Origin of the sequence: Rhodopseudomonas palustris, from assembly GCF_003591005.1 — a bacterium.
Taxonomy (GTDB): Bacteria; Pseudomonadota; Alphaproteobacteria; order Rhizobiales; family Xanthobacteraceae; genus Rhodopseudomonas; species Rhodopseudomonas palustris_K.
On the sequence record NZ_QYYD01000014.1, the window covers coordinates 55,354 to 154,621 of the forward strand.

At 64.2% G+C, this 99,268-nt stretch carries 108 protein-coding genes and 1 tRNA gene; 14 read left to right on the forward strand and 95 right to left on the reverse strand.

What is annotated here, in order from left to right; genetic code table 11:
- Position 1 precedes the first annotated feature (1 nt).
- The 6 genes from D4Q52_RS26260 to D4Q52_RS14700 all read right to left on the reverse strand — a co-directional run bounded on the left by D4Q52_RS26260 (position 2) and on the right by D4Q52_RS14700 (position 5,821).
- The gene (locus D4Q52_RS26260; RefSeq protein WP_147407800.1) at positions 2-514 is read right to left on the reverse strand and encodes a hypothetical protein; all 513 of its coding nucleotides are present in this window, start codon (positions 512-514) and stop codon (positions 2-4) included.
- Positions 515-522: 8 nt separating this feature from the next.
- Entirely contained in the window at positions 523-1,416 is an 894-nt protein-coding gene (locus tag D4Q52_RS14680) for a Mu-like prophage major head subunit gpT family protein (RefSeq protein ID WP_119857319.1), read from the reverse strand.
- Positions 1,417-1,454: 38 nt separating this feature from the next.
- Entirely contained in the window at positions 1,455-2,228 is a 774-nt protein-coding gene (locus tag D4Q52_RS26630) for a hypothetical protein (protein WP_210210141.1), read from the reverse strand.
- A 45-nt stretch (positions 2,229-2,273) separates the two neighbouring features.
- Positions 2,274-3,278, reverse strand: coding sequence for a phage protease (locus tag D4Q52_RS14690; protein WP_234831207.1), 1,005 nt, complete (start codon positions 3,276-3,278; stop codon positions 2,274-2,276).
- Positions 3,279-3,472: 194 nt separating this feature from the next.
- Positions 3,473-5,125 carry an ATP-dependent nuclease gene (locus D4Q52_RS14695; protein WP_119857321.1) on the reverse strand — a complete coding sequence of 551 codons (1,653 nt, stop codon included), beginning with the start codon at positions 5,123-5,125 and terminating at the stop codon, positions 3,473-3,475.
- A gap of 60 nt (positions 5,126-5,185) precedes the next feature.
- A complete protein-coding gene (locus tag D4Q52_RS14700; RefSeq protein ID WP_119857322.1) occupies positions 5,186-5,821 on the reverse strand; it encodes an SOS response-associated peptidase in 636 nt (211 codons plus the stop codon).
- Positions 5,822-5,909: 88 nt separating this feature from the next.
- Between D4Q52_RS14700 and D4Q52_RS14705 the strand changes: the two genes are divergently transcribed.
- The gene (locus D4Q52_RS14705) at positions 5,910-6,323 is read left to right on the forward strand and encodes a hypothetical protein (protein ID WP_119857323.1); all 414 of its coding nucleotides are present in this window, start codon (positions 5,910-5,912) and stop codon (positions 6,321-6,323) included.
- A 538-nt stretch (positions 6,324-6,861) separates the two neighbouring features.
- Here the strand turns inward: D4Q52_RS14705 and D4Q52_RS14710 are convergent.
- Positions 6,862-9,165 (reverse strand): AAA family ATPase, encoded by a 2,304-nt coding sequence (locus D4Q52_RS14710; RefSeq protein ID WP_119857324.1) that lies wholly within the window; start codon positions 9,163-9,165, stop codon positions 6,862-6,864.
- Positions 9,166-9,425: 260 nt separating this feature from the next.
- Between D4Q52_RS14710 and D4Q52_RS14715 the strand changes: the two genes are divergently transcribed.
- Positions 9,426-9,659, forward strand: a complete 234-nt coding sequence (locus tag D4Q52_RS14715; RefSeq protein WP_147407801.1) for a hypothetical protein — start codon at positions 9,426-9,428, stop codon at positions 9,657-9,659.
- A 5-nt stretch (positions 9,660-9,664) separates the two neighbouring features.
- Here the strand turns inward: D4Q52_RS14715 and D4Q52_RS14720 are convergent, their stop codons facing one another.
- From D4Q52_RS14720 to D4Q52_RS14730, 3 genes are read right to left on the reverse strand one after another with little or no spacing between them, the layout of a single operon-like run.
- A complete protein-coding gene (locus tag D4Q52_RS14720) occupies positions 9,665-10,429 on the reverse strand; it encodes a phage minor head protein (protein WP_147407802.1) in 765 nt (254 codons plus the stop codon).
- Positions 10,422-12,044 (reverse strand): DUF935 domain-containing protein, encoded by a 1,623-nt coding sequence (locus D4Q52_RS14725; RefSeq protein ID WP_119857327.1) that lies wholly within the window; start codon positions 12,042-12,044, stop codon positions 10,422-10,424. The genes D4Q52_RS14720 and D4Q52_RS14725 overlap by 8 nt, the downstream gene beginning before the upstream one ends.
- Positions 12,045-12,061: 17 nt before the next feature.
- Positions 12,062-13,639 (reverse strand): hypothetical protein, encoded by a 1,578-nt coding sequence (locus D4Q52_RS14730; RefSeq protein ID WP_234831208.1) that lies wholly within the window; start codon positions 13,637-13,639, stop codon positions 12,062-12,064.
- A 107-nt stretch (positions 13,640-13,746) separates the two neighbouring features.
- Between D4Q52_RS14730 and D4Q52_RS14735 the strand changes: the two genes are divergently transcribed.
- Complete coding sequence (locus tag D4Q52_RS14735) at positions 13,747-14,412, forward strand: hypothetical protein (protein ID WP_147407803.1); 666 nt, start codon at positions 13,747-13,749, stop codon at positions 14,410-14,412.
- 11 nt (positions 14,413-14,423) lie between these two features.
- On the opposite strand, the gene D4Q52_RS14740 is transcribed toward D4Q52_RS14735, so the two are convergent.
- Genes D4Q52_RS14740 through D4Q52_RS14760 form a run of 6 tightly spaced genes read right to left on the reverse strand, consistent with a single transcriptional unit; the run spans position 14,424 to position 17,348 of the window.
- The gene (locus tag D4Q52_RS14740; RefSeq protein ID WP_119857330.1) at positions 14,424-15,038 is read right to left on the reverse strand and encodes a DUF3486 family protein; all 615 of its coding nucleotides are present in this window, start codon (positions 15,036-15,038) and stop codon (positions 14,424-14,426) included.
- Positions 15,039-15,042: 4 nt separating this feature from the next.
- Positions 15,043-15,339 (reverse strand): hypothetical protein, encoded by a 297-nt coding sequence (locus tag D4Q52_RS14745; RefSeq protein ID WP_119857331.1) that lies wholly within the window; start codon positions 15,337-15,339, stop codon positions 15,043-15,045.
- Positions 15,336-15,710 carry a DUF2730 family protein gene (locus tag D4Q52_RS14750; protein ID WP_119857332.1) on the reverse strand — a complete coding sequence of 125 codons (375 nt, stop codon included), beginning with the start codon at positions 15,708-15,710 and terminating at the stop codon, positions 15,336-15,338. Before D4Q52_RS14750 ends, D4Q52_RS14745 begins: the two co-directional genes overlap by 4 nt.
- A 3-nt stretch (positions 15,711-15,713) precedes the next feature.
- Positions 15,714-15,872: a hypothetical protein gene (locus D4Q52_RS26510; protein ID WP_182915322.1), complete on the reverse strand. Its 159-nt coding sequence runs from the start codon at positions 15,870-15,872 to the stop codon at positions 15,714-15,716.
- 31 nt (positions 15,873-15,903) lie between these two features.
- Positions 15,904-16,452 carry a hypothetical protein gene (locus D4Q52_RS14755; RefSeq protein WP_119857333.1) on the reverse strand — a complete coding sequence of 183 codons (549 nt, stop codon included), beginning with the start codon at positions 16,450-16,452 and terminating at the stop codon, positions 15,904-15,906.
- Positions 16,449-17,348 (reverse strand): glycoside hydrolase family 108 protein, encoded by a 900-nt coding sequence (locus D4Q52_RS14760; protein WP_182915323.1) that lies wholly within the window; start codon positions 17,346-17,348, stop codon positions 16,449-16,451. Before D4Q52_RS14760 ends, D4Q52_RS14755 begins: the two co-directional genes overlap by 4 nt.
- 225 nt (positions 17,349-17,573) lie before the next feature.
- Between D4Q52_RS14760 and D4Q52_RS14765 the strand changes: the two genes are divergently transcribed.
- Both D4Q52_RS14765 and D4Q52_RS14770 read left to right on the forward strand, forming a co-directional pair.
- Positions 17,574-18,467 (forward strand): SMODS domain-containing nucleotidyltransferase, encoded by an 894-nt coding sequence (locus D4Q52_RS14765; protein WP_147407804.1) that lies wholly within the window; start codon positions 17,574-17,576, stop codon positions 18,465-18,467.
- The gene (locus D4Q52_RS14770; RefSeq protein ID WP_147407805.1) at positions 18,419-19,021 is read left to right on the forward strand and encodes a hypothetical protein; all 603 of its coding nucleotides are present in this window, start codon (positions 18,419-18,421) and stop codon (positions 19,019-19,021) included. The genes D4Q52_RS14765 and D4Q52_RS14770 overlap by 49 nt, the downstream gene beginning before the upstream one ends.
- Positions 19,022-19,036: 15 nt before the next feature.
- Here D4Q52_RS14770 and D4Q52_RS14775 read toward each other — a convergent pair whose 3' ends face one another.
- The 17 genes from D4Q52_RS14775 to D4Q52_RS27010 are packed head-to-tail and all read right to left on the reverse strand — an operon-like array spanning position 19,037 to position 27,886.
- Positions 19,037-19,447 carry a helix-turn-helix domain-containing protein gene (locus D4Q52_RS14775; protein ID WP_119857337.1) on the reverse strand — a complete coding sequence of 137 codons (411 nt, stop codon included), beginning with the start codon at positions 19,445-19,447 and terminating at the stop codon, positions 19,037-19,039.
- Positions 19,444-19,680, reverse strand: coding sequence for a hypothetical protein (locus tag D4Q52_RS14780; protein ID WP_119857338.1), 237 nt, complete (start codon positions 19,678-19,680; stop codon positions 19,444-19,446). The genes D4Q52_RS14775 and D4Q52_RS14780 overlap by 4 nt, the downstream gene beginning before the upstream one ends.
- The gene (locus D4Q52_RS26515; RefSeq protein WP_182915324.1) at positions 19,677-19,847 is read right to left on the reverse strand and encodes a hypothetical protein; all 171 of its coding nucleotides are present in this window, start codon (positions 19,845-19,847) and stop codon (positions 19,677-19,679) included. The genes D4Q52_RS14780 and D4Q52_RS26515 overlap by 4 nt, the downstream gene beginning before the upstream one ends.
- Positions 19,834-20,352, reverse strand: a complete 519-nt coding sequence (locus D4Q52_RS14785) for a GcrA family cell cycle regulator (protein WP_119857339.1) — start codon at positions 20,350-20,352, stop codon at positions 19,834-19,836. The genes D4Q52_RS26515 and D4Q52_RS14785 overlap by 14 nt, the downstream gene beginning before the upstream one ends.
- On the reverse strand, positions 20,349-21,038 hold the full coding sequence (locus D4Q52_RS14790) for a regulatory protein GemA (protein ID WP_119857340.1): 690 nt from the start codon (positions 21,036-21,038) through the stop codon (positions 20,349-20,351). Before D4Q52_RS14790 ends, D4Q52_RS14785 begins: the two co-directional genes overlap by 4 nt.
- The gene (locus tag D4Q52_RS14795; protein ID WP_147407806.1) at positions 21,035-21,523 is read right to left on the reverse strand and encodes a helix-turn-helix domain-containing protein; all 489 of its coding nucleotides are present in this window, start codon (positions 21,521-21,523) and stop codon (positions 21,035-21,037) included. The genes D4Q52_RS14790 and D4Q52_RS14795 overlap by 4 nt, the downstream gene beginning before the upstream one ends.
- A 7-nt stretch (positions 21,524-21,530) precedes the next feature.
- A complete protein-coding gene (locus tag D4Q52_RS14800; RefSeq protein WP_119857342.1) occupies positions 21,531-22,067 on the reverse strand; it encodes a host-nuclease inhibitor Gam family protein in 537 nt (178 codons plus the stop codon).
- The gene (locus D4Q52_RS14805; RefSeq protein WP_119857343.1) at positions 22,054-22,419 is read right to left on the reverse strand and encodes a hypothetical protein; all 366 of its coding nucleotides are present in this window, start codon (positions 22,417-22,419) and stop codon (positions 22,054-22,056) included. Before D4Q52_RS14805 ends, D4Q52_RS14800 begins: the two co-directional genes overlap by 14 nt.
- Positions 22,416-22,685: a hypothetical protein gene (locus D4Q52_RS14810; RefSeq protein WP_147407807.1), complete on the reverse strand. Its 270-nt coding sequence runs from the start codon at positions 22,683-22,685 to the stop codon at positions 22,416-22,418. Before D4Q52_RS14810 ends, D4Q52_RS14805 begins: the two co-directional genes overlap by 4 nt.
- On the reverse strand, positions 22,672-23,070 hold the full coding sequence (locus tag D4Q52_RS14815; RefSeq protein ID WP_119857345.1) for a transcriptional regulator: 399 nt from the start codon (positions 23,068-23,070) through the stop codon (positions 22,672-22,674). Before D4Q52_RS14815 ends, D4Q52_RS14810 begins: the two co-directional genes overlap by 14 nt.
- Positions 23,067-23,666 (reverse strand): hypothetical protein, encoded by a 600-nt coding sequence (locus tag D4Q52_RS14820; protein WP_119857346.1) that lies wholly within the window; start codon positions 23,664-23,666, stop codon positions 23,067-23,069. Before D4Q52_RS14820 ends, D4Q52_RS14815 begins: the two co-directional genes overlap by 4 nt.
- Complete coding sequence (locus tag D4Q52_RS14825) at positions 23,663-24,448, reverse strand: AAA family ATPase (protein ID WP_119857347.1); 786 nt, start codon at positions 24,446-24,448, stop codon at positions 23,663-23,665. The genes D4Q52_RS14820 and D4Q52_RS14825 overlap by 4 nt, the downstream gene beginning before the upstream one ends.
- 27 nt (positions 24,449-24,475) lie before the next feature.
- Positions 24,476-26,623, reverse strand: coding sequence for a DDE-type integrase/transposase/recombinase (locus D4Q52_RS14830; RefSeq protein ID WP_147407808.1), 2,148 nt, complete (start codon positions 26,621-26,623; stop codon positions 24,476-24,478).
- Between the two features lie 24 nt (positions 26,624-26,647).
- Positions 26,648-26,851: a hypothetical protein gene (locus tag D4Q52_RS14835; protein WP_147407809.1), complete on the reverse strand. Its 204-nt coding sequence runs from the start codon at positions 26,849-26,851 to the stop codon at positions 26,648-26,650.
- A complete protein-coding gene (locus D4Q52_RS14840) occupies positions 26,848-27,312 on the reverse strand; it encodes a hypothetical protein (protein ID WP_119857350.1) in 465 nt (154 codons plus the stop codon). The genes D4Q52_RS14835 and D4Q52_RS14840 overlap by 4 nt, the downstream gene beginning before the upstream one ends.
- Complete coding sequence (locus D4Q52_RS14845) at positions 27,309-27,581, reverse strand: hypothetical protein (protein WP_119857351.1); 273 nt, start codon at positions 27,579-27,581, stop codon at positions 27,309-27,311. Before D4Q52_RS14845 ends, D4Q52_RS14840 begins: the two co-directional genes overlap by 4 nt.
- Entirely contained in the window at positions 27,578-27,886 is a 309-nt protein-coding gene (locus D4Q52_RS27010; RefSeq protein ID WP_119857352.1) for a helix-turn-helix domain-containing protein, read from the reverse strand. Before D4Q52_RS27010 ends, D4Q52_RS14845 begins: the two co-directional genes overlap by 4 nt.
- Positions 27,887-27,994: 108 nt before the next feature.
- Between D4Q52_RS27010 and D4Q52_RS14855 the strand changes: the two genes are divergently transcribed.
- The 3 genes from D4Q52_RS14855 to D4Q52_RS14865 all read left to right on the forward strand — a co-directional run bounded on the left by D4Q52_RS14855 (position 27,995) and on the right by D4Q52_RS14865 (position 30,024).
- Entirely contained in the window at positions 27,995-28,762 is a 768-nt protein-coding gene (locus D4Q52_RS14855; protein WP_182915325.1) for a S24 family peptidase, read from the forward strand.
- A complete protein-coding gene (locus D4Q52_RS14860; RefSeq protein WP_119857354.1) occupies positions 28,741-28,998 on the forward strand; it encodes a hypothetical protein in 258 nt (85 codons plus the stop codon). The genes D4Q52_RS14855 and D4Q52_RS14860 overlap by 22 nt, the downstream gene beginning before the upstream one ends.
- A gap of 198 nt (positions 28,999-29,196) precedes the next feature.
- Entirely contained in the window at positions 29,197-30,024 is an 828-nt protein-coding gene (locus D4Q52_RS14865; RefSeq protein ID WP_119857355.1) for a DNA adenine methylase, read from the forward strand.
- Positions 30,025-31,255: 1,231 nt separating this feature from the next.
- Here the strand turns inward: D4Q52_RS14865 and D4Q52_RS14870 are convergent.
- Positions 31,256-31,795, reverse strand: coding sequence for an REP-associated tyrosine transposase (locus tag D4Q52_RS14870; protein WP_119857356.1), 540 nt, complete (start codon positions 31,793-31,795; stop codon positions 31,256-31,258).
- A gap of 239 nt (positions 31,796-32,034) precedes the next feature.
- Between D4Q52_RS14870 and D4Q52_RS14875 the strand changes: the two genes are divergently transcribed.
- Together D4Q52_RS14875 and D4Q52_RS14880 are read left to right on the forward strand one after the other, a co-directional pair.
- Entirely contained in the window at positions 32,035-32,307 is a 273-nt protein-coding gene (locus D4Q52_RS14875; protein WP_119857357.1) for a hypothetical protein, read from the forward strand.
- A 195-nt stretch (positions 32,308-32,502) separates the two neighbouring features.
- Complete coding sequence (locus tag D4Q52_RS14880) at positions 32,503-33,210, forward strand: nitroreductase (RefSeq protein WP_119857358.1); 708 nt, start codon at positions 32,503-32,505, stop codon at positions 33,208-33,210.
- A 125-nt stretch (positions 33,211-33,335) separates the two neighbouring features.
- Here the strand turns inward: D4Q52_RS14880 and D4Q52_RS14885 are convergent, their stop codons facing one another.
- From D4Q52_RS14885 to D4Q52_RS14900, 4 genes are all read right to left on the reverse strand, one after another.
- A complete protein-coding gene (locus D4Q52_RS14885; RefSeq protein ID WP_119857359.1) occupies positions 33,336-34,076 on the reverse strand; it encodes a tetratricopeptide repeat protein in 741 nt (246 codons plus the stop codon).
- 53 nt (positions 34,077-34,129) lie between these two features.
- Entirely contained in the window at positions 34,130-35,335 is a 1,206-nt protein-coding gene (locus tag D4Q52_RS14890; RefSeq protein WP_119857360.1) for an ABC transporter substrate-binding protein, read from the reverse strand.
- A 239-nt stretch (positions 35,336-35,574) separates the two neighbouring features.
- Complete coding sequence (locus D4Q52_RS14895) at positions 35,575-36,906, reverse strand: replication-associated recombination protein A (protein WP_119857361.1); 1,332 nt, start codon at positions 36,904-36,906, stop codon at positions 35,575-35,577.
- 185 nt (positions 36,907-37,091) lie between these two features.
- Entirely contained in the window at positions 37,092-38,483 is a 1,392-nt protein-coding gene (locus D4Q52_RS14900) for a DegQ family serine endoprotease (RefSeq protein ID WP_119857362.1), read from the reverse strand.
- A 210-nt stretch (positions 38,484-38,693) separates the two neighbouring features.
- Between D4Q52_RS14900 and D4Q52_RS14905 the strand changes: the two genes are divergently transcribed.
- The gene (locus D4Q52_RS14905; protein WP_119857363.1) at positions 38,694-39,713 is read left to right on the forward strand and encodes a zinc-binding alcohol dehydrogenase family protein; all 1,020 of its coding nucleotides are present in this window, start codon (positions 38,694-38,696) and stop codon (positions 39,711-39,713) included.
- A gap of 324 nt (positions 39,714-40,037) precedes the next feature.
- Here the strand turns inward: D4Q52_RS14905 and D4Q52_RS14910 are convergent, their stop codons facing one another.
- The 32 genes from D4Q52_RS14910 to rpsL all read right to left on the reverse strand — a co-directional run bounded on the left by D4Q52_RS14910 (position 40,038) and on the right by rpsL (position 60,415).
- Entirely contained in the window at positions 40,038-40,832 is a 795-nt protein-coding gene (locus D4Q52_RS14910) for an SDR family NAD(P)-dependent oxidoreductase (RefSeq protein WP_119857364.1), read from the reverse strand.
- Positions 40,833-41,096: 264 nt separating this feature from the next.
- Entirely contained in the window at positions 41,097-41,510 is a 414-nt protein-coding gene (gene rplQ / locus D4Q52_RS14915) for a 50S ribosomal protein L17 (RefSeq protein WP_119857365.1), read from the reverse strand.
- A 123-nt stretch (positions 41,511-41,633) separates the two neighbouring features.
- A complete protein-coding gene (locus D4Q52_RS14920; protein WP_119857366.1) occupies positions 41,634-42,653 on the reverse strand; it encodes a DNA-directed RNA polymerase subunit alpha in 1,020 nt (339 codons plus the stop codon).
- 134 nt (positions 42,654-42,787) lie between these two features.
- Positions 42,788-43,177: a 30S ribosomal protein S11 gene (gene rpsK / locus D4Q52_RS14925; RefSeq protein ID WP_054162699.1), complete on the reverse strand. Its 390-nt coding sequence runs from the start codon at positions 43,175-43,177 to the stop codon at positions 42,788-42,790.
- 130 nt (positions 43,178-43,307) lie between these two features.
- Positions 43,308-43,676: a 30S ribosomal protein S13 gene (gene rpsM, locus D4Q52_RS14930; protein ID WP_119857367.1), complete on the reverse strand. Its 369-nt coding sequence runs from the start codon at positions 43,674-43,676 to the stop codon at positions 43,308-43,310.
- 185 nt (positions 43,677-43,861) lie between these two features.
- A complete protein-coding gene (locus D4Q52_RS14935) occupies positions 43,862-44,956 on the reverse strand; it encodes an adenylate kinase (protein ID WP_119857368.1) in 1,095 nt (364 codons plus the stop codon).
- Positions 44,953-46,284, reverse strand: a complete 1,332-nt coding sequence (gene secY / locus D4Q52_RS14940) for a preprotein translocase subunit SecY (protein WP_119857369.1) — start codon at positions 46,282-46,284, stop codon at positions 44,953-44,955. The genes D4Q52_RS14935 and secY overlap by 4 nt, the downstream gene beginning before the upstream one ends.
- Before the next feature lie 149 nt (positions 46,285-46,433).
- On the reverse strand, positions 46,434-46,919 hold the full coding sequence (gene rplO, locus D4Q52_RS14945; RefSeq protein ID WP_119857370.1) for a 50S ribosomal protein L15: 486 nt from the start codon (positions 46,917-46,919) through the stop codon (positions 46,434-46,436).
- A 73-nt stretch (positions 46,920-46,992) separates the two neighbouring features.
- The gene (gene rpmD, locus D4Q52_RS14950; protein WP_119857371.1) at positions 46,993-47,187 is read right to left on the reverse strand and encodes a 50S ribosomal protein L30; all 195 of its coding nucleotides are present in this window, start codon (positions 47,185-47,187) and stop codon (positions 46,993-46,995) included.
- A gap of 50 nt (positions 47,188-47,237) precedes the next feature.
- The gene (gene rpsE / locus D4Q52_RS14955; protein WP_119857372.1) at positions 47,238-47,810 is read right to left on the reverse strand and encodes a 30S ribosomal protein S5; all 573 of its coding nucleotides are present in this window, start codon (positions 47,808-47,810) and stop codon (positions 47,238-47,240) included.
- 60 nt (positions 47,811-47,870) lie between these two features.
- Positions 47,871-48,233: a 50S ribosomal protein L18 gene (rplR, locus tag D4Q52_RS14960; protein ID WP_119857373.1), complete on the reverse strand. Its 363-nt coding sequence runs from the start codon at positions 48,231-48,233 to the stop codon at positions 47,871-47,873.
- Between the two features lie 12 nt (positions 48,234-48,245).
- Positions 48,246-48,779 (reverse strand): 50S ribosomal protein L6, encoded by a 534-nt coding sequence (gene rplF / locus D4Q52_RS14965; protein WP_119857374.1) that lies wholly within the window; start codon positions 48,777-48,779, stop codon positions 48,246-48,248.
- 111 nt (positions 48,780-48,890) lie between these two features.
- Positions 48,891-49,289 carry a 30S ribosomal protein S8 gene (rpsH, locus tag D4Q52_RS14970; RefSeq protein WP_054162708.1) on the reverse strand — a complete coding sequence of 133 codons (399 nt, stop codon included), beginning with the start codon at positions 49,287-49,289 and terminating at the stop codon, positions 48,891-48,893.
- A gap of 15 nt (positions 49,290-49,304) precedes the next feature.
- On the reverse strand, positions 49,305-49,610 hold the full coding sequence (gene rpsN / locus D4Q52_RS14975) for a 30S ribosomal protein S14 (RefSeq protein ID WP_119857375.1): 306 nt from the start codon (positions 49,608-49,610) through the stop codon (positions 49,305-49,307).
- 57 nt (positions 49,611-49,667) lie between these two features.
- Positions 49,668-50,225 (reverse strand): 50S ribosomal protein L5, encoded by a 558-nt coding sequence (gene rplE / locus D4Q52_RS14980; protein ID WP_054162710.1) that lies wholly within the window; start codon positions 50,223-50,225, stop codon positions 49,668-49,670.
- Positions 50,218-50,532, reverse strand: coding sequence for a 50S ribosomal protein L24 (gene rplX, locus D4Q52_RS14985; protein ID WP_011503572.1), 315 nt, complete (start codon positions 50,530-50,532; stop codon positions 50,218-50,220). Before rplX ends, rplE begins: the two co-directional genes overlap by 8 nt.
- Positions 50,532-50,900 (reverse strand): 50S ribosomal protein L14, encoded by a 369-nt coding sequence (rplN, locus tag D4Q52_RS14990; protein ID WP_011441195.1) that lies wholly within the window; start codon positions 50,898-50,900, stop codon positions 50,532-50,534. Before rplN ends, rplX begins: the two co-directional genes overlap by 1 nt.
- 60 nt (positions 50,901-50,960) lie before the next feature.
- Positions 50,961-51,209: a 30S ribosomal protein S17 gene (gene rpsQ, locus D4Q52_RS14995; protein WP_119857376.1), complete on the reverse strand. Its 249-nt coding sequence runs from the start codon at positions 51,207-51,209 to the stop codon at positions 50,961-50,963.
- A 10-nt stretch (positions 51,210-51,219) separates the two neighbouring features.
- Positions 51,220-51,429 carry a 50S ribosomal protein L29 gene (gene rpmC / locus D4Q52_RS15000; RefSeq protein ID WP_114356383.1) on the reverse strand — a complete coding sequence of 70 codons (210 nt, stop codon included), beginning with the start codon at positions 51,427-51,429 and terminating at the stop codon, positions 51,220-51,222.
- 5 nt (positions 51,430-51,434) lie between these two features.
- On the reverse strand, positions 51,435-51,848 hold the full coding sequence (gene rplP / locus D4Q52_RS15005) for a 50S ribosomal protein L16 (protein ID WP_119857377.1): 414 nt from the start codon (positions 51,846-51,848) through the stop codon (positions 51,435-51,437).
- 32 nt (positions 51,849-51,880) lie between these two features.
- Positions 51,881-52,579 (reverse strand): 30S ribosomal protein S3, encoded by a 699-nt coding sequence (rpsC, locus tag D4Q52_RS15010; RefSeq protein WP_119857378.1) that lies wholly within the window; start codon positions 52,577-52,579, stop codon positions 51,881-51,883.
- A 22-nt stretch (positions 52,580-52,601) separates the two neighbouring features.
- Positions 52,602-52,988 carry a 50S ribosomal protein L22 gene (rplV, locus tag D4Q52_RS15015; RefSeq protein WP_054162716.1) on the reverse strand — a complete coding sequence of 129 codons (387 nt, stop codon included), beginning with the start codon at positions 52,986-52,988 and terminating at the stop codon, positions 52,602-52,604.
- 10 nt (positions 52,989-52,998) lie between these two features.
- The gene (gene rpsS / locus D4Q52_RS15020; RefSeq protein WP_119857379.1) at positions 52,999-53,277 is read right to left on the reverse strand and encodes a 30S ribosomal protein S19; all 279 of its coding nucleotides are present in this window, start codon (positions 53,275-53,277) and stop codon (positions 52,999-53,001) included.
- A gap of 11 nt (positions 53,278-53,288) precedes the next feature.
- A complete protein-coding gene (gene rplB / locus D4Q52_RS15025; protein ID WP_119857380.1) occupies positions 53,289-54,125 on the reverse strand; it encodes a 50S ribosomal protein L2 in 837 nt (278 codons plus the stop codon).
- 13 nt (positions 54,126-54,138) lie between these two features.
- A complete protein-coding gene (locus D4Q52_RS15030) occupies positions 54,139-54,438 on the reverse strand; it encodes a 50S ribosomal protein L23 (protein ID WP_119857381.1) in 300 nt (99 codons plus the stop codon).
- Positions 54,435-55,055, reverse strand: a complete 621-nt coding sequence (rplD, locus tag D4Q52_RS15035) for a 50S ribosomal protein L4 (protein WP_119857382.1) — start codon at positions 55,053-55,055, stop codon at positions 54,435-54,437. Before rplD ends, D4Q52_RS15030 begins: the two co-directional genes overlap by 4 nt.
- Position 55,056: 1 nt before the next feature.
- On the reverse strand, positions 55,057-55,782 hold the full coding sequence (rplC, locus tag D4Q52_RS15040) for a 50S ribosomal protein L3 (RefSeq protein WP_119857383.1): 726 nt from the start codon (positions 55,780-55,782) through the stop codon (positions 55,057-55,059).
- 49 nt (positions 55,783-55,831) lie between these two features.
- Positions 55,832-56,140: a 30S ribosomal protein S10 gene (gene rpsJ / locus D4Q52_RS15045; protein ID WP_002712302.1), complete on the reverse strand. Its 309-nt coding sequence runs from the start codon at positions 56,138-56,140 to the stop codon at positions 55,832-55,834.
- An 84-nt stretch (positions 56,141-56,224) separates the two neighbouring features.
- Positions 56,225-57,415, reverse strand: coding sequence for an elongation factor Tu (gene tuf, locus D4Q52_RS15050; RefSeq protein WP_119857384.1), 1,191 nt, complete (start codon positions 57,413-57,415; stop codon positions 56,225-56,227).
- 39 nt (positions 57,416-57,454) lie between these two features.
- Positions 57,455-59,527, reverse strand: a complete 2,073-nt coding sequence (gene fusA, locus D4Q52_RS15055) for an elongation factor G (protein ID WP_119857385.1) — start codon at positions 59,525-59,527, stop codon at positions 57,455-57,457.
- 30 nt (positions 59,528-59,557) lie between these two features.
- A complete protein-coding gene (rpsG, locus tag D4Q52_RS15060; protein WP_119857386.1) occupies positions 59,558-60,028 on the reverse strand; it encodes a 30S ribosomal protein S7 in 471 nt (156 codons plus the stop codon).
- A gap of 15 nt (positions 60,029-60,043) precedes the next feature.
- Positions 60,044-60,415 (reverse strand): 30S ribosomal protein S12, encoded by a 372-nt coding sequence (gene rpsL, locus D4Q52_RS15065; protein ID WP_025588683.1) that lies wholly within the window; start codon positions 60,413-60,415, stop codon positions 60,044-60,046.
- Between the two features lie 918 nt (positions 60,416-61,333).
- Between rpsL and D4Q52_RS15070 the strand changes: the two genes are divergently transcribed.
- The gene (locus tag D4Q52_RS15070; protein WP_119857387.1) at positions 61,334-62,167 is read left to right on the forward strand and encodes a hypothetical protein; all 834 of its coding nucleotides are present in this window, start codon (positions 61,334-61,336) and stop codon (positions 62,165-62,167) included.
- A 194-nt stretch (positions 62,168-62,361) separates the two neighbouring features.
- Here the strand turns inward: D4Q52_RS15070 and D4Q52_RS15075 are convergent, their stop codons facing one another.
- From D4Q52_RS15075 to D4Q52_RS15195, 23 genes are all read right to left on the reverse strand, one after another.
- Positions 62,362-64,461 carry an ABC transporter ATP-binding protein gene (locus D4Q52_RS15075; RefSeq protein WP_119857388.1) on the reverse strand — a complete coding sequence of 700 codons (2,100 nt, stop codon included), beginning with the start codon at positions 64,459-64,461 and terminating at the stop codon, positions 62,362-62,364.
- Positions 64,462-64,592: 131 nt separating this feature from the next.
- Positions 64,593-66,647 carry an FAD-dependent oxidoreductase gene (locus D4Q52_RS15080; protein WP_119857389.1) on the reverse strand — a complete coding sequence of 685 codons (2,055 nt, stop codon included), beginning with the start codon at positions 66,645-66,647 and terminating at the stop codon, positions 64,593-64,595.
- Positions 66,648-66,964: 317 nt separating this feature from the next.
- Positions 66,965-67,615, reverse strand: a complete 651-nt coding sequence (locus tag D4Q52_RS15085) for a hypothetical protein (RefSeq protein ID WP_147407810.1) — start codon at positions 67,613-67,615, stop codon at positions 66,965-66,967.
- A 213-nt stretch (positions 67,616-67,828) separates the two neighbouring features.
- Positions 67,829-68,911, reverse strand: coding sequence for a helix-turn-helix transcriptional regulator (locus D4Q52_RS15090; RefSeq protein ID WP_119857391.1), 1,083 nt, complete (start codon positions 68,909-68,911; stop codon positions 67,829-67,831).
- A 284-nt stretch (positions 68,912-69,195) separates the two neighbouring features.
- Complete coding sequence (rpoC, locus tag D4Q52_RS15095; RefSeq protein ID WP_119857392.1) at positions 69,196-73,398, reverse strand: DNA-directed RNA polymerase subunit beta'; 4,203 nt, start codon at positions 73,396-73,398, stop codon at positions 69,196-69,198.
- 152 nt (positions 73,399-73,550) lie between these two features.
- Positions 73,551-77,675, reverse strand: coding sequence for a DNA-directed RNA polymerase subunit beta (gene rpoB / locus D4Q52_RS15100; protein ID WP_119857393.1), 4,125 nt, complete (start codon positions 77,673-77,675; stop codon positions 73,551-73,553).
- 542 nt (positions 77,676-78,217) lie between these two features.
- Positions 78,218-78,598 (reverse strand): 50S ribosomal protein L7/L12, encoded by a 381-nt coding sequence (gene rplL, locus D4Q52_RS15105; RefSeq protein WP_119857394.1) that lies wholly within the window; start codon positions 78,596-78,598, stop codon positions 78,218-78,220.
- A 55-nt stretch (positions 78,599-78,653) separates the two neighbouring features.
- The gene (gene rplJ, locus D4Q52_RS15110; RefSeq protein ID WP_119857416.1) at positions 78,654-79,172 is read right to left on the reverse strand and encodes a 50S ribosomal protein L10; all 519 of its coding nucleotides are present in this window, start codon (positions 79,170-79,172) and stop codon (positions 78,654-78,656) included.
- Positions 79,173-79,825: 653 nt separating this feature from the next.
- Positions 79,826-80,479 carry an Isoquinoline 1-oxidoreductase subunit gene (locus D4Q52_RS15115; protein WP_119857395.1) on the reverse strand — a complete coding sequence of 218 codons (654 nt, stop codon included), beginning with the start codon at positions 80,477-80,479 and terminating at the stop codon, positions 79,826-79,828.
- On the reverse strand, positions 80,476-82,644 hold the full coding sequence (locus D4Q52_RS15120; protein ID WP_119857396.1) for a xanthine dehydrogenase family protein molybdopterin-binding subunit: 2,169 nt from the start codon (positions 82,642-82,644) through the stop codon (positions 80,476-80,478). The genes D4Q52_RS15115 and D4Q52_RS15120 overlap by 4 nt, the downstream gene beginning before the upstream one ends.
- Positions 82,645-82,648: 4 nt before the next feature.
- Positions 82,649-83,113 (reverse strand): (2Fe-2S)-binding protein, encoded by a 465-nt coding sequence (locus tag D4Q52_RS15125; protein WP_119857397.1) that lies wholly within the window; start codon positions 83,111-83,113, stop codon positions 82,649-82,651.
- Positions 83,114-83,526: 413 nt separating this feature from the next.
- On the reverse strand, positions 83,527-84,474 hold the full coding sequence (locus tag D4Q52_RS15135; protein WP_119857417.1) for a 2-hydroxyacid dehydrogenase: 948 nt from the start codon (positions 84,472-84,474) through the stop codon (positions 83,527-83,529).
- Between the two features lie 98 nt (positions 84,475-84,572).
- The gene (gene rplA, locus D4Q52_RS15140) at positions 84,573-85,262 is read right to left on the reverse strand and encodes a 50S ribosomal protein L1 (protein ID WP_119857399.1); all 690 of its coding nucleotides are present in this window, start codon (positions 85,260-85,262) and stop codon (positions 84,573-84,575) included.
- Between the two features lie 6 nt (positions 85,263-85,268).
- Positions 85,269-85,697: a 50S ribosomal protein L11 gene (rplK, locus tag D4Q52_RS15145; protein WP_119857400.1), complete on the reverse strand. Its 429-nt coding sequence runs from the start codon at positions 85,695-85,697 to the stop codon at positions 85,269-85,271.
- Positions 85,698-85,906: 209 nt separating this feature from the next.
- Positions 85,907-86,437 carry a transcription termination/antitermination protein NusG gene (nusG, locus tag D4Q52_RS15150; RefSeq protein ID WP_119857401.1) on the reverse strand — a complete coding sequence of 177 codons (531 nt, stop codon included), beginning with the start codon at positions 86,435-86,437 and terminating at the stop codon, positions 85,907-85,909.
- Positions 86,438-86,453: 16 nt separating this feature from the next.
- Positions 86,454-86,642 carry a preprotein translocase subunit SecE gene (gene secE, locus D4Q52_RS15155; RefSeq protein ID WP_119857402.1) on the reverse strand — a complete coding sequence of 63 codons (189 nt, stop codon included), beginning with the start codon at positions 86,640-86,642 and terminating at the stop codon, positions 86,454-86,456.
- 473 nt (positions 86,643-87,115) lie between these two features.
- On the reverse strand, positions 87,116-87,829 hold the full coding sequence (locus D4Q52_RS15165) for an ABC transporter ATP-binding protein (RefSeq protein ID WP_119857418.1): 714 nt from the start codon (positions 87,827-87,829) through the stop codon (positions 87,116-87,118).
- Positions 87,810-88,574, reverse strand: coding sequence for an ABC transporter ATP-binding protein (locus D4Q52_RS15170; protein ID WP_119857404.1), 765 nt, complete (start codon positions 88,572-88,574; stop codon positions 87,810-87,812). Before D4Q52_RS15170 ends, D4Q52_RS15165 begins: the two co-directional genes overlap by 20 nt.
- Positions 88,571-89,569, reverse strand: a complete 999-nt coding sequence (locus D4Q52_RS15175; RefSeq protein ID WP_119857405.1) for a branched-chain amino acid ABC transporter permease — start codon at positions 89,567-89,569, stop codon at positions 88,571-88,573. The genes D4Q52_RS15170 and D4Q52_RS15175 overlap by 4 nt, the downstream gene beginning before the upstream one ends.
- A gap of 1 nt (position 89,570) precedes the next feature.
- Positions 89,571-90,437 (reverse strand): branched-chain amino acid ABC transporter permease, encoded by an 867-nt coding sequence (locus tag D4Q52_RS15180; protein WP_119857406.1) that lies wholly within the window; start codon positions 90,435-90,437, stop codon positions 89,571-89,573.
- A gap of 338 nt (positions 90,438-90,775) precedes the next feature.
- Positions 90,776-91,951 (reverse strand): ABC transporter substrate-binding protein, encoded by a 1,176-nt coding sequence (locus tag D4Q52_RS15185; protein WP_119857407.1) that lies wholly within the window; start codon positions 91,949-91,951, stop codon positions 90,776-90,778.
- A 47-nt stretch (positions 91,952-91,998) separates the two neighbouring features.
- Complete coding sequence (locus tag D4Q52_RS15190; RefSeq protein ID WP_119857408.1) at positions 91,999-93,459, reverse strand: glutamine synthetase family protein; 1,461 nt, start codon at positions 93,457-93,459, stop codon at positions 91,999-92,001.
- Complete coding sequence (locus D4Q52_RS15195; RefSeq protein WP_119857409.1) at positions 93,456-94,814, reverse strand: aromatic ring-hydroxylating dioxygenase subunit alpha; 1,359 nt, start codon at positions 94,812-94,814, stop codon at positions 93,456-93,458. Before D4Q52_RS15195 ends, D4Q52_RS15190 begins: the two co-directional genes overlap by 4 nt.
- A gap of 334 nt (positions 94,815-95,148) precedes the next feature.
- On the opposite strand from D4Q52_RS15195, the gene D4Q52_RS15200 reads away from it, so the two are divergent.
- Positions 95,149-95,934, forward strand: a complete 786-nt coding sequence (locus D4Q52_RS15200) for an IclR family transcriptional regulator domain-containing protein (protein WP_119857410.1) — start codon at positions 95,149-95,151, stop codon at positions 95,932-95,934.
- A gap of 42 nt (positions 95,935-95,976) precedes the next feature.
- On the opposite strand, the gene D4Q52_RS15205 is transcribed toward D4Q52_RS15200, so the two are convergent.
- Together D4Q52_RS15205 and tuf (D4Q52_RS15215) are read right to left on the reverse strand one after the other, a co-directional pair.
- Positions 95,977-96,052, reverse strand: a tRNA-Trp gene (locus D4Q52_RS15205).
- A 414-nt stretch (positions 96,053-96,466) separates the two neighbouring features.
- Positions 96,467-97,657: an elongation factor Tu gene (gene tuf / locus D4Q52_RS15215; protein ID WP_119857384.1), complete on the reverse strand. Its 1,191-nt coding sequence runs from the start codon at positions 97,655-97,657 to the stop codon at positions 96,467-96,469.
- Between the two features lie 188 nt (positions 97,658-97,845).
- On the opposite strand from tuf (D4Q52_RS15215), the gene D4Q52_RS15220 reads away from it, so the two are divergent.
- Entirely contained in the window at positions 97,846-99,069 is a 1,224-nt protein-coding gene (locus D4Q52_RS15220; RefSeq protein ID WP_119857411.1) for a serine hydrolase domain-containing protein, read from the forward strand.
- Positions 99,070-99,268: the final 199 nt, after the last annotated feature.

A 99,268-nucleotide genomic window follows, 5' to 3' on the forward strand; every position in this document is an offset into this window, starting at 1 on the left:
CTCAGGAATTAGTGGCGAGCGGATTGACCTCGTGACTCTCCGCCGCCAACGCCGCGGGCACATAGAGCTGCACGATCAGTTCGGTGTCGGCGACGAGCGCGTCGAAGTTCTCCGACGACAAAGCCGCGAGTGGAATGACGCTACGTTCGCGCGTGAACACGCGCCTGATGCGGCGCCGGCCGCGGTCTGATTTGCTCCGGATCTGCAACTCGCCAGCAGCAAGGATTGCTGGGCTCAGCGCTGCTGGGGATGCCGGCAGCGGAACGGCCACCATTTGGACGATCGACGTTGCGGCGGATTGTGGGGCGAGAACGCTCCCCGACGCGGCTGCGACCGCATTGGCGACGAGATCCGGCGCGGGCATCGGGTCCGCCAAAACTGCTGGCGTACCCGCAGCTGACAGATCCACGGCTGGCGGCTCCGCGGATTGCACGGCCGCGCCGACTGCGGCCTGCGCGGGCGCGTCGGGTGCCGACGCGGCGCCCTTCGGTTTGTCGAGTTTGGTGCGGGCCATTGCGGACCTCACGCCAGCCAGGGCACGACCAGCAACTCGGCGGTGCCCTTCCATTCGTTGGTGACGCCGCCGCTGCCATATTCAGAGTTGAGCAGTTTGCGGCCGGCGCTCTCGTTCGCCGGGCCGACCACCAGGAGATTTGGCATCAGCCCGAGCGGCTGGCCGTGGTCGCCTTTCATGCCGCTAATCGCTGCGCGCGCGGTGGCGTAGTGCGCGGCGTCGAGCGCCTGCTTGGAGCCCCAGCAGAATTGCCAGAATCCGAAGCCGACATTGCCGCGGGCGTCCGCACCGTGCACGAATGTCTTGTTGAAAAATACGTTGTCGTCGTCGGGCTTGTCCTTCGACACGAACTCGAACGCCTTGCGCTTCTGAAAGATGATCGGCTTCAGTGCGCGCGACGCATCCATCAGAAACCACGGTGCACCGGAGCCGCCGTCGGTGTTGGCGACCGATTGCGGCCGGCCCTGGTCGTCAAGCACCGGATGGTCGGTGTCGAAATAATTCTGGCCATCGTAGCAGATCGTCGAGAAGCCGGCCTTCAGCAGCGAAAAGCACAGCGTGTCGGGATGCGCCGCGGTGGACCGGCCCAATTCCTCGAACAGCGGCGTGTAGATGCCGAGATTGTCGTCCTCGATGTCGTCGCGGTCGACTTCGACGGTGATCTCGAACGCCTTGTTCCTGATGGCGTAGTCGTGCTGCTCAAGGTTGTGCAGCATGCGCGGGCCGATCCATTCCCGGACCTGCGGGATCTTGCCCAGCCAACCGTATTTCTCCTCCTTGGCGGTCGACGGAACCTCGGTGGCGATGCGCGCATAGGACGAGCTCGCCATACCAAGGCCGCGCTGAAACGAGGTCTTGAAGCCGACGCGCAGCGCGTCGAGATTGGCACGATTGATCAGCATCGGCGGATTTCCTCAGGAGCTGGATTCGGGAGACGCGGTCAGTCGAGCTCGATTTCGAACAGTGCGTTGGCGGCAGTGGCGGTGGCGTTGCTGCCGCCGACGGTCAGCGACAGCTCGTCGCCCACGGCGACGATGTTGGCTGCACTCGGCTCGGCGCTGTCCTTGTCGCCGGCCGCGGAGCCGGCTTGCGTGATGGTGACAACGCCGCCGGTGATCGGCACGCCGTTGATCTTGGCGGTGAGCGTGGCGTCGCCGGTGCTCAGCGCGCCCTCGATCACCGACCAGATCCGGACGACCCGTCCGGTCTGGATCGACAGCTGGCGATAGACATTGGCGCCGACCAGCGTCGCGACGCGCAGCGGCACCGCGACGCGGCGGCCCGCCAGATGCGCGGCAAGATCAGCGTCGTCGAGACTGACCCAGACGCCGAGCGCGTCGACGCCGGCGATAACGCCGGCCGGCGAGCGGGTGCTGCCACCATGGGTTCTGGCGACGGTCTGATCGTCGACCGCGTAGCAGATCCGACCGATGTCCACAGCGGTGATCTCGTCGGCCGCTGCCGAATTGGCAAAGCGGAACACCCCGGTGGAGAATTGGATCGACTGATCGCCGGCGCTTCCTGCGGCGTTGTCGACCTGCTGCTCGGCGCGGCCGCAGCCGCGTAGTCCGAGCGCCGTCTGACCCTTGGTGACAAAGCCGGCGGCGTCGCGCATCACAAGGGCGCCGGCGTAAATCTTCACCGCGGCGGCAAGCCCGGATCGGGTGCGCCCTTCGATCCGGGGCGTGTTTCGGTCGGCGGTCAAGGCCGTCATCGTGGTCTCCTGTTCGCGGCGTGGCCGCGCGGTTGATGGGCGCGCTCAGTCCGCGCGTTCGGCGGCCAGCGTCTTGGCGTAATCTTCGGCGGCGATACCAAGCAGCCGGGCGGCGGTGATGTGTTCGGCGTTGAGTTGCAGCTTGCCGTCGCCGGCGTCGGGCGGGACCTGCAGCGCGCCGGAGGCGCCGAGCGTCGGCAGCGCGCCGATCTCCTTCTCGACCCGTGCCGGATCGGCCTGGTGCATCTCGATGTAATGCTCGCGCAGCGCCTTGACGCCGACTCGCCCTCTGGCGATCTCGCCGTCGACGTAAGCGACCGCCTTATCCTTGGCGGTGGCACTCATCACCGTGTTGAGCCGGGTGGTGACATCCTTGAGCTCGGCCTGCAGACCGGCGATCACCGTGGATGATTCGGTCTGGCGCGCTGCGGCAAGTCCGGTCACGGCGGCGAGCACGGTCTGCGCGGTGGTCTCGGCGCCGTCCGGCATGCCGACGGCTCTGGCGATGGGAGCGAGGATCTGCGATGCCATCGCGACCTGATCGGGCGGCGTGGCGAGCGTCTTGATCTTGGCCAGCACCTCACTTTCACTCGCCGCTTCCGGCAGGCCGAGCAGTTGCCGCAGTTGCGCCAGCAGATCCATCGGAGTCGGCTCCTGTCGAGAGTTGAGCGCGGCCATGCCACGCAGATTGGGGGTGTTGGTGAGCGCGGCGCGCAGCAGACGCTGGACGTTGCCGGCGGCGTCGGTGGTGAACACCGGCGAGATGAAGCGATAGGCGTGGTCCGCCATCAGCGCGGCGCCCGGGGCGCTCCATTCGACCTTCGCCCAGATCCCGTCATCGCGAGCCTGCAGCTCCGTCATCCAGCCCCGCGCTGGCGAAGGGCCGCCGTTCGGCGCGGACAGATCGGTGGCGTGGTTCTCGTCAATCGGCAATCGCCCGCCGCTGTCGGCCAGGCTGTCAGCGGCGAGCGTGGCAAAGTCGGCGACGCGGAACGGCCCGCGCGCATCGACGGTCGAAATCACCCCGCTTTGCCCACGCGGCAGCAGCATTACCCAGTCGGGGGCGGCGTTCGCACGATCGAACCCGATCGGGACGCCGGCGCCGCAGGCGATGAGGTGATGGATTGCGATTTGCCCTGACATGCGGGCAGTTTGGCGGGAGCGCGCGGGATGCGTAAGACTGACAGGTGTCAGTACGAAAGCACTTGCCCCGCGCGAGCGCGATTGAAAAGACTTCTATTTGCTTAACGTGTCCCGAGCCGTGCGGGATCTTCGATCCAGGCGAGGATTTTTCGGATGAACTCCCAAACGTCGCCTGCGGCGGGCGTGACATAAGAAGCCGAACTGGGATCGCCACCTAACCGTTCCAGCATGGCGACAGTCCAATCGGTTTTCTTTCCAGCGACACCGAGTTGTGGCAGCCAATTCTCCAGCTCGCCCCCTCTCACCGGAAATACGCCAAAGCGTTCGAGATTATCGAATAACTGACAGGCTGCGATTTGCTCATCTGCACCGAGAAGGTTGATGCCCCCATCGGTTTTCATGTTTTTTCCAGTGGCCTTGAACGCCTCATTAATTGCAGCTCGTTGTTGGCCATATCCGACGTGAAGAGCACTTGGTATCTGCGAGCTCTTGAGCCAGTCGCCCCAAGTACTCCCGCCGTCTTTCACAAAATCAAGATCAACTATCGCTGCAGCAGGAACGCCGAACTGACGAAGCGGCCCAACAATATCCCTGATCGTCTGCTTATTCTGCGCGTTGATGAATAATACGGAAGGGCAGCGCGGGTTTGCCTCCGAGATGCGGTGATAGATCTCCGCATAGAATGCGCGATCGTTGTCAGACTCGGTAACAACCACACCGTCGTGGAAGAGGCCGGAGACAACGTTAGCGCTCCGCATCAACGGCCGCTTGAAGAGCAACGATAGCGCTTGTGAGTCAATGATCCGCCCCCGCGATTTTCCTTGACTATATTCGAGGCGAACCACGCGCACCGATGCTGATGCTTGTATGCACCCCATCAAAAAGTCTGCGCTATGTGTCGAAGCCATCAACACTCCGCCTCTTTCTGCTGAAAGTGCCGCCAGATTTTTACCTAGCTTGCGTGCAAGTGGCGGGTGTAAAAACGCCTCTGGTTCGTCGATCAACACGGTGTGAAAATCACCTGCCAACACAGCGGTCACGATTCCCGTGAACGCTTGCACACCGTCACTAGCATTTTGGATGTGGATCGCCTTGGCATAAAATTGTCTCGCTTCAGCATTTAGTGACTGCTCATCCCCCGGCGGGGGCTCGCTAGCTAGGCGGATGCGCAACTGTCCTAGGCTCGTCGGATCGACTACAAAAGTTAACCCGAAAGCATCTTCAATGAGCGTCCGAACCTTGCGGCGACGAGCGTCATCTTGAAAAAGGTGAGCCAATACATTGCTGGGCGCCTGTAAGAGATCGCCACCCTCGCGATCGTTCGTTAGGTTGAACCTGGAGCGGCCATCGAGGCGGATAACGCCCCACCGCAACCATTGCGTGACCAACCAATTTTTGTCGCTTCTATTGTTTACTATCTGCAGGGTGGTGTTCTCGTCGAACATCTCCGTTTCAAGCTGGCCGCCCGAATTAATCCAGCGGATTACATACCGGCCCAGCGGGATATCTCGCGGCCCGGAAATCTTCGCTCTTTCGATTGCTTGTTTCACCGTTTCAATCGTTGGCCATTCAACCTCGTAGTCTCTCAGAATAAGCGTTCCTCTCGGAAACGGATGCTCACGAAAGGCGCGCTCTACCTCGCGCAGCACCAGGCTCTTTCCCGAATTGTTAGGCCCTACAAAGAGCGTGATGCCCTCAACGGGAAGCACGAGCTCACCGGTCTCAGTAAATTGAAGCTTTATCGATTTCAGCATTTAATTCTCTTCCTAAGCGAATTTTTGTCGTCGGCAAATCTAGCAGCTGAGTGCGGCTCGTCAGTCATTCTTTTGACCGCGAGCCACAACCATCAAAACTTCATTCGGTAACGGGCGCTGTAGCGCCGACGCCTCGGCCCACGGCGCGCGCATCCAGACATCGAACTCCTCGGCTGTGGTCAGGATCACCGGCATCGCCTTTGGATGCACGGGCGCCACGACGTCGTTCGGCTCGGTGGTAAGGAAGCCGAACAGCCGGTGCGTGCCTTCGACAGGATTGGCCTTGGTGCCGCGGGTGCCGCTCCACTCCGTCCAAACGCCCGCGAAGGCGAGCAACGGCCGGCTGTCGTCGAGCGCGAACCAGGTCGGCGTCTTCTTCGGCTTGGTGTCGGCGTATTCGCAGAACGAACTGAACGGCACTAGGCAGCGGCTTTCGGGTTTGAGCCAGCGCCGCCAGTGCGGCGACTTGGTGTTGCGGATGTTGGTGATGGGCGCGCCGCCAAATTGCGGCGGTCCGGGCATCCCCCACCGCATCATCGTCAGCTCTCGGTCGTCGTCAGGCCCGCGCACCACGGGTGCGAGGCCATCCGGAAACACCGCCGGTAGCGGCGGCAGATTGCCGGTGCTGTCCCGCATCACCCGGAACAGCTGCCGAATCGCATCCTGATTCTTGCTAATGCTGTAGAGATTGCACATTGGCGCGCGAGCTCTTGGGCGTGGAACAGGTCGAGGCATCCAATCCTAGTGGCATTGCCTAGCTTGGCAAGGCGCGCTTGATGACAGGATGGGGACCAAGTCACGCGAGGCGATCTTCGGCGGCCGCTTGCACGGTGCGCGGATCCGCGCCCGCGCCGCGCGCGAGGAAGTGGTTCTGGCGGTGCGCAAGGCCGACCGCGCCGAGGCCGAACAGTGGTCGCTTCAACTGCAAACCTACGGTGGCCCGGCTCAGCCATCTCCGACCATTGGCCAATGTCTCAACGGCGGCCTTGGTTGGCTTGAGGTCGAGTGCCTGCGCTGCCGTACCCAGGCCAGCCTGCCGCTCGACGCCATCCGCAGGACCCGCGACACGCCAATCTGGAAGCTTGAAGCCTCGCTCCGCTGCCGCAACTGCGCGACGCGGCGCTATCGGCCACCTGTAAAGTTGGTGAAGTTGACGGCAGAGCGGGAGATCGAGCGATACGCTTTGGATAGGCTGTAGCGGACGCGATGAGGCAGCTCGAGCTCTGGAACCATCGCGGCGGCCTGCGTGGACCAGATTCAATTCAGTCAGCATACAAAAGTCGAACTGCGCGACGCTGACTGGATAGTGAGAGGTTCGGTCGGAATTCTCCGAAACCAGACTCAATCAGTTCATTTTGTCCGAACATCGTCCCCTAAAAGTCCGCGATTTTTAGCTCGACAATGAGACAGAGAAGATTGTTTCTCTAAATCATGTAACAATCAACGTCGGAGATTATTCCCGTTGACGGCCGCTGATGACCCGGACACCACCGTTTGATTGAGGTTTCCGACAATAGTGCCAATCGCTGCCACCCTGGCGGCTGTTCAAGCTAAAGGGGATTTGAGCGATGCAATCTAATACACGACATTTCGACGCTTTATTTGATCATCTCGAAGCAGCCGCCGCGATTGCCACACTTCTGAATCTTAAGCATCTCCGCTATATCCTATCGATGGCAACGATCGAGTCGACTGAGCGCTTTGTCGAACTTTCAGGAGTCTCTGTGACAGACCTCTCAAGTTCGACAGAGGCCTCGCAGCGCGGCTAGATGGCTCGGATCGACCGTTTCCATAAGGCCGATGAGGGCTTTAGTTGCCGCTTTACTTTCCTCAAGTGTCATCGATGAAAAGCCAATGAGATCGTCAAGACTGTCAGAATGTGATTCGAGCTGAACGAGACGCTCCAGCGCGCTCACTCGTTCGCCATCAAGTTTATGAAAGTCTTTTCTAAGCCGTTCCATTTTAGATGAAAATCCGTCGCTGCCCGGACAGCGGAAAGCGAGGAATACGTCCAAAACCCGCCGCAGAACGTTTGGCATCATATAAGCATACTCGTAGTCCGCGTCGCTGCTCGCCTCAAACTTGAGGACGTGGTCTACAAGATAGTGGTACTCCGAGTCATACTCGCGGAGTAATCTTGACATCTCTACAATTGTGGTGGCCCGCGTTTCTGTACCAGGCGTAAGTCTAACGTCGAGAAATAGAAAGCATGCGGAAGGCAAAGTTGCTTTGTTGCGCGGCCGATGGAAACGGCTCCATGCCTTCTTGAATTCGTTCATGCAATTCTGATTGTGGGTCATAACAAAAACTTGCGCAGCTTGCCCCAGTCGACTGATAAGCAGTGCGCAGGCGTAGTTAAGGGCTTTGCTATCCAAACTTGAAATCGGATCGTCCACAACGACTATGCAATCTTGTATTGACAGTCCGTCGGATTCGAGCGTGGACAGGAAATAACATATCGCGATTGCTGTCTTCTCGCCTTCACTAGGGCTGCCTTCAATTGGACGGCCTCGTCGATGAATTTCGTATCCATTGTCTACGCTGACAATCGACAGTTCCTTGTGGCCAAGATATGCTTCGATTAGTCGATTAATCTTTTCAGCTGCTCGCCCGTGCTCTTTAACGCGGATGCTCAATTCCCGCACCTTTGACTGAATATCCTCCAACGCAATCTTTGCAGCTTTGAATTCGTTTGCTGCGCTAGTCGCTTCGCTGAGGAGTTCGTCATAGCGAGCTTTGTTCTTGAACAAGTGGTCCCTGCGCAGTGCTAGTTGCGCTTCTTCCTGTCGCTTTAAGAAGCTTTCGCATGCCTCATTGTGCTTGTCGATTTGAAGGTTCAATACGCCAAACCAGGATTCGATCAGACTGAAAGCTCTGTCAGCTCGATCTATGACGGATGCGCAATCCTCAGGGTCAGGCATCAAGGTGGGTCTGGCCAGTTTTTCTTCAATGTCAGATATTGCTGTGTCAAAAACTTCTGCAATTGCAGCCGAGAGCGCATCCTTGATCGAATTGGAAGCCTTGTCGTAAGCTTCACGTCGATCCGCTATGATGTCCTTGGGGGACGGAATTGCCAAAGCTAATTGCTGAAAGTAAATCCGTTCCTTTTCGAACGTTTGCTTTGCTGCGGTGAGCGCGTTTTGAAATTGTGCGAAACCCTCGTCTAAGGCGCTTGCCAATAGTTCTTTTCGTTTGGCCGATAGCGGACCGCCGCACAGCAGACACTCGTTAAGATCGTGGTCCCCGTGGTACTCCGCCCCTTCGTGCACCCAACGTAACATTTCCGAATGTGTCTCTAATTCGGGAATTATCGTGAGACTGGGCGTCTCCTGCATCAAGCTTCCTGTCTTCAGAAGAACGTCGCGTATTGATGCCGTGTCGAAGTCCAGTTTCAGAAGTGCCGGCATCGCCTCTTCGCGCCGGCAGACCTCCCTTACCGCCGACAGAATCGTCTCGTCGAGCAACGATTTCGCGTCAAGTTCGAGTGTCGCATAGTCCGTGGTTAGTTGTGGAGCTTCGTATTTTCGGTTCGTGAGGCGGATTTCCTGAGCAATCGTTCGAGCCAAATCGCGCTTGAATGCGGATATTTGTCTTTCGCTCGTAGCGACCAGCCGCTCGGCGCCTGCCAATCGCTCTTTGGCCGCGGGGATGGCTGCCTCAGCCGCTCTCAGCCCTTCGGCCGCTTCGGCCTGTTCTTCGCCAATATAGAAGACAGGCCGAGCTTTCCCAGCGGACCATTGGAGGTTGAGATTGACAAAATCCTCATTGAACACTGCCAAGCGAATACCCGATGCGCTCGCTGTCCCGATGCGGAGCGTCTGTCCGGTATCCGTGACGAGTTCAATCTCGCATCGATTGGGCAGCAGGTCGCGGCTTGACGTTGACTGAATCGCCGAGAGGCACCGCGAGAGCGTGCTCTTGCCTGAGCCATTGAACCCATAAATAAGATTGAACTTCTTGAAATCGATGCTCGGCGTTTTGGAGGTTCGGGCGGCTAAAATGCCCGCGTTCTGTAGCCTCGAAATATTTCTGATAAGCATGTCGAATCCATTTCTGGTGATCTAATAGCCAAACACGAAACCGGACTAGCGACAATCTAGCCAATTTTCCGCGGAGTAGTCCGGATCTGCCCTTTTGATGCGACAGCGACATCCGGATATTCTCGCAGAGAGTGTGAGGCAGTGGGATGATCAGGGATTGGCTCAGATCATGGGTCGGTGTTTGGAGGGCGCGCTGGGCTCTACGCTTTTGGGCGAGCCGGGCCATAGTCGACAGGGATACCGATGACGAAATTGTCCGGTTGTTTCAGACGGCCGACCTTCTCGATCCGGATACCCTCGACCGCCTCACGACGCTGATCAATCAACAAGAAGCCGCGCCCACCGACGAATGGGCGGGCATCCCGCAAGAGCTGCTGGACGGCCGTCAGGAGCCTCAAATTGACCTTCAAACTATCTCGGCGGCCATTGATGCCTCCGATGGCAAAATCGTCCCGTTGCGCCCCGCGGGCGGCACGGCGCCGGGGAAGGATTAGCGGTATCAGGTGGCCAGGGCTTCCGGCATTGCACCCGGCCGGTAGGCGAAGCCCGGGTCGATGCCGTCCGGCACCTCGATCGTGCGCAGGCTGCCATCGGACAGACGTATGCTGCGCTCGACCATGACGATCTCCGGCGCGTCCGATACGGTCCAGCCGTAGCGGCCGAGATCGCGCTCGGACAGGCTCATCACCGTGCAATGGCAGAACCAGCCGTTCGGCGGATAGTGCGTCTGCCACCATGGATCGTCGACCGGCAGGATCAGCCCGTGCCAGGCCTGATGCTGCGGCCGCGGGTGCTTTTGGCCTTCGAGATGGACGTAGCGAAGGTATGGCCGCATCGTCTTGACCCGCTGGATCTGCTGCCAGCGGCCGGCCGCATAGGCGGTCGACATGTTGGTGTCGAAGATCACGCGCGATCGCCAGCCACGCGAGCCGCGATAGCTCCAGCCGTGATCGGCAACGATGCGGTCGAAGTCGGCGCGAAACTGCTCGATGCTGCGCCCGTCTGCGATGGCGTCGAGAACCGCATCGTGGAAGTCCGCGAGCAGCGCCTTCGTCTGTGCGCCGGCGACGGTGAAGCCGACCGAGTGTTCGGCCTCCCACAGATCGGTCCAGGTCGCGCTCGGCATGTCGATCTTGGCGCGCAGAAAGTCGATCGCCTCGACCGGATCGACATCGAACGGCAGCACTTCGGCGGACAGCTGTAGGCTGCCACCGCAACAGGCGCAGCTGCCTACACCGATCGGGGCACCGTGACGCCTAAGCACCGCCGATCTCCGCACGGCCGGTCAGGTTGGCGATCACCCGCGCCATCCGCATCATGCCGGCGAGATTTAGTTCGGCGATGCCGGGCTGCAGCTGCTGCAGCTCATGCCGAACCTGGTCCAACGTCTCGCAGCGCTCGATCACGCCGCGGATGTCGTCGATCAACGCATCGGACGCAGCGCCGGCGAATTGCTCCGCCTGATCCGACAGCGCCTTGACGGCGTCGGGCACGCGGCGGAGCTGCGCGGCATTGAGCTGCGGCGGTGCCGGTCGCGACGGGAGGCCATACGATGGATCGAACGGCGCGCTCTGCGCCGGCGCCGTCAGCAGCTCGGTCGGCTTGTCAGGCGTGCCGGGCGCCGGCAGCGGAATGCCGAGCAAATCGTTGGCCCAGCTCTTTTCGACCTGCAGCCCCATCGGGACCAGGCGGGTGATGCCATCGAGGATCTGCGCGACGTTCTTCTCGTCGGGCCGGCCGATCCGCAGTCGCGGATAGGCACGCTGTGGCCCGAATTCGAGCTGGATCCACGGCAGCACCAGATCGCGGTTGAGGATCGCCGAAAGCGCCTTAGCGTCGGCGCGCTCGATGTCCTCCTGGACCTGGCGGTGCTCCTGGCCGACGGCGTGACCGCCCGCGATCGCGTCGGTGGTGGCGGTCTGGCCGAGCACCGCCTTGGACATCTGTTGATCGAGCCAGTCGACGCGCTTGACGTAGAGATCTCCGGTGGCGTTGAAGCCCTCGTTGCGAATGAACTCGATCGCCATCGATTCCGGAATGATTGCCGCGCAGTCGCCGGCGATGTTGGCGACGGCGCGAAACAGCGTGTCCTTGTCGGCCGCGGTGGTGCCGGCCGGATACTTGCCGACGCGAACGGGCTGGCCGAACACCTGAGTGAAGATCGCCCAGTCGCGCAGCGTGAACGCCTTGAACATCCAAGACCAGGATGCGAGACGCGCCAGGCCCGAGCGCACCGGCAATCCGCTCTTGGCGCGGATCACCGCCGCGATGAATTTGCCGGGCGGTAGCTTGGTGTAGCCGGGCAGCGGCGACGGCGGCACCGCCGACAGCCAGCCATCCTGCGCGGCGTCGACGCGCAGCAGCGGCGTGACGCCGTCTTTGGGATCGAACCTGAACCAGCGCGGATCGCGCCACTCCAGCCGCGCCGGCTGCCATTGTCCCTCGCTGGTGTCCCAGACGATCTCGGTGAAGCTAATGCCCTTGCCGATGGCGTCGAGGATGTCGAACAACTCAAACTGCAGCTCGTCGCGGCCGAGCCAGCGTTCGATCAGCGCCGCCTGCGCCTTGGCTTCCGGCGTGTCGTCGGCGGCGTCGACCTGAATGTCGAGCTGCGAGACCGAACGCTTGCGGGTGGCCAAAATGCCGGCGTAGTGCGCGTCGCGCTCCTCGATCTGTTCGGCGAGCTCGAAATACGACAACGGCTCACCTTGATCGGCCTCGCGCAGCAACGCCGCCAGCCGACGCGGGTTGAGCCCGTCACCCGGATAGGCGGCGAATGGCGAGCGGATGCCGGACACCGTCGGGCCGGCGATCTCCGAGGTGAGCACACGGCGGATCGGTTCGCCGTCGGGGCCGTACAGCACAGGAGGTGTCGACATCGGGCGGTCTCCTCAGCTCACAGCGAACCGCGCAGCCGCGCGCCGAGCGGCGCACGCCACCACGTGTGAACGCCGTCGTCGTCAGGCGGGCCATCGTCATCGCGGATGTCGGGCCGCTCGTCGGCGCCGCGATAGTCGAACTCGACGATGCCCGACCGGGTCTGCGCATAGGCGAGCACCAGCGCGATGGCAAAGTCGCCATGGCGCTTGCCGCCTTCGATGCTCTTGGTGCGCAGGTCCGGAATCAGCGGGATGCCGCGCACCGTGCGCACGAGTGACAGGTCGTCGACCAGATCGGCGTGCTGCGGGATCAGGATCATGCCGTCCTCGAACGCCGTCTTCAGCGGCGGAAAGTTCTCCAAGTACCAGGCCGCCGTCAGATTGAGCTGCTCGACGCGCAGCGCGCCGTATTTCTGCGCGGCGACTTCGGCCAAATAGGCGCCGTTGCCGGTGGCGTCCATCTTGCCGCCGATGAAGCGCGGCAGCCGGTCGAGCACATAGAACAGCACCTGCTTCTGTTGCTCGAACGGAATGCCGAGCATTTCGACGGTGAACGGCACGGTGCGTTTCAGCGTCTTGCCGATGGCGATCGGCGCGATCACGCTCAAGTCGGATTTGCGGCCGAAGTCCTGGCCGAAGGCGTGCTGGCGATTGGGATCGAGCGCCTGCAACGGCGCGTCGAGCGTCTCCGCGCACCACGCGGCGATGTCCGCCTCGCGCACATCCTTCGGCAGGAAGGTGAACTCCGGCTTGCGCTGCAGCCGCAGCACCTTGAAGTCCCCGATCATCCGCGCCTCGATCAACGGCCGCGGCAGATATACGCCGCCGCCTTTGGACGGCACGCAAAACAGCTCCTCGTCAGCGTCGTCGCCGTAGGACGCAATGATGCCGGCGCGCCAGGCGGCCTCGGCTTCCGCCGACCATGGCTTGCCCTGCACCAGACAGATCCGCCGAAATAGCCCGTCGGCCAGCGCGTCGTCGAAGGTGATGCGCTCGACGTGGTACGGGTTGCGGCCGCCGCGGGCGTCGTCGATCAGCCGGGCGAAGGCGTTGTCGGCGCCGAGGTGGGTCGAGATCACCAGCACCTTGCCGCCCCACATCAGCAGCGCGATCGCCGCCTTCATCACGCCGGGGAGATCGTCGTGGAACGCCGCTTCGTCGATGATCACATAGCCTTGCCGGCCGCGCAGGCTGCGCGGCCGCGACGCCAGCGCGACGATCTCAAAGCCCGAGGCGAAGGCGATACGAAACGCCTGTATGTGCCGATCGGGATTGCCGTCGTCGAACAGAAATTCGTCGACCGACGGCGCTGCCTCATTGAAGCTGCGCGCCCACATTGCGCAGACGTCGATGAACTCGCGCGCCATATCGAGATTGTAGCCGATGTAAAACGTGTCCATGCCGCCGGCGGCGCGGGTCGCCGCCGAGGTCAGCACGGCGTCGCCGGCCACTGCCCAGGTCACGCCTATGCGCCGGCTCTTTTCGCAGAGTGTGATCTGGTGCATCGCCGTCGCGCCAAGCAACCGCTGCTGATAGCCGAGCAACACTTCCTCGATGCAGCCGTTGCCCACGAACAGTTTTTCAGCTGACACCATGCCGCCGCGCCGGACCTCGATCCATTCGGCTCTACTGATTATAGGAGCGTCAATCATTCGACTTTCCATTTATCGACAAGGCGCTCGGTAGGCAGCATAATCCGTCTATGAAAGGCATCGACCACACTAACGGGGTTCTTGTACTTGCCGGGCTCGCATGCGTTTGCTCGGTCGGATTTTCGGCCGGTATTCCATTGGTAATGGTCGAAAAAACTCCGCAGATTTCCGATTGGCTCGGGTTCGCTGGAAACGTCCTTGGCGGAGGAATAGCTCTCGTTGGCGCTGCGATCGCATGGAAGGCTGTCCAGGCACAAATCGAAACCCAGAAAGAGCAAATTGTGCTGAGCGCAGTGATTCGCGAGGCTGACAGAATCAAACGAGAGATCTCGGTGGTATACAAGTGTCAGGAGATCCTTCAAGAAGTCGGAACGCTTCTGCCTAGACCGGATGACCGGAGAGACCAAAGTACGCTGATTACTAAAGGTCTCAATTATCCCGAAGGATTTGACAAGATCGTTGATTGGGTTGCGAATAGATCCCGAGCAGACACCTCTGACCCTCACGTAACGGAAGTCGCGCTTAGACTGAGTAGGCTGGAGACCATGCTGCGCGCAGGCTCGCTGTTTGGAAATTCGAATTATCATGGCGAAATCGTGCAGGCAATGAACGGTATCGATGAGGCCGACAGTGAGTACACAAGCAAACTCAAGAACCTTCTCGTGCGAAGCGACCAGCTTGAACAGCGGATTTGCAGAACTGTCGATAGCCTCTGAACGCGTGGACTCTAGCTAATAACGTGACGATCTATTCCGAGGATCTTCGCTTTGATGGCGTCGATGGTTTCGGTGGTGAGGCCCTTGGCCTTTGCAATCTGGTCGACGGCCTTGGATGCCTTGGCTTTAAATTCGGCCTCGATCTTTCGCCGACCGTCGGCTGAAATCCGCTTCGCTTCCTCCGCATGCTTCAACGCCCGAGACGTCAGCATCAGCATCTCGGCGGTGTCTCCGTCGGCTTTGAGTTCGCCGGCGTTGCCGAGCATTTCGCTGATCAAGGTCTTCAAAGTCTCGGCGACCAGCAATGTGAGTGAATTGTCGCCGGCCTCGTCCAACTTCGGCGCGATCACCGCGGCGATCTCGCGGGTCTCCTGCAGCCGCATCGATAGCGCCGCCACCTTGATGGCGGTGCGGTTGAAGGCCGAGCGCGAGATCTGCGGCGGGCGGATGATGCCTTCGCCGAACGCGGCGACCTTCAAACGCTCATTGAAGCCGTCGAGAATGTCGAGCTGACTGAGCTTGCGCTCCTTGAGCTGTTCGAACGCCCACAGCTTGGCTTCGTCCGCCCAGGATGGCAGCCGGTCGATCCCCGAGAGCCGGCCGCGCTTGGTCCGCGCGGGCGCCATGGCGTCACGCCTCCGGCGGCGACGGCCGCTTGACGCCCTCGATCACCAGCCGGCGTTCGACGTGCTCGACGCCCTTCGGCGTCAGCTTGGCGACCACGACGCTGCCGGCGACATTACGGGTGACGGCGCCGACCGTGTCGAGATAGCCGATCTCCTCGCGCACCCAGTCGCGCGACTTGGCGATGCCAAAGGATTCCAGCACCTGCTGCAGCAGCGCGTCGTTGAGCGCGTAATTGGTTTGCGCGTGCAGCTCGCGCAGCACGATCAGCCGCGCCTCTTCGCGAATGATGTCCCGGCTCATCCCACCACCTTCTCGACCAACGCTTCCTGAATCCGGTCGGCCATCGCGGCCACCGGCTTGATCCGCTCCGCCATGCGTCCGACTTCAATGCCGAGATCCTTCAGGGCGATTTCGAGTCGGTGCGTGGTGTCCTTGTCGGGCAGATGCTTCAGCTCGCTCTCGACGGTCGTGACCCGCTTGTCGATCAGCTCGACGCGCTTTTGCAGCACGTCGGTGTGTTCCTTGGAGGCCTTCGACTCGATCCACGGCTTGAGCTGCTCGATCTTGTCGTCGATCTTCTTCGACCGGTTGGACACAATCGTGTAGGCAAGCGACGCCACCGCCACGGCGATCGCCGCCCATGGTGCAACGGCTGATAACTCGACTTGCATCGGTCATGCCCCCTTCGCCAGACGCTCGCGCTGGCCGCGCTGGCAATCGCGTGTTGCATCGAGATTGCCATTGGCCTCGCCGAGCGCGACCGCATATTGGCCGATCACCCGCCACGGATCGGATCGGGCGCCCACCGAGGGATCGTCGACGTTGCGAGCCACGGCTTCGCAGTCGCGCGGCAGCTCGAGCGCGTTAGCCCCGGCCGGCGGCGGACCGACGCCGTTGAAGCTGGTGCAGCCAGTCGAAATAGCCGGCAGGAGGATCGCAGCGGCGAACGATGCGAACCGCTGGGCTCGCCGGCGGCTTGTGATCGTCGCCACATCCGAATTTTGCGCAATACTCATCGAGCTTCCCCTTGGCCTGGCGCGCCGTTGCCTCGGCATCGCGGCGCAGCCGCTCGGCGTCGGCCGCGGTCGCGGACGCGTTCTTCAGCTGCATCGCCTTGAAGGCCAATTCGTCGCCGAGCCGCCGCAGCTCGGCGCGCTGGTCGGCGGTGCGAAATCCGATCAGAAAAATCAGAGCAGCCACTGCGATCAGTTGCACAGCCGCGGCCAGTGCCTGAAACTCCCCAAGGGGCGGCAGCAGTCGGCCGAGCATCGGCACCCGCGCGACCGCGAATGCCGCGGCGGCCAGCACGCCGATCGCGACCAGCACCGGCGCCGAGGTGGCGACCGACCAGAATGCGTCCGCGGTGATCGCGCCGAATAGTCGCCCAACGTCGGAGGCGAAACGGGTGATCATGCGGGCTGTCCTTCGGGCACCTCGGCGACCAGGTCGCCGTCGACGGCGCGCTGCGCAATGCGGGTTTTATGCGCGGACCACAGCGCATAGAGCAGCGCGCCAATGCCGACCACGACCGACAGCAGCGTCAGGGCCGTGAAGACGTGGTCGATCAGATCGGAGGTGCCGACCAGTGGCGCGAGCTTGTCCTTGGCGCCGTCGATCAGCGCCGCGGTGGTGGCGCCGCCGAGCCCGCCCTTGACCGAATTGCCGGCGTCGACGGCGGGCTGCGCAACATCGCTCGCATAGGCCTTGGCGCCGCCGCCGTGGCGATCCACCTCGACCGGCTCGGGTCCGACCGAACCGGACGCCCACGCCTGGCCGATGCTCTTGGCGCTGGCGACGCGCTGGGCCCAGCCGCCGCCGAAACTCGTCCAGGTCGACAGCTGCTGCAGCATGCCGAGCCGGCGCGCCGCCATGTCGGCAATCAGCGCGTCGTGGTCGGGATGGGCGTGAGCCGCCGCCATGGTGCCTTCGCCGAGATGGCCGTCGATCGGCCCGTGATACACGCCGGCCGCCGCGAGGCCGCGCTGCAACCACTTGATGGCTTGATACGGACCGGAATTCACCGCGCTGTCGAACAAGAAAAGGTCGACGCCGGCGGGCAGCTCGTCACCGCGGACCGCGTTCCAGTATTGCAGGCGGTAGATCTCGTCGCGTTCGGCGATCCACTCCGGCGTGCCGCGGAGCGTAGGCGTCAAGGCACGGCGCGGCAGACGTTTGCGGGTCCGATAGCCGTCATAGACGCGCTGGATGACGCCTTCCAGCGTGACGCCGCCCGGATCGCGCGGATGGTTGGTGTAGCCGCCTTCGTAGCGGAGAATCACTGTCAGGCATTTGGAAAAGGCGGATCGCACGATGGCACCCCAGCGGCTGAGGCTTTTAGCAATCCCGCAATGTCCAGACATTCTCGACCCTGACGGTTGTCAGGCGGTTTTCGGCTCTTGCGCGGAGGTCTGCCTAACGGAATCGCGACTAGGATCCCTCTGTTGGGGATAATTGATCGAGATACTCCACAATGTTGCGAGTTTTGCGCACTCTACAACCCAAGAGCTTTGCACTCGTTTGAACGGGAGGTGGTGGTGTGGATCGGCGTTCGCCAACGATTCAATGAATTTGTGAAAGATTTGGAATTAACGGCAGATCAGTGGAACGATGGATGGACTAAACACGTCAACGTGGGGAGAACGCTGCAAAAAGCCTATTATGGCAATACCGACGGCGACTTTCATCCAGGCTTCTGCGTCGGATCTTGGGGTAAACGAACTCAAATGCGTCCGCCGACTGACCTGGATGCCTTTTTCGTCTTACCACCTGAAGTGAAGCTTCGATTCGATTTGCGATCGGGAAATATCCAATCAGCTCTATTGCAAGAAGTGAAAGAAGTACTGGGTGATAAATTTAAACAGACTCGGATCCGTGGGGATGGGCAAGTTGTTGAAGTTGCATTCAACACTCTGACGATCGAGATCGTGCCCGTTTTTAGGGCAAGCACTGGACAATTCTGGATGCCTGATACCAATGGCGGCGGTCGCTGGAAGATCACCGATCCGATTGCACAGATTAACTACATTGATGGCGCGGACACTGCTGTCAACGGCAACGTGCGGCCCTTGGCAAAGATGATGAAGCTTTGGGCGAGAGAGAGACAAGTCCCAATAAAATCGTTTGCAATCGAACTACTTGCCGCTCAATTCCTGCCTGCCAGGGGCAACGGCGGTTATGATGCGTATTGGTACGACTATTATGTTCGCGATTTCCTCTATTTCTTGTTGGGCAAAACTGGCTCTTTCATCGAAATACCTGGTACGTACGACTCGTATTTCCTCGGCAAGGAATGGGAGTCCAAAGCAAGAGCCGCACTAGATGCGGCCAATGTTGCGTGCCATTATGAACGCACTGATCAGATTGTTGCAGCAGGTCAAGAATGGCAGAAGATATTCGGCAGCCGAATTCCGGTGGACGTAGCGATCTAGAGAGTGTTCGGGCAGAGATCGCGGTTGAAGCGATGCGACAATCGGAGAGCGCTCTCTATACCTCAACCATGCTATACATTTGGCTCCGCAGGGTGCGGATACAGCAATCAGTGATCGTATTGACGCCCATAATTCTCACAGGCCTTGCAGGCCTCAGCTACGTGAAGGAGTGGCTGCCAGCTTGGGGCGTGGCGCTTATGGCTTTTTTTGCGACACTGCTTCCGTCGATAGCGGAGAAGCTCAAGATTGAAACAAAGGTCGATGAATTGCGGCGTTTGGCTGCGGATTTCAAATCGCTCCAGGACCGGTTTCGAGTTTTGGCGAATGTTACGGCGCGTGGACCTGTCGACACAGCAGTAGAAGAGCTGCGCATGCTGATGGATCGCATGGATGTTGTCCGATCGACATCGATTACCCCTCCAGAACGCTATTTCGATGCGGCCAGTCGAAAGATCAAGCGAGGTGACTATGATTTCTCAGTTGACATTTCGCTTCGCGAGAAGGCTGGCGTGCCCATCAATTCGCCTGCGCAGTCAGGAGCGCTCACCCGTTAGTTTTCCTGGTCGCAGTTAGAAGAGCGATTTCTGGTCATCACCTGTTTTGCCACGGTGGCGGCCGCGATGCCGGTGCACCGTGCGTTGCGTAAGCCCAAGCCGCGCCGCTATCTCGCGCGACGACATGCCTTCCTGGTCGAGCGCATGCAGCCGCTCGCTGATCGCGCGCAGGAATTGCCTGTAGCTGCCGCCGACATGCAGCGGGATCTCGATGCGATTGCCGCGCTTGCGGTCGACCGAGAAGTGCGCACACAATTTGGCGGCAGCGTCCGGTCCGACTGTGGCGACCAGCCAGTGGTCGGCAGCGCCGGGCCGTGCCGGAAAATACACGCGCTGACCGCCGAACCGGGCAGCAATCTTCAGCGCCGCAGCTTCGCCGGCGACCTCGGCGATTTCGGCTAGTACGCCGGGGAGCCCGCGCGTCATCGGAGGTGCGCCCCCGGCAAGAGGGTCACCAGCACGCCCCCGCGGACGACATAGGTCAGGCCGTCCGCGACGACGTGATAGTCGGACTGTCCCAGCGCGTCAGCGGCGTCCGTCGCGCGCTGCAGCGATGCGCGGATCGCCGTGCGCAAGGCCGCTACGTCGAGTCCGCCCGCGCGCTCCAGCAGGCGCAGCAGCGCGTGATCGGAGATATCGAGGCCGGCGCGCGCGGTCATGTCGGCGGCTCACTAGCGAGAGTCTTCTCAAACGTCTCGCGAACCGTGCGGGCGAAGCCTTCGCCGTAATTTTCGGCGAGGCGCTGATAGTGCAGCTCCCTCTGCTCGTCGCTGCAGCCTTTCAGCTGCTTCCACAACGCCTTCATCTTGGCGTCAGCGCCGGCCATTGGATGTTCCCGTGGTCCGGCGACAATCATCGCCAGCCCGATAGGCAAGGCGTACGTGATGCGCGCAGTACGGCAGACCGGGCAGCGCCCGGCCGCCGCAGAAGAAGAACTCATGCGTTGCCGGGTCGCCGAACGGCCAGTGGCAATTGCTGTCGTCGAGCCCGAGCAACGACAGCCGTTGCCCGGGCGGGACCCGTGCGGCGTCGATCGCCGGGTCGACCGCCGCAGCCACGGCGGCGAACGGCGGCGCGGCTGTGCGGCGTGGCGCCGTCTGCGGCGTCCACCGCACGGGCCGGGTCGTCTCGGCTCGGCGTGGCCGCGGCGCTCCGGATGCCGGCCTGATAGGTCGACCGGACAGGCCAAGCCGATGCACCTTGCCGACCACGGCGTTGCGGCTGACCTGGCCGAGCTCGGCGGCGATCTGGCTGGCGGTGAGTCCGCCCTCCCACAAGCGTGTCAGCTGCGCGACGCGTTCGTCGGTCCAGCCCAGCGCGCCGCTGCTCATGACACGGCTCCCTCGCTGTGCAGAGCGACAGCGGCGCGCAGCCGGCGGCCGAGGGCTGCCTGCACCTGATCGAAATGACAGGGCTCGAAATCGTCCCAGCCGGTCCTGCAGGCGACACGCCAAGCGTAGTGGTCGAGATCCGACAGCGGCTGATCGGCGATCGTCGGTATCACCGCGCCGAGATCGATCAGCCGCAGCCATTGCGCGTGCAGCACCGCGCGCTTGCTGGTGCGAATGTCGGCGCGATCGCCCGGCCATTCGATCTTGGAAGCGCGCGCAAGCCACGCCTTGATGCCCTCGATCGCCGCGTTTCCGGCGCCGGCGTTGGACAGGAAGCGGACATGCGACACGCCGGTCTGCCGTTCCAGATAAGACAGCATCGCGCGGTCGGTGCGATCGCGCACCACGCCGAGGTCATAAGCGGCGATCCACAAAGCGCGCAGCTTGGCGCCGACCGGACCATCGAGGCGGGCGACCGCGCCCACCGGGGTGCGATCGCCCGCGAGTTCGCGCAGCCGCTCGATCACTTGGCCAGCCTGCGTGACCGACAGCGCCTTGGCGCTGCGCTTGCCGGTCTGCCGCTCGAGCAGATCGCGATAGCTGTCGTCGTCGAGTTTCGCCTTGGTCTTGAGCGCGTGGATGGTGGCGATCATCGCGGTGGTAGAGCGTTGTGCGGACAGCTTCATGGCGTTGCCCTCCTGCGGTTGACGAAGCCGTTGGCGTCACGGCTGCCGATCGGCACGATCGCGAGTTCGAGATCGAGAGTGTTGAGAGCGGCGTCGAGCGCGTCGACGAACGGCATGGTGCGCAGCCGCCATTCGGCGACGGTGCGATCGCTGAGGCCGGCGCGTCGGCCGACTTCCCGTTGCGTGGTCATCTGCGCGTTCATCGCGGCGACCAAACCGCGGACGAGCGGATGGCAATGCACCGGGATCTGCAGCCGTCCGCGCTTGCGCATGGCGATGCCGCGGACCTTCTTGTCGTGAAAGGCCGGGTCGGCGTTGCGTTCCGTCATTTCCGCCGCTTTCGCGGCCCGCCGCTCGGCCGACCACACGGCGCCGCGGCGACGCGCCACGAAGTCGGGATCGGCATTCTGCGCAACCATCCGCTGGCGCTGGCGGTCGCGGCGGGCGCTCGGCCAAGTCGATCGGTGTTGGCTGGGGTGCGTCATGGCCGGCTCACGACGTGACGTCGGCGAGTTGCTCGGCCGCGAACGGCTCGACGATGAAGCTTTCGTTGCCGCGGCCAATCGAGACGCCGTCGACGGTCCTTGCCAAGTCCGGATTGGCCAGCATCGCGTCGCGGTTGAGTTCGAGCTTGGTGCGCAGGAACGCCGCGTAGTTCGCCCCCTTGTCCTGGATGCGCGCAACCACGACGTCGTCACCGCCGCTGATACGCACCTTGGGCGGATTCCACCGCCACGCCACTTTGCCGGTGCCGAAATCGACGGTCTTGGACTTGCCGTTCTGCGTCAGCTCGACGCGATTTGCTTCGCACCAGATCTGCAGGCCCTTCAGCAGATCGTTGGCCTGATCGGCGATCGGCGTCGCCTTGGCGAGGTGCGATTGCTTGACCGCCGCCAAGGCGTCGTTCATGTCGGCTTCGATACGCTCGACCTCGCGCAGCTTGGCGCCGTAGTCGGCGATCATCGCGCGGGCTTCATCGCGATTCTGCGGCACGCGCATCACGGCGGCGGCAGCCTTACCCTTGACCATGGTGGTTCTCCTGTTCGGTGGGTTGAGCAAGCGGGGTGACGTAGCCGAGCGCTTCCAGCGCGACGCCGAGATCGGCGATCTGCCGGGCCAGCACACGGCCAAGACCGAGCCTGCGGGCAGGCTCGCGCTCGGCGCGCATCGCGTCGGCGCTGATCATCATCGCGAAGGTCAGATCGGCGAGCTTCGCCAGATGGATGGTGGCGGACGCCAGCGCGATGATCTCGACCGTGGACGCGCCAATGGCGGCGCGGGCGCCGTGCGCGACGATCCGCGACGCGACCTCGATGGCATCGATCGCGGCGGCCTGATCGGCAATGCTCGGCCTGACGAGTTGCGATGCCGGCGTAGTCATGGCCGGTCCTGATTGTCGCAAGCCGGATCACGAACGATGCGGGCGGTTGGAAACGCCAGGATCTGCACGCCCGGCAGCTCGGCATCGACCGGCACGTCGGCGCGAGCCGCATAGGGATCGACGCCGAGTTCGAGCAGTACGGCGTTGCAGGCGCCGTGCTTCAATTTGCGGGCGAACGCATGGGCCGCCGCGTCGGTGAAGTCATCGCGGCCGCTGAGCCAGCCGGAGAACTGATCGTACAGACTTCGCAAATCATGGCTGAGCATCATCAGCCTCCTTCAGGTTGGAGTGCTGGCAGTCGCCGCGGCAGGCGCGATACAACCGAGCGCGGATCGACGACGCGCCGGTGTTTCCCATCCGCTGCTGATCGAGGCAGCGATCGCGGCCGATCTCGCCGACCACCGGGCAATCTACCGTCAGCCCCATCAGCGCGCCGCGGACGCGGGCCTCGACGGTCTTCATGTTGCCCTGGTACTTGGCGGCGAACACGGCGGACAGCACCGCCGGGGAGTAACCGATCCGCCGCGCGGTTCGGGTCGCGGTGGTCCGCGTAGCCTCGCGCGCTAGCTCCGCAACCCAATCCGGCAGCGCGTCGCCCCACGCCGCAGCGGTGTTGGCGACAAAGTCGATCCGCTTCGATGCGGAGGTCATGGCAGCACCCCCATCGCCGCGACGGGGCCGGCCTGACCGAGATTGCGATCGAACAGGATGGCCGCTGGCAATCGGATCTGCATCTCGACCGGCGCAAGCGCACCGGTGTTCTTGATCGGCAACAGCCGGTAAACGACATCGCTGTCTGGGCCAACGCGGCGGGCGTTGGCGTGCAGATATCCAGCGCCCACCAACAGATCGACGTAACGTCTTGCGACCGGCAGGCCAATCGCGAGATCGTCGGTGGTGGCGGCGAATACCAACTCGTCGAGCGTGAAGGTCTTCATGGCGCGCATTGCGTTCCAGAGCTGTTGCAGCTCCGGCCACAGCGCTTGCGGCAACTGATCGCCCGCGCTGGCGATGCGGAATTTTTGCCCGTCACGCGTGAGCCTGACGATGATGCCGCCGGCGATCAATCGGCGCAGAGTGACGTCGACGGCGTCGCGCGGCGCGCCCGTTTCGCGACAAATATCATCGGTGCTGAACGTTCGGCTCGGTCCATCGCAGACCTGAAGCATCGCGTTCCAGATTTTGAGCCACAGCAGCGGCACGGTGACGGTGATGCAGGGCTCCCCCCGCGGCGATTGCCGGATCATGCCGCCCTCGCGCCGAGCTTGCGGATATAGGCCTCGACATGCCGGGTCTGCGGCGGCTCGCCGGTGTGGAAGCGGTGAGCGCCCCAGGCCGACAAATCGATCGTCGACAGATTGGTGTTGCGGGCGATGTCCTTGGCTTCTTCGAGATTGGTCACGATGCGACGCGCCCGGCCGCCAGACTGCACCCGGATCGCATCGAGCAGATCGTCGGCGATCTTCAGCTTCGGCGCGAAAGCCTTGGCGAGTTCACGGGTGTCGTCGAGGTCGCACGGCTGCGCCGGAAACCAATCGAGCACCCGGTTGTGCACGCGTTCGACCGTCAGCAGTTTGGCCGGCAGCTTTTCTTCGCCGATCAAGATGACCGGCGCGCCGGAGGATTCCTGCAACTCGCGCAGGATTTCGATGAGCCCGCGGTCGACCAGGCGATCGGCCTCGTCGACGAGCAGCGGCCTGCGCGGATCTTCGCCGAGCGCGTTGATGGCGCGATCCGCCAGCTCGGAGACGGTTTCGCGCTTGGTGCAGGATTCGCCGAATTCGCCGAGAATTTTGGCGAGCAGCGTCCGACGTGTCCAGCTGTCACCGACCTCGACGCGGATCGCGTTGGTCTTGTTCTGCGCGAAGATCGATGCCCAGGTTTTGCCGTAGCCGGATGGTGCGTGGCAGACGCCGAAGCCGGGAAGATGCGGAGCCCGATGCACGACCTTCATGGTCATCGCCATGAAGGCGGCGACGTTCTTGATCGCCACCGGCCCGCGGTGGATGTGCTCTGCTATGTTGCTCATCGTTGCAATGACCCCATTGCTGTTGGATTACCCGGCGCCGCTTGCTCCGGTGGTGGTGAACCCGTCGTCGTAGGTCAGCTTGAAGCCGCGATACTCCGCGCCTTCGCGGTAGCCGCCGAGCCAGAGCGCGTCGCCCGGTTCGACGAATTCGCCGCGTGCCAGCCGAGCCTCGATCGCGCGCGCCCGCTGCCAGCGCTGGTGCGCGGTTTCCTCGGGGTGCAGCTTGCTGATCGTCGGCGCCCCCGCCGCATCGGCCGCGCGAAGCTGTTCGGCGAGCGCCGCGATGCCGTCACTGTGCACCGCGGTCTCAGCGACATAGGCTTCGCGAGCCGCGGCCAACGCCGCGGTGTCGTGACGTCGGCCGGTCTTCGGAAACGCGATCAGCGTGCCGGCCTCTTGCAGCGCTTGCCGATGAATCGCGTCGGCGAAGTCGCGGGCCTTGATCCGCCGCGCCACGCGCTGCGCGTCGGCCATACGCTCGGCGATCAGGCGCTTCTGTTCGGCGCGGGCGGCGGCGATCGCCGCTTTCGGATCGATGCCGCAAAGCTCCGGCGCGATCGCTTCGCCGAGATAGCGCTCGCCGTCGGCGGTGAAGACGAACGCGCGGCCCATGTCGGTCTCGTCCATCCGCACCAGCACGGTCGCGCCGACGTCGAGAAATCCGCCGATGTAGTGAGTGTCGTTGATGCGCAAACCGGTCTTGGTGACGGTGCGCAGCCCATTCTTGCCGGCGACCGGCGCGAGCAGCATGTCGAGCGCGCGGACGTCGTCGATACGCCGGATCGGCCCGGGGCTCGCCGCCGCCACTGCAAACGGGGTGAGACCCTTGAGGCCGGCATGGGGCGCGTGGCCGTAGACGTCGCGACACCACGCGTCGAGCCGCGCCTGCAAGTCGGCGGCGGTCAGCGCGACCTGGAAGACATCCTCCGGCGTTTCGCCGAGCCGCGCTGCGAAAGCCTTGCGCTGTTCGATCACTTTGCGATCGGCGACGCTGTGGCCGATGAAGCCTTCGAGCGTGCGCATCAGCCCGCGCTGCAGCGTGCCGATCGCGCGCTCGACGTGTCCCTTCTGCTCGGGCGAGAACGGCGCCGAGGTTTCGTGCGCGATGCCGAGCGCGGCGAACAGCCGCCGCGTGGTGTGGGCGACGAAGTCCGAACCGTTGTCGGTCTTGATCCGCTCCGGCACGCCCCAATCCAGGATCGCCTTGCGGATCAGCAAGCCAACGGCGCCGGCGCGCGCCGTCTTGCTGACCGTGGCGATCAGGCGCCGGGACTGCACGTCGATGCAGACATAGATGCTGTGGCGACCGTCGAGCAGCATCACGTCCGCCGGCGATGCATCGATCTGCCAGAGTTCGTTCAGCCGGGTCGCCGGCACGGCGACGCGGGCGGCGAACCGCATCGTCGATTTGAAACCGTCCGGATTGCGGATCGATTCCAGCTCGACGCGAAAGGCGGTTTTCCAGCCCTTCAAGGCGTGTTGAAAGGTGCGGACCGGCGGTGTGTTCACCACGCGGTCTGCGACCGTCATGACCGGCCAGCGATCCGCCACCAATGCGCGGATATGGTGGGCCGTGAGTTGCGGCTGTTTGGCAAGCAACGCCAGCACGAAGGTCCGGACAGCACCGCCTTCGGCGCGGTCGAGGATGCCGGTGCCGCGCCGCGCGGCGGCTCGATCAACGGCGAGCCGGGACTTGCGCCCCGCCTTGGCGTGCGCTCGCCACCGTGCCAGCGTGCGCGGCGTAAGGTGCTTGACCTCGGCGCTGATCCAACCGGCGAGGTCGAGGGCACCGGCATTGTACAGGTCGCAGAAATGCCGGTCGGCGCATTGCCGCGTCACCGCGGCGTCGGCGGCGAGGCGATCGGCCAGGGCCAGGATGGCGAGCCGCGCGTCGCGCGCCTGCGCCGCTGCGCCCCCGAGGGCGGCGGCCGCCGGTTCGCTCGCCGCGTCGCGCGCCATGGCGATCGGCACGTCGACGGCCTCGATCCGGCCGCCGACATAAGCGGCGCGCGCTGGCGCCGGTAGCGAGGTCACCGCGTATTCGACGCCGCCGCCACGCCCGCGGCGCGGCCGCGACAGCCAGCCGCCGCGCGCTGCCGCAAACGCAACGCCGCGCTTGGTCGACGGCAAGCTCGGCAATGCCAGTGCGGCGATTTCGGCAGCTGATAGAAACATCTTCACGGCAACCGTTTTCCAATGTCAGGACGCGCGTGCGGCGCGCCGCATGCCGTTGGCCTCATCGCGCAGCTGCTCGGCCACCGCGACGAGGCCGATCTGGTCGAGCGTGAGCGCGATGGCGTCGAGCGTCGCGGCGCTGAGTTGCAGGCGGGTGCGCAGGCGGACGACGCGCACGATCGGCGGGATGTTGGCAGCGCGCGGCGGCTTGCAGTCGGGAGTGATCATCGTCCGGCCCTCCATTCGGCGTCGGCGGCGTTGATTTCGCGGTCGAGGCGGTCGCGCGCTTCCTTCGCCATCTCGCGACGGATCAGCGCCTCGTACTTGCGGGCGACGGCGACCGCGTCGGTATCGACGAGCAGCGCGTTGATCAGGCGGATGTCGCCGGTGACCACGACGAGCGCGATCAGGCGATGCGCCGGGATGTTGGCGGTCTCGTTTGCGGCCGAGGTGTATTGATCGAGGATCTGCGGCGAGACGCGTTCGCCGAGATATTCGCTCATCGCCGCGGCGACGGTGTCACGCGAACGCCCGCAGTCTCGCAGAGCTTCCTTCAGCGCCTGCTTGATCCGCGCCGAGGCACGCGCGGCGCGGACCCGCTCCGGCGAGAACCGCTCGACCACCGGCGCCGGCTGATAGTCCCGGAACAGGTCCGGTGTCAGCGTGTCGGTGGGGCGGCGGCGGGTCATGGCAGCCACGCCTCCGGCAGCGGCGTCACGGTCCAGGCTTGCGCATCATCGGCCGTGACACCGTCGAGCACGTTCAACAAAGCCGCGATCAGATCCGCGACGGCGCGGTCGTCATAGGCACGCGCCCGGTCCGGTGCGGCGGTGAGTCGTGGGGCGGGCAGCCCGTCGTGGCGGCAGGACGCTTCGTCGAACCGACCGAGAAAGAAACGCGGGACACCATCCCGCAGGCAGACGACCGCGTAGGATGCCGAGGTGGGGGCCGCGGTCATGGACAGCCTCCCGCTGCTGCCCTCAGTTTTCGGCGGCGCTTCTGACTCGACGCTCGCGGTTGGCGCGGCTTACGGTCGCCACCCAGGAGCCGGCCTTTTCGATCGAACCAGTCCGGCCACAGTTCATGGAGAGGAACGCGAAGGTAATTGGCGATAATGGTGTTAGAGGGCGTCCGCGGATAGGACAGCGCTGCGCGAAGGGTCGCATCGCCCAGTCCATTCTGGCGCGCCAGCGCCGCAAGCGACGTTCCCCGCTTGTGGATCGCGGCCACGATATCGGCGCGGTGCCAGCCTGGTGAGGACATGGTGAAATTCAGATGCGCCGCGCACGCGGCTAATTTCGATCAAATATGCAACGAACGATGCAAAGATGATCAGATATGATCAAAAAATCAACCGTATTCCGTTCCGAATTGGAGATCGACGCGAGCATGTTGAAGGATTCTCGCGTTAAGAGCTTGAATATTAAGCAAATCCGATCGTTTGTAGAGCAGCTGGAAGCCTTGCCGGACGGAGCGTCGTTGCCAGACTGGAGCGAGCTGTCGGTTGGCGATCGCTTCGCAATTTGCCTGAGGCTGATTCCGCAGCGGAAACGCGAAGCCTTGCTTGGGAAGTCGGAGCCACAGATCAGACGCTACGAAGCCGGGCTCGACATTCCGCTGACGGTGGTCGCCGCGCTGGCGGTCGAGACCGAGATCCCGCTCGACTGGATCGCGTCCGGCCGGCCGATGCAGCGGCGCCTGCCAGCCTCCGTCGCGGCTGTGGGGTCCACCGATGGCGAAGATCTGCCGGTGCGCAAACTCGCGTTCAAAGTCGACGACAGCGGTGCACTGACGCTCGACGACGCCGCGGGCCAAGTGCAGTTTCCGCGTGCGATCCTGCAGCGCGTCGGCGTCGCGCCGGCGAATGCCCGGCTGCTGGAAGCGTTCGGCGAGAGCATGACGCCGACGCTCAGTGACGGAGACCTGCTGCTCATCGACGTCGGCGCGACCAAAATCGTCGAGGGCAAGATTTTCGTGTTCTCGGTCGGCGCCGACGCCTTCATCAAGCGGTTGCGGCGGATCGGCGACCGCGTCTTGATGATCTCCGACAACCGCGAGATGTTTCCGGAGCAAGAGGTGCCGAGCGGGGCACCGTTCAGCATTTACGGACGCGTCAAATGGGCGGGGCGAAGTTTGTAATCGCGGGCGGCTTGGTTGCGGCCGGACTCCTTGTCGGCCCCGCGACCGTTCGCGCAGACGACCAGGCGGTGGTGTTGTGCGGCGAGATCACCGACGCCGCGAGCGCTGGGATCAGGGCCGGCCGCGTCGACGAGGCCCGCGTGTTGAAGCCGTTTCTCGATCGCTGCGCACCGATCCTCAAGGCGCGGATGGATCGCGCGATCGATGCGTTGAGAGCCCGGCGCGCGCCGCAATAAACGCTTAACCGGAATCAGCCGACCGATAGGCACCCCTGCCGGAGTGGCGGGGGACGCGGCGTTGACGCGCCGCATGCCGCGGGCCGATCCTGGCAGACTGACCCGCCCGACGAAGACAACCGATCTCGCCGACCCGCCGCTGCTGCACAGCGCCTGCACAGCATCGCGACGGTAGGCAGGCCGGAGTGCTCTGACGAGATGAGGTCGAAAGTTGTCTACAAGACCATAGTGCCAGTCCGTCCGGCTGCCGGCTATATCGGTGGCAAAAAGCTGCTGGCTGCTACCATCGTCGAACAGATCGAGCGAACGCCGCATCAAACCTATGCCGAACCGTTCGTCGGCATGGGCGGCGTGTTTCTGCGCCGCCGCCAAGCGCCGAACGGCGAGATCATCAACGATCTGTCCGGCGACGTCGCGACGTTCTTTCGCGTGCTGCAGCGGCACTACGTGCCGTTGATGGACATGCTGCGCTGGCAGATCACCGGTCGCGCAGAATTCGAGCGGCTGCGGGCCGCCGATCCGGCGACGCTGACCGACCTGGAGCGCGCGGCGCGGTTTCTGTACCTGCAGCGCACCGCGTTCGGCGGCAAGGTCGACGGCCGCAGTTTCGGCGTCGACCGCAACGGGGCTCGGTTCAACGTGGCCAAGCTGATGCCACTGCTCGACGATCTGCACGATCGGCTGGCGGGCGTGGTGATCGAGCGACTGCCGTGGGCGGAGTTCGTGGCGCGCTACGACTCGCCCCAAACGCTGTTCTACCTCGACCCGCCATATTGGGGCGGTGAACGCGACTACGGCGACGGGATGTTCGCGCGTGCCGACTACGCGCGGATGGCCGAAGTGCTGGCCGGCATCAAGGGGCGCTTCATCCTGTCGATCAACGACGTGCCGGCGATCCGGCGGACCTTCGCGGGCTTTCGCATGCGGCCCGTCGAATTGACCTACAGCCTGGCCGGCAACGACAACGCGAAGCCGGCGAAGGAGCTGATCATCACCGGGCCACCGCGGCGGCGATGCGGGCAATGAGCGACAAACGCGGCGGCGGTGTTGGCGACGGCGGCGAGGCACGATTCCCAGATCGGCTTCCCGGTTTCGTCATCGGCACCGCGGCCCGCAACGTCGCAAAGCCGCGTCAAACGGGCCTTGAAAGCCGCTTCAACCGAACTGGGAATCGACCCGGCGCAGCGGCGCGGCGGATTCCAAGTTGGCGTCCGGATCGCCGCGATTCCGCGGTTATGCCGCGATGGACCGCCGACCGCTGCCAGCCAAACTTGCGCGAGCCGCGCTCAGCCCGATCCCGCGACCGCGCCGACAAGCCCAACGATTTCCAAAGCTTCCCGCGATTTCCCGGCCAATCCCGGCCATTCCCGCCAGTGCCACCCAAACTTGCGCGTCACACGAACCGCGGACCCGGGCGCCACCGCCTCGGCAGCGTCGCCCCAGCCGAACGCCCGCATCCTCGCGGCGCGCCATGCGCCCGAGCTTTGCGGACGTCCCGCCCCTCGCGCAATGAGGGGCGGCGGAGCGACGAAAGGCGCACCTTGGTAGTGGTTGCCGCAGCGCGAGCTTCGGATCGCCGAAGCCCGGAGGCCGCGGACACGCCTTCCGGCGCTCCACCGTGGCGTTCTGTCAGGCTTCGGACCGCGCTTCCGGGTGCAGGGGTTACGCGGGATTTCTCCGCGGTCCGTTGCCCCCGTCCAGCCTCTGTCGCGGCAGCCGCTCATAGTAGCGGCGGACGGTCGCCCTCAGCCTCCCGGAGGTGAGGGCCACGTCCTCCCCCACCCGCAGGCGCCACACCCCGCCCCACTCCCAGACGCCTCTAGAAGCGCCCCTCGTGGACGGGACGGAGATAGGGATATAGGCCTATAGGATTTTTGTCAAGCTCGGCACACGTGAAGCGAAAACTTGGAATGCTGACCGACAAAGAAGATCAAAAGCGAGTCCGGATCATTGTCGAGGCGAGCGAGGCCCCTTCCGCGTTCGCCCCTTTGAAAGGGCGAGCAATCTCTACTCCCTCTTTGTGAAATTTCGCAAGCTTGGCTTCCATACTAGCGAGCTGAGTAGTATCAAACGAAACTCGCAGGGCAGTCCCTGAGAATGGAGCGATTTCTCGTTCACGAACGGCAGTGGAAGCAATTCCATAAGCCGTACGACCGCTCATAATCCAGAAATTTCCACCAGCCGCACGGCGAGGTGCCGCCCCGCATATCGCTGCGCTCATGCGGGCTACGAGGATGCGAGGCTTGGCTTGGCTTTGCTATCGATCGATCGGCTCACCGAAGTCGCCGCTTGTATCGCTGGTGTCTCCGGCCCAGTCAGCGGGCAGGCTGCCATCTCTCACGAAGCGATGAAACGACGAATAGGGCCAATCCCCAACGCGCGCTGTCAGACCGTGCTTGACGGGATTGAAGTGAATGTAATCCACGTGGCGAGCGAAGTCGTTCTCGTCACGGATCGTGTGCTCCCAAAATCGACGTTGCCATAGCGCGAGATCGCCGTTCGCATGCCTTCGCAAAGACAGGCTCTTGCCGATCATGGCGCTGCTGAAATGTCCCTTGATGCGGCGCCATCGGCCGGCGAAATCGTCGTCATCCGGCGGCAGCGTGAAGACAGCGTGGAGATGGTCGGGAAGGACGACGACCGCGTCGAGCACGAACGGCCGCTCGTGGCGCGCAAAGCGGAAGGCGGCGCGGAGATCGGCGATGTGATCGACCAACACGGACGATCGACGATCAGCCAGGGTGACGGTGAAGAAGAATGTGCCTCCTGCTAGGCGATGTCGTCGGTAATGGACCATGCTGCGATCCTCGGCTTTCCCGCATGTCGCTTCGCTCATGCGGGCTACGGATCGTGCCTGGGGTGAGGATTGGCGGCAAGCTCGATCAAGGTAGCCCGGGTGAGCGCAGCGATACCCGGGGACCGCCAGTCGCAACGCTGCTCCCGCATATCGCTTCGCTCATGCGGGCTACGACGCGGCCCCTCGGAACTTCCCTCCCCGCCATCGTTTATCTCAGACACCTCAACGAGAGACGGGACATGATGAAGTTTGTGATGGCGACGGCGTGCGCGGTGATGATGTCGGGGGCGGCGATGGCACAGTCGACGTCGACCAACCAGGGCGAGCAGGTCAACCCGGGTACCAACCCGGCGGTCGGCAAGGACTCAACGTTCGGCATGAACAACACCGGCGATCCGAACACCGGCAAGGGCCTGCGCGGCGGCAAGACCTCCGACACGCACGAATGGCTGCAGAAGAAGGAAGAGCAGAACCTGCGCGACGCCAAGGAGCGGCAGAGCGGGACCAAGTGATCGCGCTCATGATCCCGTAGGGTGGGCAAAGGCGCGTAGCGCCGTGCCCACGCCAGTCACGAGACACGTCGCGCGGCGTGTCCTTGGTGGTGGGCACGCTTCGCTTAGCCCACCCTACGACGCCCACCCACCTTGCACTGCACGGCCGAACCCGCGATGATCGCCCCCAACCAGAAGCTTTGGGGGAAACCAGACATGCAATACGACGACGTTGTTCTCGGCCGGCGCAGCATTCGCGGCTACAAGCCTGATCCGGTGCCGCGTGAGCTGATCGAAGAGATCCTCACGCTGGCGATGCGCGCGCCGTCGTCGATGAACAGCCAGCCGTGGAATTTTCACGTGCTCACCGGCGAGCCGCTCGACCGCATCCGCGCCGGCAACACCGAGCGCAACCTCGCCGGCATTCCGCACAGCCGCGAATTCCGCATCGGCTCGCCGTTCGCCGGCGTGCATCGCGACCGCCAGGTCTACGTCGCCAAGCAGCTGTTCGGCGCGATGGGCATCGCGCGCGACGACAAGGCGATGCGGCAGGACTGGGTGATGCGCGGCTTCCGCCAGTTCGACGCGCCGGTCTGCGTCATCATCACCTACGACCGCGTGCTCGACGGCAGCGACGACACGCCGTTCGACTGCGGCGCGGTGACCAACGCGCTGGTCAACGCCGCGTGGTCGCGCGGGCTCGGCTGCGTCATCAACAGCCAGGGCATCATGCAGTCGCCGGTGGTGCGCGAACACGCCGGGATCCCCGACGACCAGGTGATCATGAAGGCGATCGCGCTCGGCTGGCCGGACGAGAGTTTTCCGGCGAACGCGGTGGTGTCGGAGCGCAAGCCGGTGAGCGAAGCGGCAAGGTTCGTCGGCTTCGACGACGCGCCGGCGGCACGCGAGAAGAAGACGGCGTAGTCCCGTAGCCCGGATGCAGCGAAGCGAAATCCGGGACTGACCCGGTCGCCGCTTCCCCGCATTCCGCTTCGCTGCATGCGGGCTACGGCTCATCAACCCCGATGAACCGCTAAACGATGCCGCGCTTAGTTACATCCGGCGCGATTGCGCAGCAGTGCGATGTCGCCGAGCACGCTGGTGGAGGGTTTGTGCTTCGCCGCCTCCTCGGCGGCGGCGCAGGCCCCTTGCTTGTCGCCGGTGTCGAGGCGGGCGAAGCCGAGGTTGGACCAGGCGTCGGCGAAATCGGGCGTTGCGGCGACCGCCTCTTCCAGGACGGCGCGGGCCTGCTCGGGCCGTTTGCCGAGCAGCAGCGCGCGGCCGTAATCGGCGAGCAGCGGCTTCAAGGGATCCGGCTGCTTGCGGGCGATCTTGAACAGCTCGTCGGCATAGTCGATGTCGCCGAACTTCATCATCGTGACGATGGCGAGGCCGTGGTACACGGCGCTCTGCTCCGGCGCCAACAGCCAAGCCTGATTGAAGCGCAGCGCCGCTTCATTGGCGCTGTTCTTGCCGATCGCGCGCCAGCCGCGCAGGCTGGTCTCCTCGAACGCCTTCTGCCGCGAGCCGGTCGCAGCCACGAGATCCGTGACGAACTTGTCGTCGGCGGCGCGCTGCTCCGGCGTCTTGTCGGTGAAGCCGAAGAACGGCTGCTGATTGGCGGGGCCGGAGAAGGTCTTCCTGGTGACGCTCACGCCCGGCGCGACCTCGACGGTTTCGGCCTGAACCGGCACCGCAACCGACAGCGCGGCGAAGACCGCCGCAAGCATCCCCAGCAGCGAACGGCGCACGGCCGGCTTCACATTCCAGAACAGCCGGCCGTGCCTCATTCGTTCGGTCCTTTCCGTTGCGCGTCGGCAGCAGCCCGCCGGCGCACGCGGGATCAGGTCCCGCGCAACATCTCGCTGACGACGACCCAGTCGGCGCCGTTGAACTCCAGCATATAGCCGTCCTTGATCGGACGGAAATCCGTCGGCGAGGTGTTCAGCGTGATGCCGGGCAAGAGCAGCGACAGCGACACGTTCTGCATGTTGGCCGCTTGCTTCATGATGTTCTCGCGGCTGAGATCATTGCCGCACTGCTTGAGCAGCGCCACCAGCGCTTCGCCGACCGTGTAGCCGTACAGCGTGCCGACATTGTTCGGATCGAGCGCCGGCAGCCGCGCCTTCATGAAGGCGATGTAGGTCTGCATCGCCTTGTCGTCCTTGGGATCGGCCGCATAGGGCTTGAGCGAACCAAGCGACAGCACGCCCTTGCCGGCATCGACGCCGGCCGGGTCCATCACGGTCGCCTTGTTGGCGCAGCCGCTGGCGATGAAGCGCATCGGCTGCCAGCCCACCTCGTGCGCCTTGCGCAGCGCCTGGGCGCAGGCGCGCGGCGTCACGCTGTAGATCATGAACACGTCGGCCTTGGTGGCGGCGAGCGTCAGCACCTGGGAGTCGACGGTCGGATCGGCGACCTCGAAGCTCGACGCCAGCGCGATCGCCTTGTCGGCATCCGGCCCTAACGCCTCTTTCACGCCGCGCATAAAATCCTTGCCGGCATCGTCGTTCTGATACAGCACCGCGAACCGCGCGTTGGGGTTCTTGGCGCGCGCATAGGCGACCTCGATCTTGGCTTCGCTGAGATAGTTCGGCGCCCACGGCAGCGCCATCGACCACGGCATGTTCTGCGGATCGTTCCACTTCGACGCCGAACTGATCAGGAAGATCTGCGGCACCTTGTTGGAGTTGAGATATTTGGCGATCGCCGAGCTCGGCGCGGTGCCCATGGTGGCGGCGATGAAGGCGACGCCCTCGCCTTCGACGAGGCGCCGCGCGGCTTCCATGGTCTTCGGCGGCGAGAAGCCGTCGTCGAGCGAGATCATGGTGATCTTGCGGCCGTTCACACCGCCTTGCTCGTTGACCTGATCGAGATAGGCCGCGATGGTCTTGCCGGTGGTGCTGAGCGCCGAGGCCGGGCCGCTCCACGGCATGGTGTTGCCGATCTTGATCTCGGTGGCGGTGACGCCCGGCGCATTCTGCGCCTGCGCAGCGGTGGCGAGCGCCGCCGCGAAGGCCGCGCCGAGCCAGAACCGAAGATGAGTCATGGTTGTCCTCCCGGTGATTGTTGTTGCGATGCGAAGTCGCTGTTGTTTTTCGGGAAGGATGCGAGCGGTAACTAACCGGGTCTTGTGCCCAGAAGCTGGTCGGGGCGTGGTGCGGTGTCGCTGGTTGCGTACGTAGAGATGTAGGGTGGGTTAGCGCGTAGCGCGTAACCCACCATCAGCGACCGCGGTTGGTGGGTTACGGCGCGCAAGGGCGCGCCTAACCCACCCTACAAGACCAGCTACTTCTCTTTCGCGGCGCGGAGCTTGGCCCAGTAATCGAGCCGCTTCCGGATCTCGCGTTCGAAGCCGCGGTCGGGCGGGTCGTAGAAGGTCTGGCGGCCGAGCGCGTCGGGGAAGTAGTCCTGGCCGGAGAAGCCTTCCGGCGTGTCGTGGTCGTACTGATAGCCGCCGCCATAGCCTTCCGACTTCATCAGCTTGGTCGGCGCGTTGAGGATGTGCTTGGGCGGCAGCAGCGAGCCGGCGCTCTTGGCTGTACTCATTGCGGCCTTGTAGGCGGTGTAGCCGGCGTTGGATTTCGGCGCGGTGGCGAGATAGATCACCGCCTGGGCGATCGCCAGTTCGCCCTCGGGACTGCCGAGGAAATCGTAAGCGTCCTTGGCGGCGTTGCAGATCACCAGCGCCTGCGGGTCGGCGAGGCCGATGTCCTCGACCGCCATCCGCACCACGCGGCGGGCGAGGAACAGCGGGTCTTCGCCGGCGTCGAACATCCGGCACAGATAATACAGCGCTGCGTCCGGATCGGAGCCGCGCACCGATTTGTGCAGCGCGGAGATCAGATTGTAGTGGCCGTCCGCGCCCTTGTCGTAGATCGGGGCGCGGCGCTGCAGGATGTCCTGCAGCTGTGCGGCGTTGAAGATTTCGCCGGCGCGGGCCGACCGCCACACCTCTTCGGCCAGCGTCAGCGAGGCGCGGCCGTCGCCGTCGGCCATGCGTACCAGCACCGCCCGCGCCTCGGCGTCGAGCGGCAGCTTCCTGCCCTCGACCTCCTCGGCATGCGCGAACAGTTTCTCGATCGCCGCGGCGTCGAGCGAACGAAACACCAGCACGCGGGCGCGCGACAACAGCGCCGCGTTGAGTTCGAACGACGGGTTCTCGGTGGTGGCGCCGACCATCACCACAGTGCCGTCTTCCATCACCGGCAGAAACGAGTCCTGCTGCGCCTTGTTGAAGCGATGCACCTCGTCGACGAACAGCAGCGTGCCGGTGCCCATCTGGCGCCGCGCGCGGGCCGCGTCGAAGACTTTCTTGAGATCTGCGACGCCGGAGAACACCGCGGAAATCTGCTCGAAATGCAGCTCGGTGGCGTCGGCCAAGAGCCGCGCGACGGTGGTCTTGCCGGTGCCGGGCGGGCCCCAGAACACCAGTGAGCCGAGCGTGCGCGTCTCCAGCATCCGCGTCAGCGCGCCGTCGGGGCCGACGATGTGCTCCTGACCGACGACCTCGCTCAGCGTGCGCGGCCGCAGCCGATCCGGCAACGGCCGCGGCGCGTCGCGTTCGAGGCCAGCGGCGGCGAACAGGTTCGGTCCCGGCGATGATGACTTGGCGTTCACGGCGTTGCGCCCCGCTTCATCGGGATATTCTCGTCATGGCCGGGCTTGTCCCGGCCATCCACGCCTTTCTTGCCGCAGCCGCTGCAAGGCGTGGATGCCCGGCACAAGGCCGGGCATGACGTGGGGCTAAGTCAGTGCCGGAATTCATCGGCAGAGCTCTCTGCAGGGCGTCGTGTCCCGAAAGACTACCCGCCCAGCGTGACGTTGATTTGCTGGCCGCCGCGGACCAGGGTGATGCGCCAGAGGCGGAACGACTCGTTGGTGATGCTCTGGAGATCGGCGGTCTTGGCGATACGCTTGTTGTTGACCGCCACGATGATGTCGCCCTTCTGGAAGCCGACGCCCGCCGCCGGGGCATCGTCGGCGAGGTCGGTAACGACGACGCCCTCGACGCTGGGATCGAGCCGCAGATCGTCGGCCAGCGCCGGCGAGATGTTGGCGATCTTGGCGCCCTGGAACGGCGAGCGCGCGGTCAGCACGATCTCGTCGCGGCCGGTGTCGGGCGCGACTTCCAGCGAAATGCTGAGCTTGACCGGCTTGCTGCCGCGCTGCACCTCGATCGCCGCCGCGCCGCCGAGCGGCCGCGTGGCGAAGCGATAGTCGAAGGCGTTGGGATCATCGACCGGGAAGCCGTCGATCGACACGATCAGGTCGGATACTTTCAGCCCTGCCCGTTCCGACGGGCTGCCCTTGCTGACGCTGGCGACCAGCGCGCCGCTCGGCCGCTTCAGGCCGAGCGTTTCGGCGATCTCCGGCGTGACCGCCTGCAGCCGCGCGCCGAGCCACGGCCGCTTCACCGCCTTGCCGCCGGTCTTGGCCGAAGCGATCACCACCCGCACCATGTTGGCGGGAATCGCGAAGCCGATGCCCTGCGAGCCGCCGGAGCGCGAGAAAATGGCGGTGTTGATGCCGACCAGCTTGCCGGTCATGTCGACCAGCGCGCCGCCGGAGTTGCCCGGGTTGATCGCCGCATCGGTCTGGATGAAGAACTGATAGTCGGTGATGCCGACCTGGGTGCGGGCCAGCGCCGAGACGATGCCGTGCGTCACGGTCTGGCCGACCCCGAACGGATTGCCGACCGCCAGCACCAGATCGCCGACCAGGAGTTCGTCGGAATTGGCGAGCTCGAGCGTGGCGAACTTCTCCTTGCTGTTCTTGATGCGCAGCACCGCGAGATCAGTGCGGCTGTCCTTCAGCACGATCTCGGCCTCGAACTCGCGCTTGTCCGCCAGCGAGACCTTGACCTGATCGGCCCCCTCGATGACGTGATTGTTGGTGACGACGAGGCCCGAGGCATCGACCATCACGCCGGAGCCGAGCGAGCGCTGGATCTGCTCCGGCTGCGGACCGACGCCGAAGAAGCGGCGGAACACCGGATCTTCCAGCAGCGGGTTGCGGTTCTGCACCACTTTGGCGGCGTAGACGTTGACCACGGCGGGCTGCACCGTCTGCACGATCGGCGCGTAGCTGAGCTTGATCTCGGCCTGCGACGCCGGCAGCCGCCGCTCCTGCGCCGAGGCGGGAAGCGACGCGGCGAGCGACAGCAGGGCGGCCGTGACAATGCGAGCAGCAGACATGAGACAATGTTCCAGATGTTGACGGGCAGCGCGGACACCGCGCGCGCTCGAATCGAGCCGATGAAAGCGGCGGATTGTAGCCTCGTCGCCGCAGCGGCGGGAGGTCGACCATGCGTGTGCCTAGCATACTCCTCCCGCCGCGCCGCTTGCAATTCCGGGCCGGGATGGCACCTACAGGGCAGGATTTGCACAGCACAGGAGTGACGCGCGATGAAGGCCGTGGGCTATACCAAACCGCTTCCGATTGACGATCCCGAGGCCCTGATCGATTTCGACGCGCCGAAGCCGACGCCGAAGCCGCGCGATCTGCTGGTCGCCGTGAAGGCGGTGTCGGTCAATCCGGTCGACACCAAGGTCCGCAAACGCGCCGCGCCGCCGGCCGGCGAGACCAAGATTCTGGGCTACGACGCGGCCGGCGTGGTCGAAGCGGTCGGCAGCGCGGTGACGCTGTTCAAGCCGGGCGACGAGGTGTTCTACGCCGGTTCGATCCTGCGCCAGGGCACCAACGCCGAGTTTCACGCCGTCGACGAGCGCATCGTCGGCCACAAGCCGAAGACGCTGGACTTCGCGCATGCCGCGGCGCTGCCGCTGACCGCGATCACCGCCTGGGAGCTGTTGTTCGACCGGCTCGGCGCGCAGCCCAGCAAGGCGTTCGATCCGCGCACGCTGCTGATCATCGGCGGCGCCGGCGGCGTCGGCTCCATCCTGATCCAGCTGGCGCGCCGCCTCACCGGGCTGTCGATCATCGCCACGGCGTCGCGGCCGGAGACGCAGGCGTGGTGCCGCGAGCTCGGCGCCCATGCGGTGATCGATCATTCAAAGCCGATGAAGGCCCAGGTCGACGCGCTGGGGCTGCCGCCGGTCGTGCTGATCGCCAGCCTGACCAACACCGATACGCACTTCACCCAGCTGATCGACATCCTCGCCCCGCAGGGCAAGATCGGCCTGATCGACGATCCGGTGCAGCCGCTCAACCCGATGCTGCTGAAGCCCAAGTCGGCGTCGCTGCATTGGGAAGCGATGTTCGCCCGCTCGAGCTATGAAACCCCCGACATGATCGCGCAGCACCACCTGCTCGACGAAGTCGCCGGCCTGATCGACGCCGGCGTGCTGCGCACCACGCTGGACCAGACCTACGGCACGATCAACGCCGCCAACCTCAAACGCGCCCACGCGCTGATCGAAAGCGGCAAGGCGAAGGGCAAGATCGTGCTGGAGGGATGGGGTTAGGCGGCTGCGGGAGTTGGCGCAGTGGCTGGGGCGCCCTCACCCCAACCCTCTCCCGCAAGCGGGAGAGGGAGCCGGCCGCCGCTACGGCGGCGTCGAGGATGAACGCTGATGCGGACGAATTAATCGTCTGAATGAGCGACTGCGAAGATCGCGACAAGACCACCTCACCCGCCCCGCTGGCAGCGCGCTCCCTCTCCTGCTTGCGGGAGAGGGTTGGGGTGAGGGCTGCCGCGGATGCTGACTCAGCGATCAGATTTCTTCGTACCAACTTCTGGATTCCGGGTTCGCTCGCTGCGCGAGCGCCCCGGAATGACGACGCGGTTACTACGCGATCGTCGGCAGCAATCCGCCTTCCGCCCGCAGCGCGGCGCCGTTGGTGGCCGAGGATTCTTTCGAGCTGACATAGACCACCATGTTGGCGATCTCCTCGACGGTGGCGAAGCGCTGGATCAGTGAGCCGGGGCGGTGCTGCTTGACGAAGTTGGCGGCGGCCTCTTCCTCCGACTGGCCGTTCTGCCGGGCGAGATCGGCCACGAAGGTCTTGACACCCTCGCTCATCGTCGGGCCCGGCATCACGGAATTGACCGTCACCGCGGTGCCGCGGGTGAGTTCGGCGAGGCCGCGCGAGATCGACAGCTGCGCGGTCTTGGTCATGCCGTAGTGGATCATCTCCTTCGGGATCATCAGCGCGGATTCCGAGGCGATGAAGACGATGCGGCCCCAGTTGCGCGTCAGCATCGCCGGCATATAGGCACGCGACAGCCGCACGCCGCTCATCACATTGACGTCAAAGAAGCGCTGCCAGTCCTCGTCCGGAATGTCGAAGAACGGTTTTGGCTCGAAGATGCCGGTGTTGTTGATCAGGATGTCGACGTCGGGCTGAGCCTTGACCAGCTTGGCGCAGCCCTCGGCGGTGGAGACGTCGGCGGCGACGCCGGTGATGCTGCCGCCCTGCGCGGCCTGCCTCACCGCGGCCACGGCCTCGTCCACCTTGGCCTGCGTCCGCCCGTTGACCACGACATTGGCGCCGGTCGCCGCAAGGCCCTTGGCGATGGCATGGCCGATGCCGGCGGTCGACCCGGTGACGAGCGCGGTCTTGCCGGACAAGTTGATGTGCATGGGGGTGCTCCGTTGAGGTTTGTCGCAATCGAGGGCCTGCAACTCATCGACCAGAACATCGCTCCCGGCACCTCACAAGCGCGTGGGCGTAGCCTCTCCCCGTCATTGCGAGCGAAGCGAAGCAATCCAGAAGCGTCGTGCACTGAGCTGGATTGCTTCGTCGCTTCGCTCGTCGCAATGACGGAAAGGCTGGGCGTCAATGACAAAAAGGCGGCGCCTTGCGGCACCGCCTTTTGAAACCAATCAGCCGTAAAGGCGAGCAGCTTACGCGGCTTCGGCGGAATCCTGCACCGGGCCGGAGTCCTTGCCCTTGGCGTCTTCGTCGCGGTCGACGAATTCGATCACGGCCATCGCGGCGTTGTCGCCGTAGCGGAAGCCGGCCTTGATGATGCGGGTGTAGCCGCCGTTGCGGTCGGCGTAGCGCGGGGCCAGCACGTCGAACAGCTTCTTGACCTGATCCTTGTCGCGCATTTCGGCGATCGCCTGGCGGCGCTTGTCGAGGCCGCCCTTCTTGCCGAGCGTGACCAGCTTCTCGACGATCGGCCGCAGTTCCTTGGCCTTCGGCAGCGTGGTGACGATCTGCTCGTGCTTGATCAGCGCGGCGCACATGTTGGCGAACATCGCCTTGCGATGCTCGGCGGTGCGGTTGAGCTTCCGGTGAACCTTGCCGTGATTCATGACGTGTACTTCCTCGAATGATTCCCGACGGTTCGTCGGAGTTGCTCAGGTGGGCTGCCTGCGTTCGCCCGGGTGATTAGCAAAGCAATTGCCGGGCGCTGACGCCCGGCCATGAAACGTCGATCAGTAATGATCCTCGAAGCGCTTGGCCAGTTCGTCGATGTTCTCGGGCGGCCAGCCCGGCACTTCCATGCCGAGATGCAGGCCCATCTGCGCCAGCACTTCCTTGATCTCGTTCAGCGACTTGCGGCCGAAGTTCGGGGTACGGAGCATTTCGGCTTCCGACTTCTGCACCAGATCGCCGATGTAGACGATGTTGTCGTTCTTCAGGCAGTTGGCCGAACGCACCGACAGCTCGAGTTCGTCCACCTTCTTGAGGAAGGCCGGGTTGAAGGCGAGATCCGGGATGATCTCCTGGGCGACTTCCTTGCGCGGCTCTTCGAAGTTGACGAAGACGTTGAGCTGATCCTGCAGGATGCGGGCGGCGAACGCCACCGCGTCGTCCGGGGTCAGCGCGCCGTTGGTCTCGACCGTCATGGTCAGCTTGTCGTAATCGAGGATCTGGCCCTCGCGGGTGTTCTCGACCTTGTACGACACCTTGCGCACCGGCGAGTACAGGCTGTCGACCGGGATCAGGCCGATCGGCGCGTCTTCCGGACGGTTGCGCTCGGCGGCGACGTAGCCCTTGCCGGTGTTGACGGTGAATTCCATGCGGATCTCGGCGCCCTCGTCGAGGGTGCAGAGCTGCAGGTCGGGGTTCAGCACGACGATGTCGCCGACGGTCTGGATGTCACCGGCGGTGACGGCGCCCGGACCGGACTTCTTCACGACCATCCGCTTCGGGCCTTCGCCCTGCATCTTCAGCGAGATGTCCTTGATGTTCAGCACGATGTCGGTGACGTCTTCACGCACGCCGGCAATCGAGGAGAACTCGTGCAGCACGCCGTCGATGTGGACCGACTGCACCGCCGCGCCCTGCAGCGACGACAGCAGCACGCGCCGCAGCGCGTTGCCCAGCGTCTGGCCGAAGCCGCGCTCGAGCGGCTCGGCGACCAGCGTCGCGAAGCGGGTCGCGTCGCTGCCCTGGGTGACCTGGAGCTTGTTCGGTCGAATGAGTTCTTGCCAATTCTTCTGGATCGTCACTGTGTCACCTTCCTGGCCAGTCCATCGCCGCCGAAAATCAAGGCGCGGTCGCTACTAGCATTGGAAACTGCGGATCAATCCGCGCCAAATATCGAAAACAGTCGCGGGCGGCACATGGCCACCCGCGAGAAATATCAAACCCGGCGGCGCTTGCGCGGCCGGCAGCCGTTGTGCGGGATCGTGGTGACGTCGCGGATCGAGGTCACCGTGAAGCCCGCGGCCTGCAGCGCGCGCAGCGCCGACTCACGGCCCGAGCCGGGCCCAGCCACCTCGACCTCGAGGGTGCGCATGCCGTGCTCCTGGGCCTTCTTGGCGACGTCCTCGGCCGCGACCTGCGCGGCGTACGGGGTCGACTTGCGCGAGCCCTTGAAGCCCATCGTGCCGGCCGACGACCAGGCAATCGCATTGCCCTGCGCGTCGGTGATGGTGATGGTGGTGTTGTTGAACGACGAATTCACATGCGCAATGCCCGAGGCGATGTTCTTGCGCTCGCGGCGGCGAATGCGGCCGGCTTCCTTAGCCATGGTCTACCTTTCTTGAGATCTCAACGCCGCCGTAACGCCAGCGGCTCCACCGAAACGGCGAATGGCGAATAGCGAGTGGCGAATAGAGGAGACCCCCTACTCGCCATTCGCCATTCGCTACTCGCGCAAATTACTTCTTCTTGCCGGCGATCGCCTTCGCCGGACCCTTGCGGGTGCGGGCGTTGGTGTGGGTACGCTGGCCACGCACCGGCAGACCGCGACGATGACGCAGGCCGCGATAGCAGCCCAGGTCCATCAGACGCTTGATGTTCATGCCGGTCTCACGGCGAAGGTCGCCTTCCACGAGGTAATCGCGGTCGATCACTTCGCGGATCTGAAGAACCTCGGCGTCGCTCAGCTGATTGACGCGACGCTCAACCGGGATCTTCACCTTCTCCAGGATCTCGGACGCGTTCTTCTGGCCGATACCATGGATGTACTGAAGCGCGATCAGCACGCGCTTGTTGGTCGGGATATTCACGCCGGCAATACGGGCCACAGACTTCTCTCCTGTCACCGACCGTCGGGCCGGTTGTATCTTGCTATCTCGGGCTGGCGTTCACAAACGCGAACACGACGCCATCCCCTCGGTTACTTTCGGGGCCCGGCATCGTCTGAAACCTATCCGACGGATATCGGGCCTTAATAAAGGATTCTGTTTCGCTTCGTCAACCAAATCCCGGATCAAGATCGCTTCTTCGTGACCGCCTTGGCGACCTTTTTGGCGGACTTGGCAGCCTTCTTGCCTACCTTGGCGACGGCGGACTTGCCCGCTTTGGCCGCCTTGCCGGCGCCCTTGGCGGCCTTTTTACCAACGTTTCGAAGGGCTTTCGCTGCCTTCTTCACGCCAGCCTTAGCGCTGGCCCCGGCGGGAACTTTAACAGCCTTAGTCCTGGCAGCCTTAGCTTTCGGCGCGTTAGCTTTCGGAGCCTTAGCTTTCGGAGCCTTAGCTTTCGGAGCCTTAGCTTTCGGAGCCTTAGCTTTCGGAGCCTTGGCCTTCGCAGCCTTGCCCTTCGCAGCCTTGCCCTTCGCAGCCTTGGCGGCTGCCGGTTTGGTCGAGGCCTTCTTGCTAACTGCCTTCTTGGCCGAAGCTTTTTTTCCTGCAGCGGCCTTCGCGGCCGGCCTGCCGCTCGACTTCTTGGCCGAGCGCTTCCTGGCGGATGCGCTCTTGGCGGCCTTCTTCTGGTCGGCCTCGGCGACCGCGGCGAGGACGCGGCCGATCTCACGGGTGACCTCGTCGATCGGCATCATGCCGTCGACGGTGAGCAGCTTGCGCTTGTCCGAATAGTACTCGACCAGCGGCTCGGTCTGCGCGCGGTAGGCCGACAGGCGCTTGGCCAGCGCTTCGGCGTTGTCGTCGGCGCGCGGCTCCTCGCCCCTCGCCCGCATCTCGGCGACGCGGGTCTCGACCCGCGACAACAGCGCGCCCTCGTTGACCCGCAGTTCGACCACGGCGTCGAGCGACAGCTTCTTATCCTTCAAGAGGGCATCGAGCGCCTCGGCCTGCGGCACGGTGCGCGGGAAACCGTCGAGGATGAAGCCCTTGGCGGCGTCGTCCTGCTCGATGCGGTCGGAGATGATGCCGATCACCACCTCGTCCGGCACCAGGCCGCCGCTGGCCATGATGTCCTTGGCCTTGAGGCCGACCGGCGTGCCGGCCGCTACAGCGGCGCGCAGCATGTCGCCGGTGGAGAGCTGAACGATGCCGTACTGCTCGACCAGACGCGCTGCCTGCGTTCCCTTGCCCGCCCCCGGCGGCCCGAGAAGGATCAGTCTCATTTCTTGCGCCCCCGCAACTTCGACTTCCGGATCAGGCCCTCATACTGGTGCGCCAGCAGATAGCCCTGGACCTGCGCCACAGTATCCATGGTGACGCTGACCACGATCAGGAGCGACGTTCCGCCGAAGTAGAACGGCACCGAAGCGTAGGAGATCAGGACTTCCGGGATCAGACAGACGATCGCCAGATAGATCGCACCGACCACGGTGATGCGCGTCAGCACGTAATCGATATATTCGGCGGTGCGCTCGCCCGGCCGGATGCCCGGAATGAAGCCGCCGTGCTTCTTGAGATTGTCGGCGGTCTCAGTCGGGTTGAACACGATCGCGGTGTAGAAGAACGCGAAGAACACGATCATCGCGATGTAGAAAATCAGGAACAGCGGCCGGCCGTGGCCGAACTGCGTCACGATCCACTGGAACCACTCCGGGCCGGTGCCGGCGTTGAAGCTGGCGATCGTGGTCGGCAGCAGCAGCAGCGACGACGCGAAGATCGGCGGGATCACGCCCGAGGTGTTGAGCTTGAGCGGCAGATGCGAGGACTGGCCCTCGAACATCTTGTTGCCGACCTGGCGCTTCGGATACTGGATCAGCAGCCGGCGCTGCGCTCGCTCCATGAACACGATGAAGGCGATCACCACGATGGCCATCACCAGCACGACCAGGATCAGGCCGGTCGACAGCGCGCCCTGACGGCCGAGCTCGAGCATATTCGCCAGCGCCGAGGGCAGCTCGGCAACGATGCCGGCCAGGATGATCAGCGAGATGCCGTTGCCGATGCCGCGCGAGGTGATCTGCTCACCCAGCCACATCAGGAACATCGTGCCGCCGGTCAGCGTGATGGTGGTCGACAGCAGGAAGAACACGCCCGGTTCCGACACCACGTTGCCGGCGCCCTGCAGGCCGACGGCGATGCCATAGGACTGGAACGTCGCGAGAATGACGGTCAGATAGCGGGTGTACTGATTGAGCGTCTTGCGGCCGCTCTCGCCTTCCTTCTTCAGCGCCTCGAGCTGCGGCGACACCGTGGTCAGCAGCTGCACGATGATCGATGCCGAGATGTACGGCATGATGTTCAGCGCGAAGATCGCCATGCGGTGGATGCCGCCGCCGGCGAACATGTTGAACATGCCGAGGATGCCGCCGGACTGCGAGCGGAACACCTGCTCCCACACGGTGGGATCGATGCCGGGCAGCGGGATGTAGGTGCCGAGGCGATACACCAGCAGCGCACCGAGCGTGAACCAGATCCGCTTCTTCAGCTCTTCGGCTTTACCCAGCGCCGAGAAGTTGAGGTTGGCTGCTAGTTGTTCCGCTGCTGAGACCATGTCCGGCTTTCTCCTGCGCTACTCGTCCCACATGGCCGCCGGATGCGGGCGGCCGAGTCAGCGCCGGGCATCAATTTGGTGCGCAATCGACGAAAAATCCACCATCCCGGCAAGGCCGGTGCCCGCTTTCGCGGGCTATGACGGCAATGTTACGCAGCCTCGCCTTCGTCTTTCTTCGGGGCGAGAATCTTCACCGAGCCGCCGGCCTTCTCGACCGCTTCGATCGCCGACTTGGTGGCGCCGTGAACTTCGATGTTCAGCTTGGCGGTGAGTTCACCGCGGCCGAGCAGACGCACGCCGTCACGCGAACGGCGCAGCACGCCGGCCTCGACCAGCGCCGCAGCATCGATCACCTTGCCGGCGTCGATCGCCTTGGCGTCGACGGCTTCCTGCAGACGATCGAGATTGATCTCGGCGTATTCGAGCCGGAAGATGTTGGTGAAGCCGCGCTTCGGCAGACGACGATGCAGCGGCATCTGGCCGCCTTCGAAGCCCTTGATGCGCACGCCCGAACGCGCGGTCTGGCCCTTGCCGCCACGACCGCCGGTCTTGCCCTTGCCGGAGCCGATGCCACGGCCGATGCGCATGCGCTTCTTGCGGGCGCCCGGATTGTCGGAGATCTCGTCGAGCTTCATCGCTAGCTTCCTTGTCCTGTGCGCATGATCTCAACCGGAAACCGAATGACCGGTCTCCGGGATCGCGCGTGTCTTACTTCTCGTCGACGACGCGAACGAGGTGTTGCACCTTGGCGATCATGCCGCGAACTTCAGGGGTGTCCTGCAGCTCGGTGACCCGGCCGATCTTGTTGAGCCTGAGGCCGACCAGCGTCGCACGCTGCGAGGAATGGCGCCGGATGGGGCTGCCGATCTGCTCGACCTTGATCATGTTTGCGGCCTTGGCCATCGTCTTCACTCCAGATCGCGTCTTGTGTCGGCGTGATCGCCGACGGCGAGTTATTCAGCAACCACTTCCGCATCGCCGCCGATGCGGCGGGACTGCAGGGTGGAGACCTTGATGTTACGGCGCGCCGCAACCGCACGGGGCGAGTCGAGGTGCTTGAGCGCGTCGAAGGTGGCGCGAACCATGTTGTAGGGGTTCGACGAACCGATCGACTTCGCGACCACGTCCTGGATGCCGAGCGTCTCGAACACGGCGCGCATCGGGCCGCCGGCGATGATGCCGGTACCAGCCGGAGCGGCACGCAGATAGACGCGGCCGGCGCCGTGACGGCCGGCGATGTCGTGATGCAGCGTGCGGCATTCGCGCAGCGCGACGCGCGTCAGGTTGCGCTTCGCCGACTCGGTCGCCTTGCGGATCGCTTCCGGCACTTCGCGGGCCTTGCCGTGGCCGAAGCCGACGCGGCCCTTCTGATCACCGATCACGACCAAAGCGGCGAAACCGAAGCGCTTACCGCCCTTCACCACCTTCGCCACACGATTGATGTGGACCAGCTTGTCGACGAACTCGCTGTCGCGCTCCTCGCGATTGCTCCGTTCGCGTCCACCGCGTTCGCGTTCACCTGCCATGGTGTTTTCCAATCCTTGCGAAGCCGTAGCCTCGATCCTGGTATCCGTTCAATTCGAAAATTAGAAGCTCAGTCCGCCTTCGCGGGCTGCATCCGCCAGCGCCTTGACGCGGCCGTGATACAGATACCCGCCGCGATCGAACACGACTTCCTTGACGCCCTGCTTCACCGCACGTTCCGCGACCAGCTTGCCGACGGCCTTGGCGGCGTCGATATCGGCGCCGGTGTTGCCGGCCTCGCGCAGCGTCTTCTCCAGCGACGAGGCCGAAGCCAGCGTCTCGCCCTTCAGGTCGTCGATGACCTGGGCGTAGATGTGCTTCGACGAGCGGAAGATCGACAGCCGCGGACGGCCGTTGGCGGTGCGCCGCAGCGCGATCCTGACCCGAGTCTTGCGCCGGGCATTCGTAACATTCAACTTCGACATGACCCGGCTCCGTTACTTCTTCTTGCCTTCCTTGCGGAAGATGAACTCGTCGGAATAGCGCACGCCCTTGCCCTTGTAGGGCTCCGGCGGACGATAATCGCGAATCTCGGCCGCGACCTGACCGACCTTCTGAGAGTCGATGCCGACGACGTTGATCTCGGTCGGCTTCGGCACCGTGATGGTGATGCCTTCCGGGATGTCGTACAGCACGTCGTGGCTGTAACCGAGCGCGAGCTGCAGCTTCTTGCCCTGCAGCGCGGCGCGATAACCGACGCCGGTGATCTCGAGCTTCTTCTCGAAGCCCTTGGTGACGCCTTCGACCAGATTCGCGATCTGGGCGCGAGCCGTGCCGTACAGCGCCTGGGCGCGGTTGGTTTCGTGGCGCGGCGCCACCTTCACCGAACCGTCCTCGAACTTGACGTCGACGTCGTCGTGCACGACGAACTGAAGCTGACCCTTCGGCCCCTTCATCTTGACGGTCTGACCCTCGACGGTCGCCGTCACGCCGGACGGGACCGTGACGGGCTTCTTGCCAACGCGTGACATGGTCGATCCTTTTTCAACCCTGCATCTTCCGGCGTGATCACGCCACGGTCGATGCTCCAATTTCCGTATCTGTCGCGCGGCGGCCGGACCCTCCGGCCGTCGCGCCTGCGATTAGAACACCGTGAACAGCACTTCGCCGCCGACATTGGCGTCGCGGGCGTCGTGATCGGCCATGATCCCCTTGGGGGTCGACAGCACCGAAATGCCGAGGCCGTTGTTGACGCGCGGCAGGTTCTTCACCGACGCATAGACGCGGCGGCCCGGACGCGACACGCGCTCGATCTCGCGGATCACCGGCTCGCCGTCGAAATACTTCAGTTCGATCTCGAGCTCGCTGCGGCCCGACGGATGCTCGACGCTGGCGTAGCCACGAATGTAGCCCTCGCTCTTCAGCACTTCGAGCACGTTGGCGCGCATCTTGGAGCCCGGGGTCGAAACCTTCGACTTCGAGCGCATCTGCGCGTTGCGGATGCGGGTGATGAGATCGCTGATCGGATCGTGCGTAGACATCTGACGACCCTCCCCTTACCAGCTCGACTTCACGAGGCCCGGAACCAGGCCCTTCGAACCCAGGTCGCGGATCGCGATACGGCTCAGCTTGTTCAGGCGATAGACCGAGCGGGAACGACCGGTGACTTCGCAGCGGTTGCGAATCCGGGTGGCCGACGAATTGCGCGGCATCTCGGCGAGCTTCAGGGTCGCCGCGAAACGCTCCTCCATCGGGAGGTCCTTGTCGGCGATGATGGCCTTGAGACGGGCGCGCTTCGGCGCCGCGTTCTTGCTCATCCTCTTCCGACGATTGTTCTTCTCGATCGAACTCTTCTTTGCCATGCCAGGCTCCTGGGTTTCCGCGTTTGAGAGGCAGATCAGCTCAAAGCTGTCAGCAACTCACTGCCGGAACGGGAAATTGAATGCGGTCAACAACGCGCGCGCTTCGTCGTTGGTGCGCGCGGTCGTGCAAACGGTGATGTCCATGCCCCACGACTCGCCGGTCTTGTCGAAGTCGATTTCGGGGAAAATGATGTGCTCCTTGATGCCGAGCGAGTAGTTGCCACGGCCGTCGAAGCTCTTCGGGTTCAGGCCGCGGAAGTCGCGGACGCGCGGCAGCGCGACCGTGATCAGGCGGTCGATGAACTCGTACATCTTGGCGCCGCGCAGCGTCACCTTGCAGCCGATCGGCTGATTCTCACGCAGCTTGAAGGTCGAGATCGCGACGCGCGAATAGGTCACGACCGCCTTCTGGCCGGCGATCAGCGACATGTCGGCCGCCGCCTGCTCGGCTTTCTTGCGATCGTTGACCGCTTCGCCGACGCCCATGTTCAGCACGACCTTGTCGAGCTTCGGAACCTGCATGGCGTTGGCGTAACCGAACTTCTCGGTCAGCGCGGTGCGGATGCTCTTGTCGTATTCCGTGCGCAGGCGCGGAACGTATGCGGTCTCAGCCATCGATCTCTGCTCCCGAGCTCTTGGCGATACGAACCTTCTTGCCGTCCGCCAGGACCTTGAAACCGACGCGGGTCGGTTTGCCGTCCTTGCCGACGATCGCGATATTGGACAGGTGGATCGGCGCCTCTTTCGAGATGATGCCGCCTTCCTGGGTCTGGGTCTGCTTCTGGTGGCGCTTGATCATGTTGATGCCACGCACCAGCGCCACATCGGCGTCCGGACGGACTTCGAACACTTCGCCGGTGCGACCCTTGTCGCGCCCGCTCAGTACGATGACCTTGTCACCCTTGCGGATCTTGGCGGCCATTACAGCACCTCCGGCGCCAGCGAGATGATCTTCATGTGGTTCTTCGCACGCAGCTCGCGCGGCACCGGCCCGAAAATACGGGTGCCGACCGGCTCGGACTGATTGTTGATCAGCACGGCGGCGTTGCGGTCGAAGCGGATGACGGAGCCGTCGGGGCGGCGGATGTCCTTGCGGACCCGGACCACCACGGCCTTCATGACGTCGCCCTTCTTCACCTTGCCGCGCGGAATCGCTTCCTTGATCGACACAACGATAACGTCGCCCACGGTGGCATAGCGGCGCTTGGAGCCCCCCAGCACCTTGATGCACATGACACGGCGTGCGCCGGAATTATCGGCCACGTCGAGGTTGGTCTGCATCTGGATCATTGATGCACCTCGTCCTCTCTCTAATGCGCGATTGCGCTCTCAACTGATGCGCGAATGCGCTTAGGCGGTCTTCTTCGATTCGCCCCGGACCACGGTCCAGCGCTTGAGCTTGGAGATCGGCTTGCTCTCCTCGATCCACACGATGTCGCCCGGATGGAACTGATTGTTCTCGTCGTGGGCGTGGTAGTTCTTCGAGCGGCGGATCGTCTTCTTGTAGATCGGGTGGGTGAAGCGACGCTCCACCAGCACCACAACGGTCTTGGCTTGCTTGTCGCTGACGACCACGCCCTGCAGGGTCCTCTTCGGCATGTTCGCGTCCTTACTTCGTCTTGCCGGCGCGCTTCTGCGCGGCGATGGTCTTGATCCGGGCGATGTCGCGACGGGCCTCGCGCAGCCGCGAGGTGTTCTCGAGCTGGCCGGTGGCGCGCTGGAAGCGCAGGTTGAAGCGCTCCTTCTTCAGATTGAGGATGGCGTCATCCATCTGGTCTTCGCTCATCGCGCGGATGTCGGCGGTCTTCATCTCGGCCATGTGCATTACTCCGCGATACGCGCGACGAAGCGCGTCTTGATCGGCAGCTTGGCGGCGGCGAGCGTCAGCGCTTCCTTGGCGAGCTGCTGGTTGACGCCGTCGATCTCGAACATCACCCGGCCCGGCTTGACCCGCGCCACCCACAATTCCGGCGCGCCCTTGCCGGAGCCCATGCGGACTTCGGCCGGCTTCTTCGACACCGGAACGTCCGGGAAGATGCGGATCCAGACGCGGCCGGCACGCTTCATGTGACGGGTGAGCGCACGACGGGCGGCTTCGATCTGACGCGCGGTGACGCGCTCAGGCTCCATCGCCTTTAGGCCGAACTGGCCGAACGCCAGGGTCGCGCCCGACGACGCAACGCCGTGGATGCGGCCCTTGTGCGCCTTGCGGAACTTGGTCTTCTTTGGTTGCATCATGGCTTACGCCCTCAAACCTTTTCCAGCTGCCGTCAGGCCGCGTCGCGGCGCGGCCGCGAGTTGTCGCCTTCAGCCATCCGCTTGTCCTGCGCCATCGGATCGTGCTCGAGGATCTCGCCCTTGAAGATCCAGACCTTCACGCCGCAGGTGCCGAACGTGGTGAACGCCGTCGCGACGCCGTAGTCGATGTCGGCGCGCAGCGTGTGCAGCGGCACGCGACCTTCGCGATACCACTCCATACGGGCGATTTCAGCACCGCCGAGACGGCCCGAGCAATTGATGCGAATGCCTTCGGCACCGAGACGCATCGCCGACTGCACTGCCCGCTTCATCGCGCGGCGGAACGCGACGCGGCGCTCCAGCTGCTGCGCGATCGACTCGGCGACCAGCGTGGCGTCGAGCTCCGGCTTGCGAATTTCGACGATGTTGATCACGACGTCCGACGAGGTGATGTCGGCGACCTTCTTGCGCAGCTTGTCGATGTCGGCGCCCTTCTTGCCGATCACCACACCCGGACGCGCCGAGTGGATCGTCACGCGGCACTTCTTGTGCGGACGCTCGATCACGATGCGCGCGACCGCCGCCTGCTTCAATTCCTTGTGCAGGATCTCGCGGATCTTGACGTCCTCGTGCAGCAGCTTGCCGTACTCGTTCTTGCCGGCGAACCAACGGGAATCCCACGTCCGGTTGATGCCCAGGCGCAGCCCGATCGGATTGATCTTTTGACCCATCGAAAGTCTCCCGCGCCTTCGCTTAAGCGCTTGCTTCTGCTTCGACCTGACGAACGACGATCGTCAGCTGCGCGAAGGGTTTGAAAATACGGCCCGAGCGACCACGGCCGCGCGGCGAGAAACGCTTCATCACGATGCCCTTGCCGACATGGGCTTCCGACACGACCAGCGCGTCGACGTCCAGATCGTGGTTGTTCTCGGCGTTGGCGATAGCCGATTCCAGGCACTTCTTCACGTCGACCGCGATCCGCTTGCGCGAAAAAGCGAGGTCGGCGAGCGCCGCCGAGGCGCTGCGGCCGCGGATCAGCTGAGCCACCAGGTTGAGCTTCTGCGGAGAAACGCGAAGCATCCGGGCGACGGCCTTCGCCTCGTTATCCGGGAGGCTCCGTTCGCGCTTGGGTTTGCTCATGGCTTCGTCCTCAACCCTTCTTCGACTTCTTGTCGCCGGAGTGGCCGTGGAACGTGCGGGTCGGCGAGAACTCGCCGAACTTGTGACCCACCATTTCCTCGTTCACCGACACCGGGACGTGCTTCTGGCCGTTGTAGACGCCGAAAGTCAGCCCGACGAACTGCGGCAGGATGGTGGAGCGGCGGCTCCAGATCTTGATGACGTCGTGACGGCCCGACGCGCGCGCCGCATCCGCCTTCTTCAGCAGCGAGCCCTCGACGAACGGGCCCTTCCAGACTGAGCGAACCATGTCCGGCTTCCTTACTTCTTCTTCCGCTTGTGGCGGCTGATGAGAATGAACTTGTCGGTCGACTTGTTCGAGCGGGTCTTCTTGCCCTTGGTCGGCTTGCCCCACGGGGTCACCGGGTGACGGCCGCCCGAGGTGCGTCCTTCACCACCGCCGTGCGGATGGTCGATCGGGTTCATCACGACGCCGCGGTTGTGCGGGCGGCGGCCGAGCCAGCGCTTGCGGCCGGCCTTGCCGATCGAGATGTTCATGTGGTCCGGGTTCGACACCGCACCGATGGTGGCGGTGCAGCGGCCGTGGACCAGGCGCTGTTCGCCCGAGTTGAGGCGGACGATGACGTAGTCGTGGTCACGACCGACGAGCTGGGCGTAGGTGCCGGCCGAGCGGGCGATCTGGCCGCCCTTCCCGATCTTCAGCTCGATGTTGTGCACGATGGTGCCGACCGGCATGTTGCCGAGCGGCATGACGTTGCCCGGCTTCACGTCGACATACGAACCGGCGATCACGCTGTCGCCGACCGCGAGGCGCTGCGGAGCCAGGATGTAGGCCTGCTCGCCGTCCTCGTACTTGATCAGCGCGATGAACGCGGTGCGGTTCGGATCGTATTCAAGGCGCTCGACCTTGGCCGGAACGTCGACCTTGGTGCGCTTGAAATCGACCATGCGATAGGTCTGCTTGTGACCGCCGCCGCGGAAGCGCACAGTGATCCGGCCGGTGTTGTTACGACCGCCCGCCTGGTTCTTGCCTTCGGTCAGCGACTTGACCGGCTTGCCCTTGTACAGGGCCGAACGATCGACCATCACCAGCTGGCGCTGGCCCGGCGTCGTGGGATTGAACTTCTTCAGTGCCATGGTCGGTCCCGCCTTACAGTCCGGTGGTCACGTCGATGCGATGACCCTCTTCCAGGGTCACGACCGCACGCTTGGTGTCCGACTGCGTGCCGAAGGTGCCGCGGAAGGACTTCGACTTGCCCTTGCGCACCAGCGTGTTCACGCTCTTCACCTTGACGTCGAACAGCTTCTCGACGGCTTCCTTGATCTGCGGCTTGGTGGCGCCGCCCAGAACCTTGAACACGACCTTGTTGAACTCGGAGGCCGTGGTCGCCTTTTCGGTCACCACCGGAGCGACGATGACGTCGTAGTGGCGCGGATCGATGTTTTTCATTTGAAGCGCGCCTCCAACGCATCCAGCGCAGCCTTGGTCAGCACCAGCTTCTGGCGGCGCACAATGTCATAGACGTTGATGCCCTGGATCGGCAGCACGTCGATGTTCGGAATGTTGCGGGCCGCCGTGGCGAAACCGGTGTTCACCTCGGCGCCGTCGATGATCAGCGCGCTGGTCAGGCCGAGGCCGGTGAACGCACCGACCAGAGCCTTGGTCTTGGCGGCTTCCAGCTCGGCCTTGTCGAGCACAATCAGACCGCCGCCCTTGGCCTTGGCCGACAGAGCGTGCTTCAGCGCCAGGGCGCGAACCTTCTTCGGCAGGTCGATGGCGTGCGAGCGCACCACCGGGCCGAACGCACGGCCACCGCCGCGGAACTGCGGCACGCGCTGCGAACCGTGGCGAGCACCGCCGGTGCCCTTCTGCTTGTACATCTTCTTGCCGGTGCGCCAGATCTCGGCGCGGCCCTTGGCCTTGTGAGTGCCGGCCTGACGCTTGGCGAGCTGCCAAATCACGCAGCGCTGCACGATGTCCTGGCGCGGCTCGAGACCGAAGATGGTGTCGGACAGCTGGACCGAGCCGGCTTCCTTACCCTCGAGAGTGGTGACCTTCAATTCCATCTCACACACCCTCCTGCTCGGCAGCCGGAGCCGCAGCTTCGTCGCCGCCATTCGCCAGCCGGAACTTGCCCGGCTTCGGCGCATCGGCCGGCAGCGCCTTCTTCACGGCGTCGCGCACCGAGATCCAGCCACCCTTGGTGCCGGGAACGGCACCCTCGACCAGGATCAGGCCGCGCTCGACGTCGGTCTGCACCACACGCAGGTTCAGCGTGGTGATGCGATCGACGCCCATGTGGCCAGGCATCTTCTTGTTCTTGAAGGTCTTGCCGGGATCCTGACGGCCGCCGGTCGAACCGATCGAACGGTGCGAGACCGACACGCCGTGAGTGGCGCGCAGACCGCCGAAATTCCAGCGCTTCATGCCGCCGGCGAAGCCCTTGCCGGTCGAAGTGCCGGTGACGTCGACGAACTGGCCGACGACGAAATGGTCGGCCTGAATCTCGGCGCCGACCGGGATCAGCGCGTCCTCGGACACGCGGAATTCGGCGACCTTGCGCTTCGGTTCGACCTTGGCGACGGCGAACTGACCGCGCTCGGCCTTCGGCATGTACACGGTCTTGCGCGAGCCGGAGCCGAGCTGCAGCGCCACGTATCCGTTCTTCTCAGTGGTGCGGTGGGCCAGCACCTGGCAGTTGCCCAGCTTCAGCACGGTCACGGGGATATGTTCGCCGGCCTCTGTAAAGACCCGCGTCATCCCGACCTTCTGTGCGATCACTCCGGAGCGCATCGGCGTGCTTCCTGTTCTTTCTGTCCGCTAGTAACCGGACTGTCCAATCTCAGAGCTTGATTTCGACGTCGACGCCGGCGGCGAGGTCGAGCTTCATCAGCGCGTCCACGGTCTGCGGGGTCGGGTCGACGATGTCGAGCAGGCGCTTGTGGGTGCGCATCTCGAACTGCTCGCGGCTCTTCTTATCGACGTGCGGCGAACGGTTGACGGTGAACTTCTCGATCCGGGTCGGCAGCGGGATCGGCCCGCGCACCTGCGCACCGGTTCGCTTCGCGGTGTTGACGATCTCACGCGTCGACGTATCGAGAATCCGATGGTCGAACGCCTTGAGGCGAATGCGAATATTTTGGCCGTTCATTGCCGTATCTTTCTTCAATTAGCCAATGGTGAGTAGTGAGTGGCGAACGAGGCTTCGTCCGCCACTCTCTATTCGCTATTCGCCTTACTCGATGATCGCAGCGACGACGCCGGCGCCGACTGTGCGGCCGCCTTCGCGGATGGCGAACCGCAGCTTCTCTTCCATCGCGATCGGCACGATCAGGTGAACTTCCATGGCGATGTTGTCGCCCGGCATCACCATCTCGGTGCCTTCCGGCAGATGCACGACGCCGGTGACGTCGGTGGTGCGGAAGTAGAATTGCGGACGATAGTTGGTGAAGAACGGCGTGTGACGGCCACCCTCTTCCTTGGTCAGGATATAGGCCTCGGCCTTGAACTTGGTGTGCGGCTTCACCGAACCCGGCTTGCACAGCACCTGGCCGCGCTCGACGTCTTCACGCTTGGTGCCGCGCAGCAGCGCGCCGATGTTGTCGCCGGCCTGGCCCTGATCGAGCAGCTTGCGGAACATTTCAACGCCGGTGCAGGTGGTCTTCTGCGTCGGGCGGATGCCGACGATTTCGATTTCCTCACCGACCTTGATGATGCCGCGCTCGACACGGCCGGTCACCACGGTGCCGCGGCCCGAGATCGAGAACACGTCTTCGACCGGCATCAGGAACGGCTGGTCGATCGGACGCTCCGGCTGCGGGATGTAGGCGTCGACCGCCTTCATCAGCTCGAGGATCGCGTCGTGGCCGAGCTTCGGATCCGAGTTCTCCAGCGCGGCGAGCGCCGAGCCCTTGATGATCGGAATGTCGTCGCCCGGGAAGTCGTACTTCGACAGAAGCTCGCGCACTTCCATCTCGACCAGTTCGAGCAGTTCCGGATCGTCGACCATGTCGCACTTGTTCAGGAACACGACCAGCGCCGGCACGCCGACCTGACGGGCCAGCAGGATGTGCTCACGGGTCTGCGGCATCGGGCCGTCGGCAGCCGACACGACGAGAATGCCGCCGTCCATCTGCGCCGCACCGGTGATCATGTTCTTGACGTAGTCGGCGTGGCCGGGGCAGTCGACATGCGCGTAGTGGCGGTTCTGCGTCTCGTACTCGACGTGGGCGGTCGAAATCGTGATGCCGCGCGCCTTCTCTTCCGGCGCCTTGTCGATCTGGTCATAGGCCGTGAACGTCGCACCGCCCGTCTCCGCCAGAACCTTGGTGATCGCCGCCGTCAGCGACGTCTTGCCATGGTCGACGTGACCGATCGTCCCGATGTTGCAATGCGGCTTGGTACGTTCAAACTTTGCTTTGGCCATCGCTCTTCTCCGTTCAGTCGCGGCTTACGCCGGCGACAATCAGGCAAACTTCTTCTGGACTTCCGCCGACACGTTGGCCGGCGCTTCCGCGTAGTGATCGAACTGCATCGTGAAGGTCGCGCGACCCTGGCTCATCGAGCGCAGGTTGTTCACGTAACCGAACATGTTCATGAGCGGCACCATCGCGTTGATGACGTTGGCGTTGCCGCGCATGTCCTGGCCCTGGATCTGGCCACGCCGCGAGTTGAGGTCGCCGATCACCGAACCGGTGTAGTCTTCCGGCGTCACGACCTCGACCTTCATGATCGGCTCGAGCAGGACCGACTTGCCCTTCTGCAGCGCCTCGCGGAACGCGGCGCGCGAAGCGATTTCGAAGGCCAGCGCCGACGAGTCGACGTCGTGGTACTTGCCGTCGACCAGCGACACCTTGACGTCGACCACGGGGAAGCCCGCGACCACGCCCGAGGACAGCACGCTCTCGATGCCCTTTTCGACGCCGGGGATGTATTCCTTCGGCACCGCGCCGCCGACGATCTTCGACTCGAACACGTAGCCGCCACCCGGCTCGTTCGGTTCGACCACGAAGCTCACCGCAGCGAACTGACCGGTACCACCGGTCTGCTTCTTGTGGGTGTAGTCGACTTCGGCCTTCTTGGTGATGCGCTCACGGAACGCCACCTGCGGCGCACCGATGTTGGCGTCGACCTTGTAGGTCCGCTTCAGGATGTCGACCTTGATGTCGAGATGCAGTTCGCCCATCCCCTTGAGGATGGTCTGACCCGACTCCAGATCGGTCGACACGCGGAACGACGGATCTTCCGCCGCCAGCTTCGCCAGCGCGACGCCGAGCTTTTCCTGGTCGGCCTTCGACTTCGGCTCGATCGCGATTTCGATCACCGGCTCCGGGAATTCCATCTTTTCGAGGATCACCGGGTTGGCGGGATCGCACAGCGTGTCGCCGGTGCGGGCTTCCTTGAGGCCGGCCAGCGCGACGATGTCGCCGGCGTAGGCTTCCTTGATGTCTTCGCGGTTGTTGGCGTGCATCAGCAGCATGCGGCCGATGCGCTCCTTCTTCTCGCGGGTCGAGTTCACCACGCCGGTGCCGCTCTGCAGAACGCCCGAGTAGATCCGGCAGAAGGTGATGGTGCCGACGAACGGGTCGTCCATGATCTTGAACGCGAGCAGCGCGAGCGGCTCCTTGTCGTCCGCCTTGCGCACGACTTCGTTGCCGGCCTCGTCCTGGCCCTTGATGGCCGGCACGTCGAGCGGCGACGGCAGGTAGTCGACCACGGCGTCGAGCAGCGGCTGCACGCCCTTGTTCTTGAACGCCGAGCCGCACAGCACCGGATAGAACGCACCGGTCAGCACCGCCTTGCGGATCAGGCGCTTCAGGGTCGCCTCGTCCGGCATGGTGCCTTCGAGGTAAGCGCCCATCGCGTCGTCGTCGAGCTCGACGGCGGCCTCGATCATCTTCTCGCGATATTCGTTGGCCTGGTCGACCAGGTCAGCCGGAATGTCGGCGTCTTCGAACTTCGCGCCGAGCGATTCGTCGTTCCAGACCACGGCCTTCATGCGCACCAGGTCGATGATGCCCTTGAAGTTGTTCTCAGCGCCGATCGGCAGCTGGATCGCAACCGGCTTGGCGCCGAGGCGGTCGACGATGTCCTGCAGGCACTTGAAGAAGTCGGCGCCGGTCTTGTCCATCTTGTTGGCGAAGACGATGCGCGGAACCTTGTACTTGTCACCCTGGCGCCAGACCGTCTCGGTCTGCGGCTCGACGCCCTGGTTGCTATCGAGCACGCACACGGCACCGTCGAGCACGCGCAGCGAACGCTCGACTTCGATGGTGAAGTCGACGTGGCCGGGAGTGTCGATGATGTTGAGGCGCTTGCCGTTCCAGAACGCAGTGGTGGCGGCGGAGGTGATGGTGATGCCCCGCTCCTGCTCCTGCGTCATCCAATCCATCGTCGCGGCACCTTCGTGCACTTCGCCGATCTTATGGCTCTTGCCGGTGTAGAACAGGATGCGCTCGGTCGTCGTGGTCTTGCCGGCATCAATGTGGGCCATGATGCCGAAATTGCGGTAGTCCTCGATGGCGTGAACGCGGGGCATGACGTCTTCCTTGATTCCGTTGCTTCGCCGTTACCAGCGATAGTGCGAGAACGCGCGGTTGGCTTCCGCCATCTTGTGCACGTCTTCACGCTTCTTCACGGCATTGCCGCGGTTGTTCGAGGCGTCGAGCAGCTCGGCCGACAGACGCTCGGTCATGGTCTTTTCGTTGCGGCCGCGAGCGGCAGCGATCAGCCAGCGAATACCCAGCGCCTGACGGCGGGTGTTACGCACTTCGACCGGCACCTGATAGGTCGCGCCACCGACGCGGCGGGAGCGAACTTCGATCGACGGCATGACGTTGTCGAGCGCCTGCTCGAACACGCCGAGCGGCGGCTGCTTGGTCTTGGCTTCGATCAGATCGAAGGCACCGTAGACGATACCTTCGGCAACCGACTTCTTGCCGGCGTACATCACCGAGTTCATGAACTTGGTGACGATGATGTTCCCGAACTTCGGATCCGGAAGAACTTCGCGCTTTTCGGCAGCGTGACGACGGGACATGAATTCTCTCCCCGCTTACTTGGGACGCTTCGCGCCGTACTTCGAACGGCGCTGCTTACGGTTCTTGACGCCCTGGGTATCGAGGACGCCGCGGAGGATGTGGTAGCGCACGCCCGGCAAGTCCTTGACGCGGCCGCCGCGGATCATGACCACCGAGTGCTCCTGAAGGTTGTGGCCCTCACCCGGGATGTAGCCGATCACCTCGAAGCCGTTGGTCAGCCGAACCTTGGCGACCTTACGAAGCGCCGAGTTCGGCTTCTTCGGCGTCGTGGTGTAGACGCGGGTGCACACGCCGCGCTTCTGCGGCGACTGCTGGAGCGCCGGGACCTTCTTGCGCGACTTCTGCACCGCGCGCGGATTTGCGATCAGCTGGTTGATCGTCGGCATCTTCGCCTTCACCCTTAGCTTCGCGCGAAACTTCGAGAGTTTCGCAAATTCGTTCGGGGCACCCGCCCCAGCGGCCGCCTCACCCGGCCGGACACGTCCGACCACGCAAAGCGAAATTGCGCCAGCCACCCATCGCTGAGCGGAAAGCGCATCCATGCAACAGAGGACCGCAGCAAAAACCGGACAGCATCTGCTGACCGGCTAGTACCGAGGTCATGCTTCCAAAACCGTCCTCAGGAGATGATTGCTCGAGAGAACGCTGAACGTCCTGGCATTGCCTGGCTTATAGAGACAGCGTCTGAGCGTCTTGGGTCGAGGTTGGTGCCCGAATTCCGCGAGGAAGTTTGGGTGGTCCGTTCCGACGTTGGCGAAGCTCACCGCCTGTCTTGAAGTGGCCGGGTTTTATCGGTGCGGCACCTGCAAGTCAAGGCCAAACCCTGCGTCAGATGACGATATGACGTCATGCGCTGCACCCTGCCCGCTTGGCGGCAGACCCACGTGGACAGGGACTTCTTGCATCTCCCAGTGTGCGATGCAAACGCGCCTGCGAGTAGACCAGTTGCGACTGTTCCGGCCAATTCCGCGTGCCGCGCCGGGGAATCGGCAAAATCGCTGCCATCCTGACTGGGGCGGCAGCGTAAGAAGAGAATCGTGGCACGAGTTGGTGAACGATTCGTAACGGCAGCCCTCCACGATTCGCGGCTCTGCAATTAGAGGTAGTAGGTTGATTTGACTGCTCGCTCGTGGAGTACGTTTGCGCCCTCGGCAGATGCCCGATTGCGCGGTGCCTGATCGGCATGCTTACTGTTCCCGCAAGGCTCACGGCTCATTTCGGGGACCAGCCGATCAATGCAGCGGACCTCGACCACAAGGGCACGACGACCGCGCCGTGTCCACGCAGGCTGCCTGGTTTTGGCGATGCTGGCACTGGCGCCAGCTGACGCGCGTGCTGCGGACGAGGACGAGGACACCAAGCCGTCACCGCCGCAGGTGTATCTCGATCTGCGGACATCCTATTCGCGCGTGCCTGCCGGCGCCTTGTCGATCGGCTTCAGCACGCCATCGAGCATGCTGGCCCGCCTGTCCGAATTGACGCTGCGGCCGACGCCGTCCCTGCCGGCCAGCCAGGGAGTGGCGTGGGACGTGCCGCTGACCGTCGACGTCAACGATCAGGTGTCGCTGTATGGCGGCTTCAGCGCCACGACGTCGCAGGCCGGCGATTCGGCCTGGACCCCGGTCGCGATCACCAGTTGGAATGTCGGGGTACAGGCCGAGATCTATCAGCAGAACGGCGGCCCCATCCCCACCCTGACGCTGCAGACCACGCTGACCCGGGCGCTACCGTCCGGGCCGCTCGCCACCACCTCGCTTAACAATGTGCTCGAGGCCAGCTACGCGCTGAATGCGGACGAAACCCGCGGCCTACTCGCCGGCATGCAATCGACCCTGACGGCGATCGACGCCGACCGCGCCGAGATCCGGCCGAACTGGGTCGGCTATGTCGGCGGCTTCTATCAATGGGACAATAACTGGAAGGTAACCGGCCGCGTCGGCGTCCAGTCGTTCGGCGGTGCCCAGTTGCTCAATCTGGCGCCGCTGGCGGCCTTCACCGAGCCGATCGTTCGGTTCGACCTCGACAAGATGGACGACAACGACAACCGCCTGTTCGGCCTCACCGCCCAGATCGCCTGGACGCCGAAACCGGCGTATCAGCTGACGCTGCGAACGCCGCTGTTTCTGACGAAGAACTGAACGGTGCTTGGACATTCGCGCAGAGCGGTCTTTGCAGGTGACCTGCTTGGCGAAGTCGTCGGCTCCCGAAACACGACGTCAACCCCGCCGTCATTGCGAGCGAAGCGAAGCAATCCAGAAGCGCCGTGCTCGAAGCTGGATTGCTTCGTCGCTTCGCTCCTCGCAATGACGGGGAGAGGCCGAGCCGGACCCTCTCACTCCTCGTCGTCATCCTCATCCTCATCATCGTCGTCGTCATCATCCGCGGCGCGGCCGTGGTTGCTCTGGTCGTCCCAGAGCTTGCGATAGACGCCGTTCAGGGCGAGCAGCTCCTTGTGCGAGCCGCGCTCGATCGCGCGGCCGCCGGAGATGACGATGATCTCGTCCATTTCGACCACCGAGGTCAGCCGGTGGGTCGAGAAGATCATGGTGCGGCCGCGGGCGAGCTTGAGCAGCGTCTTGTTGATCGCGGCCTCGGTGGTCTGGTCGAGCGCCGAGGTGGCCTCGTCGAGCAACAGCACCGAGGGATCGCGGACGATGGCGCGGGCGATCGCCAGGCGCTGGCGCTGGCCGCCCGACAGCGTGTCGCCGCGCTCGCCGACCTGGGTGTCGTATTTGTCCGGCAGGCTCATGATGTAGCGGTGGATCTCGGCCTTCTTGGCGGCCTCGATCACCTCCTCGTCGGTCGCGCCTTCCTTGCCGAGCCGGATGTTCTCGCGGATCGACATGTTGAACAGCATGTTCTCCTGGAACACCACCGCCATGCTCTGCCGCAGCGAATCCAGCGTCACCTTGCGGACGTCGACGCCGTCGATGCTGATGCGGCCCTCGTCGGGCTGATACAACCGCAGGATCATGTTGAGCAGCGTGCTCTTGCCCGAACCGCTGGGGCCGACAATGGCGATGCTCTTGCCGGCCTTGAGCTTGAGGCTGAGATTGTCGATCACCGGTCGCTCGGCGCCCTCATAGCTGAAGGTCACCCGCTCGAATGCGATGTTGTCGGTGATGCGCGGCAACTCGGCGGCGCCGGGCTTGTCGGCGATCGGGGTCGGCTCGTCGAGCAGCTCCTCCATGTGGCGCACCGCGGCCGCGGCCTGGATCGCCACCGGGATGAACTGCATCAGATGCGCGATGTTGTACGACACCTCCCAGAATGCACTCTCGAAGGTCACGAAGGTGCCGACCGTGATCTGGCCCTTGGTGGCCAGATACGCGCCGATCGCCAGCACCACGATGTGCAGCAGCAGCACCGCGACGGTGACCGAGCGCTCGACCATCGAGCGCAGGAACACTGCCTCGGCGATCTTGTCGCGCGTCGCGTTGTTGCGCAGCGAGAAGAAGCCGAACATCTTGCGCTGCAGGCTGAACGCCTTGACCACCGCCTGGGCGCCGACATTCTCCTGCACCATGCCGAGCAGCCCGGCCTCCTGGACCTTCTGCTCGTAATTGGCCTGCACGGCCTTCGGCGTCAGGATGCGCGGGCCGATCAATGTGATCGGGAAGATCAGCAGCGCCACCACGGCGAGCTGCCAGTTCAGGAACAGCATCAGGATGATGCCGGCGATCAGTTCGAGGAACGGCAGCATCGCCGTGTTGGCGAAGATCTCGACCACGTTCTCGAACGCCGCCATGTCGATCGAAAACCGCGACAGCGTCTCGCCGCGCTTGGTACGGGCGAAATAGCCGGCCGGCAGTTTCTGGACGTGGTCGAACAGCCGGGTGCGGACGTCGGTGATTACCGAGGCGGCGAGCCGCGCGTCCCAGCGCTCGTACCACACCGCGACGATCGAGGTGATGATGCCGGCGACGGCGAGGATCGACAGGATCTTGTAGAGTTCCTGGAAGTCCTCCTCGCCGAGCGCGTCGTCGATCAGGAATTTCAGGCTGAGCGGCATGATGACGTTGAACAGCGTCTCGACCAGCACGCCGAACACGACGATCGCCACCATCTTGCGATAGTTCGGCAGGATCGGCCGGACATGCCGCGCAATCGTCGCCAGCGCGCCTGCGGCCTCGCGCGCGGTGAAGACGACGAGCTCCTCGTCCTCATCATCGTCGTCGTCGTCATCCTCGTCGTCGTCCGCCGCCTTCTCCTTGGCCTTCGCCTTGTCCTTCGGGGACGGCGTCTTGTCCTGGACGAGCTGCTTGACCGGCGGCTTGGTGCTCGGCACCGGCGACGCGACGGCGCCGACCGGGATGGCGAACTTCTCGTCGAGCGGCGATGCGGGCGTGCTCGCGCCAGGCTCGCCTGACGGCGAAGCGCCGGATTGATCACTGCCGTCGGCGGGAGGATTGGCTGGTGGCTTGCGCGTCATGAAGCGGAACCGTGGGTGGACCGGCTGGAGACGAAATGGCTGGAAGCGAAATGATCGACGCCGTGACTCGTTCGAGCCACGGCGTCGCAATCCTTAGGCGATATCAGCAGGTCCGGCCAAGCCGTTCGTTCTCAATCTTCGTCGTCGACCTTGTCGAAGAACGAATAGCGGAGGCTGTCCGCGTCGCCGTACCACTGCCCCGGGCCCTTGCCGGCTTTCAGCGTGGCTTCCCAGAGCTGGTCGCTGCAGTCCTTGCGGTGCATCGACAGGTCGAAGCCGTTGTTGAAGAACAGTTCCGACCACTCCCACCAGGTGCCGAGCTTCTTGACCGCGCGCAGCAGATCGTAGCGATCGACCACCCTGGGATCCATGTCGCTGGTGACCGAGCCGAACACCAGGCCGATGCGGGTGACGCGGCCGAGCTCGCGGATCGCCTTGACCACGCGCGCCTCCGGCACGTGGCACAGGCTGGTTTCGAACACGAAGTCGAACGAATTGTCCTCGAACGGCAATTCGGCGATCGAGCCGAACTGGTTGTAGGGCTTCAGCGCCTCCGGTGTCCTGGCGAGGATGCCGCGATTGTTCTCGACGCCCCACGCATCGATGCCGCGCTCGCGCAGCGCGCCGACCAGCTCGCCGCTGGCCGAGCCGGCGACCAGCAGCTTGGCGCCCTGCGGCACATCCCAGACCGTCCGGATCATCTGCAGCAGGTAGTCCGGATCGGTGAACCGGTTCCAGACTTCGCTGTACGGGCCCTGGTTGCGATAATTGTCGAAATACGACGCGTCGATCTTGTCAGACACCGCCTTCTCGGCCAGCGCCCGGGCGCGGCGCAGCTTCATGGTCTCGGTGACGATGATGTCGGTCGCTGCGTCCGAGGAATCGAGCAGACCATTCAGGGTCGAGTCAAACAGATAGTCGCCGACCACGACGAAGCCCGGATGGTTCTTCGGCTCCGGCCGGTGATTGGTCATCACATCGCGCACCGGCAGGCCACCGGGGATGCAGTTGACCGACGACAGCCAGCGATGGGTCTTGCCTTCGAGGAAATGATCGCGCGCGTCGCCGAGCGCCGCGGGCAGCGATTTCAACGCGAGGTCGATCAATTCCTTGTCGGTCAGGTTCGAGAACGCCAGCGCGTCCGAGCCGGCGACCAGGAAGTTCAGCACGCCGTATTTGCCGACGTCGTGGCGGGCGCCCTCGTTGTAGACGCAGCAGCCGCCGAACGCTTCCGACATGAACCAGGCGCCGGGAATCTTGTCGCCCCAGAACGGCTTGTCGAACAGCAGCGAGATCCGCAGGTAGTGCGCCGGACGGTCGAAGTAAGCGACGTGCTTGACCATCGCCTTGCGCAGCTGCTCGTTGCCCCAGGACAGCGTCGCCAGCCAGTTGTGCGGCAGGCACATCAGCACGAGGTCGAAGTCGCGCGTCTCCGGCCCCTTGCCGTTCATCATGTTGAGCTCGTAGCGCCCGGTCTCGGTCTTGCCGACCTTGAGGACGCGGTGGTTGAGCTGGATCTCGGCGTCGACCTCGGAGCGTAGCCCTTCGATCAGCTGCTCGTTGCCGTTCTGGATCGAATACAGCCCGATATAGCCGTCGATATCCATCACGAAGTTCTTCAGCGCGTTGAGGCCGTTGGTGTTGTGGCTCTCGGTGGCGATGTCGGACCGCGCCATCACCTTGAAGAACTTCTTGGCGACCGGATCCTCGACTTCCTTGTCGAGCAGTTGCTCGCAATTCATCCAGGCCCAGGGATGCTCGTTGTCGTGGGCGCCGACCCCTTCATAGTACTGCACCGGCGACATCTGCTCGGTCAGCGTCTTGCGGAAGGCGAGGATCGCGTCGGCGGTCTTGTCGCCGTATTTCCTGCGCATGCCCGGCACGTCGTTGAGCAGTTCGCCGTCGAGTTGCACCTGCTCGGCATCCATCGGGATGGTCTGCAGACCGAAATGCTGCACCAGCTCGCGAAGCGGGTCCGGCCCGGTCATCGAGTAGTCGTAGAGCTCGGCCACGCCGGCCTCGTACAGCGCCGGCGCCGTGTCGAAGGTCCGCGACACGATCTTGCCGCCAAGGCGATCGGACGCTTCGAAAATGGTAATCCGGCACATTGGGCCGAGCTTCTTCTTCAGGTACCAGGCGCTCATCAGGCCGCCCGGGCCGCCACCAACGATTGCAAGGTCAAACATCTGGTTCTTTCAACGCAAGGCGCAGGCCGTTCGCCGCACCACCAAACCCGATCCGTTCCGCCGGCGCTCGGGTGGATTCGATTCTCTGCGAAAATCAGCTTGAGATCAATGATTTAAGACTGATTTTGACGTCGAACCGGCGCCCCTGCCGAAGGATCGCGTCGTTCATGAACAGCAAGGCGCCTTTCACCTGAAGGAAACATGAACGGAGCGTGAGAGCGGCCGCAAAATGCGCGCACGCCCTACCAAACGCTCAGGACGCAACGGCTGCTGCGTCCAGCGTCGGGCATAAGCTGCCGCTCGGGAGGCCTTGCGGCTCAACGGCCGAGAAAATCGTCGGCAACGCTGAGAAGCGGGGAATCCGACCTGCGCAAGGCGTTCAGATCGATCTGGGCGTACTTCAATACCTGTACGGTTCCACCCTCCGGATCGACAAACGACCGCCCGGTCCGCGTCCAGCCCCGGCTTGAAAACATCGGCACCATCGGTTCCTCTGCGGCCAGTAAACTCTGCTTCGCCCCGGCAAGATGGGCGCTGCGATAGACTTGGAGAAGCAGCGGCACCATCAAGGCGGGACCACGCGGTGCGGGGCGGACAGCAACAGCAGAAACGACCATCGCGGATTCCAGATCTTCCGGCTGAGCGGCTTCGATCAGGAGACCGAGGCGCCGGTCGTTGATTGCGTCGGACGCGCGGGTCAGACGGACGGTCGCGACGGCCTCGGCCCGGTCCTCGGCAACGAAGACGAGGCTGCACAGATCGATCGGTTCGATGGCCTCTGCGCGACAAAATCCGTTGATATCCGTCAAGTCGCGGCGAAGCTGCGCGGCCCTCGCCAGATCTGCCCGGGATCGGACGATGTGAATTGCAGCTTCCGTAGGGATCGTCGCTGCAGCCGGCCATCCTGCAAAAACAAGGTCGGCGTCCGGGGTTTGATGATGGTCGCCAGACGCGACGTTGATGAGCAACTCGGAGGCTCGCATCCGAATACACCGCCCTGCCTTTTCGACTAATGTGCAGGGACTGCCGCGTCGTCACATCACCCAAATGGGTGATGTGATCGGCCTTCGCTGCAACGTCGCGGCGCAGCGTCAAACAGCGCGCTGCGCCTGCTCGCCAGAAAAGCCGTGCCTTGTTTGTTTCAGGGCGCCGATCGCCGCGACAGACCAATCAGGCGCGACCTACTCGAGCGCCTTCCCCGCCAGCAAACTCACCAGTTCCTGCTGCCGCGAGAGACCGGTCTTCGACAGCACGGCCTTGAGCTGGCTGCGGACGGTTTCCCGATCGACACCATGCGACCGCGCCAACTCTTCGACGGAGCGCGCGAGGCCGATGCCGTGAGCGATCTTCGCCTCGGTCGGGGTCAGATCGAACAATCCTTGCAGGACCTCCGCACTCGGCACTGCAGCGCGATCGACCGGCGTTACGATCAACAGCGCAGCGGCCTGCAGAAAGATGTCGTTCGCGGCACCACGCACCGGCACCACGTGCACGACCATCGGCACGCGATCCGGCGTCGCGCCGATCGGGATCGACCTGATGTTTCGCCCCTCCAGATGCAGCTCCGCCAGAGCCGTCGCCAGCAACCCGTCGGCGGCCTGGTCGGAAATCGCCAATCGCTGCGTCCGATCCTGGAAAAGCGAGGGCATATAGGTTTGGAACAGTGCATTGGCTGCCAGCACGCGGCCTTGTCGCCCCAGCACGGCGCCCGGCAGTCCCAGTGCCTGCAACGTTTCGGCTTGAGCACGAACGCGCTCGAAGCCCAGCCGATTGGCAATCAGCGAGGCGCGCGCCAAATGTGGACGCAAGCCGTCGAGAAACTGGATATCTTGCGGGGCCACCGGCCCCTGCGCGCCAGTCCGGAAGATGGTGATCGCAACCGAATCCCCGGTCGGCATCGGAATGATCGTGCCCGCCCGATAGTCCAAGCCGTGTTTGCGGAAGAAGTCGCGGTACACTTCATCTGCGTTCAGTTCGATCTCGGTGAACAGGTCACGCTCACTCACGAAGCCGGGGTGGCCGAGGGCGAGAGCGCGCGGCAGCGTGCGATCGCGTTGGCTCCAGCCGCCGTTCATGAACAGGCTCATCGTCCCGTCGTGATTGGGAGAATTGAGCGATCGTCCATAGCCTTCGTGGACGGCGAACAACGCGCCCCCGTTTCCCCCGACTGCATCACCGATTTCGTGCAGCAGCGCAGGCCAGAGCTGCGGCACCAGGCCTGCCTCGTAAATCCGATCGGTCAGCGCAGTGAACTGCTGCTCCATTGCCAAGCTGCCGCTTTGGAGATCGCGAACTACTTTCTACGCCTCCAGGTGGCACAATGCCAAGCGTACACCGCAAGCGATGCCGCAGCGCAGCAACGACACCGGTTTTGTGCCGGCATCCACCCGCTTGCCGACAAAGACACGGCACGGGAGTAAATGGCCCGGACAAGCCAGGCCATGACAAAGGACTCCCTGCAGGCTCTGATCGGAGCGGCCGAAAACGCGAAGAGCCGGCGTGCTGATCGCGCGCCGGCTCTTCGTTAGTCAGGTCGCTGCTGCGGCGGTTACTCCGCCGGCGGCAGTTGCAGTGGTTCGGCTTCCGGGGCGGCGGCCGGGACGATGGCCGCCTGCTTCTCGCGTTCGTCCATGATCAGCCGGTCGCGCTTGAGCGCGACTTCGCGGATCTTGGCCATCGAGGCGCCGGTGCCGGCCGGGATCAGGCGGCCGACGATGACGTTTTCCTTGAGGCCTTCCAGCGGGTCCACCTTGCCGTTGACGGCGGCTTCGGTGAGCACGCGGGTGGTCTCCTGGAACGATGCCGCCGAGAAGAACGACCGGGTCTGCAGCGAGGCCTTGGTGATGCCGAGCAGCACGGGATTGCCGGTGGCAATCTTCTTGCCCTCTTCCTTCGCCTTGGCGTTGATCGCGTCGAACTCGATCTTGTCGATCTGTTCGCCCGAGATCATGTCGGTCTCGCCCTGGTCGGTGATCTCGACCTTCTGCAGCATCTGGCGAACGATCACCTCGATGTGCTTGTCGTTGATCAACACGCCCTGCAGTCGGTAGACCTCCTGGATTTCGTTGACCAGATAGGCAGCGAGTTCTTCGATGCCCTTGATCGCCAGGATGTCGTGCGGCGCCGGGTTGCCTTCGACGATGAAGTCGCCCTTTTCGACGATGTCGCCGTCCTGAAGGTGGATGTGCTTGCCCTTCGGGATCAGGTACTCGCGCGCCTCTTCTTCCTTGTCCATCGGTTCGATCGAGATCCGACGCTTGTTCTTGTAGTCGCGGCCGAACCGGATGGTGCCGGCGATTTCCGCGATGATGGCGGCGTCCTTCGGCTTGCGGGCCTCGAACAGTTCCGCCACCCGCGGCAGACCGCCGGTGATGTCGCGGGTCTTGGCGCTCTCGGTCGAGATACGCGCCAGGATGTCGCCGGGCTTCACCTGGGCGCCGATATCGACCGACAGAATGGCGTCGACCGACAGCATGTACCGGGCGTCGCCGCCGCGGGCCAGCTTCAGCACCTTGCCGTCCTTGCCCTTCACCACGATCGCCGGACGCAGATCCGCACCACCGCGGGTCGAGCGCCAGTCGATCACGATACGCTTGGCAATACCGGTCGACTCGTCGAGCGTTTCCGAGATCGACTGATCTTCGACCAGATCCTCGAAATCGATCGTGCCCTCGACCTCGGTCAGGATCGGACGGGTGTACGGATCCCACTCGGCGATGCGCTGGCCGCGCTTGACCGTATCGCCCTCGTCGACGTGCATGCGCGCGCCATATTGGATGCGATGGGTCGCACGCTCGGTGCCGTCCGGATCGACGATCGCCACAACCATGTTGCGGACCATCGCAACGTTGTGGTTTTCGCCGTTCCGCGCGATCGCCTTGTTCTTGATGACGACCTTACCCTCGAAGTTCGACTCGATCACCGACTGCTCGTTGATCTGCGCCGCACCGCCGATGTGGAAGGTACGCATCGTCAGCTGCGTGCCCGGTTCACCGATCGACTGCGCGGCGATGACACCGACCGCCTCGCCGTGGTTGACCGGCGTACCGCGGGCGAGATCGCGCCCGTAGCAGCTGCCGCAGATGCCGTTGACCAGCTCGCAGGTCAGCGCCGAGCGGATCTTCACTTCCTGCACGCCGGCCTGCTGGACCGCCTCGACGTCACGCTCTTCCATGAGCTTGCCGCGCGGGATGATCACCTCGTTGGTGTTCGGATCGCGCACGTCCTCGCCCGCGGTGCGGCCGAGAATACGCGAGCCGAGCGAGGCCACCACGGTGCCGGCGTCGACGATCGCGCGCATCTTGATGCCGAGCGAGGTGCCGCAATCATCCTGGGTGATGATGCAGTCCTGCGCCACGTCGACCAGACGGCGGGTCAGGTAACCGGAGTTCGCGGTCTTCAGCGCGGTGTCCGCGAGACCCTTACGGGCGCCGTGGGTCGAGTTGAAGTACTCGAGAACCGAGAGGCCTTCCTTGAAGTTCGAGATAATCGGCGTCTCGATGATCTCACCCGACGGCTTGGCCATCAGGCCGCGCATACCGGCGAGCTGACGCATCTGCGCCGGCGAACCACGCGCACCGGAATGGGCCATCATGTAGATCGAGTTGACCTGGTTGTCGGCGCCGTCTGCGTTCTTTCGGATCGCGGAGATCTCCTTCATCATCTCCTTGGCGATTTCCTCGGAGGCCTTCGACCATGCGTCGACCACCTTGTTGTACTTCTCGCCATGGGTGATCAGACCGTCGTTGTACTGCTGCTCGAAATCCTTCGTCAGCGTGCGGGTGGTGTCGACGATCTTCCACTTCGAGCCCGGCACGACCATGTCGTCCTTGCCGAACGAAATGCCCGCCTTGAACGCGTTGAAGAAGCCCAGCGCCATGATGCGGTCGCAGAAGATCACCGTCTCCTTCTGACCGCAGTGACGATAGACCTGATCGATCACGCCGGAGATCTCGCGCTTGGTCATCAGCTTGTTGATGACCTCGAACGGCAGCTTCACCGACTTCGGCAGCACCTGACCGAGCAGGATGCGGCCCGCGGTGGTTTCGATCAGCCGCATATAGGGCTTGCCCTCATCGTCGAGGGATTCCCAGCGGTACTTGATCTTGGTGTGCAGGTGGATGACCTTGGAGAACAGCGCGTGCTCCATCTCGGCCAGATCACCAAACACCTTGCCCTCGCCCGGCAGGCCTTCCCGCATGATCGACAGGTAGTACAGGCCGAGCACGATGTCCTGCGACGGCACGATGATCGGCTGGCCGTTCGCCGGATGCAGGATGTTGTTGGTCGACATCATCAGGACGCGCGCTTCCAGCTGCGCTTCGAGCGACAGCGGGACGTGCACGGCCATCTGGTCGCCGTCGAAGTCGGCATTGAACGCGGCGCAGACCAGCGGGTGCAGCTGGATCGCCTTGCCCTCGATCAGCACCGGCTCGAACGCCTGAATGCCGAGACGATGCAGCGTCGGCGCGCGGTTCAGCAGCACCGGATGTTCGCGGATCACCTCGTCGAGGATGTCCCAAACCTCCGGCCGCTCCTTCTCGACCAGCTTCTTGGCCTGCTTGACGGTGGTCGACAGACCCTTGGCGTCGAGCCGCGAATAGATGAACGGCTTGAACAGCTCGAGCGCCATCTTCTTCGGCAGGCCGCACTGATGCAGCTTGAGTTCGGGACCGACCACGATCACCGAACGGCCCGAATAGTCGACGCGCTTGCCGAGCAGGTTCTGACGGAACCGGCCCTGCTTGCCCTTGAGCATGTCGGCGAGCGACTTCAGCGGGCGCTTGTTGGCGCCGGTGATGACGCGGCCGCGGCGGCCGTTGTCGAACAGCGCGTCAACAGCTTCCTGCAGCATGCGCTTTTCGTTGCGGATGATGATGTCCGGCGCACGCAGCTCCATCAGGCGCTTCAACCGGTTGTTCCGGTTGATGACGCGGCGATAGAGGTCGTTGAGGTCGGAGGTCGCGAACCGGCCGCCGTCGAGCGGCACCAGCGGCCGCAGGTCCGGCGGGATCACCGGCACCACGGTCAGGATCATCCACTCCGGCTTGTTGCCCGAGTAGCGGAACGCTTCGACGATCTTCAGACGCTTGGCGAGCTTCTTGTGCTTGATGTCCGAGTCGGTCTCGGCCATCTCGACGCGCAGCTGCGCATCGATCTTTTCGAGATCGAGGCCCTTGAGCAATTCACGGATCGCCTCGGCGCCGATCATGGCGGTGAAGCTGTCCTGGCCGAATTCGTCCTGCGCGCGGAGGTACTCTTCCTCCGACAGCAGTTGACGCTCCTTGAGCGAGGTCAGACCCGGCTCCAGCACGACGTAGTATTCGAAGTACAGAATCCGCTCGAGGTCCTTCAGCGTCATGTCGAGCAGCTGCCCGATACGCGACGGCAAGGACTTCAGGAACCAGATGTGGGCGACCGGCGCGGCCAGCTCGATGTGGCCCATGCGCTCGCGACGGACGCGGCTGAGCGTGACTTCGACCGAGCACTTCTCGCAGATGATGCCCTTGTACTTCATCCGCTTGTACTTGCCGCACAAGCACTCGTAGTCCTTGATCGGCCCGAAGATGCGGGCGCAGAACAGGCCGTCGCGCTCCGGCTTGAAGGTGCGGTAGTTGATGGTCTCCGGCTTCTTGATCTCGCCGTAGGACCACGACAGAATCTTCTCCGGCGACGCAATCGAGATCCGGATCTGGTCGAAGACCTGAGCCGGCGTCGTCGGATTGAACAGATTCATAATTTCTTGGTTCATGCCGTTCTCCTTGGCCGCGGAGCGACCGTCAGAATCAGAATGTCAGTTCGTCACGCCCGGGCCTCCCGGGCATCCGCGCCTTCAAGCCAGCAAGCGGCGAAGGCGTGGATGGCCGGGACGAGCCCGGCCATGACAGGCGCAGGTGACTGCGCTTACTCGGCCGCCTCGGCTGGCGGCGGAACGCCCAACTTGGAGTTGTGCAGGTCGACGTTGAGGCCGAGCGAGCGCATTTCCTTGACCAGCACGTTGAACGATTCCGGGATACCGGCCTCGAACGTGTCGTCGCCGCGCACGATCGCCTCGTACACCTTGGTGCGGCCGGCGACGTCGTCCGACTTCACCGTCAGCATTTCCTGCAGCGTGTAGGCCGCGCCGTAGGCTTCGAGCGCCCACACCTCCATTTCGCCGAAGCGCTGGCCGCCGAACTGCGCCTTACCGCCCAGCGGCTGCTGGGTGACGAGCGAGTACGGACCGATCGACCGGGCGTGGATCTTGTCGTCCACGAGGTGATGCAGCTTCAGCATGTAGATGTAGCCGACGGTGACGCGACGATCGAACTGATCGCCGGTGCGGCCGTCGTACACGGTCGACTGACCCGAGGCATCGAAGCCCGCGAGCTTCAGCATCTCCTCGATGTCGGCTTCCTTGGCGCCGTCGAACACCGGCGTCGCGATCGGCACGCCGTGGCTGAGGTTGCGGCCGAGTTCGAGCAACTCCTTCTCGTCCAGCGACTTGATGGTCTCGTCGTCGCCGTAGATCTTGCGGAGCGTCTCGCGCAGCGGCTTGAGGTCCTCGCGCTGATAGTACGAGTCGATGGCCTCGCCGATGCGCTTGCCGAGACCGGCGCACGCCCAGCCGAGATGCGTCTCGAGGATCTGACCGACGTTCATGCGGCTCGGCACGCCGAGCGGGTTCAGCACGATATCGGCGTGAGTGCCGTCCTCCAGGAACGGCATGTCCTCGATCGGCACGATCTTGGAAACGACGCCCTTGTTGCCGTGGCGGCCGGCCATCTTGTCGCCCGGCTGGATCTTGCGCTTCACCGCGACGAAGACCTTGACCATCTTCATCACGCCGGGCGGAAGTTCGTCGCCGCGCTGCAGCTTCTCGACCTTGTCGAGGAAGCGCTGCTCGAGGCCCTTCTTCGACTCGTCGTACTGCTTCCGCATGGCCTCGATCTCGGCCATCAGCTTGTCGTTCGGCGCAGCGAACAGCCACCACTGCGACTTCGGATACTCCTCGAGCACCGCGCGGGTGATCTTGGTGTCCTTCTTGAAGCCCTTCGGGCCGGCCACGGCCTGGCGGCCGTCGAGCAGGTCGGCAAGACGGCCGTAGACGTTACGGTCGAGAATCGCCTGCTCGTCGTCGCGGTCCTTGGCCAGACGTTCGATCTCTTCCCGCTCGATCGCCAGCGCACGCTCGTCCTTGTCGACGCCGTGCCGGTTGAACACGCGGACTTCGACGATGGTGCCCTGCACGCCCGGCGGCACCCGCAGCGAGGTGTCGCGAACGTCCGAAGCCTTTTCGCCGAAGATGGCGCGCAGCAGCTTCTCTTCCGGCGTCATCGGGCTCTCGCCCTTCGGCGTGATCTTGCCGACCAGGATGTCGCCGGCGCGGACTTCCGCGCCGATGTAGACGATGCCGGCTTCGTCGAGATTCTTCAGCGCTTCTTCCGACACGTTCGGAATGTCGCGCGTGATTTCCTCCGGACCCAGCTTGGTGTCGCGGGCCATCACTTCGAATTCCTCGATGTGGATCGAGGTGAAGACGTCTTCCTTCACGATCCGCTCGGAGAGCAGGATCGAGTCTTCGAAGTTGTAGCCGTTCCACGGCATGAACGCGACCAGCACGTTGCGGCCGAGCGCGAGCTCACCGAGGTCGGTCGACGGACCGTCCGCGATGATGTCGCCCTTGGCAACCTTGTCGCCCACCTTCACCAGCGGACGCTGGTTGATGCAGGTCGACTGGTTGGAGCGCTGGTACTTCATCAGCCGGTAGATATCGACGCCCGACTTGGTCGGATCGAGATCTTCGGTGGCGCGGATGACGATACGGGTCGCGTCGATCTGGTCGATCACGCCGGTGCGGCGCGCGGCGATCGCCGCGCCCGAGTCACGGGCGACCACGCCTTCCATGCCGGTGCCGACGAACGGCGCCTCGGCGCGAACCAGCGGCACCGCCTGGCGCTGCATGTTCGAGCCCATCAGCGCGCGGTTGGCGTCGTCGTTCTCGAGGAACGGGATCAGCGCCGCGGCGACCGAAACCAGCTGCTTCGGCGACACGTCCATGTAGTCGACCTGATCGGCCGGCAACGGAACGACGTCGCGCGTGCCGCCGGCACGGCAGACCACCAGATCGTCGGTGAACTTGCCCTTGGCGTCGAGCGACACGTTGGCCTGAGCGACCGCGTAGCGGCCCTCCTCCATCGCCGACAGGTAGACAACCTCGTCGGTGACGCGGCCTTCCTTGACCTTGCGGTACGGAGTCTCGACGAAGCCGTATTTGTTCACGCGCGCGAAGGTCGCGAGCGAGTTGATCAGGCCGATGTTCGGACCTTCCGGCGTCTCGATCGGGCAGATCCGGCCGTAGTGGGTCGGATGCACGTCGCGGACTTCGAAGCCGGCGCGCTCGCGGGTCAGACCGCCCGGGCCAAGCGCCGACAGACGGCGCTTGTGGGTGATCTCCGACAGCGGGTTGGTCTGGTCCATGAACTGCGACAGCTGCGAGCTACCGAAGAACTCGCGCACCGCGGCAGCCGCCGGCTTGGCGTTGATCAGGTCCTGCGGCATCACCGTGTCGATATCGACCGACGACATCCGCTCCTTGATGGCACGCTCCATGCGCAGCAGGCCGATGCGATACTGATTTTCCATCAGTTCGCCGACCGAACGCACCCGGCGGTTGCCGAGATGGTCGATGTCGTCGATCTCGCCCTTGCCGTCGCGCAGACCGACCAGGGTCTGGATCACCGCCAGGATGTCTTCCTTGCGCAGCGTGCGATGGGTATCGGGCGCATCGAGGTCGAGGCGCATGTTCATCTTGACGCGGCCGACCGCGGACAGGTCGTAGCGCTCGCTGTCGAAGAACAGCGACTGGAACATATTCTGCGCGGACTCGAGCGTCGGCGGCTCGCCCGGGCGCATCACCCGGTAGATGTCGAACAGCGCGTCCTCGCGCGTCATGTTCTTGTCGGCCGCCAGCGTGTTGCGGATGTACGGACCGACATTGACATGGTCGATGTCGAGCAGCGGCAGCTCCTTGTAGCCCTGCTCGTTCAACGCCTTCAGCAACTTCTCGGTGATCTCCTCGCCGGCTTCGGCGTAGATTTCACCGGTCTTCGGGTTGACCAGATCCTCGGCCAGATAGTTGCCGACCAGTTCCTCGTCCGACAGACGCAGCGCCTTGAGGCCCTTTTCCTGCAGCTGGCGCGCAGCACGGACGGTCAGCTTCTTGCCGGCCTCGAGCACGACGTTGCCGGTGTCGGCGTCGATCAGGTCGTTGACGGTCGAATAGCCGCGGAAGCGCGAGGCGTCGAACGGCACGCGCCAGCCGTCCTTGGTGCGCTTGTAGATGATCTTCTTGTAGAAGGTGCTGAGGATCTCCTCGCCGTCGAGGCCGAGGGCGAACATCAGCGACGTCACCGGAATCTTGCGGCGACGGTCGATACGCGCGAACACGATGTCCTTGGCGTCGAACTCGATGTCGAGCCAGGACCCGCGATACGGAATGACGCGGGCAGCGAACAGCAGCTTGCCCGACGAATGGGTCTTGCCCTTGTCGTGATCGAAGAACACACCCGGCGACCGGTGCATCTGCGAGACGATGACGCGCTCGGTGCCGTTGACCACGAAGGTGCCGTTCATCGTCATGAGCGGGATATCGCCCATGTAGACGTCCTGCTCCTTGATGTCCTTGACCGAACGGGCGCCGGTTTCCTCGTCGATATCGAACACGATGAGGCGCAGCGTCACCTTCAGCGGCGCAGCATAGGTCATGCCGCGCTGGCGGCACTCGTCGACATCGTACTTCGGCGGCTCGAATTCGTAGCGAACGAATTCCAGCATCGAGGCGTTAGAGAAGTCCGAAATCGGAAACACCGACCGGAAGACCGCTTGCAGGCCCTCATCTTCACGACCGCCCGGAGGCTCCGCGACCATCAGGAACTGGTCGTAAGACGCCTTCTGAACCTCGATGAGGTTCGGCATCTCGGCGACTTCCCGAATGTGACCGAAGAACTTGCGAACGCGTTTGCGACCGGTGAACGTCTGCTGCGCCATCGTGGCCTCTCATGTCGTCGCCCGGCGGGGCGAACCTTCCGAGGCGCGATCTGCACCGCCCCCGGGTTGAATTACCGCACATCCGAAATTCAGAAGCTGAATGTCAGGAACTAAGTCCTAAATCCGCGCAACATAAATCCCGAACGCAAAACGACGTGCGGGGCGCCAGCGCACCCGCCCGTCAAAACCCATTTCGTCACAGACCGAAAAAGCCCGAAATTGCTGATTCTCCTAGAGGCTGCGCGGAATGTTACCATATCCATCGCGCCTGCGCTTTCGTGCTGCCGAACCGATATGGGACGGCAATATGAAGATTCGAGGGGCACCCCCTGCTCATCCCCACACATTCCTGTGACGGCCTTTCAGGAGCAGCGGATCCTCCACCCCTACCGTCGCGAACGGGGCCGGCGAACCGGCCCCAACCGCCTGATCGTGTCGCCGCCCTCCGACGTCATGGCCGGGCTTGACCCGGCCATCCACGTCCTGGGCAGATCCCCGGGTCTCGCTTCGCTCGCCCGGGATCGAACTCAAGTAACCTGCGGTTACTTGAGTTCGACCTTGGCGCCAGCCTTCTCGAGCTGGGCCTTGATCTTCTCGGCTTCGTCCTTGGCAACGCCTTCCTTGACCGGCTTCGGAGCGCCTTCGACGAGGTCCTTGGCTTCCTTGAGGCCGAGACCGGTGATCGCGCGGACTTCCTTGATCACTTCGATCTTCTTGTCGCCAGCCGACGCGAGCACGACCGAGAACTCGGTCTTCTCTTCGGCAGCGGCGGCACCGGCGCCACCAGCGCCCGGCGCAGCGGCAACCGCCACGGCGGCGGCGGCCGAAACGCCCCACTTCTCTTCGAGAAGCTTCGCGAGTTCGGCGGCTTCGAGCACGGTGAGGCTCGACAGGTCGTCGACGATTTTCTGCAGATCAGCCATTGAATCAGTTCCTTACGGGTATCAGTTCGAACCAGGGTTGAATGAGATGGAAGCGTCAGGCCGCTTCGCTTTTGGAGGCATAGGCCTGAACCACCCGCGCGACCTTGGCCGCGGGAGCAGTCGACAGCTGCGCGATCTTGGTAGCCGGCGCGACCAGAAGGCCGACCAGCTTGCCACGCAGTTCGTCGAGCGACGGCAGCGAGGCCAGAGCCTTCACACCGTCGACGTTCAGGACAGTCTTGCCCATCGAACCGCCGAGAATGACGAACTTCTCGTTCGCCTTGGCAAATTCGACGGCAATCTTCGGCGCCGCCACCGGATCGTCGGAAGTCGCGATCACGGTCGGCCCCTTCAGCAGGGAGCCGATGGCAACGACGTCGGTGCCTTCAAGAGCAATTTTGGCGAGACGGTTCTTCGAGACCTTCACCGACGCACCCGCCTGCTTCATCTGCTGACGCAGCTTCTGCATTTGGGCCACGGTGAGGCCGGAATAATGAGCGACGACCGCAACGCTGGTGGTCTGGAACAGACCGTTCAGCGATTCGACCGCCTCTTTCTTTGCCGCTCTTTCCACAGCAAGCTCTTTCCGGTTGACGGCCTCTGCAAGCAGGACCGCCGGGTTGCACCCTTCGCCCTGCCCCAAACCATCTCAAGACACGCAGCCTTCAGACACCCCGGGGCAAAACGAATCTTACAGCCTGCCCTCCCGCTCTGACGCCAGCCGAAGCCAACGCCCGCGCGGGGTGTCGAGGTTCGAACCCACTCCGCGCCCCACCGATCGGCAGGGCACAAAATTCGGTTTTCACCCGTCTATGCAGGTCATTCGATTAAGCGTCGGACGAAACACGAAGATTTCGACGTCGGCACCTGCAGTCTTGGACAGGACCAGGATCGTTGAAGCCGTCCGGCAAACCGGCGCGGCATCTCCAATCCCTGCCCGCACTCCTCAGCAACGACAGTGATCCGGCCCTTCGAGCGATCCATGAACGGACGACTTGAAGGACTGGGCTCCTATCGATACCGGTGATCGGAATACGCGCACGAGCGCGCCAGCCACGGCCAGCACGCCCGGAAGGCATTGTTTAACGAGTCTTTTCCGGCTTGCCAAGCTGTTTTTGGTTCCCCGGCACGAATTATGCTGGGCCCCCGCCGCATACCGCGTCGACGCTGCCTTCCGGGTCGGCGCTTTCCGCCACCAAGGCGAAAAAGCTCTTCTTCAGGCCGTCCTCACCCCTTCGGGCAAGCGGCTCCCGCGTCGACCCAGGCCTTGATCAACTCCCCAAACTCCTTCTGAGTCCCGGGAGCCGGAGTCCTGCCCGCACCGGGATGCCAGCCCCAGCCCACCAGATCATCTTCAGCCATATGATGAACCAGCTTGGCCATGTCCATGTCGCCGTTGCGGGTTCGGTCTTTGATCTGGGTGCAGATCTGACCCAGCGTCTTGCCCTGCCAGGCCATCTCGATTGGCGCGAGACCCCACTTCGGGTGACCGGGTACGCCGGCCGGATCGAAGTTCGCGGCGTGGTGGCAGGTCGCGCAGGTCATGCCGCCGGCCGGGCCATGGCCTGCGGGCCCGCGCACGACCAGCGGCTCGTGCGGCCGCATGGTGTTGGTCTGGGTCGGGCGGTCGCCGGCCGGATGGCAGTTCATGCAACGCGGCGAGGTGATGACCTTGCCGGCCTCCTCGAACAGCGCCACCGCACGGGCGTCCTTGTCGCCGATCCTGGCGAAGTCCGACACCGGCCGCAGCGTGGCCTTGCCGGCAACCGGCGGATCGGCGGCGTCGGCTTCGCCTTGCAGCACGGGCCCGACGACCGCCAGGGCGCCGGCGGCGAGGATACCGGCCAGGCCGGCGAGCGCAATGGGGCGGAGCCGGCTCATGCGGTGGCTCCCGGCACGATCGGCAATTGCCGCGGTCGCGGCAGCCCGAGCTTGGCCATCGCGTTGGCGACGGCCGGCCCGAGCGGTGGCACGCCCGGCTCGCCGACGCCGGTCGGCTTTTCGGTCGAGGGGATGATGGTGACCTCGATCTGCGGCATCTCGTTGATGCGCAGCGAGCGGTAGGTGTCGAAATTGCCCGACACCGGCGCACCCTGCTCCAGCTTCTGCTCGGCGTAGAGGATGTGGCCCAGCGCGAAGCCGATGCCGCCTTCCATCTGGGCCCGGATGATGTCCGGATTGACCGGGACGCCGCAGTCGACCGCGCACCACACTTTGTGCACCACCGGCCCTTCGGGGCTCATCGACAGCTCGACCACCTGGGCCACGAAGGTGTTGAAGCTCTCCACCACCGCGACGCCGCGGGCGCGGCCGGCTTCCGGCTTGGCGCCCTTCCAGTTCGACAGTTCGGCGACGGCCTTCAGCACGCCGGCATGGCGCGGCTTGCGGTCGCCCATCAGCGCCAGCCGGCCCTCGACGGGATCCTGCCCGGCCGCGGTCAGCAGTTCGTCGATAAACGCCTCGACCGCATAGCCGGTGTGGGTGTGGCCGACCGAGCGCCACCACAACACCGGCACGCCGACATCAACCTGGTGCAGGTCGCAGCGGAAATTGGCGATCTCGTAGGGTGGCTCGTTGGAGCCCTCATAGGCGGTGGCGTCCATGCCGTCCTTGAAGGTCATCGCCTCGAACGGCGAGCCCTTCATGATGGACTGCCCGACGATGGTGTCGGTCCAGCCCTCGATCTTGCCGTCGCGGACCACCCCGCGCATCCGGTGCACGCCGAACGGCCGGTAGTAACCGCCGCGCATGTCGTCCTCGCGCGTCCACACCAGCTTCAGCGGCTTGCCCGGCCCGATCGCCTTGGCAACTTCTGCGAGTTCGATCGCCTGATGCGTCGTCTGCTGCGCGCGGCGGCCGAAGCTGCCGCCGGCGAAGATCGTGTCGATCTTCACCTTGTCCATGCCGAGGCCGAGCACCTTGGAGATCGCGGCGTGGTCCGGCGTCGGGAACTGGCAGCCGTATTTGGCGTAGGCGGTGTCGCCGTCCCATTTGATGAAGCTGTTGAGCGGCTCCATGGCGGCATGGGCGAGATACGGGAACACGTACTCCGCCTCGATCACCTGCCCGCCTTTGGCAAAACTGCCGTCGACGTCGCCGTGCTGCGTCACCGTCTTGCCGGGCGACTTCGCCAGTGCGCGGAACTCATTGAGCAGTTCGGTGGTGCCGCGGGTCTCGGCCTTGCTGTCGTCCCACTCGATCTGCAGAAGCTCGCGCGCGGTCTTGGCGGGCCAGAAGCCCTTGGCATAGACGGCGACGCCGGTCGGCACCTGCTTGACGTCGACCACGCCGGCGACCGCCTTGGCCTTGCTGGCGTCGAACGACTTCACGGTGCCGCCGAATTTCGGCGAGCGCGCGATCAGCACCGTCAGCATATCCGGCTCGTGCAGGTCCATCGTGAACACCGCCGTGCCGTTCGACTTCACGGCGCTGTCGAGCCGCTTCACCGCGCCTTCCTTGCCGATCAGCTTGAATTGCGACGGGTCCTTCAGCTTCGGCGCGCTTGGCGCCGGACGCTGCATCGCCGCCTGGGCGAACTCGCCAAACCGGCCGCGCTTGCCGGAGGCGTGGCTGATCACGCCCTTGTCGATGCTGACCTCCGAGGCCGGTACCTTCCAGGCGTCGGCGGCCGCGCCGATCAGCATCTCGCGCGCGGCGGCTCCGACCTGGCGCATCTGCATGTAGGAGTTGGCCATCTGCGTCGAGCCGCCGGTGCCCTGCACGCCGAAAGCGAGGTTCTTGTACAGCGCCGGATTGGACGGCGCGTGGTCGGCACGCATCTGCGACCAGTCGGCGTCGAGTTCTTCGGCGACCAGCGTTGCCATGCCGGTGAACGGACCCTGGCCGAACTCGATGCCTTTCACCAGAACGGTGACGGTGTCGTCGGTACCGATGATCAGGAAGGTGTTGGGCGCGATGTTGACGGCGTCGGCGGCCGGAGCCTGCGCGAACGCCTTGCCGCCGCGCGCCACATAGGTGGCGATCACCAGCCCGGCGCCGGCCTTCAGCAGCGAGCGGCGCGTCAGCTTCGTATCATGCATGGTCATGCGCTCAGCCCTCCAGCGACTTGGCAGCCTGATGGATCGCGGCGCGGATCCGGACGTAGGTGGCGCAGCGGCAGATGTTGCCGGTCATCGCCAAATCGATATCCTGGTCGGTGGGCTTCGGATTAGCCGCCAGCAGCGCCGTGGCGCTCATCACCTGGCCGGACTGGCAGTAGCCGCATTGCGGCACGTCGAGCGCCACCCAGGCCTTCTGCACCGCGGCGGCTTCCTTGCTGCCGAGGCCTTCAATGGTCGTGACCTCGTCGTTACCGATCGCCGACACCGGCAGCGAGCACGACCGCACCGGCTGACCGGCCACATAAACGGTGCAGGCCCCGCATTGTGCGACGCCGCAGCCGTATTTGGTGCCCATGAGGCCGGCGCCGTCACGGATCGCCCATAGCAGCGGCGTGTCCGGGTCGACATCGACGGTGTGCGTGGTGCCGTTGATCTTGAGTGCGAACGCGGCCATGTCATCCCTCATATTGCATGACGCTGAACATACCTTCATGCCGGTAGCCGCGACAGTCACAACAAATTGCGAAAGCCACACGTTGGTAGTCGTTGTGAGGCCGTGGGTAGCGAGCGCTTGACCGGGCTGATTAGGAGATCAGCAAAGTGCCCAAGCGATAGGCGCGCTGCAGCGCGATAGATATTGGAGCTGAGCCGCCAGCGGCTTTTTGATCGCTCCATTCGCCACGTACTCCGTCATGGCCGGGCTTGTCCCGGCCATCCACGCCTTTTGCTGTATCGCGCTCAGCAAGGCGTGGATGCCCGGCACAAGGCCGGGCATGACGTGGGGAGGCGAAAGTGCCTGACCATGACGTTGAGCGTATGGAACGGGTTACGGATCTTCGGCTGTGATTCAAAGGCAGCAGAACGGCTCTACGCCGCGCGATATGGCAATTCCTGCCCCGCAAAGAACGCGGTCAGATTAGCAATCACGCAGTCCTGCATGCCGACATGGGCGTCGAGCGTGTGGCCGCCGATATGCGGGGTCAGGACGACGTTCGGCAGTTCACTCAGCGCGTCCGGCGCGTAAGGCTCCTTGGCGAACACGTCGAGGCCGGCGCCGGCGATGGTGCCATCCTGCAGCGCGGCGATCAGCGCCGGCTGGTCGATCACCGAGCCGCGCGAGATGTTCACCAGCACGCCATCCTTGCCTAGGCGCTCGAGCATCGAGGCGTCGATGATGTTCTGTGTATCGGGACCGGCGCGGACCGCGATCAGCAGCACGTCGCACCAATCAATCAACTCGCTCAAGCTCTCGACGTAGCGATACGGCACGTCGTGACGGCTGCGGCTGTGGTAGGCGACCTCGGTCTCGAACGCGGCGGCGCGCGCCGCGATCTTCCTGCCGATCTCGCCGATGCCGTAGACGCCGACCCTGGCGCCGGTCAGGCCGCGCGGCGGCTTCAGCAGCGGCGACGGCTTGGCGCCGGCCCAGCCGCCGGCGCGCAAATAGGCGTCGGCCGGAATCAGCCGGCGCATCAGCGCCAGCAGCAGCGTCATGGCCAGATCGGCCACCGCGGAAGCATTCGCGGCCGGGCTGTTGCCGATGACGAGATTGCGTTCAGCGGCGGCTTTCAGGTCGACGCCATCATAGCCGGTGCCGTAGCAGACGACCGTGCCGAGCGCAGGCAACAGGTCGAAAGTCTCTTGGCCGAGCGGCTGGGCGCCCATGGTCAGCAGCGCGCGGACGTCCTTCAACTGATCGGGGCTGAACACCTCGCCGGCCGGCCTGCCCCCGGTCTCCAGCAGTTCGAACCTGTCGGCGAACCGCGCCAGCATCGATTTGGCGAACCGCGAAAACACCAGAACCTTGTCGGCCAACTCGCTCTCCCGTTTCTTGTTGTCGTTGCGCAAAGCAAAAGGCGGACCGGTTGCCCGATCCGCCTTTGTTATTCAATGGTCGCCAGGCCGCAAGCGGCTCAGCTGATGGTGCCGGGCTCGACCTTGACGCCGGGGCCCATCGACGACGACACCGCGACGCGCTGGATGTAGGTGCCCTTGGCGCCGGTCGGCTTGGCCTTGGTCACCGCATCCGCGAGCGCCTTGATGTTCTCGACCAGCTTGTCCTCGCCAAACGAGGCCTTGCCGACGCCGGCCTGGATGATGCCGGCCTTCTCGACGCGGAACTCGACCGAACCGCCCTTGGCGCCCTTGACGGCGCCAGCGACGTCCATGGTCACGGTGCCGATCTTCGGGTTCGGCATCATGCCGCGCGGGCCGAGCACCTTACCGAGACGGCCGACCAGCGGCATCATGTCGGGGGTCGCGATGCAGCGGTCGAAGTTGATGTTGCCGGCCTGCACCTGCTCCACCAGATCCTCCGCGCCGACCACGTCGGCACCCGCTGCCTTGGCTTCATCCGCCTTGGCGCCGCGTGCGAACACGCCGACGCGCACGGTGCGGCCGGTGCCGTTCGGCAGCATCACCACGCCGCGGACCATCTGGTCGGCGTGACGCGGATCGACGCCGAGATTGAGCGCGACTTCGATCGTCTCGTCGAACTTCGCGGTCGCACGCTCCTTCACCATCTTCACCGCTTCATCCAGCGGATACAGCTTGGTGCGGTCGATGCCTTCGCGGATCTTCTTCGTTCGCTTACCGATTGCCATGATGCGTTACCCCTCGACCCGCAGGCCCATCGAACGGGCAGAGCCTTCGACCATGCGCATCGCCGAATCGACGCTGTCGCAATTGAGATCCTTCATCTTCTTCTCGGCGATCTCGCGCACCTGGGCGGAGGTCACCGAGCCGGCGACGTCGCGGCCCGGCAGCTTGGAGCCGGACTGGATCTTCGCCGCCTGCTTGAGGAAGAAGGACATCGGCGGGGTCTTCAGTTCGAAGGTGAACGAGCGATCGGCGTAGATCGTGATCACCACCGGAATCGGTGTGTTCTTCTCTTCCTTCTGGGTCTGCGCGTTGAACGCCTTGCAGAACTCCATGATGTTGAGGCCGCGCTGACCAAGCGCGGGACCGATCGGAGGCGACGGGTTCGCCGCTCCGGCCGGCACCTGCAACTTCAGGTATCCGGTCACTTTCTTTGCCATACCAACTCTCCTGTTGCCGGCGAACCGGCGGTTTCAGGGCTCGTGGTGGGGCGCTCACCGATGACTGGCGATCACCGGCACGCCTCCCACGTATTCCGAGGATCTCTCCCCGCACGTCATGGCCGGGCTCGTCCCGGCCATCCACGTCTTCCTTGGTCGCCACGCTCAAGGCGTGGATGCCCGGGACAAGCCCGGGCATGACGAGAAACTTAAACCTTCTCGACCTGACCGAATTCCAGTTCGACCGGCGTGGCGCGGCCGAAGATCGACACCGCGACCTTGACGCGCGAACGGGCCTCGTCGATTTCCTCGACCACGCCGGAGAACGACGCGAACGGACCGTCGGCGACGCGGACGTTTTCGCCGATCTCGAACGACACCGACGCCTTCGGGCGCTCCACGCCTTCCTGCACCTGGTGCAGGATGCGCATCGCCTCGGATTCCGAGATCGGCATCGGCTTGTTCTCGGCGCCGAGGAAGCCGGTGACCTTCGGGGTGTTCTTGATCAGGTGGAAGGCTTCGTCGGTGAGGTTCATCTTCACCAGCACGTAGCCCGGGAAGAACTTTCGCTCGGCGTCGACCTTGCGGCCGCGGCGCACCTCGGTGACCTTCTCGGTCGGCACCAGCACCTGCTCGAACAGGTCCTCGACCCCGCGCTGCTTGGCCTGCTCCTTGATCGACTCGGCGACCTTCTTCTCGAAGTTCGAATAGGCGTGGACGATGTACCAGCGCATGCTCATGGTCGAAGGCCTACCGTTAGACGCCGAGGATGAAGGTGATCAGGATCCTGATCAGCTGATCGGCGAAAAAGAAGAAGATCGACGCGAGCGCCACCATGATGAACACCATGATGGTGGTGATGGTCACTTCGCGGCGCGACGGCCAGGTCACCTTGGCGGTTTCGCTCCGCACTTCCTGCAGGAATTTGAACGGGCTGATGGCCATCGTGTGATCCAGATCGTCAGTCGAATGTCGGGGTTTGCGAAAGCCAGACAGCCCTGTTGCGCCCAACCCCGGCGGCTCGGCCAGGGATGAGCCACCAACCGGGCTCTGTCTTCGGGAAATCAAGCCGCGCCGGAAATCCGCAAAACGGGCCGGCAGCGAGTGACGCCTTTTATGGCGAGTCCGGGCAAAGGTCAAGCTGAGGGCGACATCAACCACCCGTCGAGGCGCTTCACCCGGATTGTTGCCCGCCCGAATTCTCCCAATCGAGCCAAAGACTTGCGTTCGGACGCTCACGCCCCGTCGGATCTAGGTCAAGCGCCGCGTCAAAGTGTATGCGCCTCCCCGCCGTCATGGCCGGGCTCGTCCCGGCCATCCACGCCTTCCGGCATCTGAGACAGCAAGGCGTGGATGCCCGGCACAAGGCCGGGCATGACGCGTGGAGAGGAAGGTGCCTAATCTCCCTCGGAGCCGGGTTACCCGATCCCTACTCCCAGCAGCGAGTCGACCAGCTCGCGGTCGCCGCGCAGCTTTTCGCCTTGGCCCTGCCAGACGATGCGGCCGCGCTCGATCACCAGCACGTCGTCGGCGAAATCGAGCGCGCGCTCGATCTGTTGTTCGACCAGCACCACCGTCATCTCGCCGGACTGCGCCAGTTTGACGATGGTCTCCATCAGCTGATCGCAGATCACCGGCGCCAGGCCTTCGAGCGGCTCGTCGAGCAGCAGCACCTGCGGCTTGCCGAGCAGCGTCCGCGCCAGCGACAGCATCTGCTGCTCGCCGCCGGACAGCTGCATGCCGCCGTGGTTGCGCCGCTCCGCGAGACGCGGAAACATTGTGTAGACGGCCTCGAGCTCGCTGCGCGGCCGGCCCTTGAGGCCGGTGAACAGATTCTCTTCAACCGTCAGCGAGCGGAACACGTCGCGGGTCTGCGGCACGTAGCCGAGCCCGGCCGCAGCGCGGGCGAAGGTCTTCAGCCCGGTGACCTCGCGCTCGCCGATCCGGACCGCGCCGCCCTTGTGGGTGGTCAGGCCCATCAGCGTCGCCAGCAGCGTGGTCTTGCCGACACCGTTGCGGCCCAGCACGGTGAGCCGGCCGCCGGCCGGCACCGTGAAGCTGATGTCGCTCAAAATGCTCACCGAGCCGTAGCCGGCGGCGAGACGGTCGACCTCAAGACGCGCGGCGGGCATCGGCATAGCTTCCCAGATAGGCCGAACGAACGGCGTCGTTTTCCTTCACTTCGGCCGGCGTGCCTTCGAAGATCAGCGCGCCATTCGCCAGCACCAGCACGCGCTTGGCGAATTTGAACACCAGGTCCATGTCGTGCTCGATCATCAGGATCGCGATCTCGGGCGACATCCGGCCGATCGCTTCGAGGATGCGCGGCGACTCGTCGTGCGGCACGCCGGCCGCCGGCTCGTCGAGCACCAGCACCCGCGGCTTCATGGCGAGGCCGATGGCGAGGTCGAGCAGCCGCTGCTGGCCGTAGGCCAGCTTGGTCACCGGCGTTGCCGCCAGATGGCCGATGCCGAGCAGATTGAGCACGCTTTGCCACTCGTCGCGAACGTCGGCCTTGTTGATGACCGAGGAGAACATCCGTTTGGTCAGGCCGCGGCGCTGCATCACTGCGAGCGCGACGTTCTCGGCGACGGTGAGGCTGGTGAACAGCCGCGTCACCTGGAAGGTGCGCACCAGGCCGCCCTCGACCCGATGCGCGATCGAGGCGGTGGTGATATCCTCGCCGGCGAGCAGGATGCGGCCGTCGGACGGCGGCAAATCGCCGGACAACTGATTGACCAGCGTGGTCTTGCCGGCGCCGTTCGGCCCGATCAGCGCGACGCGGTCGCCGCTCGACAGCGTGAACGAGACGTCGTCGGTGACGCGCAGGCCGCCGAACGATTTCGACAGGCGCTGGACTTCGAGCAAGGTCGTCATCGCGCTGCCCTCGCCTGCCTGAAGTCGCCGATCCGCCGCGTCACTTCATTGACCAGTCCCTTGGGGAAGAACAGCACCACCACGATCAGCAGCACGCCGATCAGGATCATCCAGTGGAAGGGGCTGGCGGCCGAGACGTAGTGATGGAATAGCTCGAACAGGATCGCGCCGATCAGCGCGCCCCACAGATTGCCGGCGCCGCCGAGGATCAGCATGATCAGCGCTTCGGCGGAGCGCTCGAAGCTGACGCTGTCGAGCCCGACCACGCCGGTGTTGATCGCCGTCAGCCCGCCGCCGATCCCGGCGACGGCGCCGGCGACGCAATACATCACCACCAGCCGCGGATAGACCGAGACGCCGATCATCCGGGTGCGCAGCGTGTCGTCCTTGATGGCGCGGCACATCAGCGCGAACGGCGAGCGCGCGAACCGCAGCAGCACCACCATGGTGATCAGCAGCACCACCACCGAGAAGACGTAACCGGTGCGGCCGAACATATCGAAACTGAAGATGCCGAACACCGGCCCCGGCGAGATGCCGGCGAGCCCGTCGCTGCCGCCCGTGATCGACGACAGCTTGTTGGCCAGCGCGGCGACGAGCTGGCCGAACGCGATCGACAGCACCAGCTGCGGCAGACCGCGGAAGCGCGTCACCAGCAGGCCGGACATCAGCCCGGTCGCGGTGCCGGCAAGCGCGCCGATCAGCAGCATCAGGATCGGATCGGTAATGCCGGCGAGCGCTGCATTGCCGGCCGCATAGGCGGCGACGCCGAACAGCGCGGCCTGGCCGAGCGTGGCGACGCCGCAATAACCGGTGACGAGATCGAGCGAGAGCACCAGGAACGCGAGGCCGATCACCCGAATGAGAAACGCGAGATCGTCGGGGTAGACGAAATAGCCGATCGCGCCGAGCCCGGCGATCACCGCTGCGGCGATCAGATCGTTGCGCAAGCCGGCCCAGGCAGACGGTGCAGCAGTCACGGACAAGGTCGCCATCTCAATGCGCCTTTCCGAACAGGCCGTGGGGGAACACGTAGACGATGATGATCACCGCGACATAGAAAAAGAACTCGCCGAACTCGGGCGCCAGATATTTGCCGGTGGTGTCGGCGAGGCCGAGCAGCAGCGACGCCGCCATCGCGCCGGTGACCGAGCCGGCGCCGCCGACCGAGACCACGACCAGAAACGTCACCATGTAGCGCAGCGCGTAGAACGGCTCGACAGGCAGCAGCTCGGCGCCGACCACGCCGCCGAACGCCGCAAGTCCCACAGCGAGCGCGAAGGTGACCGAATAAACGACCTGCGTGCGAATGCCGAGCGCCTCGGCCATGTCGCCATTATCGACCGCGGCACGCAGCCGCACGCCGAACTCGGTCTTCTCGATCAGCAGCCACAGCGCCACCGCGGTGACCACGCCGCAGCCGATCACGAACAGCCGGTGCGCCGGGATCATGCGGAAGCCGAGATCGAACGGCCCTTTCAGCATCTCCGGCAGTGGAATCGGCTTCGAGGTCGGACCGAAGATGTAGTTGGCGATGCCGACGATGAAAAAGGTGATGCCGATCGTCAGCAGGATCTGGGTCAGTTCGTCGGAGCGACGATAGATCCGGCGATACAGCAGGAATTCGAACGGCACCGAGATGATCACGGCGCCGATCACCGCGATCAGGATCGCGATCGGATAGGACACGCCGAGCGACACCAGCGCGAACGAGGCGAAATAGCCGCCGATCATCGCGAAGGCGCCGTGGGCGAGGTTCACCACCCGCATCAGCCCCATCATGATCGACAGGCCGATCGAGATCGTGAACAGCACCATGCCGTAGGCCAGCGCGTCCGGCAGGATTCCGAGAATCGTCCGCATCAGGTGTGTGTCCTTGCGGACGTCGCTGATCCCGTTCGATTCAATCCAGCCTTCACAACCCGACTCCCGACTCTCGCATTGAGGCCGCTTTCCTAGAGCGCTTCATCGGTTGATTGAAGCGCGATCGCACGTTCCACATTGCTCTCCGTCCTTATCCCGAGAGCTTGACTCACAACCAAGGCTGAATTCTCGGCCACATTCCTCACTCGCTTGCCTCGCTCACGAATTCCGTCATGGCCGGGCTTGTCCCGGCCATCCACGCCTTTTCTGCATTTACGGCAGCAAGGCGTGGATGCCCGGCACAAGGCCGGGCATGACGCGTGGAGAAGGGAGTGCCTCTACTGCTTAACGAGGCCCCAATCCGGCTGTGCCTTGAAGGTCTCGATCTCCTTGTTGATCAGCTTGCCGTCCGACTTCTCGACTTCGCGCAGATAAACGTTCTGCGTGATGTGCCGGGTCTCCGGATCGATCGACACCGGGCCACGCGGGCTGGTCCACTGCATGCCCTTCACCGCAGCGATCGCCTTGTCGGGATCCTGCTTGCCGCCGGTCGCCTCGATCATCTTGTAGATCAGCCGCGCACCGTCGTAGGCCGCGACCGAGGTCATGGTGACTTCGTCGAGCTTGCCGCCATCCTTTTGCAGCTGCGCCAGGAACGCCTTGTTCTCCGGCGAGTCGTGCGACACCGCGTAGTGATAGGTCGACAGGATGCCGAGGCCGGATTCGCCGATGTTCGGCAGATCGGGCTCGGTGACGACGTCACCAGTCGACATCAGCTTGACGCCGCCCGCCTTCAGGCCGTTGTCGATGTAGGCCTTGACGAAGCCCAGCGTCGGCGGACCGGCCGGCAGGAAGGTGAAGATCATGTCGGCGCCGGAGTCCTTGATGCGCTGCATGATCGGACCGAAGTCGGTGGTCGACAGCGGCATGCGGATCGCCTCGACGACCTTGCCGCCCTCGCCTTCGAAGGTCTTCTTGAACGCGGTCTCGGCGTCGATGCCCGGGCCGTAGTCGCTGACCGCGATCGCGACCTTGGTGGCGCCCTTCTGCTTGGCGACCTTGGCGGCCGGCACCGTGTTCTGGAACATCGTGAACGAGGTGCGGACGATGTAGGGGCTCTTTTCGGTGATCGACGAGGTGGCGGCATTCAGCACCACCATCGGCACCTTGGCCTCCTGCAGCAGCGGCGCCACCGCCATCGCGTTCGGCGTGAAGTACAAGCCGGCGATGTACTGCACCTTCTCCTTGACGATCAGCTCCTGCGCCAGCGCCTTGGACTGCGCCGGGTTCGGCGAGACTTCGTCACGATAGACGAACTCGACGGTGTGGCCGCCGACCTTGTTGCCGTTCTCGGCGACCCAGGCGTCGATGCCCATCTTGTAGTTCTTGCCGAACAGCGCGTACGGCCCCGACATCGTGCCGATCACGCCGACCTTGATCGTATCGGCCTGCGCGGCGCCGACACTGAACGAAATCGCCGCGGCTGCGCACAGCCACCCAAAAGTTTTCACCATCCGTCTGCCTCTCCTCTGCCTGATCCGATTATCTGCGTTGGCTATGTTCAGAACATCTCGAAATATTCACGCTGTTCCCATTCCGTCACTTCGGCCTGGAAGCGCTCGATCTCGGCGTTTTTGATGAACGTGTAGTAGTCGACGAATTCGCCGCCCAGCGCGGTGCGGAAGAACGGATCGTCGCGCAACGCGAAGATCGCCTCGCGCAGCGATTTCGGCAGCAGGTCCGCCTTGGTCTCGTAGGGCGTATCGGCCGACGGGCCCGGATCGAGCTTGCGGTCGACGCCGTCGAGCCCCGACAGGATCTGCGACGCCATATAGAGATACGGATTGGCGGCCGGCTCACCGACGCGGTTCTCGATCCGCGTCGCCTTGTCGCCCGCCCCGCCGAGCACGCGCAGCATCACGCCGCGATTGTCGCGGCCCCAGATCGCACGATCCGGCGCCAGCGAATAGGAGCGATAGCGCTTGTAGCCGTTGATGGTCGGCGTGGTGAACACCGTGGCGGCGCGCGCGTGCGTCATCAGGCCGGCGAGATAGTGCCGGCCGAAATCCGACAAGACGTCGCTGTCGGACATGAACGCGTTGCGGCCGCCGTCGCGTGCGACGACCGACTGATGCAGATGCCAGCCCGACGACACCACGTTCGGAATCCGCGGCCGACACATGAAGGTGGCATGATAACCGTGGCGCTGGCAGATCTGCTTCACGGCGCTGCGGAACAGCACCATCAGGTCGGCCGGCATCAGCCCGACGGTCGGCTGGAAGGTGAATTCGCACTGGCTCGGGCCGTACTCGACCTCGATCGAGCGCAGCGGCAGGCCGAGCGCGACGACGTCGCGGCGGATCAGTTCGAGCACCGGCTCCATCTGATCATAGCGCTGCTCGGTGAGATACTGATAGCCGTGCGACAACAGGCTGACGCTCGGCGGCTCGCCGGGCTGGCCCGCGTGCTCCGGCCGCATCTTGCTGTCTTCGACCTTGAAGACGTGAAACTCGACTTCGAGCCCGGCCTTGTAGTCGTACCCGCGATCGGCGAGCTTCTGCAGCGCCGATCGATAGATGTTGCGGGTGGCGAACTGCACCGGCCGGCCGTCGGCGAAATACAGATCGCACAGCACCCAGCCGGTGGTCGGCGCCCAGGGCAGCACGCGGAACGTCGTCGGATCCGGCAGCATGACGACGTCGGCGCCGCCCTGCATCTCCGACATGCCGAAGCCGCCGCCGGCCTGAAACACCGGAAACACCGTCTTGTGCGAGGTGTCCTTCGCCAGCATCGTGGTGGTGATGGTGGCGCCGTTGTCGAGGCTGTTCAGCGCTTCGGACGCGACCAGCGTCTTGCCGCGCAAAATGCCGTGCTGATCGGGGAACGAGAACCGGATGGTCTCGAGCCCCTGCTCTTCCGCGATACGGCGCATCCGCGCCGCCGCATCGATCTGTTCTTCGGACCACAGTCCGTATTTGGCAGCTAAGCTGTCGCCCATGGCGTATCGCTGATGCACGTTCATTCGGCGGCCGTCAGATGCGGGACCTTGGCGGCGATCTCGGCCGGCACCGGCGCGGCCCACGGCGCACCGCGGCGACGCTTGACGTCGACTTCCATCCAATAGGTCTCCCAACCGCGGCTCGGGCCGATGCCGTCCATCGTGGCCGGGCCCTGGATGCCGCGCGCGCTGGCGGCGTCGAGCGCCAGCAGCGGACGCTGGCCGGCCTCGGCCTTGGCGATCTCCTGGCGCAGCAGCCGGCGATACTGAATGATCGCCTTGTCGCTCTGGCCGAGATGCTCGCGGGTGCGATCCTGTATCTTGCCCATCGACTCCACCGCCCACTGGTCGTGGACGTTGATGTCGGCGCCCATGCCGGTGTAGGTCGAGGTCGCCTGCTCGTGCGGATCGAAGCCATAGTCGTTGCGCTTGTTCTTACGCGACGTGTAGTCCGGCAATTCGTAGAGTTCGAGGCGCTGCTCGCGCATCTTCACCTTGTCGACCGGCTGGGTGTAGCTGGTGAAGATCGCGTACCAGTAGCAGTGCTCGTCGTCGACCGGGACGTGCCACTGCGTGATCGTCATCTCGGTGCTCATCGGAATGACGAAGCCGTGCGGGAACAGCTGGTTGGTGACGCGCACATGGGTGCGCTCGCCGTCGATCTGGCGCAGCGCGATCAGCCGCAGGCCGTATTCGGTGTGCTCGACATTGATGATCGGGCGATCATATTCGCGCAGCACCTGCGTCATCGGCATCTCGCTGCCGGCCGAGGCGCCGCGGAATTGCTTGCCGTAGGACTTCGCGGTGTCCTCGTCCTCGAAGAAGCGATGCAGGAACGAGGCGTGCGCCGGATCGATGCCGACCTCCAGCGCCTGCAGCCAGTTGCACTCGAACAGGCCCTTGAAGGCGAACACGTGGGTATCGGGCGCGGTGAAGCAGTCGATCTCCGGAAACGCCGGCGGCTCACCGGTGCCGAGATAGGCCCACAAAATGCCGCCCTTCTCCACCACCGGAAACGAGCGCTGCTTGATGTTGGCGCACAGCGGCGATCCCGCCGGCTCGGCCGGAGTCTCGAGGCACTTGCCCTCGACGTCGAACAGCCAGCCATGGAAGGCGCAGCGCAGGCCGCCGCCTTCGAGCCGGCCGAACGCCAGATCGGCGCCGCGATGCGGGCAGTCGCGATCGATCAGGCCGTAGCGGCCGGCTTCGTCCTTGAACAGCACGAAGTCCTCGCCGAGCAGACGCACCGGCCGGATCGGCCGCTCGCCTTCCAGCTCGGCGACCAGCGCCGCCGGCTGCCAATAGGCGCGCATCAGCTTGCCGCACGGCGTGGCGGGTCCGACCCGGGTGATCAGATCGTTCTGGTCCTGGCTCATCATGGCTTTGGCCTCCTGAGGCAGCTCGCGCGGTGCTGCCTTTGTGATTGAAGGCGACAAGGCTGGGTGCCGCAAAGGCTTTGTAAAAGCCAGCGCGCCCTTGTCGCAGATTTCCGGCGCTTGATCGTTCGGTAGACGAACAGATGTTCGCTATGGATAAGATTGCCTCTGATGTGCAACTTGAGCAAGCTGAAATTCTCGGCGCAAGATGCTCATCGACCTTGCAGCACAACACTTGACACGCTCTCGCAAAGCCGAACTTGTGTTCGATAGGCGAACGACATAACAGGATGAAGGTAGGTGGTGCAGCACCCCAACCGAGAGCGTCCAGTCTGATATGCCGAAGATGAAACGTCCTGAGATCGACGGCGACGCACCGGAGATCATCGAAAGCCTGGCGCGCGGCCTGCGGGTGATTGAAGCTTTCGGCGCCGAACGCCGGCCGATGACGCTGAGCGATCTGGCCAAGGCCTGCGGCCTGCCCCGCGCAACGGTGCGCCGGGTGCTAACGACGCTGCGCAGCGTCGGCTACGCGACGAGCGACGACCGGCTGTTTGCCCTCACCCCACGCGTGCTCGGTCTCGCTTCAGCCTATTTGGCCTCGAACCAGATCAGCGCGGTGCTGCAGCCGCTGATGGACGACGTGTCGGCTACCGCCAAGGAAGTCTGCTCGCTGGCGATTCTCGACGGCGACGACGCGGTGTTCGTGGCGCGCGCCAGCCCGGCGCGGGTATTCTCGGCGGGGATCGACCTCGGCTACCGGCTGCCGCTGTTCTGCACCTCGGTCGGCCGGGTGCTGCTCGGCCGGCTCGACAACACCGCGCTGGCGGCGACGATCGAGGCAATGACGCTGGCGCCGCAGACGCCCGAAACCATCACCGACAAACCGACCGTGGTGGCGACCATCATCGCCGATCGCACCCGCGGCTATTCGCTGGTCGACCGCGAGGCCGAGCCCGGCTTCCGCTCGATCGCCGTGCCGATCCGCCGCTACGACGGGACGATTGTGGCCGCCGCCAATATCGGCGCGCATGTTGACCGCATTACCACCGGCGACATGATCGACCGCTTCCTGCCGCCGCTGCGACGGATGGCCGAACAGGCGCAGCCGCTGATCGTATGATTGAACGGAAGATGTCGGACTGCCGCGCCGGCTAGGCTCGGCTGGCAGGAGTGGCAGGGCTCGAACCTGCGACCCCCGGTTTTGGAGACCGGTGCTCTACCAATTGAGCTACACTCCTACGTCGACGTCGCCGCCGAACGGGCCGGTTGAAGCATAGGCGCCCCCCTGCTGGCAAGTGGGATACGCAGTTCGGCTTTGGTCTAATCGGTGGGTTCCACAGGTGCGGCTTGCGGAGCGGCTCCCGCTGGCCGGTTCGATCGGGGCGCCAGCGCACACTCGCGGTTCTCCCCGGTCCCGGGTGCGTTCTCGAACACGCAGCGGCTCGGCGGATTGCCGCAGACCTTGTCCAGCTCCTTGAAGCCGACGCAGTGGCCGTCCGGCGCCCGATAGCCGGGGCCGCCCTTGCAGCCGCAGCCCTTGCACGGTGGGCGGTCCGGACAGGCCGCCTGCCCCACAGCCGGCAGCGCCAAGAAAAAGGCCGCGAGCACGATGACGCGTGCTCGCGGCCCGTTCGACACGTGAGTGTCGAGCCTTACTCGATGATCGCAGCGACGACGCCGGCGCCGACGGTGCGGCCGCCTTCGCGGATGGCGAAGCGCAGCTTCTCTTCCATCGCGATCGGCACGATCAGGTGCACTTCCATGGCGATGTTGTCGCCCGGCATCACCATCTCGGTGCCTTCCGGCAGATGCACGACGCCGGTGACGTCGGTGGTGCGGAAGTAGAATTGCGGACGATAGTTGGTGAAGAACGGCGTGTGACGGCCACCCTCTTCCTTGGTCAGGATATAGGCCTCGGCCTTGAACTTGGTGTGCGGCTTCACCGAACCCGGCTTGCACAGCACCTGGCCGCGCTCGACGTCTTCACGCTTGGTGCCGCGCAGCAGCGCGCCGATGTTGTCGCCGGCCTGGCCCTGATCGAGCAGCTTGCGGAACATTTCAACGCCGGTGCAGGTGGTCTTCTGCGTCGGGCGGATGCCGACGATTTCGATTTCCTCACCGACCTTGATGATGCCGCGCTCGACACGGCCGGTCACCACGGTGCCGCGGCCCGAGATCGAGAACACGTCTTCGACCGGCATCAGGAACGGCTGGTCGATCGGACGCTCCGGCTGCGGGATGTAGGCGTCGACCGCCTTCATCAGCTCGAGGATCGCGTCGTGGCCGAGCTTCGGATCCGAGTTCTCCAGCGCGGCGAGCGCCGAGCCCTTGATGATCGGAATGTCGTCGCCCGGGAAGTCGTACTTCGACAGAAGCTCGCGCACTTCCATCTCGACCAGTTCGAGCAGTTCCGGATCGTCGACCATGTCGCACTTGTTCAGGAACACGACCAGCGCCGGCACGCCGACCTGACGGGCCAGCAGGATGTGCTCACGGGTCTGCGGCATCGGGCCGTCGGCAGCCGACACGACGAGAATGCCGCCGTCCATCTGCGCCGCACCGGTGATCATGTTCTTGACGTAGTCGGCGTGGCCGGGGCAGTCGACATGCGCGTAGTGGCGGTTCTGCGTCTCGTACTCGACGTGGGCGGTCGAAATCGTGATGCCGCGCGCCTTCTCTTCCGGCGCCTTGTCGATCTGGTCATAGGCCGTGAACGTCGCACCGCCCGTCTCCGCCAGAACCTTGGTGATCGCCGCCGTCAGCGACGTCTTGCCATGGTCGACGTGACCGATCGTCCCGATGTTGCAATGCGGCTTGGTACGTTCAAACTTTGCTTTGGCCATTTGATGTCCATCCTTGTCGGCGCAGCACATAGGGCAGCGAAGCCCGCGGCTGGTTACTGCGGAAAAGCACCCTGTTCAAGCTGGAAGTTATGGGCCAATCTCGCTGCACCGGACCGAGAAGGCCGCCTGGACGTTCAAATCCGGACGCTCATGTAAGGCCTCGCCCACAAAGATCAACGGGAGACGCCATGACCGCCTCAGCCGCAGCCACAACCGCCAAAGCCCCGCAGACGCCGCAGCTGGATCAGGCCCGCCCTGAAACCATCGGGCTGTCGCCCGTCCGGCTGCAGGCGATGTCGGACGCCTTCAAGCGCGAAATCGACAAGGGCAACATTCCGGGCGTCACCGTGCTGGTGTCACGCCGCGGTCATATCGGCTGGTTCGAGGCGCTCGGCCGCCAGGCGCCGGGCTCCGACGCGGCGATGCGCACCGACAGCCTGTTCCGCATTTTCTCGATGACCAAGCCGATCGTGTCGGTTGGCATCATGCAGCTGGTCGAGGACGGCTATCTCCAGCTCGACGATCCGCTGCAGAAGTTCATCCCGGAGTTCGAGAACACCAATGTCGGCGTCGTCGAGCACGGCAAGCTCGACCTCGTCCCGCTCAACCGGCCGATCACCATCCAGGACCTGCTGCGCCATACCTCGGGCATCACCTACGACCACGTCGGCGACGGCCCGATCCACCGGATGTATCGCGAAAGCCGCGTGCGCAGCCGCAAGATCACCACCGAGGAGCACGCGCGGCTGATCGCCGAGATGCCGCTGGTGTGCCAGCCCGGCGCGGGGTGGAACTACAGCCGCTCCACCGACATCCTCGGCCGCGTCATCGAAGTGATCTCCGGAAAGAGCCTCGGCGCCTTCCTCACCGAGCGCATCCTGGCGCCGCTGCAGATGACCGAGACCGCGTTCCACACCGGCGCCGAGAACAAGCACCGGCTGGCCGAACCCTTTCCGACTGATCCGTGGACCGGCGATCCGGTGGCGCTGTTCAACATGCTGGAGAAGCCGGTGATGGAATCCGGCGGCGGCGGCCTGGTCTCGACCACGATGGACTATGCGCGGTTCTGCCAGATGCTGCTCAGCGGCGGATCGCTGCACGGCACCCGCATCATCGGCCGCAAGACGCTGCAGCTGATGGCCAGCAATCACCTCGAGCCGCACATCCCGCCGGACAACTACATCCTGCCGCCCGGCCACGGCTTCGGCCTCGGCTTCGCCGTGCGCACCGAACCCGGCATCGCACCGTTCCCCGGCTCGGTCGGCCAATTCTACTGGAGCGGCATCGCCGGCACGTTCTTCTGGATCGACCCGGCGGAGGATTTGTTCGCGGTGTTCATGTCGCAGGGCCCGGGGCAGCGCGAATACTTCCGCACGCTGGTACGCAATCTGGTCTACGCCGCGGTGGAGTAACCGCCCTCACCCCGAGTCATTCCGGGGCGCTCGCGCAGCGAGCGAACCCGGAATCTCGCAGCGTTCTGCGACGTTCCCCACAACTTCGGGATTCCGGGTCTGCGCGCCTGCGGCGCGCATCCCGGAATGATGGGGTGGACGGCCCCCGAACGGCATCGATGTGCCAGACTGAGGTTGTCGTAACTTCAGACGAGGGAGC

What these genes read in the sequence shown, in the direction of transcription:
- D4Q52_RS26260 (WP_147407800.1), bottom strand. Translation starts at nt 514, where the DNA reads ATGGCCCGCACCAAACTCGACAAACCGAAGGGCGCCGCGTCGGCACCC.
- D4Q52_RS14680 (WP_119857319.1), bottom strand. Translation starts at nt 1,416, where the DNA reads ATGCTGATCAATCGTGCCAATCTCGACGCGCTGCGCGTCGGCTTCAAG.
- D4Q52_RS26630 (WP_210210141.1), bottom strand. Translation starts at nt 2,228, where the DNA reads ATGACGGCCTTGACCGCCGACCGAAACACGCCCCGGATCGAAGGGCGC.
- D4Q52_RS14690 (WP_234831207.1), bottom strand. Translation starts at nt 3,278, where the DNA reads ATGCTGCTGCCGCGTGGGCAAAGCGGGGTGATTTCGACCGTCGATGCG.
- D4Q52_RS14695 (WP_119857321.1), bottom strand. Translation starts at nt 5,125, where the DNA reads ATGCTGAAATCGATAAAGCTTCAATTTACTGAGACCGGTGAGCTCGTG.
- D4Q52_RS14700 (WP_119857322.1), bottom strand. Translation starts at nt 5,821, where the DNA reads ATGTGCAATCTCTACAGCATTAGCAAGAATCAGGATGCGATTCGGCAG.
- D4Q52_RS14705 (WP_119857323.1), top strand. Translation starts at nt 5,910, where the DNA reads ATGGGGACCAAGTCACGCGAGGCGATCTTCGGCGGCCGCTTGCACGGT.
- D4Q52_RS14710 (WP_119857324.1), bottom strand. Translation starts at nt 9,165, where the DNA reads ATGCTTATCAGAAATATTTCGAGGCTACAGAACGCGGGCATTTTAGCC.
- D4Q52_RS14725 (WP_119857327.1), bottom strand. Translation starts at nt 12,044, where the DNA reads ATGTCGACACCTCCTGTGCTGTACGGCCCCGACGGCGAACCGATCCGC.
- D4Q52_RS14730 (WP_234831208.1), bottom strand. Translation starts at nt 13,639, where the DNA reads ATGGTGTCAGCTGAAAAACTGTTCGTGGGCAACGGCTGCATCGAGGAA.
- D4Q52_RS14735 (WP_147407803.1), top strand. Translation starts at nt 13,747, where the DNA reads ATGAAAGGCATCGACCACACTAACGGGGTTCTTGTACTTGCCGGGCTC.
- D4Q52_RS14740 (WP_119857330.1), bottom strand. Translation starts at nt 15,038, where the DNA reads ATGGCGCCCGCGCGGACCAAGCGCGGCCGGCTCTCGGGGATCGACCGG.
- D4Q52_RS14745 (WP_119857331.1), bottom strand. Translation starts at nt 15,339, where the DNA reads ATGAGCCGGGACATCATTCGCGAAGAGGCGCGGCTGATCGTGCTGCGC.
- D4Q52_RS14750 (WP_119857332.1), bottom strand. Translation starts at nt 15,710, where the DNA reads ATGCAAGTCGAGTTATCAGCCGTTGCACCATGGGCGGCGATCGCCGTG.
- D4Q52_RS14755 (WP_119857333.1), bottom strand. Translation starts at nt 16,452, where the DNA reads ATGATCACCCGTTTCGCCTCCGACGTTGGGCGACTATTCGGCGCGATC.
- D4Q52_RS14770 (WP_147407805.1), top strand. Translation starts at nt 18,419, where the DNA reads ATGGCAGAAGATATTCGGCAGCCGAATTCCGGTGGACGTAGCGATCTA.
- D4Q52_RS14775 (WP_119857337.1), bottom strand. Translation starts at nt 19,447, where the DNA reads ATGACGCGCGGGCTCCCCGGCGTACTAGCCGAAATCGCCGAGGTCGCC.
- D4Q52_RS14780 (WP_119857338.1), bottom strand. Translation starts at nt 19,680, where the DNA reads ATGACCGCGCGCGCCGGCCTCGATATCTCCGATCACGCGCTGCTGCGC.
- D4Q52_RS26515 (WP_182915324.1), bottom strand. Translation starts at nt 19,847, where the DNA reads ATGGCCGGCGCTGACGCCAAGATGAAGGCGTTGTGGAAGCAGCTGAAA.
- D4Q52_RS14785 (WP_119857339.1), bottom strand. Translation starts at nt 20,352, where the DNA reads ATGAGCAGCGGCGCGCTGGGCTGGACCGACGAACGCGTCGCGCAGCTG.
- D4Q52_RS14790 (WP_119857340.1), bottom strand. Translation starts at nt 21,038, where the DNA reads ATGAAGCTGTCCGCACAACGCTCTACCACCGCGATGATCGCCACCATC.
- D4Q52_RS14795 (WP_147407806.1), bottom strand. Translation starts at nt 21,523, where the DNA reads ATGACGCACCCCAGCCAACACCGATCGACTTGGCCGAGCGCCCGCCGC.
- D4Q52_RS14800 (WP_119857342.1), bottom strand. Translation starts at nt 22,067, where the DNA reads ATGGTCAAGGGTAAGGCTGCCGCCGCCGTGATGCGCGTGCCGCAGAAT.
- D4Q52_RS14805 (WP_119857343.1), bottom strand. Translation starts at nt 22,419, where the DNA reads ATGACTACGCCGGCATCGCAACTCGTCAGGCCGAGCATTGCCGATCAG.
- D4Q52_RS14810 (WP_147407807.1), bottom strand. Translation starts at nt 22,685, where the DNA reads ATGCTCAGCCATGATTTGCGAAGTCTGTACGATCAGTTCTCCGGCTGG.
- D4Q52_RS14815 (WP_119857345.1), bottom strand. Translation starts at nt 23,070, where the DNA reads ATGACCTCCGCATCGAAGCGGATCGACTTTGTCGCCAACACCGCTGCG.
- D4Q52_RS14820 (WP_119857346.1), bottom strand. Translation starts at nt 23,666, where the DNA reads ATGATCCGGCAATCGCCGCGGGGGGAGCCCTGCATCACCGTCACCGTG.
- D4Q52_RS14825 (WP_119857347.1), bottom strand. Translation starts at nt 24,448, where the DNA reads ATGAGCAACATAGCAGAGCACATCCACCGCGGGCCGGTGGCGATCAAG.
- D4Q52_RS14830 (WP_147407808.1), bottom strand. Translation starts at nt 26,623, where the DNA reads ATGTTTCTATCAGCTGCCGAAATCGCCGCACTGGCATTGCCGAGCTTG.
- D4Q52_RS14835 (WP_147407809.1), bottom strand. Translation starts at nt 26,851, where the DNA reads ATGATCACTCCCGACTGCAAGCCGCCGCGCGCTGCCAACATCCCGCCG.
- D4Q52_RS14840 (WP_119857350.1), bottom strand. Translation starts at nt 27,312, where the DNA reads ATGACCCGCCGCCGCCCCACCGACACGCTGACACCGGACCTGTTCCGG.
- D4Q52_RS14845 (WP_119857351.1), bottom strand. Translation starts at nt 27,581, where the DNA reads ATGACCGCGGCCCCCACCTCGGCATCCTACGCGGTCGTCTGCCTGCGG.
- D4Q52_RS27010 (WP_119857352.1), bottom strand. Translation starts at nt 27,886, where the DNA reads ATGTCCTCACCAGGCTGGCACCGCGCCGATATCGTGGCCGCGATCCAC.
- D4Q52_RS14860 (WP_119857354.1), top strand. Translation starts at nt 28,741, where the DNA reads ATGGGCGGGGCGAAGTTTGTAATCGCGGGCGGCTTGGTTGCGGCCGGA.
- D4Q52_RS14865 (WP_119857355.1), top strand. Translation starts at nt 29,197, where the DNA reads ATGAGGTCGAAAGTTGTCTACAAGACCATAGTGCCAGTCCGTCCGGCT.
- D4Q52_RS14870 (WP_119857356.1), bottom strand. Translation starts at nt 31,795, where the DNA reads ATGGTCCATTACCGACGACATCGCCTAGCAGGAGGCACATTCTTCTTC.
- D4Q52_RS14875 (WP_119857357.1), top strand. Translation starts at nt 32,035, where the DNA reads ATGATGAAGTTTGTGATGGCGACGGCGTGCGCGGTGATGATGTCGGGG.
- D4Q52_RS14880 (WP_119857358.1), top strand. Translation starts at nt 32,503, where the DNA reads ATGCAATACGACGACGTTGTTCTCGGCCGGCGCAGCATTCGCGGCTAC.
- D4Q52_RS14885 (WP_119857359.1), bottom strand. Translation starts at nt 34,076, where the DNA reads ATGAGGCACGGCCGGCTGTTCTGGAATGTGAAGCCGGCCGTGCGCCGT.
- D4Q52_RS14890 (WP_119857360.1), bottom strand. Translation starts at nt 35,335, where the DNA reads ATGACTCATCTTCGGTTCTGGCTCGGCGCGGCCTTCGCGGCGGCGCTC.
- D4Q52_RS14900 (WP_119857362.1), bottom strand. Translation starts at nt 38,483, where the DNA reads ATGTCTGCTGCTCGCATTGTCACGGCCGCCCTGCTGTCGCTCGCCGCG.
- D4Q52_RS14905 (WP_119857363.1), top strand. Translation starts at nt 38,694, where the DNA reads ATGAAGGCCGTGGGCTATACCAAACCGCTTCCGATTGACGATCCCGAG.
- D4Q52_RS14910 (WP_119857364.1), bottom strand. Translation starts at nt 40,832, where the DNA reads ATGCACATCAACTTGTCCGGCAAGACCGCGCTCGTCACCGGGTCGACC.
- rplQ (WP_119857365.1), bottom strand. Translation starts at nt 41,510, where the DNA reads ATGAATCACGGCAAGGTTCACCGGAAGCTCAACCGCACCGCCGAGCAT.
- rpsK (WP_054162699.1), bottom strand. Translation starts at nt 43,177, where the DNA reads ATGGCTAAGGAAGCCGGCCGCATTCGCCGCCGCGAGCGCAAGAACATC.
- D4Q52_RS14935 (WP_119857368.1), bottom strand. Translation starts at nt 44,956, where the DNA reads ATGAGACTGATCCTTCTCGGGCCGCCGGGGGCGGGCAAGGGAACGCAG.
- secY (WP_119857369.1), bottom strand. Translation starts at nt 46,284, where the DNA reads ATGGTCTCAGCAGCGGAACAACTAGCAGCCAACCTCAACTTCTCGGCG.
- rplO (WP_119857370.1), bottom strand. Translation starts at nt 46,919, where the DNA reads ATGAAGCTCGACGAGATCTCCGACAATCCGGGCGCCCGCAAGAAGCGC.
- rpmD (WP_119857371.1), bottom strand. Translation starts at nt 47,187, where the DNA reads ATGGCCAAGGCCGCAAACATGATCAAGGTCGAGCAGATCGGCAGCCCC.
- rpsE (WP_119857372.1), bottom strand. Translation starts at nt 47,810, where the DNA reads ATGGCAGGTGAACGCGAACGCGGTGGACGCGAACGGAGCAATCGCGAG.
- rplR (WP_119857373.1), bottom strand. Translation starts at nt 48,233, where the DNA reads ATGTCGAAGTTGAATGTTACGAATGCCCGGCGCAAGACTCGGGTCAGG.
- rplF (WP_119857374.1), bottom strand. Translation starts at nt 48,779, where the DNA reads ATGTCACGCGTTGGCAAGAAGCCCGTCACGGTCCCGTCCGGCGTGACG.
- rpsH (WP_054162708.1), bottom strand. Translation starts at nt 49,289, where the DNA reads ATGTCTACGCACGATCCGATCAGCGATCTCATCACCCGCATCCGCAAC.
- rpsN (WP_119857375.1), bottom strand. Translation starts at nt 49,610, where the DNA reads ATGGCAAAGAAGAGTTCGATCGAGAAGAACAATCGTCGGAAGAGGATG.
- rplE (WP_054162710.1), bottom strand. Translation starts at nt 50,225, where the DNA reads ATGGCTGAGACCGCATACGTTCCGCGCCTGCGCACGGAATACGACAAG.
- rplX (WP_011503572.1), bottom strand. Translation starts at nt 50,532, where the DNA reads ATGGCCGCCAAGATCCGCAAGGGTGACAAGGTCATCGTACTGAGCGGG.
- rplN (WP_011441195.1), bottom strand. Translation starts at nt 50,900, where the DNA reads ATGATCCAGATGCAGACCAACCTCGACGTGGCCGATAATTCCGGCGCA.
- rpsQ (WP_119857376.1), bottom strand. Translation starts at nt 51,209, where the DNA reads ATGCCGAAGAGGACCCTGCAGGGCGTGGTCGTCAGCGACAAGCAAGCC.
- rpmC (WP_114356383.1), bottom strand. Translation starts at nt 51,429, where the DNA reads ATGGCCGAGATGAAGACCGCCGACATCCGCGCGATGAGCGAAGACCAG.
- rplP (WP_119857377.1), bottom strand. Translation starts at nt 51,848, where the DNA reads ATGATGCAACCAAAGAAGACCAAGTTCCGCAAGGCGCACAAGGGCCGC.
- rpsC (WP_119857378.1), bottom strand. Translation starts at nt 52,579, where the DNA reads ATGGGTCAAAAGATCAATCCGATCGGGCTGCGCCTGGGCATCAACCGG.
- rplV (WP_054162716.1), bottom strand. Translation starts at nt 52,988, where the DNA reads ATGAGCAAACCCAAGCGCGAACGGAGCCTCCCGGATAACGAGGCGAAG.
- rpsS (WP_119857379.1), bottom strand. Translation starts at nt 53,277, where the DNA reads ATGGTTCGCTCAGTCTGGAAGGGCCCGTTCGTCGAGGGCTCGCTGCTG.
- rplB (WP_119857380.1), bottom strand. Translation starts at nt 54,125, where the DNA reads ATGGCACTGAAGAAGTTCAATCCCACGACGCCGGGCCAGCGCCAGCTG.
- D4Q52_RS15030 (WP_119857381.1), bottom strand. Translation starts at nt 54,438, where the DNA reads ATGAAAAACATCGATCCGCGCCACTACGACGTCATCGTCGCTCCGGTG.
- rplD (WP_119857382.1), bottom strand. Translation starts at nt 55,055, where the DNA reads ATGGAATTGAAGGTCACCACTCTCGAGGGTAAGGAAGCCGGCTCGGTC.
- rplC (WP_119857383.1), bottom strand. Translation starts at nt 55,782, where the DNA reads ATGCGCTCCGGAGTGATCGCACAGAAGGTCGGGATGACGCGGGTCTTT.
- rpsJ (WP_002712302.1), bottom strand. Translation starts at nt 56,140, where the DNA reads ATGAACGGCCAAAATATTCGCATTCGCCTCAAGGCGTTCGACCATCGG.
- tuf (WP_119857384.1), bottom strand. Translation starts at nt 57,415, where the DNA reads ATGGCCAAAGCAAAGTTTGAACGTACCAAGCCGCATTGCAACATCGGG.
- fusA (WP_119857385.1), bottom strand. Translation starts at nt 59,527, where the DNA reads ATGCCCCGCGTTCACGCCATCGAGGACTACCGCAATTTCGGCATCATG.
- rpsG (WP_119857386.1), bottom strand. Translation starts at nt 60,028, where the DNA reads ATGTCCCGTCGTCACGCTGCCGAAAAGCGCGAAGTTCTTCCGGATCCG.
- rpsL (WP_025588683.1), bottom strand. Translation starts at nt 60,415, where the DNA reads ATGCCGACGATCAACCAGCTGATCGCAAATCCGCGCGCGGTGCAGAAG.
- D4Q52_RS15070 (WP_119857387.1), top strand. Translation starts at nt 61,334, where the DNA reads ATGCTGGCACTGGCGCCAGCTGACGCGCGTGCTGCGGACGAGGACGAG.
- D4Q52_RS15075 (WP_119857388.1), bottom strand. Translation starts at nt 64,461, where the DNA reads ATGACGCGCAAGCCACCAGCCAATCCTCCCGCCGACGGCAGTGATCAA.
- D4Q52_RS15080 (WP_119857389.1), bottom strand. Translation starts at nt 66,647, where the DNA reads ATGTTTGACCTTGCAATCGTTGGTGGCGGCCCGGGCGGCCTGATGAGC.
- D4Q52_RS15090 (WP_119857391.1), bottom strand. Translation starts at nt 68,911, where the DNA reads ATGGAGCAGCAGTTCACTGCGCTGACCGATCGGATTTACGAGGCAGGC.
- rpoC (WP_119857392.1), bottom strand. Translation starts at nt 73,398, where the DNA reads ATGAACCAAGAAATTATGAATCTGTTCAATCCGACGACGCCGGCTCAG.
- rpoB (WP_119857393.1), bottom strand. Translation starts at nt 77,675, where the DNA reads ATGGCGCAGCAGACGTTCACCGGTCGCAAACGCGTTCGCAAGTTCTTC.
- rplL (WP_119857394.1), bottom strand. Translation starts at nt 78,598, where the DNA reads ATGGCTGATCTGCAGAAAATCGTCGACGACCTGTCGAGCCTCACCGTG.
- D4Q52_RS15115 (WP_119857395.1), bottom strand. Translation starts at nt 80,479, where the DNA reads ATGAGCCGGCTCCGCCCCATTGCGCTCGCCGGCCTGGCCGGTATCCTC.
- D4Q52_RS15120 (WP_119857396.1), bottom strand. Translation starts at nt 82,644, where the DNA reads ATGACCATGCATGATACGAAGCTGACGCGCCGCTCGCTGCTGAAGGCC.
- D4Q52_RS15125 (WP_119857397.1), bottom strand. Translation starts at nt 83,113, where the DNA reads ATGGCCGCGTTCGCACTCAAGATCAACGGCACCACGCACACCGTCGAT.
- rplA (WP_119857399.1), bottom strand. Translation starts at nt 85,262, where the DNA reads ATGGCAATCGGTAAGCGAACGAAGAAGATCCGCGAAGGCATCGACCGC.
- rplK (WP_119857400.1), bottom strand. Translation starts at nt 85,697, where the DNA reads ATGGCAAAGAAAGTGACCGGATACCTGAAGTTGCAGGTGCCGGCCGGA.
- nusG (WP_119857401.1), bottom strand. Translation starts at nt 86,437, where the DNA reads ATGAGCATGCGCTGGTACATCGTCCACGCCTATTCGAACTTCGAGAAG.
- secE (WP_119857402.1), bottom strand. Translation starts at nt 86,642, where the DNA reads ATGGCCATCAGCCCGTTCAAATTCCTGCAGGAAGTGCGGAGCGAAACC.
- D4Q52_RS15165 (WP_119857418.1), bottom strand. Translation starts at nt 87,829, where the DNA reads ATGCCCGCCGCGCGTCTTGAGGTCGACCGTCTCGCCGCCGGCTACGGC.
- D4Q52_RS15170 (WP_119857404.1), bottom strand. Translation starts at nt 88,574, where the DNA reads ATGACGACCTTGCTCGAAGTCCAGCGCCTGTCGAAATCGTTCGGCGGC.
- D4Q52_RS15175 (WP_119857405.1), bottom strand. Translation starts at nt 89,569, where the DNA reads ATGGCGACCTTGTCCGTGACTGCTGCACCGTCTGCCTGGGCCGGCTTG.
- D4Q52_RS15180 (WP_119857406.1), bottom strand. Translation starts at nt 90,437, where the DNA reads ATGCGGACGATTCTCGGAATCCTGCCGGACGCGCTGGCCTACGGCATG.
- D4Q52_RS15185 (WP_119857407.1), bottom strand. Translation starts at nt 91,951, where the DNA reads ATGGTGAAAACTTTTGGGTGGCTGTGCGCAGCCGCGGCGATTTCGTTC.
- D4Q52_RS15190 (WP_119857408.1), bottom strand. Translation starts at nt 93,459, where the DNA reads ATGAACGTGCATCAGCGATACGCCATGGGCGACAGCTTAGCTGCCAAA.
- D4Q52_RS15195 (WP_119857409.1), bottom strand. Translation starts at nt 94,814, where the DNA reads ATGATGAGCCAGGACCAGAACGATCTGATCACCCGGGTCGGACCCGCC.
- D4Q52_RS15200 (WP_119857410.1), top strand. Translation starts at nt 95,149, where the DNA reads ATGCCGAAGATGAAACGTCCTGAGATCGACGGCGACGCACCGGAGATC.
- tuf (WP_119857384.1), bottom strand. Translation starts at nt 97,657, where the DNA reads ATGGCCAAAGCAAAGTTTGAACGTACCAAGCCGCATTGCAACATCGGG.
- D4Q52_RS15220 (WP_119857411.1), top strand. Translation starts at nt 97,846, where the DNA reads ATGACCGCCTCAGCCGCAGCCACAACCGCCAAAGCCCCGCAGACGCCG.